Here is a 115,343-nt window from a genome sequence, read left to right on the forward strand (position 1 = left end):
TGCGTCGTCTGGCGACAATGGAAGCGGCCCTCAACGAGGGCACGTAACTTGATGCGCCTGGGGCTTAGCGAAGCTCGCGCCTGCAAATCAGCCTTCAATGGCCGAGGCCCATGGTGGAGCTCAGGCGCATCTCATATGAATCAGGCGCTGCCGAAGAAACTATGGGGTCAGCTTGGGTTAGTTTCGGTACTGGATACGATAAACCGGCTTAGCCGCATAGCTTGAACCGCCGTATACGGATCCGTACGTACGGTGGTGTGAGAGGACGGCGGCTGTAAAGCCGCCTCCTACTCGATCTCAAAATTGACGCTGAACCCAATGTGGGAGCGGGCTTGCTCGCGAAGGCGGTCTACCATTCAACACCTGTGCTGACTGACACGCCGCCTTCGCGAGCAAGCCCGCTCCCACATTGGATTTGTGGTAGTTATGAGGGATCGGTACCCAGCACCGCATTCAAGGCACTGCGCGCATCGTCAAGCTGTACGAGGGTGGCATGCCGCGCACCCAGCGCATCCCGGTTCTCGATCGCCGTCAGAATCGCCTTGTGCCGTGGCAACGCCAGCTCATGCAGATTCGGTCGCTGGTTGGAATGCTTCAAGGCTTCGGCAATCGCCACCGACAGCATGTTGCACAGGTTGGCCAGCAAGTCGTTATGGGTCGCATCGGCGATCCGGCTATGGAAATCCAGGTCCGGTTGCAAGAGCGCTTCGGGGGTCGGTGCGGCTTCCATACGTTGGTAGGCTTCACCGATGGAGGCGATGTCATCGTCCGTGGCGAACTGCGCAGCGAGGGCGGCCGCGGCGGGTTCGATGATGCTGCGCACGCTGGTCAGCAAATCGAAGAATTCATTTTGCGGGCTGCTTTGCATCAGCCAATGCAGCACATCGGGATCGAGCATGTGCCATTCCTTGCGCTGCTTGACCACGGTGCCCACTCGCGGACGGGAATACACCAGACCCTTGGCGACCAAAACCCGGGTGGCTTCGCGCAGGACTGGACGGCTGACCGCGTACTCCTCGCACAGCAAGGCTTCGGCGGGCAGTTTGTCACACGGTTTGAAGCGTCCGGAAACGATCTGCATGCCCAGTTCCTGGACGATGCGCGAATGCATGCTTTTGCGGTCGGAGGGTTTGCGGTAATCCATGGGGAACGGCGCGATCCTGGGCGATGGGGTGCTGCGCATGATAACAGGCGCGGCGCAATCTTGAGGCGGGCATAGATCAAATGTGGGAGCGGCGGTGCGGCGATCCGACTTGCTCGCGAAGAGGGCCGCACATTCAACATTAATGCTGGATGATCGACCGCCTTCGCGAGCAAGCCCGCTCCCACAGGGGACTGGTGGTGTTAGTGGGAGTGGCGGGGGACTTCGGAGCCGCGGCAACCGACCAGGAAGTCGAAATCGCAACCCTGATCCGCCTGCAACACATGGTCGATGTACAGCTGACGATAACCACCCACGATCAATTGCTGCGGTGGCTGCAAATCAGCCATGCGCGCCGCCAGTTCGGCGTCGGGAATGTCCAGATGCAGACGACCATTGGCGCAGTCAAGTTCGATCCAGTCACCTTCCTTTACCGTCGCCAAAGGTCCGCCAGCGGCCGCTTCCGGGGCCACGTGCAAAACGACAGTCCCGTACGCCGTGCCGCTCATGCGCGCATCGGAAATACGCACCATGTCGGTCACGCCCTGAGCCAGCAACTTGGCCGGCAAGCCCATGTTGCCGACTTCGGCCATACCCGGGTAACCCTTCGGACCGCAGTTTTTCATCACCAGAATCGAGTTGGCATCCACGTCCAGCTCCGGATCGTTGATCCGTGCCTTGTACATGTCGAAGTTCTCGAACACCACCGCACGCCCGCGGTGTTGCATCAGTTCGGCGCTGGCGGCGGAAGGCTTGAGCACTGCACCGAGTGGCGCCAGATTGCCGCGCAATACGCAAATGCCGCCGTCGGCGCGGATCGGGTTGTCGAGGGTGCGGATCACTTCGTCCTGGCCGTAGATCGGTGCGTCTTTGGTGTTCTCGCCGAGAGTCTTGCCGTTGACGGTCAGTGCATTCGGATGCGGAATCAGGTTGGCTTCACCCAGACGACGCAGCACCGCTGGCAGGCCACCGGCGTAGTAGAACTCTTCCATCAGGAAACGCCCGGACGGTTGCAGGTCGACGATGGTCGGCATGCCGCGACCGATGCGGGTCCAGTCATCCAGGTCCAGCTCGACACCGATGCGCCCGGCAATGGCTTTCAAGTGGATCACGGCGTTGGTCGAACCACCAATGGCGGCGTTCACCCGAATGGCATTTTCGAAGGCTTCTTTGGTGAGGATTTTCGACAGTTTCAAATCTTCGCGAACCATCTCCACCGCGCGCATGCCGGACATGTGCGCCAGCACATAACGACGTGCATCCACCGCCGGAATCGCCGCGTTGTGGGGCAGGGAGGTGCCAAGTGCTTCAGCCATGCAGGCCATGGTCGAAGCGGTGCCCATGGTGTTGCACGTGCCGGCCGAGCGGGACATGCCACCCTCGGCCGCGAGGAAATCGTCGATGGTGATCGTGCCGGCTTTCACCTGTTCACTGAGCTGCCAGACCACGGTGCCCGAGCCGATGTCCTGGCCCTTGTGCTTGCCATTGAGCATTGGCCCGCCGGTGACGACGATTGCCGGCACGTCGCAACTGGCCGCGCCCATCAACAACGCCGGGGTGGTTTTGTCGCAACCGGTCAGCAGCACAACACCGTCAATCGGGTTGCCGCGAATCGCTTCTTCGACGTCCATGCTCGCCAGGTTGCGAGTGAGCATGGCGGTCGGACGCAGGTTCGACTCGCCGTTGGAGAACACCGGGAATTCCACGGGAAAGCCCCCAGCCTCGATCACCCCACGTTTGACGTGTTCCGCAATCTGGCGGAAATGCGCGTTGCACGGGGTCAGTTCCGACCAGGTATTGCAGATGCCGATGATCGGCTTGCCGTGGAACTGGTGGTCGGCGATGCCCTGATTCTTCATCCAGCTGCGGTACATGAAGCCGTTCTTGTCGGCAGTGCCAAACCATTGGGCGGAGCGCAGGGTGGGTTTCTTATCAGACATGATCGGTTCTCTTATTGTATGACTATATTGTTCGAACTGAGACGTAAAATAGGCGCAAATTCGGATATTTGGAAGTGTTGTTGCGTAAATAGTATTACTATATAGTTCGTTTCAACGGAGGGATTGCCCTGACGGTTTTCCGCGAGAGGCGTCCCCCGAGGTTCTATAACAACAACAATCGGAGACCGATCTCTTGAGCCAGGAACTGCGGCTTATTCGTCGCATCACGCTGAAACTGATTCCCTTCCTGATCCTGCTGTACCTGATCGCCTATGTGGATCGCTCCGCCGTAGGCTTCGCCAAATTGCACATGGGCGCCGACCTCGGCATCGGTGACGCTGCTTACGGGCTGGGTGCCGGGCTGTTTTTCATTGGTTATTTCCTGCTGGAAATCCCCAGCAACCTGATGCTCGAACGCTTTGGCGCGCGGCGCTGGTTCGCGCGGATCATGGTCACCTGGGGCGCCATCACCATCGGCATGGCCTTCGTCCAGGGGCCGCACAGTTTCTATGTGATGCGCTTTCTGCTCGGCGCGGCGGAAGCCGGGTTCTTTCCAGGCGTTCTCTACTACATCACCCAGTGGTTCCCGGTGCGCCATCGCGGCAAGATCCTCGGGTTGTTCATCCTTTCCCAACCCATCGCCATGTTGATCACCGGCCCGGTGTCCGGTGGTCTGCTCGGCATGGACGGCGTTCTTGGCCTGCATGGCTGGCAGTGGCTGTTTATCGTCATCGGCACTCCGGCGATCCTGTTGACCTGGCCAGTGCTGCGTTGGCTGCCGGACGGTCCGAAACAGGTGAAATGGATGGACCAGGCCGAAAAAGACTGGCTGACCGGCGAACTGAAAAAGGATCTTGAGGAGTACGGCCAGACCCGCCACGGCAACCCGTTGCACGCCCTCAAGGACAAACGTGTCTTGCTGCTGGCGTTGTTCTATCTCCCGGTGACCCTGAGCATTTACGGCCTGGGTTTGTGGTTGCCGACCCTGATCAAACAGTTCGGTGGCACGGATCTGGTGACCGGTTTCGTGTCATCGGTGCCGTACATCTTCGGGATCATCGGTTTGCTGATCATCCCGCGCAGTTCCGACCGCTTGAATGATCGCTACGGCCACCTGGCAGTCCTTTACGTGTTGGGTGCCATCGGCCTGTTCCTCAGCGCCTGGCTGACAGTGCCGGTGCTGCAACTGGCGGCGTTGTGCCTGGTGGCCTTCGCGCTGTTTTCCTGCACCGCAGTGTTCTGGACCTTGCCGGGCCGCTTCTTTGCCGGGGCCAGTGCGGCGGCCGGAATCGCGTTGATCAACTCGGTGGGCAACCTTGGCGGCTACATCGGTCCGTTCGTGATCGGCGCGCTCAAGGAATACACCGGCAACCTGGCTTCGGGTCTGTACTTCTTGTCCGGCGTGATGGTGTTCGGGCTGATTTTGACCGGTGTGGTCTATCGCCTGCTGGAACGCAAGCACGTACTGCCGGCCGACCAGTTCGCTGCCAGCGCCCGTGGCGCTACCCGCGCATAAATCTGAAGGTTAACCCCAATCAAATGTGGGAGCGGCGGTGCGGCGATCCGACTTGCTCGCGAAGAGGTCGTTACATTCAACATCAATGGTGACTGACACACCGCCTTCGCGAGCAAGCTCGCTCCCACATTGGTTTTGCGGTGTTTTCGAATTTCGTTTACAGGAGAAAAAATCATGCGTTTAGTTCAGTTCGAATTGAGTAATGGCGAGCGTCGGGTGGGCGTGGTCGAGGACGATCTGGTGCGCGAGGTGCAGGACGCGCGCACGGTTCGCGACCTGGCGTTGGCGGCGATCGAGGCCGGCGTCAATCTTGAGCAGCAGGTGAAAACCCTGGGCCTGGGCATCAGCCATGACTATGCAGAACTGTTGGCCAAGCTGCGTATCCTGCCACCGCTGGATCACCCGGACCCGGCGCACATGCTGGTCAGCGGTACAGGCCTGACCCATTTGGGCAGCGCGTCGGCACGGGACAAGATGCATCAGCAAGTCGGCGACGAAGCGGCGATGACTGACACCATGCGCATCTTCAAATGGGGCGTGGAAGGCGGCAAGCCGGTAGCGGGGAAGGCCGGCGTACAACCGGAATGGTTCTACAAGGGCGACGGCAGCATCGTCGTGCGTCCGGGCCAACCGTTCCCGCTGCCACCGTTTGCCGAAGACGCGGGGGAGGAGCCGGAGCTCAGCGGCCTCTACGTCATCGGCCATGACAGCAAACCGTATCGACTCGGTTTTGCCGTGGGTAACGAGTTCTCCGATCACGTAATGGAACGCAAGAATTACCTCTACCTGGCCCATTCCAAACTGCGCAGTTGCAGTTATGGCCCGGAACTTCGGGTCGGTGAACTGCCGGAGCATCTGGCAGGCACCAGCCGCATCCTGCGTGACGGTGAAGTGCTGTGGCAGAACGAATTTCTCAGCGGCGAGGCCAACATGTGCCACAGCCTGGAAAACCTCGAGTACCACCATTTCAAATACAGCCAGTTCCTGCGTCCGGGCGATGTGCACATTCACTTCTTCGGCACCGCGACCCTGTCCTTTGCCGACGGCATTCGCACCCAGCCGGGTGACGTGTTCGAGATCAGTCAGGCCGAGTTCGGTGCACCGTTGATCAACGGGATTGCACCGGTTGAAGCGGCGTTCGAGCCCGGCACCGTTGGCACCCTTTAAGGAGACAGGCATGACCCAGATTCTTGGTCACAACTACATCGGCGGTCAGCGCAGCGCTGCCGGCGAAATCATCGTCAAAAGCGTTGATGCCTACACGGGCGAAAACCTGCCTTACAGTTTTCACCAGGCCACCCTTGAAGAAGTCGACGCCGCCGCCAAGGCTGCCGCCGCGGCTCACCCGACGTATCGCAGTTTGAGCGCCGAACGCCGAGCGCAATTTTTCGACGCGATTGCCGACGAACTGGACGCGCTGGGCGACGACTTTGTTGCGCTGGTCTGCCGCGAAACCGCGCTACCCGCCGCACGCATTCAAGGCGAGCGAGGTCGCACCAGCGGCCAGATGCGTCTGTTTGCCAAAGTGCTGCGTCGCGGTGATTTCTACGGTGCGCGGATCGATCGGGCGTTGCCTGAGCGCCAACCGTTGCGGCGTCCGGACTTGCGTCAGTACCGCATCGGCCTCGGGCCGGTCGCGGTGTTTGGCGCCAGTAACTTTCCGTTGGCGTTTTCCACGGCGGGAGGCGACACCGCGTCGGCGTTGGCCGCCGGTTGCCCGGTGGTGTTCAAGGCCCACAGCGGTCATATGGCCACCGCTGAACGGGTGGCCGACGCGATCATCCGCGCCGCAGAAAAAACCGGGATGCCGGCCGGCGTGTTCAACATGATCTACGGCGGTGGGGTCGGCGAAGCGCTGGTCAAGCATCCGGCGATTCAGGCGGTTGGCTTTACCGGTTCGCTCAAGGGCGGCCGTGCGTTGTGCGACATGGCTGCCGCGCGTGCGCAGCCCATTCCGGTGTTCGCCGAGATGTCGAGCATCAACCCGGTGATCGTATTGCCGCAGGCGCTGCAAGTTCGCGCCGAATCGGTCGCCCGTGACCTGACCGCTTCGGTGGTGCAGGGTTGCGGTCAGTTCTGCACCAATCCCGGTTTGGTGATCGGCATTCGTTCGTCGCAGTTCACCACCTTCATGCAACAGGTGGCGGGCCTGATCGGCGATCAACCGGCGCAAACGATGCTCAATGCCGGGACCTTGAGCAGCTATGGCAAAGGTGTGCAAAAACTCCTCGCTCATCCCGGTATCGAGCATCTGGCCGGCAGTCCGCAACAAGGCAATCAGGCGCAACCGCAACTGTTCAAGGCCGATGTCAGCCTGTTGATCAATGGCAATGAAGTGCTGCAGGAAGAAGTGTTCGGCCCGACCACGGTGTTTGTCGAAGTGGCCGATCAGACGCAGCTCAGCGCAGCCCTGAACGGTCTGCACGGACAGCTGACGGCGACGATCATTGGCGAACCGGCGGACTTCGAGCAGTTCGCTGAGCTGACGCCGTTGCTGGAACAGAAGGTCGGACGGATCCTGCTCAACGGCTATCCGACCGGGGTGGAAGTCTGCGATTCGATGGTCCATGGCGGGCCGTATCCGGCGACATCCGATGCGCGCGGCACGTCGGTGGACACCTTGGCCATCGACCGTTTCCTGCGCCCGGTGTGCTTCCAGAACTACCCTGACAGCTTGCTGCCGGATGCGTTGAAGAATGGCAATCCGCTGCGTATTCAGCGGTTGGTGGATGGCCAACCGTCCCGCGACGCGCTGTAACGACCGAGCACAATCCCTGTGGGAGCGGGCTTGCTCGCGAAAGCGGAGTGTCAGTCGACTGATCTTTGACTGTTACACCGCTTTCGCGAGCAAGCCCCACACACATTTGTTCGACGTCATCTTTGAGTTGAGTGACCGGCACTGGACTGCTCCCACATTGAGCTATCATTGCGTCTTTCCCATTCAAAGATTGACTGCCATGACCGCCCCAGCCGACACCTTGCTCGCCACCCTCGAACACTGCGATATGGTGGAAATCGACGGGCTGCACGCCTTCGAATTCTCCCTCGATGAAGACGATAACCTGCACATCGAATGCTTGGACGGTCGTGTGTCCAAGCATTGGGAGTTCACCCCGGCCGAGGTCGAGGCCGCGACCTTCGATCCAGACCTGCAAAGCTGGCTGATCACCGGCACTTCCGGTGAGCACCGGTTGGTGTGCATGACCGCGTTCCGCGGTGATGACGACGAGGAAGAAGCGAATGAGGATGCATAAGCTCTGGCCGCTGTTGATCGCCGGCAGCGTCGGTGCGATGGGCTTTCAGGCTGCGTCGGCCGAGGATTATCAGTTGCTGGTCGGTTCCTACACAGCGGGTCAGAGCCAGGGGATCTATCGCCTGAACTTCGACGCCGCCACCGGGCAGATCGACGCCAAACCACTGCAAGTGATCAAGAGCGAAAACCCATCCTGGCTGACCCTGTCCAAGGATCAGCGTCACCTGTTCGTGGTCAACGAAAACGGCCCGGGACAGACCGATCCGGTGGGGCGTGTCAGCAGTTATGCGATCGACCCCCAAACCCATGAGCTGAGCCTGATCAATCAGGTGCAAAGCCTGGGCAACGAGCCGACGCATTCGGGCCTCAGCGTTGAAGCCAGTCACCTGTTTGTCAGCAACTATTCAGTGGCTGAAGATCCGGGTGGCACCCTGGCGGTGTTGCCGGTAGGTGCCGACGGCAAGCTCAAGCCCGTGGTGCAGATGAGCAGCCATCCGTCGAGCCGGGTCAATCCCGAGCGGCAGATGTCGGCACACGTGCATTCCACGGTTTCGTCGCCGGACGGCCAATATGTGTTCTCCAATGACTTGGGCGCTGACAAGATCTTTGTCTACCGCTTCGACCCAAAGGCCAACCCGGAACTGCCCTTGACCGCCGCTACACCGGCGTCCGTCCAGTTGCCACCCGGTAGCGGGCCGCGTCATCTGCTGTTCAGCGCCGATGGCAAGCACGCGTGGCTGACCATGGAAATGAGCGCGCAGGTTGCGGTGTTCGATTACAAGGACGGCCAACTCAAGCAAACGCAAATGGTCGAGCTGGCGACGGGGCAACCCGTTTCGGACAAGGCAGCCGCTGCGCTTCACGCGTCGCGCGATGGCAAGTTCCTCTACGTCAGCAACCGTGGCACCGCCAATCAGCTGCTGGTGTTCGCCATCGATCCTGCGACCGGGCACCTCAAGGAACTGCAGCGCCGTTCAGTAGAAGGTGATCACCCGCGCGAGTTCAGCCTCGACCCGAGTGGCAAGTTCTTGTTGATCGCCAATCAGAAAAGCAACCAGATTGTCGTCGTCGAGCGCGATTCAAAGACAGGCCTGCTGGGTAAAACCGTGCAAAAACTGCCGATGGATGCCCCGAGCGACCTCAAGTTCATGGTGCGTCAATAGGCCGCAGGCCCCGGTTGATGGGGCCTGCATCCTTCTATTAATGACGCTGATATCTGCTAATGCTACAAAAGATTTCAAGGCGCCAACCTCGAAGGTTAAGTTTGCTTCACGGCCCCACCGGGCAAGCAAGCCAACTGAATCCGAGGAACATCGCCATGAACTTCAATCTCTTCTCCGTAATCGCCGCTTCCGCTATCTCAGCCACCGTTGCTTTGCCAGCCAGCGCCAACGTTGAAATCAGCGACAAAAAATCCCACGCCCAAAGCTACACCCAGAAATACCTGCAACAGAGCGCCAACTTTTACGCGGCTCTGGATCACAAGACCCAAGCCTGAAATTTGAACCCTGCACCTTTTATGCAGGAGCGAAGTCACTTGCGCCGATCGAGCTGAAAAGCTTTGAGAAACCTGAGTGATGTCGCTCCTGCATAACGCGTTTACGACAGCATCATATTGCTATCAATGTATTGCTTGATATCACATGGCCATAAGTTTAAATTTGACGCTGATTTTTTGACTCCTTCCCATGATAAGGATCGACAGCATGGCAATGCGTCTGGCCGTGGTTCTTCTGTTTCTCTATTCCACCCCCATTCTTTCGGCTGCCCAGCCCGTTCCAGACGAGCCGGATGCGGCCCGCGAGCGCTTGATGAGTTTTATTGAAGACTGAAATAGACTGGCTTAATGATCAACGAAGCTGATGGTCACTATGGATAACCCTGAGTGGTTATCACCGCTTTTTTGATCGATTCTGTGGGCATCGAAACACGCCTGCGGAGAACATCATGGCCAGCGCAATCATCACTTCTGCCAAACACGGCGCCTACCTGGCTATCGGTCTTTACGTAGTCCTGGTGCTGGTTGTCAGCCTCTCGCCTCAATCGCAACAGACCCTCGATGCGCCGATTCAAGTCGCTCATCCCGGCATCCAGTTTGAACACCGTTCGCAAACCGCGATGGTCGATCACGCTGAACTCGCAGGAGTCGCCGGGGAATGAAAGGGCACAGACTTTGGGTCATCGCCTTCCTGGCGTTCATGACCAATGGATCCTCCTTGTTGGGGATCGGACAGGGCTCGGCGGGGTCGGTGGCACGGACTATCGAAGCCAATCACAACCTTGCTCGTAACATTGAAACCGCGAAGGCCCTGGGGCTGCTGGCCGGCAATCCGCCGATCGAACGCCAAGGCAGTTTTTTCGGGCCGTTCCACGTGGATTGCTCGGCGTTAGAGATGTGTAAAGCGTTGGCCTGAGTCGTTGAGACGACTCACCTTGTAGCAGCTGGCGAAGCCTGCGTTCGGCTGCGCAGCAGTCGTAAATCCGTTATTTCAGATCTATTTGGAAGACCGCGTGCTCTGGTTTCACGTCTGCTGCGCAGCCGAACGCAGGCTTCGCCAGCTGCTACAGGGGGCGGTGCGGCTCCTTCTGCATTACGCCGACAAACAAATCCGACTCAAGGATTCGCTGCAACCAGCCCTGCAAGCGGTGATAGGGCGTCTGCCCGAACCACTCGCGATCCACATGGGCGAACTGCCGCACGAACGGCATCAGTGCCACATCCGCCAGACTCGGATGCTCGGCCAGCAAGTAGTCGCGTCCTTCCAGCAACTGATCAAGCCTGCACAAAAACACCTCGCCCTCGGCGCGATAAAACGCCATTGGCTGCTCGGGGTATCGCTCGGCGTACTTGTAGCGATTCAGATGCACCTTGAACATCTGATCGTTTTCTTCGATCAACCCGGCGATGAGTTGCTGCCCGACAGGGTCATCCTTGAGCAACCAATCCTGCGGATCGCTCTGCGCCAGGGCCCAGTGCATGATCGCCAGGCTTTCATCGATCACCTGACCGTCGACGCTCAGCACCGGCACCGTGCCTTTGCTCGACAGCGCGAGCATTTCGGCAGGTTTGGCCTTCAGGCTGACCTCGACAATGTTCACCGCAACGCCGGAGTAGCGCAGGGCCATGCGCGCCCGCATCGCGTAGGGGCAGCGGCGGAAGGAATACAGCGTATTCATTTCACCTCCAGCGTACTCAGGCCGTTGCCTTGACGGCGGACCTGAATCTGCACTGGAATCCGTTCATGCATTTCCTGTACGTGTGAAATCACCGCGACTTTACGTCCCTGCGCTTGCAAGCCGTCGAGAGCATCCATGGCCAGTTGCAGGGACTCCGGATCGAGGCTGCCGAAGCCTTCGTCGATGAACAGCGACTCGATTTTCAGCGTGCTCGATGCCATGGACGCCAAACCGAGCGCCAGAGCCAGCGACACCAGGAACGTCTCGCCGCCGGACAACGAATGCACCGAACGCAGTTCATCACCCATCTCGGTGTCCATCACCAACAGCCCGAGCATGCTGCCGCCACGTTTGAGGCGATAGCGCCGCACCAGTTGCCGCAACTGAACGTTGGCGTGGTGCACCAGCAGATCGAGGTTGTAGGCCTGGGCGATCTTGCGGAAGGTGTCGCCCGTGGCCGAACCGATCAGTGCATTCAAACGTGCCCAGCGCTGGTATTCGGTGTAAGCATCGGCAATCTGCTGCGCGAGGGCCTGATTAGCGTTTTGCCGGCGCTGATCCTCGGCCTGTTCGGCGCGCAGCTCGGCGCAACGGTGTTCGCTGGCGGTGAACAGGTTATGCAATTCGGCCAGCGCCGTCGCCAGTTGTTCGGCGTCGAGATTGCCGTTGTGCTGTGCTTGATGATTGAGCAGACGCTGATCGCGTTCCTGCAACAGAACCTTGGTCTGTTCGATGGCTTTTTCGCTTTGCTGCAATTGCTGACGCAGTTCGCTGACCTGCTGGTCGTCAACACTCAGCAGATCTTCCAGACCACCGTCATCCAGTTCCGGATGCAATGCGCGCCAGTCGGCAATCTTGCCGCTCAGCTCGCGATCTTCGGTTTCCAGTGCCTGCGAGCGTTCCTGCTGGGCCTTGAGTTCGGCGCCCAGTTGCACCAGCCGCGTACGCACGGTTTGCAGTTCCTGATTGGCGGTCGCCTCAGCATTGCGCGCCTGTTCGACGGCTTGATCCAGTTGCTGCTGCCACTGCTCGGCGCTGGTGTGTTCGCCGAGCAATTGCGTGAGTTTTTGCTGGCAGGCCTGTTGCTGGTCGGCGAGGGCGGTGAACTGCTGGCGGGTCGTTTCCAACTGCTGGAGGCGAGTGAGTTGGCGGTCCTGTTCTTTCTCCAGCGTCTGCTGCCGTTGTTGCTGTTCGCCGAGTTCATCGCGTTGCTGATCTAGTTGTTCCAGGCGCTGGCTGATCTGCCGGTCCAATTTCATGAAGGTCGCGGCCGGTTCGTTGCGCAGCGCTTGCAGCGTGTCGGCCGGGAGCAGGTTGCTGAACGCCGTCAACTCCTCGTCCAGACGCTGGCGATCACTGCTCAACTCACGTTGCTGGTTGGCCAGGTATTGGGCAGCTTGCTGGCTCGCCGCTTCAGCGCTACGCAGTTGCTGTTGAAGGCGCGCGGCGTCCTGTTGCAGGGTGAGCAGGGAGGTTTGCCGTTGTTCGTCCTGAGTGATGCTCTGGTTTAGCTGGCTGCTTTGCTGCGTCAGCCAGGCATCGCGTTTGAGCGCATCCTGCATGAGCAGCTGCGCAGACAGCGGATGTGCTTCAAGGCTCGGTGCCAGGCTCTGCTGCTGGGTCGCGAGGTGTTCTTGTTGTTGCAGCAACTCCTTTTGCTGCGCAATCACACCGCCCACTTCAGCACGCAGGTCAGTGAGCTTTTCTTTCAGCAGGTCGACGGCTTTTTGGGCGTTGGCCTGTTCGCTTTCATCATGCCGGCCAAGGCTCTGCAGCAGGGCTTCGGGCTGATGATAAGGATGGTCGGGGCTGCCACAGACCGGGCACGGCTGATCGTCCTGCAACTGCTCGCGCAGTTCTTCGACGCTGGCGCTGCGGGCCAGGCGCTGGCGTTCCAGCAGCTCGCGGGTGACGGTCAGGGTCTGTTCGGCAACGACCAATTCGTTCTTGGCTTTCACACCGTCCTGGGTCAGACGTTCTCGTTCTTGCTGAGCGGTGAGCTGGCGCTGCTGGAGTTCGGACGCGCGCTTGTCCAGTTCCTGCTGACTGGCCCACAGGCGCGTCAGCTCTTCAAAGGCCCGCTGTTGCTTGCGGTTATCCTGCAACAGACTCCCGAGAATCTGGATCTGTTCGGCCACCGCCTCCGGTTCGGCGCCGGCCTCCTTGTACAGCACTTCAAGGCTCTGGCGCTGAGTGGAAAGGTCCTCGGCAGCGCGAGCGGCGCTTTGTTCCAGAGCGGCCAGTTCGGCCTGGCCCTTGTTCAGGCGATTGCCGATCAGCATCAGCTGTTGGAGGCGATCACGGTAGGCGCTCCAGGCATCGCTCAAAGGCGCCAGAGGGGTGCTTTGCTCAAGCTCCCCGGCAATCCGCTGCAAACGTTCGGCCACCTGTTTCTGTTGGTTCAGCAAGCCTTGGATCGTGTTTTGGCCCTGAGTGCAGGCCAGTTCCGCCTGCTGCTTGAGGTCGGCACTGAGGCCGGCATCCTTGACCAGACGGGCGAGGGTGCTTTGCTCTTCGAAGGCCTGGCGCAGAAGTGGAGCGCTTGAGGTGTGTTGGCTTTGGGCCTCGACGAGTGCGGTCTGTGCGGCACTCAGGCTGTGTTCGAGTTGCGTCTGGCGCTCGTTCAGCTCGGTTTGCTGTTGGGTGTGTTGCTGAATCTGCGCGGCCAGCGGTGTGAGCTGGGCGGTGAGTTCGGTCTTGCGGGCGAACTGGTGCCGTTGCGGGGCCAGTTGCTCCAGGCGAGTCAGCTTCAAACGTTCGCCGGCCAGACTTTCCCAGTGTTGCTGGGCCGATTGCAGTTGCTCGGTGGCGCTCTGCTGCTCGTCCTGCAACTGGCGCAATTCCTTGAGCCAGGTATGTTGCAGTTCTAGTTGCTTGAGTTGCGCTTGCTGGCTCTTGAGTTGTTGCTGAGCCTCGTTGAAGCGTCCATCGAGTTCTGCCCGAGCTTCTGGCGACAACGGCGTCACGCCGGTGGCCTGGTCCTGCAGCAGCTTGTGGGTTTCGCGAGCCTCTTTGGTTTTGTCGAACGCCCGGCGACCCAGGCGCGTATAGAGCGCGGTGTCGGTGAGTTTTTCCAGCAGTTCGCTACGTTCGTTGTCGTTAGCCTTGAGGAACGCACTGAATTCACTCTGGGCCAACAGCACCGCGCGGGTGAATTGCTCAAAGTTCAGGCCCAGTACGGATTCGAGATGGATTTTGAATTCAACTTTCTGACTGGCCAGCAGTTGATCCAGATCGATGTCGCGCAAGCTCTGGCGGCTGGCTTGCAGCTTGCCGCCGGCCTTCTCGCGGGCGCGGTTAGCTTCCCAGCGAGCGCGGTAGCGACGGCCATCGATGCCAACGAAATCTACTTCGGCATAACCTTCACCCGTGCCGCGACGCAGCAGCGTGCGCGGGTCGCCAGTGCTGATCTCGCCGTCGGCGTCTGGCGCTTTGGCAGACACCTGAGCATTGCTAAGCCGAGGCACAGCACCGAACAGCGCCAGGCACAAGGCATCGAGCAAGGTGCTTTTACCGGCGCCCGTCGGCCCGGTGATCGCGAACAGACCGGCGCTGGCCAACGGCTCAGCGGTAAAGTCGATTTCAAAAGGCCCGGCCAGTGAGGCGAGGTTTTTCAGGCGGATCGCGAGGATCTTCATGGTTGTTCGCTCTCCATCTGCACGTCTTGCAACAGCTCGGCGAAGTCCTTGAGGGTTTGCTCGTCGACCTCGCTGCCGTAGTTGTCCTGCCAGGCGCGGCTGAACAGTTCCTGAGGTGAGAGCTGGTCGAGTTCGATCAAGGTCGTGCCGTCATCGACGCCATCGCGGCTGCCGTTGCCGGCGTATTCAGCGGCGATCCGCACCAGGCGCACGGCTTTGCCTTGCAGGGCGGTTTCCACTTGAAAACGCAAGTCGGGTTGCGGCTCATCGAGGCGCACCCGAACTTCCAGCCACGGCTGGCGCTGGATATCGGCCAGCAGGTCGATGTTCGGCAAGTCGGCCAGTTGCAGCAGGATTTCCGCCAATGGCGCGGGACCGATGCGTTGCAGATTCACCGCCCGAGGGATCAGTTTGGGTTCGACGCTGACCAGGGTTTCGCCCTCGAGTTTGATGTCGAGAATCTGGTGCTGATAGCTAATCTCGGAGAACGACAGCGGAATTGGCGAGCCGCTGTAGCGGATACGCTCTTCACCATTGACCTTCTGCGGCTTGTGCAAGTGACCGAGGGCGACGTAACTGATGCTCGGCCCGAACAGGTTGGCGGGCAGCGCTTCGGCATTGCCGATGATCAGGCTGCGCTCGGAGTCTTCCGACACCGAACCGCCAGCCATGTGCGCGTGGCTGATAGCGATCAGTGCCTGGCCCCGCTTGCGTTTGGCATTAGCCGCTTCGATCAGCCATTCGTGAACCTGACCGATGCCGCGCAGGTAGTTGTCGCCCAAGTGCGCGCCGGTCACTTCGGCGGGGCGCAGGAACGGCAGCGCCAGGCACCAGGCGACGGTTTTGCCCTTGGCATCCGGCAATGGCAGCAACAAGCGCTCGGCGTCGAGTTGACCGTCATCCAGCCACAGCACACGCCCCAGCGCATGCGTGCGCAAACGCCGCATCAATGGCGCGGGCAGTTCGATCCGCGAACCGGAGTCATGGTTGCCGGCGATCATCACGATGGTCAGCTTCGGCTGTTGTTCATGGGCGCTGACGATGAAATCGTAGAGACGTTCCTGGGCTTTGACCGGCGGGTTGACCGTGTCGAAGATATCGCCGGCGATCAGCAGCACATCAGGCTGGTCCAGCTTTAGCTGACGCAACAGCCAGTCAAGGAAACAGCCGTGCTCGAAATCGCGTTCCTGGCCATGTAGGTTTTGTCCAAGGTGCCAGTCGGAGGTGTGAAACAGACGCAAGGCAAACTCCGTAGGAAATAAGGTAATGGCCGCGTGGGAAATGATGGCGGCTAAAGGGGAGGGAGTTTACTGGCAAAAGACCGGGGATGCTGAATGCCTTGAAAGATTGCCTGTCGATTGGGTGGTGCAGCTTCAGTATGGTGGAGGGCAGTCGAACGCTGTTGCGCAGCATCAGGGAGTTTTAATGTTTAAGGAGGCGTCATGACTCAACGGTTACTTCAACTGGATCAAGTGTCGTTCAACCTGCCCGACGGGCGCGTTCTGTTTGATCACTTGAACCACACCTTCAGTACCAGGGCCACCGGCATCGTGGGCGCCAATGGCTGTGGCAAGTCCTTGCTTGGCCGGCTCCTGACGGGGGAGCAACGGCCCACCAGCGGCATCGTCCGTCGCGAAGGCCGGGTTTACGCCGTGGCGCAGTTACTGGAACCCGAGCGCTATCCCAGCGTTGCCGCGCTGGCCGGGGTCGACCCTATTCTGGCGGCGCTGGATCGCATTGCCCAAGGCAGCGTCGACGATGACGACCATTCGCTGGCGGTCGACCAATGGGATTGCGCCACACGCCTTGAGGCGGAACTGCAGCAGATCGGCCTGGGCCATTTGAATGCCGACGCGCGCACCGATGCACTCAGTGGTGGCGAACGGCAACGGGTGGCGTTGCTGGGGGCGTGGTTATCCAGAGCCGACTGGCTCATTCTGGATGAGCCCAGTAATCACCTGGATATTGATCAGCAATACAAGTTATCGCAGCAGATCGATCGCTGGCCCAACGGCCTGGTGTTGATCAGCCACGACCGGGGTCTTCTGGAGCACGTAAACGAAATTGTCGAGCTTTCACCTTTGGGGCTGGCGGTTTATGGCGGCAACTACAGTCAGTATGCGGCGGCACGCGAGCAAGAACAGCAGTCGTTCCAGTCGGCATTGCAAGGGGAGCGGGCGCAGGCCAAGCGCGAGCAACGTGAGATGGCCGTTCAGATGGAGCGTCAGCAACGGCGTAATACGCGCGGAGACCGTCAGGCCCGCGACGGCAATCAGACCAAGCTGATCACCAACGCCCAGAAAGAGCGCAGTGAAAACAGTCAGGGAAAATTGCGCCTCAATCAACAGGTGGCCCGGGAGCAGCAACAACAACGGATCGCCGAGGCCCGTGCGCGGTGTGCGCCGGACATACAACGCATGATGTTGTCTCCGGAAAGCGTAGTGCCCAATGGCAAGCTGATTGTGCAGCTCAACGACGTCATTCTCCCGTTCGGTTACGCAACGCCGGTCAATCTGACGCTGACGGGGCCTATGCGCATGGCTATCCTAGGCGCTAACGGTAGCGGCAAGTCGACCTTGTTGCAGGTGATTGCCGGCCAACTGCCGGTGCGCGAAGGCGAGGTCGTGCGCAGTTGTCATGTTGGCTGGCTGGATCAACACGCCGGATTGCAGCACCCCGAACGCACGGCGGTGCAATGGCTCTACGAGAGTAATCCGCAGTTGCCCGAAGCCGAGGCGCGAACCCGGTTGGCGCAGATGGGCATTGATGCGGATCGTGCGACGCTCAAGACCTGTCAGTTGAGTGGCGGTGAGCGTCTGAAAATCGCACTGGCTGCGCAGTTATATGCACAGCGGCCACCGCAATTGCTGTTGCTGGACGAACCGGACAACCATTTGGACTTGCCCAGTAAAATTGCGCTGGAGCAGATGCTCAATCAGAACCAAGGGGCATTGATCGTCGTCTCCCACGACAGCGCTTTTTTACAGGCCATTCATCTGGACGCCGAGTTCCATCTCAACAGCTAGGGGCCGTTACTTCGGATAAAGCGGTGGCAACCCACTGTCGCCCACCGGGTCCTGAACCCGCTCGGCAATCGGGATCGCCTTGATCGCCCGCCACAAGTCTTCACCTTGCCAATGCTGGCCGGTTTCGCTGTAGAGCGCGCCGTTCAAGCCATCGAGGGCGTCGGACAGCGGCACAAAACGCGCCGCCATATCGGCCAGGGTTTCCGGTTGTTGCCGGGCCCAGGCGTCGAGGGCCTGGCGGGTGGCGTGGGAGTCGTTGGCCTGACAGGCGCGCTTGAGATCGTCGAGCACGGTGCGCGGGCTCGGGCCGGTCTGCGCGGCGCGCAGGATTGCCGGTTGCCAGCGGGCGCGCCACCAGAGACCGAAGCCCAGCAGGGTAGTGCAGGCCAGGATCAGGGTGCTGAGTTTCCACCACCAGAGGGCTTCGTTGTCGGCCGCGGAAAAGACTTGAGGCGTGCCGGCCGGGGTGTCGACCATCAGGCTCGGATTGTTCGCCACCGGCAGGGTTCGGGCCGGCAGGCTGCTGTGATCCAGGTGGTCCTCGAAGGTGTTCCACCAGATCACTTCAACCGCTGGCAACTCGATTGCGCCACTACGTGTTGGCACCAGGGCCTCACGGTCCTCGCGACTGCCGATCAGCCCGCGCTCGCTGTTCTGGTTGCCCAGCACCGGTTGATCCGGGTAGCGCCGCAAGCCGTTGACGTCGGTGGCAGGCAGCGGCGGCAATTGCGAACTGTCCAGGCCTTCAGCCTTTACTGTCAGGCTGCGGGTCAAAGAGTCACCCACCTGCGCATGATCCGGCTCCGGGTTCCAGCTTTCGCTCAGGCTGAGGCTACGGGCCGGCAGCCATGGCATGTCGGCCGGGTAGGTGATGGGTTTGGCTTTGACCGTCAGCAGAATCTCGGCGGAGCTGACCCGCATCAATTTGCCGGATTTCGGTGCCTGCGCGGCGGAGTCCTTCGCGGGCTGTACGTCCACGAGTGCGGCATTGAATATCTGCGGCGGAATGACCAACTCACCGCTGTGTTGCGGGTAGATTGCGTAGCGCATCTCGATCACTCCGTGGCGCAGACCATTGATGTCTTTCTCGTAGGTGCGCGCCTCGCCCAGTTGCTCGATGCGCACATCGGGGATTTGCAAAGGGGGCAGGCTGCTGTCGTCGTATAGCGACACCGAATGGTAGATGCGCAAGGTCAGGATCGCCTGGGCTTGTACGTACACGCTGTTTTGATCGAGGCTGGCGTCGATGAACACCGGGGCCCGTTTGGTCGGGCTGTCCTGGGTTTCGGTTTCGACCACTTGCACGGTGATTGGCTGGCTCTGCACGTCACCCAATTGCAGTGACGGAACAACCACGCTGCCGTTCTGCCGAGGAAGCAGAGTGATGATCCAGCGGGTGGTCGCACGGTTGTCGCCGTTCAGGGTGGTCAGTTGGTTGACTTGACGGGTGCCGCGCACTTCGAACAGCGGCTCCAGCGGTGTCAGATCAGGCTTGCCGAACTGCGTCACGTCGTTGGATTCCAAGGTCAGTTCAATCGTTTCGCCGCTGTTCAGGCGACTGCGATCGACACTGGCGACCAGCCCCGCAGCCTGGGCTTGAACAGTCCAGAGAAGCAGTGCGAGCAAGAAAGCGGTGAAGCGGGTCATCGAGTTTTTCCCTGATCCTGATGTTGTTGCTGTTCGTACCAGAATTTGCGTCTGAGCAATTCACCCGGGTCATCCGGGATCTTGCGCAGCCATTGCTCCAGCGCCTGGCGCTGTTCACCATCGATGCTGTCGCTGGCCGGACGCATCGGTGGTCTGGTGCTGTCTTCATTCCCCAGCTCGCTGCCCGGGACTTCATTGGTGCCGGGTTTCGGCGGCGTTTTGCTCTGTTGCTCGGAGTCCGTCGTGGTTTGTTGGCCGTCGGTTTTCGGGTCGCCCTCATCCGACGGTTGCGTGGCCGCGCCCGGCGGCGGTTCTTGCGTGGGGGGCTCGGTCTCGTTACCAGCGTTTTTGTCCGGCGCAACGGGCGGTGGAGCGTTTTTCTGCTTAAGCAGACTTTCCACCAGCGCCTTGTTGGTCAGGGCCGGGCGCAAATCCGGTTGGCGTTCCAGCGCCTGTTCGTAGGCGTCCAGCGCCGCTTCCAATTCACCGCTTTTGGCCAGGGCGTTGCCACGATTGTAGTGGGCGTGGGCGTCGCTGCCTTCGGCGAACCGCTGGGCGGCGCCGCTGTAGTCGCCTGCCTCGTAGAGCGCCACGCCTTGCCATTGGCGATCTTCGAAATGCTGCGCAGCCTCGGCCGGGCGCTTCTGCTTCAGCAAGATCAGCCCCTGTTGGTCGGGTCGCAGCCACAAATCGTTGAAGTCGAAGGCGTAACTCGGCTGTGGTAGCAGCAAGAGCAGTGGCAGACAGAACAACCAGCCCCGACGGCCGGCGCACGCCGCCAGCAGCAACAACGGCAACAACAGCCAGTAACCCTGGTCGGCCCAAGTATCGAGGCGCAGAGTCTGGCCGTCGTTGCGCAACGCGCGTGGACCGTCGAGCAAGCCGAGGGCGCGCAGGTCGGCATCATCCAGGCGCGCGTGGCGATAGCTTCCGTTCAGGTCGTTGGCAAAGGCTTTCAGGCCTGGTTCGTCCAGATGTGGTACCAGAATTGCGCCCTGGTCGTCCTTCAGAAAACTGCCGTCCTCCTGGGTGATCGGCGCGCCTTCGGCAGTGCCGATACCGAGCATCAGAAATTGTGTCGACTTGCCGTCCAGCGCCTGCTCAATCCCATGGCGTTCCAGTTCGGTCAAGGTCGAACCGATCAGCAGGATACGTCCGTCACCGAGGGCGCCCTGTTCCAGCAGGGCAAGGGCCTTGGTCACCGCCAGATCGGCGCGATGTCCTGCTTGGGGCATCAGTGAAGGCTTGAGGGCATCCAATAGATTGCGGCTGGTCGACAGGTCATCCGAAAGGGGCACCAGCGTGTGAGCGCTGCCGGAGTAGACGACAATCGCGGTCTGGGCGTCGCTGCGGTTCTCCAGCAAGTCGAACAGCTTGCGCCGGGCCTGTTCCAGCCGGTTGGGTGGCACGTCGGTGGCGAGCATTTCCGGGGTCAGCTCAAGGACCACGACCAGCGGGTCGGCGGGTTTCTGGCTTGCTTGCTCGACACGTTCCCAGCTCGGCCCGAGCAGCGCCAGAACGGTCAGCACCCAGGCACATCCAAGGATGACCCACGGCAATTTGCTGTCGCGACCGTTGCCACCACTGAGCAACGCCGCGTGGAAGGCCGGTGGCAGAATCATCTGCCAGCGCCCGGCGCGTTTCTGCCGATGCCAGAGCTGCCAGAGCAACCAGCCAAGCAATGGCAACAACAGCAACCACCAGGGGCGGAACAAGTACGGCCAGAGTGCACTCATCGGCGCCTCCGCAGACGCAGGCGTTTAAGCCGCTGGCGCCAGTCGGGCAGTTGCGTTTGCAAAAACAGATCCTTGGTAAACAGTCGCTGCAACGGGTTGTCAGGCCAGCGCTCGCGAACCACCAACAGCATGCTCAACAGCAACGCTATTGCCAAAGGCCAGTGGTACAGCGCCTGAGCCGGGCGGGCCTGAGTCGGTTGCTGGGTCACCGGTTCCAGTTTGTCGAGGGTGTCCTTGATCGCTTGCAGTTCCTTGTCATCGTGGGCGCGAAAATACTGGCCGCCGGAGGCTTCGGCGATCGCCATCAAGGAGGGTTCATCGAGGTCGAGGCTCGGGTTGACCCCAAGGAAACCCAACGTGCCACTTTGCTCCGGATCGGCGCCGATACCGATCGGGTAGATTTTCACGCCTTCGCTGGCTGCCAGCCGCGCAGCCGTGAGCGGGTCGATTTGGCCACCGTTGTTGGCGCCGTCAGTGACCAGAATCAGCACGCGACTTTGTGCCGGGCGTTGGCGCAGGCGTTTGAGGGCCAGGCCAATGGCGTCGCCGATGGCGGTGTTCTTGCCGGCGATGCCGATCCGCGCTTCGTCGAGCCACACGCGCACCGTGTGCCGGTCGAACGTCAGCGGTGCTTGCAGATACGCCTGGCTGCCGAACAGGATCAGGCCGACGCGATCGCCATCGCGACTTTCAAGGAAGTCACCGAGCAAGTGCTGAACCAGCGTGAGTCGACTGACGTCTTCGTCCTGCCACTGCATGTCGGGGAAATCCATCGAGCCGGACACGTCGACCGCTACCAGCAGATCGCGACCGCTGGCGGCGATGGGCAGCGGTTCGCCAAGCCATTGCGGGCGCGCCGCCGCGATCAGTAGCAACAGCCACAGCAGCATGAACGGTGCCTGTTGGCGCCAGGCCGGCAGGTTGGCCCGGGCGCGGCGGCGGACCAGGCCTTCGAGGTCGCCGAGGAAGCTGACCTTGAGCGCCGGTTCGCCACTGTCGGCGACAGGCAGCACGATGCGCATCAGCCAGGGCAGCGGCAGCAGGGCAAAGATCCACGGCCAGGCGAACTCAAACATGTTTACGAATCCAGGTGTCGACCGCTTGAGTCAGGCCGGCGATGGCCTTGTCGTCGAGTTTGCATTCGGGTTTGTAGGCGCCTTCGACCAGCACCATCCAGCGGGTCAGGCCGGCGGCCGGGCAACGATTGTCGAGGAATGCCAGCCATTTGCGCCCATTGAGGGTATGGCTCTGGCTGTAGGGGTAGTGGTTGCGGCACAGGCGTTTGAGCAAACCGTTGAGTTGCTGCAACCAGGCACCGGCCGGAGCGCCGTCGTAGGGTTTTGGCATCCGCGCGAGTTCTGCCAGCGCGGCAAGGCGCACCGGGTCCAGCGGTTGTTCGGTGCGCACGATCGGGCGTTTGTTCGCAAAGAAGTGCCTTGCCTTCCACAGACCGAAACCGATGAGCGGCAGTAACAGCAGCAACAGCCACCAGCCCGGTGCCGGAGGCCAGATTTCGATCGGTGGCGGGGAGATCAGTGGTTGCAGTTGCTCGAGGCTGCTCATCGGCCTTTCCCCGGTTTCTGTGGGTTCAGGTACTCGCGCAATTGTTCAACCATCTCGCTCTGGGTGCTCAGGGGCATCAGCAATACCCGCAGTTTCTGCGCGAGTAATTCCCAGCGAGCGATGCGCGCTTCGGCCTGGGCGCGATAGGTCTGGCGCAGCTCGAAATTCAGGGTATCGAGTTCCAGTTGCGCACCGCGTTCCGCGAAGCGTAGAAGCCCCGCGGCGGGCAGGGCGTGATCCAGTGGATCGGACACCGGCAGCAGCAACAGATCGCAATGCCGCGACAACAGACTCAGCTGTTGCTCGGCGCCATCGGACAAGGTGCGTTCGTCGCAGATTATGATCACCAGGCTGCCGGGGCGCAGGACTTCCCGGGCACGGCGCAGGGCAATGTTGAAGGCGTCCCGGTCCGGCTCGTTTTCCGTGTGCAGCGACTGATTGACCCGCACCAGACGGTTGAGCAACTGCAGCAGGCTCTGTTTGCTTCGTCGTGGCTTGATTTCATAGTGTTCGTTGTTGCCGAACACCAGTCCGCCGACCCGATCGTTATGACCCAGTGCGGCCCAGCCGATCAGGCTCGCGGCCTGGGCGGCGAGCACTGATTTGAACATCAGCCCCGAGCCGAAAAACAGCCGGCGACTTTGCTCGACCATGATGAAAATCGGCCGCTCGCGCTCTTCATGAAACAGCTTGGTGTGGGGTTCCTGGGTGCGGGCGGTGACGCGCCAGTCGATGCTTCGCACATCATCGCCGGCCTGATAGACCCGCACCTGATCGAAGTCCACCCCGCGCCCGCGCAGTTTGGAGTGGTGCAAGCCGATCAGCGGGCTGCGCTGGCTCGGCGTGGAAAACAGTTGCACTTCACGCACGCGATGGCGCATCTCGATCAGCTCGGCGAGGCTGACACGGATGCCCGGCTCGGGCGGCAGGAGGGCGTTCATCGGGGTCAAGCGACGGCTACGACGTCGAGAATCCGCTGGACCACCCGGTCCTGGTCGATGCCCGCGGCTTCGGCTTCAAAGGAAAGAATGATGCGGTGGCGCAGCACATCGAACAGCACCGCTTGAATGTCTTCCGGGCTGACAAAGTCGCGACCGGCCAGCCAGGCGTGGGCCCGGGCGCAACGGTCGAGGGCAATCGAACCGCGCGGGCTGGCGCCATAGGCGATCCACTCGGCCATCTCCGGGTCGAACTTGGCCGGGGTGCGCGTGGCCATGACCAGCTGCACCAGGTATTCCTCCACGGCGTCGGCCATGTACAAACCGAGGATTTCCTTGCGCGCGGCAAAAATCGCCTGCTGGCTGACCCGGCGCTCGGGCTTGGTTTCGCCATTCAACGCTTCGCCACGGGCCTGTTGCAGGATCCGTCGTTCGACGGCAGCGTCCGGGAAGCCGATTTTCACGTGCATCAGGAAGCGGTCGAGCTGCGCTTCGGGCAGTGGATAGGTGCCTTCCTGCTCGATCGGGTTTTGCGTGGCCATCACCAGGAACAGCGGCGACAGCTCGTATGTGCTGCGCCCGACGCTGACCTGACGCTCGCCCATGGCTTCGAGCAAGGCCGACTGAACCTTGGCCGGGGCGCGGTTGATTTCGTCCGCCAGCACCAGGTTGTGGAAGATCGGGCCTTGCTGGAACACGAAGCTGCCGGTTTCCGGGCGATAGATTTCCGTACCGGTGATGTCGGCGGGCAACAGGTCGGGGGTGAACTGGATGCGATGGAACTGTGCTTCGATGCCTTCGGCGAGTTCTTTGATGGCCTTGGTCTTGGCCAGGCCCGGAGCGCCCTCGACCAGCATGTGGCCATCGGCAAGCAAGGCGATGAGCAAGCGCTCGATGAGTTTTTCCTGGCCGAGAATCTGCGTTGAAAGAAAGGTTCGCAGCGCTAGCAGCGCTTCACGATGTTCCATCGATGACTGTTCCTGGAAAGGGTGACCGAAGACGTTCGAATAACGCCAGGGCTGGGGGCGTTACTTTAATCTATCGCGGGGGGCGGCGACTAACGGCATTTTGTGCAAAGTGCGGGAAATGGTTGGAGTTTTGCAGGGTGGGTAGGGTGGTGGTGTTCTTTCGGGCCTCTTCGCGAGCAAGCCCGCTCCCACACTTAATCGCGTTCTGCCAGGAGAAATGCGATCGAATGTGGGAGCGGCGGTGCGGCGATCCGACTTGCTCGCGAAGGCGTCCGCTCAGGCGCTGAGATTCAAAGCTGGCTGATATAGGTGCCAGTACCCTTGAGAATGTTCTGCAACGTTTCTTCCACTTCCGCCAAATCCGCCGCATCAGTGCTGTGAATGATTTCCAGCGAATCATCACCATTCAGCGCATCAGCGTCCGCCGCCGCGATTTCGATCAGCAGGCGGGTAGGGCTGAGGGTGACTTTTACGCCGTCCAGCGTCGAAGGCTCGCCGTCGAGGGTGATGTCCAGCGCGTCCTCGTCCGGGTAGCGGGTCATCAGGAACATATCGCCCTGATCGCTGTGGCAGCAGAGCATGGCCATGTTGTCTTCTTCGTCGTCGCACGGGTTGACGATCAAGAGGGCGGTGGTCATTTGCATGGGGGATTCCTGGCTCGACGAGCGTTGTGAAGACGAACAAAGGGCGATTCTGCCAGCCCTCGGGAATTTCTGCTCGCCTGAGTGTCAGAGGATGTGTCGTGAACATTTGGGGTGTTGCTGGTCATTTCTGGTACGGATGTGCCGCAAAACCGGGCTTGAACCCCCCGTTTTGCCGTGCGGCTGCTAGTGTTGTTCGATGCACAAGGCGCAAGCTGCGTACCGATGACCGAATATGTCGCAGCGCTGCAAGCACGGGGCTTGCCGCACTGGTTAAGCTGCGCAACGGATGAGCACCTGTAAAGACATTGCGCGGGACGTTGCCCAGTCGTTTTTGCAGATGCCCATTCATGGAAGGTGAATGTGACCTGAGTGTCTCGTCCAGCTTCACCCACCTGTCATCCTGTTTCCTCTGCCCGAGAATCAGGAGCAGGGTGACGGATTACCCCGAAAGGGGTTTGCACGCGACGCTTCCATCAATAACAAGCCCAAGCGGAGTACCACAGATGGCGTTCTTCACCGCAGCCAGCAAAGCCGACTTCCAGCACCAACTGCAAGCGGCACTGGCCCAGCACATCAGTGAACAGGCACTGCCACAAGTGGCGCTGTTCGCTGAACAATTTTTCGGCATCATTTCCCTGGACGAGCTGACCCAGCGTCGGTTGTCCGACCTCGCCGGCTGCACCCTTTCTGCGTGGCGCCTGCTTGAGCGCTTCGATCACGCGCAACCGCAAGTGCGCGTCTACAACCCCGATTACGAACGCCACGGCTGGCAGTCGACCCACACCGCGGTCGAAGTGCTGCACCACGACCTGCCATTTCTGGTGGACTCGGTACGCACCGAGCTGAACCGTCGCGGCTACAGCATCCACACCCTGCAAACCACTGTGCTGAGCGTGCGTCGCGGCAGCAAGGGCGAGCTGCTGGAAATCCTGCCGAAAGGCACCCAGGGCGACGACGTACTGCAAGAGTCGTTGATGTACCTGGAAATCGACCGTTGCGCCAACTCGGCCGAACTGAATGTCCTGAGCAAGGAATTGGAACAGGTTCTCGGTGAAGTCCGCGTCGCGGTCGCCGATTTCGAGCCGATGAAAGCCAAGGTCCAGGAAATCCTCACCGGCCTGGACAACAGCCAGTTCGCTGTCGATTTTGAAGAAAAAGCCGAAATCAAAAGCTTCCTGGAATGGCTCGTGGGCAACCACTTCACCTTCCTCGGCTATGAAGAGTTCGTGGTTCGCGATGAAGCCGATGGCGGCCACATCGTTTACGACCAGGACTCCTTCCTCGGCCTGACAAAATTGCTGCGCACCGGCCTGACCTACGATGACCTGCGCATCGAAGACTACGCCGTGAACTACCTGCGCGAACCGACCCTGCTGTCGTTCGCCAAGGCTGCGCACCCGAGCCGTGTACACCGTCCGGCTTACCCGGATTACGTGTCGATCCGTGAAATCGACGCCGACGGCAACGTCATCAAGGAATGCCGTTTCATGGGCCTGTACACCTCCTCGGTGTATGGCGAGAGCGTGCGGGTCATCCCGTACATCCGTCGCAAGGTCGAAGAAATCGAACGCCGTTCCGGCTTCCAGGCCAAGGCTCACTTGGGCAAGGAACTGGCGCAGGTAGTTGAAGTGCTGCCCCGCGACGACCTGTTCCAGACCCCGGTCGACGAACTGTTTGCCACCGTGATGTCGATTGTGCAGATCCAGGAACGCAACAAGATTCGCGTGTTCCTGCGCAAAGACCCGTACGGCCGCTTCTGCTACTGCCTGGCCTACGTGCCGCGCGACATCTACTCCACCGAAGTGCGCCAGAAGATCCAGCAAGTGCTGATGGATCGCCTGAAAGCCTCGGACTGCGAGTTCTGGACCTTCTTCTCCGAGTCCGTGCTGGCCCGTGTGCAACTGATTCTGCGTGTCGATCCGAAAAACCGTCTGGACATCGACCCGCAGCAGCTGGAAAACGAAGTGATCCAGGCTTGCCGCAGCTGGCAGGACGACTACTCGGCCCTGACCGTCGAAACCTTCGGCGAAGCCCACGGCACCAACGTGTTGGCCGACTTCCCGAAAGGCTTCCCGGCCGGTTACCGCGAGCGTTTCGCCGCGCATTCGGCTGTGGTCGACATGCAGCACCTGCTGAGCCTGAAAGAATCCAATCCGCTGGTGATGAGCTTCTATCAGCCACTGGGCCAGGTGTCCGGTCAACGCGAGTTGCACTGCAAGCTGTATCACGCCGATACCCCGCTGGCACTGTCCGACGTGTTGCCGATCCTTGAAAACCTTGGCCTGCGCGTGTTGGGTGAATTCCCGTATCGCCTGCGTCACAACAATGGCCGCGAGTTCTGGATTCACGATTTCGCGTTCACCGCCGCTGAAGGCCTGGAACTCGACATCCAGCAACTCAACGACACCTTGCAGGACGCTTTCGTCCACATCGTGCGCGGCGATGCCGAGAACGATGCGTTCAACCGTCTGGTGCTGACCGCCGGCCTGCCATGGCGCGATGTCGCGCTGCTGCGTGCCTACGCCCGTTACATGAAGCAGATTCGCCTGGGCTTCGACCTGGGTTACATCGCCAGCACCCTGAACAACCACACCGACATCGCTCGCGAGTTGACCCGGTTGTTCAAAACCCGTTTCTACCTGGCCCGCAAGCTCGGTACTGACGATCTGGAAGACAAGCAGCAACGTCTGGAACACGCGATTCTGAGCGCACTGGACGACGTCCAGGTGTTGAACGAAGACCGTATCCTGCGTCGCTACCTGGACCTGATCAAGGCCACCCTGCGGACCAACTTCTACCAGACCGACGCGCACGGTCAGAACAAGTCCTACTTCAGCTTCAAGTTCAACCCGCACCAGATTCCAGAGCTGCCGAAGCCAGTACCGAAGTTCGAAATCTTCGTTTACTCGCCACGCGTCGAAGGCGTGCACCTGCGCTTCGGCAACGTTGCTCGCGGTGGTCTGCGCTGGTCCGACCGTGAAGAAGACTTCCGTACCGAAGTCCTGGGCCTGGTAAAAGCCCAGCAAGTGAAGAACTCGGTCATCGTGCCGGTGGGCGCCAAGGGCGGCTTCCTGCCGCGTCGCTTGCCACTGGGCGGCAGCCGTGACGAGATCGCGGCCGAGGGCATCGCCTGCTACCGCATCTTCATCTCGGGCCTGTTGGACATCACCGACAACCTGAAAGACGGCGCGCTGGTACCGCCGGCCAACGTCGTGCGTCATGACGATGATGACCCGTACCTGGTGGTGGCAGCGGACAAAGGCACTGCAACCTTCTCCGACATCGCCAACGGCATCGCCATCGACTACGGCTTCTGGCTCGGCGATGCATTCGCATCGGGCGGCTCGGCCGGTTACGACCACAAGAAAATGGGCATCACCGCCAAGGGCGCGTGGGTTGGCGTTCAACGTCACTTCCGTGAACGCGGCATCAATGTTCAGGAAGACAACATCACGGTGGTCGGCGTCGGCGACATGGCCGGTGACGTATTCGGTAACGGCTTGTTGATGTCCGACAAGCTGCAACTGGTCGCAGCGTTCAACCACCTGCACATCTTCATCGACCCGAACCCGGAGCCGGCCAACAGCTTCGCCGAGCGTCAGCGCCTGTTCGACCTGCCGCGTTCGGCCTGGTCGGATTACGACACCAGCATCATGTCCGAAGGCGGCGGGATCTTCTCCCGTAGCGCGAAAAGCATCGCGATTTCCCCGCAGATGAAAGAGCGCTTCGACATTCAGGCGGACAAGTTGACCCCGACCGAACTGCTCAACGCCTTGCTCAAGGCGCCGGTGGATCTGTTGTGGAACGGCGGTATCGGTACTTACGTCAAAGCCAGCAGCGAAAGCCACGCCGATGTCGGCGACAAGGCCAACGATGCACTGCGCGTGAACGGCAACGAACTGCGCTGCAAAGTCGTGGGCGAGGGCGGTAACCTCGGTATGACCCAGCTGGGTCGTGTCGAATTCGGCCTCAATGGCGGCGGTTCCAACACCGACTTCATCGACAACGCTGGTGGTGTGGACTGCTCCGACCACGAAGTAAACATCAAGATTCTGCTGAACGAAGTGGTTCATGCCGGTGACATGACCGACAAGCAACGTAACCAGTTGCTGGCGAGCATGACCGACGAAGTCGGAAACCTGGTTCTGGGCAACAACTACAAGCAGACTCAGGCACTGTCCCTGGCGGCACGCCGTGCCTTCGTGCGGATTGCCGAATACAAGCGTCTGATGAACGATCTGGAAGGCCGCGGCAAGCTGGATCGCGCCATCGAGTTCCTGCCGTCTGAAGAAGCGATCAACGAGCGCCTCGCGGAAGGCCACGGCCTGACCCGTGCCGAGCTGTCGGTGCTGATCTCCTACAGCAAGATCGACCTCAAGGAAGCGCTGCTCAACTCCCAGGTGCCGGATGACGCTTACCTGACGCGCGACATGGAAACTGCGTTCCCGCCGACCCTGGTGAGCAAGTTCGCCGACGCCATGCGCCGTCACCGCCTGAAGCGTGAGATCGTCAGCACCCAGATCGCCAACGATCTGGTCAACCACATGGGCATCACCTTCGTTCAACGACTGAAAGAGTCGACCGGCATGAGCCCGGCGAATGTTGCCGGTGCATATGTAATTGTTCGGGATATCTTCCACCTCCCGCACTGGTTCCGGCAGATAGAAGCCCTGGACTACCAGGTTTCCGCTGACGTGCAACTGGAACTGATGGATGAGCTGATGCGTCTGGGCCGTCGCGCTACGCGCTGGTTCCTGCGCAGCCGTCGCAACGAGCAGAATGCTGCCCGTGACGTCGCGCACTTCGGTCCACATCTGGCAGCGCTGGGCCTCAAGCTCGACGAACTGCTGGAAGGCCCGACCCGCGAAGGCTGGCAGACCCGTTATCAGGCGTACGTTGCGGCTGGCGTTCCTGAGTTGCTGGCGCGCATGGTTGCAGGCACCACTCACCTGTACACCTTGCTGCCGATCATCGAAGCGTCCGACGTGACCGGTCAGAACGCAGCTGACGTGGCGAAGGCTTACTTCGCTGTTGGTAGCGCGCTGGACATCACCTGGTACCTGCAACAGATCAGCGCTCTGCCGGTTGAAAACAACTGGCAGGCCCTGGCCCGTGAAGCGTTCCGAGATGACGTCGACTGGCAACAACGTGCAATCACCATCTCGGTCCTGCAACAGGGCGACGGCACCCAGGACGTGGAAACCCGTCTGGAGCTGTGGATGGAAGAGCACGAAGGCATGATCGAACGCTGGCGCGCCATGCTGGTAGAAATCCGTGCCGCCAGCGGCACTGATTACGCCATGTATGCGGTGGCCAACCGTGAGTTGCTGGATCTGGCGTTGAGCGGTCAAGCGGTAGTGCCTACCACTGCCGCTGTCACTGCCAGCGCTGAGTTGGAGCCGGCCGCCTGATCAGGCGCTGAATGAAGAAGCCCCGTCTCGAAAGAGGCGGGGCTTTTTTTTGGTCTGATGGATTTGTGTCGTTTGGTCGGACCCTTTCGCGAGCAAGCCCGCTCCCACATTAGTTTTGCGTCGTACACATAATCAATGTGGGAGCGGGCTTGCTCGCGAAGGGGGTATCACATTCAATACAAATTTATGCCTGTTGTGTTATCGATCATCGACACTTTATCTGTCGGTCTGGTCAATAAATTGCTGAGCGACTGGTCAAACTTCTGCAAGGCCCGAACTTGCACGTTTTGTTGTTCGTTAATGTCGGCAACTATCTCTTCGCTGCGTTTATAGTCCGCCCATACCGGACTCAGTTCTTTAGCGTCATGCCCTTTCGCAGTGCCGATGTAGTTGAAGTGGGTATCGTAGAATGCTGCGCTGACATTCGCGCTGATATCCGAACTGCGAGATGTCATCAATTGACTGCGGGTATCGACAATGGCGACCACGTCCGGCTTCGCCGCTCTCAGGCTTTGCATGTCGGGGTATACGGTCGCCGAGCCAAACTGACGTTGCAAGGATGCTTTGACCCAGTCCACCGCCAGGTCCGGTTTGGAGGTGGCGACGTAGGCGTCGTGAATCGACTGCACCAGCAGGCTCTGGCCGAAACCGGTGCCGGCGTTGGCCTGGTAATCCTGAAGGTAGGCGCGGTTAGTCTGAGTGTTGCGGCTGTAGACGATGCCCAGGGACACGTTGCTGCCATTGGTGACATGCGTGGCGCTGCTGCGGCCCACCGGCTCGGTGAAGACGCCGTCGAGCGAAGAAACAGCCTTCGGTGCAGTGGGTATTGAACAGCCCGTTAAAAGAATCGTCATCGTCAAGGTGCTGACAAGTGCAAGTTTCATGGTGTTTCTCCCGTGAAACAACTTGGGTCGGAAAGTTAATAGGCCGGACACAGACGGCGGAGATTCCAGACTAAACCTGTCGTCACTGAATGAAATGGCCAATCACCGCGGTTGTCAGGTGACTACTAGTTTTGTTTGGTTTAAAAGGCCCCGGTTAATTACGCCGGGAAATAAAAAGGCCCGAATGCTTAATTCGAGCCTGTTTATTTATGGCTGGCGCAACAGCTATCAGTTTTCCAAAGGGATCAATACTTTTTCGTCGGGCGCTAACACCATAAACACCAAGAGTTTGGCAGGTTTGGTTGCACTGGCATTTTTCGAGACCAAATGTTCCGATCCGGCCGGTTCATACCAATACTCGCCGGCCTTGTAGGTCTTCGGTTGCTCGCCTTTCACTTGAGAAACGATCGATCCAGAAATAACGTAAGCCATGGCCGTGCCCTCGTGCTTGTGGGCAATGGACGATTGGCCGGGTTTGTAATCGACTTCGATCATCAGCGCTTTTTTACCCGGCACGTTTTTCAGCATCTGGTCCTGCAACACCGTGACTTTTTCCGATGGGTCGTGGGCGAATGCCGCGACGGAAACGGTCAGGGCGAGAGCGGCGAGGGGGGCAGCGCAGTAGCGGAAGGCTTTCATGGGTATCACCTGCTTTGGTTAGTCGTCAGGGACCACAGTAAGTCTCGGCCAAGGCCAATCAAACAGCCAATTTTCGTGAAGGCGAGGGGACCAATCATGCGCGTTGAAAAAACAAGATCGCCGCCTCCAGCCACTCCTGCAGGGGTACCCATTGCCCTGTAGGAGTGGCCGAAGGCGGCGACCTAATTTTCTAAACGATAGGAAAGCTGTTGAAGTCGACGCTGTTGGCCAGACGGCTGTCGATCAGGCCGATAAAGCCTTGTACTTCAGGGCAGTTGAAATGCATTTGCATGGCCGCTTCCGATTGCCAGCGGGCGCTGACAGTCCAGCGGTTGTCGTCCTCGGGGCAGCGGTCAACCATATAGGAATCACAGCCCGGTAGTTCGCGCAGGGTGTCGACAATTTTTTGCAGTTGCTTGCCCAGTTCGTCCGAGCGGCCGGCGGCGGCCTGCACCTTAACGGTATTGATCACTTCGTTGGACATTGCTCACACTCCTGAATCAGGCCGGACGAATCCTGCTCATTGAGGGATAACACTTATGCAGGATAGGCCCGCATCCCCGGACCACCAATAGCCAATCGCGGGATAAAAACGCAGACCAATCCGTCAGGTAACCTGCTGCAAAATGTCCCGCAGGCGGTCCAGGGCGATGTCGATGTCCAGGGTTTCAATGGCGCCAAAACCGAGGAAAAGCCCGGACTGCGGCGCTTGCTGATAGAAAAAGCTGTCGATGGGATACACCCCGACTTCGACCTTTTTCGCAAGTGTAATCACCAATGGAATATCGATAGACACTTTGCACATAACCACCATGTGGAACCCGGCGGTGGTCGGGACAGCCTCGAGCCACGGTGACAGATCGCCGGCCATGCGCTCGAGGATCCGCTCACGACGCCCGGCATAAATCGTATGGCAGCGCCGAATGTGCTTGAGCAGACAGCCTTCGGCGATGAACTTGGCCAGCGCCCATTGGGGCAAGGTGGAGGTGTGCAGGTCGGTGAGCTGCTTGGCGCGAATGACCGCTTCGAGAATCGCTGGCGGCAGGATCGCATAACCCAGGCGCAGCTCCGGCAGCAGGGTTTTCGAAAAGGTTCCGACGTAGGCGACGATGCCGCGTTCGTCCATGCTTTGCAGCGAGTCGGTGGGCCGGCCTTCGTAGCGGAATTCGCTGTCGTAATCATCCTCGATGATGATCGCGCCCAACTCATGGGCCCGCTCCAGCAGCGCCACCCGGCGCGCCTGGCTCATCGGCATGCCGAGCGGGAACTGGTGGGACGGAGTGACATAGATCAGCCGGGTGCCAAGGGGAATCTTGTCCACCTGAATGCCTTCCGCATCCACCGGGACGCCGATCACCGTGGCGCCGTGGGTACCGAACAACAGGCGTGCAGGCGGATAGCCGGGGTCTTCCATGGCGACAATGCTGCCGGGACGGGTGAGCACCCGGGAGATCAGGTCCAGTGCCTGTTGCGCGCCGTTGCACACCACCACGTCTTCGTCCTGGCAATTGACCCCGCGGGAAAACGCGATGTGCCGGGCGATCGCATTGCGTAGCGCCGGCAGGCCTTCGGGCAGGCTGTAGAAACCCTTGGAAGCTGCGATCTGGCGCAAGGCGTGAGCGGTGCAGCGCCGCCAGTCATCCTGGGGAAACTGGCCCTTGCTGGTGGCGCCGCCGATGAAGTCGTAGCGCAACGAGCCTTCCAGTGTCGGATGGCGAAGGAACACCGGCAGGTTGCGCCAGGACTCGATGACCTCGGCACTGGCCAGCTCCGAATGGCTCTGTTTACGGGTGATTTTCGCCGGTCGGGCATTGACGTAGGTGCCTTTGCCGATGACCCCGGTGAGGAAGTTTTCGTAGGTCAGTTGCGTGTAGGTGTCGGAAATGGTCTTGCGCGAAATGCCCAATTGTTCAGCGAGTAAACGACTGGGCGGTAGTTGCGTCCCGGCTGCCAGACGGCCGGATTCGATGGCGCTGCGCAGTTGGTTGTACAACTGGCCTGCCAGGTCCTTGCGGCCGTTGATGACAACGTGAAGTTCCATACCGGCGAGGCTCCTGGGGCGATTGAGGCGCGTGTGCGTCGGGCCAGATTACCCGCATGAGCGCCAGCGCAAAAGTTGCGAGGGCGAAAAACCTCCGATTGGTCTGGTGCCTGAGTGGTCCACGGGTATTTCGCAGAATTGGATCTGTAACGCCTGCGTATCAACGCCTACCTTGAGGGGCACACATTCGATCCACGAGGTCACTCCATGAACCCCCGCCTGGATTACTACAGCGCATCGCCCAAAGCGATGAAAGCGATGATTGCCATGGAGGCCTTGACCAGCAACCTCAGCATCGAGCCGGCCTTGCTGCACTTGATCAAAATCCGAGCCTCGCAACTCAATGGCTGCGCCTTCTGCACCGACATGCACTCGGTGGATGCCCGGCGCCTGGGCGAGACTGACCGTCGGTTGTATTCGATCGTGGTCTGGCGCGACAGCGGTTTCTTCAATGCGCGAGAACGCGCGGCGCTGGCCTGGACCGAAGCCGTCACCTTGCTCTCTGAAAGCCATGTGCCGGACGAGGTCTACGCGCAGGCCCGGGAGCAGTTCAGCGAAGGCGAGATGGTCGACCTGACCATCGCCATCACCACCATCAACAGCTGGAATCGACTGGCGGTGAGTTTTCGGCAAACCCCTGGAGGCTGAATCGATTTTCCGCCCTGAGTGTCACGTCAGGTTCATAAACGCTGCGCAGGATGAGGCTTTCAAGGACAGATCGACAGGGAGTCAGCGATGCGATTCATGGAAACCACAGATCGTCAGCAAGTTGCGCAGTACCGCTCTCCCGTAGAAAAAACCTCATCCTGGCGCGCACTGGCGGCAGGGATCGATCCGGTGCTGGCGCAGTCTTTTCGGGTCAGTGCCCGTTGCGGCTGTTTCATGCAGGCAGCCCGCAGCCTCAACATCAAGGCCACCCAACTGCGCAAACAATTGGCGCAGCTTGAAACGCAACTGCAGTGCTCGCTGTTCAGCCACTCAGAGAATGGCGTTGCCCTCAGTCGTGACGGATTGCAGCTGCAATCGCAGTTGATTGCCCTGGCCCACGAGCGCGACTTGCAGGTGATCGAACAGCCGTTGATTCGCCTGGCCGTCGCCGAATCGATCCTGCATGACATTCTCGGTCGCGATCTGGTTGCCTTGTTGCGGCGCAACGCCAGCGTGCGCCTGGACATCATCACCCTCGACAGTGAACTGTCCCTGCAAGCGGTCAGTGCCGATGTGGTGCTGTGGCTGGCCGGCACCGATTCACCGCTGCCCGGCCCGAGTTTTGCTGTCAGCGAGCCTCGGCGTCTGGCGCGGCTCGACTATCTGCCCCACATCGCCAAACGTTATTCACGGGTCGCGTCGCGGCCAGACAGCCTCGATGACCTGGCGGATTTCCTGCTGGTGCAATGGCAGCATGACCGTCAGGTCGACTGTTTTCGGCCGTGGAATACCCTCGTGGACCAACGCCTGGCCGGAGTGGTGCAGTTGCATTCCTATGAACTGATGCTGGAGATGATCCGTTGCAGCGCCTGTATTGGCCTGCTGCCCGGATACATCAGCCGCTTCGACCGCGGCCTTATTGCATTGCCGGGGCTGTTCAGTCAACCGATGCAGCGGCAGGTGTGGGTGGCGGTCAATGCGCAGTCCGAGGGTTCAGCGCAGGTGCAGATGATCGTTGAGCTGATCCAGAACACCTTCGAAGAGCGGCGGGAGTGGTTCGAACAACCTTCGGCGGTATAGAGTGGGCGGCCATGTCTGTCTCAAGGATGAATCACCCATGCCCGCCACTGACGCTGTCATCTCCCTCGAACGTTTCAAAGAATCCCACATTGACGGTATTACCGCGCTCTACAACGACCCGGCCATTACCCGGCAGGTACTGCAAATGCCATTTCAGTCCCCCGAAGTCTGGCGCAAGCGCCTGGCGCCGGATAATGAGCGTGTGGTGCAGCTGGTGGCGCTGCATCAAGGGACGGTCATCGGCAATATCGGCCTGGAGCAGTTTTCGCGGATCCGTCGCAGCCATGCTGGCAATCTCGGCATGGGCGTCGCGGTGGGCTGGCAGGGCAAGGGCGTCGGCTCGAAGCTGTTGGCGGCGGCGCTGGACATCGCTGACAACTGGATGAACCTGCAACGGCTCGAGCTTTCGGTTTACGCCGACAACGAAGCTGCCATCGGGCTTTATCGCAAGTTCGGCTTCGAAACCGAAGGGCTGTTTCGCGACTACGCCGTGCGTGATGGCGGATGGGTCGATGCCTTGAGTATGGCGCGGCTGCGTCGCACGCCCAAGGCCGGTTGAGTCACTCACCCAACGCGAACGCCACCGCCGCCTGTGCATGCAGTTCGGTGGTGTCGAGCAAGGGTAGGGCGCTGTGCTCAGGTTTGATCAGCAGGCCGATTTCCGTGCAACCGAGGATGATGGCCTGGGCGCCACGTCGGCTCAGTGATTCGATGACCTGCTGATAGACCTTGCGTGACGCCTCGCTGGTCACCCCGACGCACAACTCGTCATAGATGATCCGGTGCACGGCTTGGCGTTCCTCGGCCTCCGGCACCAGTACGGTCAGCCCCATTGAAGTCAGGCGTTCCTTGAGGAAGTCCTGCTCCATGGTGAACGCTGTGCCGAGCAATCCGACCTCCAGCGCACCCGTATCGACGGCAGCCTGACCGGCCGAATCGGCGATGTGCAGGAAGGGAATGGCGATCGCTGCCTGAATCTGCCCGGCCACTTTGTGCATGGTGTTGGTACACAGCACCACGCAATCGGCACCACCGGCCTCTAGCCTACGCGCCGCATCCACCAGAATCGCCGCGGCATCGTCCCAGCGCCCGGCATGCTGGGCCTGTTCGACAGGGCCAAAGTCGACGCTGTACATTAGCAACTTCGCCGAACGCAACGGCCCGAGCCGGTCGCGTACCTGCTGATTGATGAGACGGTAATACTCGGCGCTGGACTCCCAGCTCATGCCGCCGATAAGGCCGATGGTGCGCATGTCGTGCTCCTGTTGATGGCAACCCTTGTTCGAGCATGCCCTTATTTGAGAGTACCCGTGGCTCTTCATCGCGATATATCAGGAAATTTCACATGCCAGCGGCGCTGAGCCAGGAGCTGCTGGGCGGCAGACTCTGCTTGCAGCTTTTGCCCCGTGCGGCTTACAGCGCGCGTGACCCTGTGCAGTGGCAAACCCTTGGGGTGACGCTGGAACGTCAACACGGCGTGCACGCCATCGATTCGGATCATCGGGTGGATTTCGACACCTTGCCTGGCGTACTGGCTTACACCCCGGTCGGCGTGGAGGTGTTTTCCGAATCGGCCAGCGGTGGCGAATACCTGCTGATGCGTCTGGACGAGCCGTTGGCTAATCAGTGTTTACCCTCGGTTGACCGCCGTGTGCAGTCTTCGGGCAATCGCCGCGCGCTGATGCTGGGCCGGGAACTGCGGCGTCTGTTGCTCGCTCCGCAACCGGACAGGCTGGCGCTTGAGCAAAGGGCGGTGGAATTCGTTGGTTTGATGAACCCGAAGACCAATACCGCGCAACGTGTCACGTCCAGGGTTTTCACCCAAGTGCTGGATCAGATCGCCGAGCAGTTCCACGAACCCCTGACCCTGGAACAATTGGCCGCCACCTACGGACAAAACGAGCTGCGCTTCCTGCGCGACTTTACCCGGGCCATCGGCCTGACACCCCACGCTTACCTCGTTGAAGTGCGGCTTCAGGCGGCACGCCGGATGATCGAACACACCGACCTGTCCCTGGCCGACATCGCCCTGAACGCGGGGTTCGCCCATCAGTCCCACATGGGCAGTGCCTTTCGCAAATACCTGGCCATGACCCCCAGCCAATACCGTTCACGCTTTTAGTCGTACGCCGGCAGCGCGCATCTGCCATGCTCAAAGTCCGCAGCACCGCTTCAACAAAGGAACACCGCAATGGACGACGTACAGCAACTGGGTGAGATGCTTCGCCATTACGCAGAAAGCGAAGCGCACAAGAAGCAACTATTCGAGTCGCAATCGGCCGTGTGGGCGACGCGCATTGGTGAACTGTTCGATCAGATCCAGCAATGGCTGGAACCGGTCCAGGCGCCGAATCTGCTGGAGGTGAGCCGCGAGGCCTATGTCGCCTCGGGGCCGAGCGTTCCGGTCGAGACGTCAGCCTTCAAGACCGAGAAGCTGTCCATTGTGATTGCCGGTAAACCGGTGGAGTTTGTGCCGGATGTGATGGGTGCCGGTGGTCAGATTTCACTGGCCGTAATGGGCCTGACGGCCGCGCGCTACGGCAGCATTTCGCTGGTGTGCCTGCCACCGTCCAGTAGCTGGCAATGGCGCAAGACCAATGGCTTGAAAGACCCGGATACATTTGCGTTCGATGCGAACTTTTTGGCGCAGCAGTTGCAGAGCCTGATCCCCCGCGAACGCAGCTGAACTCTCTGACCTGACACATACCCTGTGGGAGCGGGCTTGCTCGCGAAGAGGCCATAACATTCAACATCAATGTTGAATGACAGTCCGCCTTCGCGAGCAAGTCGGATCGCCGCATCGCCGCTCCCACATTGGATTTGCGTTGCGTCAAATTTCGAGGTTGCCCCAACCCGGTTTCGCTTCTTCCGGCGCCACCGTCTTCACACGCTTGCCCGTCGCCAATTCCACCCGCCGCGCCACCTCCGGGTCATCGGCAAACGCAATCAAACTGGCTTCATCCAGACTCTCTGCCGTCTGATGCTTCAGGCAGTATTCAACCGCCAGCCAAAGCCCCGCGACGCCCAACACATTCAGCACGACCTCAATCATCTCAAGCCCCTTGCCTCAGGCAATCTGCGCTTCGCGGTGGGCCATTTCAACGTCCGAAACCCGCACTGTGCGCCAGACGTTGTAAGCCATCAGCAACATGCCGCTGAGGAAGAATACACCGCCGGCGAAGCGCACCACGAACCCTGGATGGCTGGCCTGCAAGGCTTCGACGAAGGAGTAGGTCAGCGTGCCGTCGTCGTTGATCGCCCGCCACATCAGGCCCTGGGTGATGCCGTTGACCCACATCGAGGCGATGTACAGCACGGTGCCGATGGTCGCCAGCCAGAAGTGCAGGTTGATCAGCGGCGTGCTGTACATCTGCTCGCGGCCGAAGACTTTCGGGACCATGTGGTACAGCGAGCCGAAGGTGATCATTGCCACCCAACCCAGAGCGCCGGCGTGAACGTGGCCGATGGTCCAGTCGGTGTAGTGGGAGAGGGCGTTGACCGTTTTGATCGCCATCATCGGCCCTTCGAAAGTCGACATCCCGTAGAACGCCAGGGACAACACCAAAAAGCGCAGGATTGGGTCGGTGCGCAATTTATGCCAGGCGCCCGAGAGCGTCATCATGCCGTTGATCATCCCGCCCCAACTCGGTGCCAGCAGGATCAGCGACATGGCCATGCCGAGCGACTGCGCCCAGTCCGGCAGCGCGGTGTAATGCAAGTGGTGCGGGCCGGCCCAGATGTACAGGGTGATCAGCGCCCAGAAATGCACGATCGACAGCCGATAGGAATACACCGGTCGCCCGACCTGTTTTGGCACGAAGTAGTACATCATCCCCAGGAACCCGGTGGTCAGGAAGAAACCCACTGCGTTGTGCCCGTACCACCACTGCACCATGGCGTCGGTCGCCCCGGAATACACCGGATAAGACTTGAACCAGTCCACCGGAATCGCCAGGTGATTGACCACGTGCAACATGGCGATCACCACAATGAACGCGCCGAAGAACCAATTGCCGACGTAGATGTGTTTGGTCTTGCGTTGCACCACGGTGGTGAAGAACACAATGGCGTAAGCGACCCAGACCACCGTCATCCACACCGCGCCGGAAAATTCGATCTCGGCGTATTCCTTGGTGGTGGTGTAGCCCAGCGGCAGGGTGATCAGCATCACCACGATTACCGACTGCCAGCCCCAAAAGGTGAATGCCGCGAGCTTCTCCGAAAACAGCCGCACCTGGCAGGTGCGCTGCACCGCGTAGTAACTGGCGGCGAATTGCGCGCTGCCAGCAAAGCCGAAAATCACCAGGCTGGTGTGCAGCGGGCGCAAGCGGCCGAAGGTGGTCCACGGCAGGTCGAGGTTCATCTGTGGCCACACCAGTTGCGAGGCGATCCACACCCCCATCGCCATCCCCACGACACCCCAAACCACGGTTGCCACGACGAATTGGCGGACGACCTTGTAGTTATAGGCCAGTCCGATTGTTGCTGTGCTCGTGGTCAATGCTTCCACGGTTGCAAAGTCTTGCCAGGCCACCCGGACTGGCATGTCGTGCACTGTAGAAACCTTGTGAAAAACAAAACAGGCTCAGGAAAACATCATTTATGCGAATCAGATTTGAGGTAACCCTGCGGCCATCTGCCACAACCTGATACGGTTTTTTAGCGTTCAGCTGAATCTGTAACGCACTGCGTCGCAGGTCCATAGTCGACTCAAGAAAACGGGCCATAGAGCTTCAAGCTCACTGAAATTCCTGTGGGAGCGACCTGTGGTGGGGGGATTTATCCCCGTTCGGCTGCGAAGCAGTCGTCAATCCGGACAAACCGGTCTGTCTGAACGGACGCGGGGGCCGCTTCGCGACCCAACGGGGATAAATCCCCTCACCACAGTTCGCTCCCACAGGGGTTGTGCAGAGCCCGATCAATCCTGATGAGGTAGCCACATGTATCAGTACGATGACTATGACCGGGCCCTGGTCTTTGAGCGGGTCGCGCAGTTTCGCGATCAGATCGAACGCTTCATGGCGGATGAGTTGAGCGAAGAAGAATTCCTGCCGCTGCGTTTACAAAACGGCCTGTACATGCAAAAGCACGCCTACATGCTGCGGGTGGCGATTCCTTACGGCACGTTAAGCGCGCCGCAAATGCGTACGCTGGCGAGCATCGCCCGGGATTACGATCGTGGCTACGGCCACTTCACCACCCGGCAGAACATGCAGTTCAACTGGATCGAACTGGCCCAGGTGCCGGACATTCTCGAGCGCCTGGCGCAAGTGGAAATGCACGCGATCCAGACCTCCGGCAACTGTGTGCGCAACATCACCACCGAAGCCTTTGCCGGGGTGGCGGCGGACGAAATGATCGACCCACGACCGCTGGCGGAAATCCTGCGGCAATGGTCGACCATCAACCCGGAATTCCTGTTCCTGCCGCGCAAGTTCAAGATCGCCATCTGCTCGGCGGAACAGGACCGGGCGGCGATCATGATGCATGACATCGGCCTCTATCTTTACCCGGGCACTGACGGGCAAATGCTGCTGCGGGTCATCGTCGGCGGCGGGTTGGGGCGCACGCCGATCCTTGGTTTACAGATTCGCGAAGGGTTGCCGTGGCAGCATTTGCTGTCCTACGTAGAGGCGGTGCTGCGGGTCTACAACCGCCACGGTCGGCGCGACAACAAGTACAAGGCGCGGATCAAGATTCTGGTCAAGGCGCTGGGCATCGAAGCCTTTGCCCGGGAAGTGGCGGAGGAGTGGCAGTACCTCAAGGACGGTCCGGCGCAGTTGACTGAAGTCGAATATGAGCGCGTGGCCAGTGCCTTTGTGCCGCCGGATTACCGCGCTCTGGCGGACACCGACCTCGATTTCGGCACACGCCTTTCCGAAAACCCGGCCTTTGCCCGTTGGGTGTCGCGCAACGTTCAGCCACACAAAGTGCCGGGTTACGCCAGCGTGGTGCTGTCGACCAAACCGGGCATCGCCTCACCGCCGGGTGATGTCACGGCCGAGCAAATGGAGGCCGTGGCCGACTGGTCCGAGCAGTTCGGTTTTGGCGAAATTCGCATCGCCCATGAACAGAACATTGTGTTGCCCGACGTGCCCAAGGCTGATCTCTACACGCTTTGGTGCCGCGCCTGCGAACAGGGCCTGGGCTGCGCCAACATCGGCTTGCTGACCGACATCATCGCCTGCCCCGGCGGCGACTTCTGCGCGCTGGCCAATGCCAAGTCGATCCCTATCGCGCAAGCGATTCAGGCACGCTTCGAAGACCTCGACTATCTGCATGATCTGGGCGACATCAGCCTGAACATCTCCGGCTGCATAAACGCCTGCGGCCACCACCACATCGGCAACATCGGCATTCTGGGGGTCGATAAGAACGGCAGCGAGTGGTACCAGATCACCCTCGGCGGGGCTCAGGGCAAGAACAGCGCATTGGGCAAAGTCATCGGCCCGTCCTTCAGCGCCGCCGAAGTACCCGGGGTGATCGAGCGGATCATCGCCACGTTCGTCAATTACCGCGAGAGTGAGGAAGTGTTCGTCGACACCTTGCAGCGCATCGGTCTGGAACCGTTCAAAGAGCAGGTCTATCCGAAGCTGTTGGAGGTGTCGGCATGAACAATGTGCTACGGCTGGAGGAGGGTGTGGCGCGGATTGTCGCTGATGATCCATGGACCCTGGTCAGGGATGTCAACGATGAATGGCCGGCGGGTGCAGTGATTCTGCCGTTGGCCCGCTGGCTTGAAGGTCCACCGCAAAAGGGTGTGTGGTTGGGGCCGGACGATGAAGTGGACAGCCTCAAGCCGTGGTTTTCACACCTGCCGCTGATTGCCCTCGACTTTCCGAGTTTCCGTGATGGTCGCGGTTACAGCCAGGCGTACTTGCTGCGCACTCGATTGGGCTGGACGGGCGAGTTGCGCGCGGTCGGCGACGTACTGCGCGATCAACTTAGCCACATGCGTCAATGCGGGTTCGACAGCTTTGCGGTGCGTGAGGACAAGTCGGTTGAAGATGCGCTCAAGGGGCTGGCCGGGATGAGTGTGCTGTATGGGCGTTCGGTAATTGAGCCGCGGCCGTTGTTTCGACGGCGTCAGTAGAAACCCCGGTGAGGACGGCGCATCCTGTAGAGCTGGATGCGCCGAGCGCTGTCAGTTGATGCGGACCAGAGCAGCTCGATCGCTTGGAGAAAGCTGATCAATTTCGAGCAGCGTCAGGCTTTTTGGCGCTTCACCAGGCAGTGGGTTGCCAAGATTGCCCGCAGCGTCGGCGGGAAGTTTGTACATCGCGCCAGTGAGTGGATCGACAACGAGCATGCCAATCACCCCCCCCAATAACAGGTTGCCCCAGTACCAGCCACTCATGCTGGTTTCCAGCGTAGCGCTGGTATCGGCATAACCTTCTTTCTTAAACGTGATGGTGTAGGCCTCACCTTTGAAGTAGCCACGACCTGAAGGCAGGGTAACGGTATTGGGCGTGGAACCGTTATGAACGATGACTCCGTCCTTGTTCTTGATGGTGAAGTCGGCACCGCTTGGAGTGCTCGACACGTTCACTGGGTATTTGCTGTCGCCTACGATGCTTGCACAGCCCGAAGTCAGCAGTGTGGCGGTCAGGGCTGTAACGGTGAACAGCGTGCGGAGAGCTTTCATTGATGATCCTTGAGACCGGGATTGCCGTCATTGGCCGAGGTACGCTTCATGTCGCCTCGTTGTGAGTATTGGGGGCTGACTGCCCGGCGCGGACTCTAGCACTAATGGCAGTGAGCCATCATCCAGAATTTAAATTAATTCGGTGTAGTCGCACGCCTTGGGAGATGTTGTGTGGTGGCGCAAGGCATTTGTACTTGGGTCGATGATGGCACTTTGGTAGAGTCCGCACCTCATAAGGAAGTCGTACCGAAAGGAGTCTGGTTTGAGTGTGGGCAAGAAGATTTTAGGGTTAACCGCGTTTCTGCTGATGTTGACCCTGTGGGGCGGTTACTTTTATGTGTTCCAGGAAAACCGCGGCGGGCAGTTGGGTGGCGCGTTCGACAGTTACGCCTGGTGCGGCACGCCACCGGCCGCTGATGCGCTGTCGCTGGGCAAGGATCAGCTGACCCTACGCATCACCAACAACCTGCGTGGCGAGTTCATGCTCAGCGGCGCGGTGATTGTTTCCGAGCGCACTTTCAACCGCTACGACCTGGGCCGAAACGAGCTGCGCTTGCGCCTGGAACCGCTGCAATGGTCTTACGGCGCCACGCCGATTTTTCTCGAACAGGTCAGGATCAAACCCCTGAGCCGTAACCTCGCGTCAGACAACAAAAGCGCCTATGCGGAGCTGGAGCCGCGACCGATCGGCGTGCAGGGGCGCTTCACCGAGTTTCCCTTCGACACCTACCGCTACGGCTACAAACCGGTGCTGTATTACCTCAAGGGCAATGAGCGCATCGACTTGCGCTTTCGCCACATCACCACGGTGATGGAGATGTCGAACACCTTTACGCCCATTCAAAAGTACAACCGGGCCGAGTACATCAACGAGAAAAACGCGTTGGTGCGTGACGAGGATTACAAGCCTTACGCCGTCAACGAATGTGCGTTCAGCGTCGAGCGCAAAGGCTCGTTCAAAGTGATCGTCTTGCTGTTGCTGCTGGTGATTTGCCTGCCGCTGATGCATGTGTTTTATCGCGACGAGCCGGGCATCGATTTTCTCGCCACGCTGGTGAGTATCGGGGCGATCCGGGTGTTTCTGGTCGGGCCGTTGCAGGACTTTCAGCTGTACAACATCGACTTCCTGTTCGGCGCGGCGATTTTACTGGTGGGGACGGTGTCGTCGATCAAGGCGATGCGGGCGAATAGTCGGCGGGAGTTGGCGTTGAAGAGCGGGTCGTCCTGGTAATTCAGAGCCGAGATTGTTGTCGTCTGCGCCGGCCTCATCGCGAGCAAGCTCGCTCCCACAGTGGGTCTGTTGTGGCCACACAATCTGTGTACACCAGAGATCCATGTGGGAGCGAGCTTGCTCGCGAGGGGCCTTTGGATCAGCCCCCCATCACTTCAACGCCGGATCCCCCATGTTCATTTTCTTCCAGCCTTGCAGCAGCACCTGCGCCTTCGGTTCCTGCCCGTTATCCAGGTAGTACTGGATCAACGACAACCGGGCATTGCGATTGGCCGGTTGCACTTTCAGCAGCCGCTCCAGCTCTTGGCAGGCCTCATCGACCTTGCCGCTGTCGTGCAACGCCACCGCCAACACGTAACCGTACTGAGCGTTCTGAGGTTCCAGTTGCGCAGCCTTGCGCAGGGCCGGCATGGCCTGGGCGGATTTGCCAGCGCGCACCAGGGACAGGCCTTGAGTGTGTTGCAGCAGGGCGGCATCCGGATGTGCTTTCAGGCTCTGCTCCAGCAGCGTCTGAGCTTCCTGACTGCGTCCGTTCGCCTCCAGCCATTGCACCAGCGTCACCAGTGCCGGGTAGAAATCAGGATCTTGTTTGAGGGCGGTGCGAAGCAGCGCTGCGACTTCGCCGCTACGACCGCTGGCCTGATAGAGCATGGCGAGGTTGAGGTTGGCTTCAGCGCGTTCGGCCAGGCTCTTCTGGACCTCCTCGTACTCGGCGATGGCTGCATTCCAGTTGTCCTGGGCGTTGCCTAAACCATTACGGGCCACGCTCAGCAGGTCACGAGCCGCGACAATCCGCACAGCCTTCACCGGATCATGCAGCAACGGCGTCAGCAGCGACGCGCGCTCCGGTGGTGGCAGGAACGCGCTGATCGCCCGGACGGCGCTTTCACGCACTTGCGGTGCCGGGTGGCTCAAGTCCTTGGTAGCCAGTTTCAACGCCTGTTCGCTTGGGTACAGCGGCAACTCGGCGAGCAGGGTCGCGCGCTGAATCGCTGGCAAGTTGCTGCGTTGAAGCTGTTCGTACAAGGCTTGTGCCGCGCCGGGCTGACCGTTGCGAATCAGCCACAGGCTTTCGTCGTAACGCGGCGCCTGCGCGGTGGTGGTGTTCCAGAGCTTGAATTGCTCGGTGACCTTGTCGCCAGCCTTGCCCTGGTGACAGGTCAGGCAAGCATCCGGCGTGCCGAGTTTTTTCGCCCGCTCAGGGTTGGGGATGCTGAAACTGTGGTCATGCCTGAAGTCATTACCCATGTAGAACTTGCCGGGCATGTGGCAATCCATGCACTGCGAACCCGGCTGGCCCATGGTGTGGCGGGTGTGTTCGATGGAATCGTAGTTCTTCGCTTGCAGCCCTTTGCCGTCGACGCCGTTCACCGAAGTCTTGCCGGCGGTGTTGTGGCATTGCAGGCAGACACCGTTGCCCGGTGCCTTCAGCTCGGTGCTGTGCGGGTTGTGGCAGTTGCTGCAGCGCACGCCCTTGTCGAACATTTTGCTCTGGGCGAAGGAGCCGTGTTCGAACACTTCGTCCTTGATCTTGCCGTCCAGCGCATACAACTCGCGGGTCAGGGTACTCGGCAGGTAGTCATCCATCAGGCGCTTGCCAGTGGTGAAGCCGTCGCCCAAAGGCGCGCGGCGCGAGTGGCAGCGGGCACAGGTTTCGATTTCGACAGTGGCGTTCTTGTCCTTCAGGTCGAGGGCAAAACCGGCATGGACCAGGTCACCTTTTTTTGCCGTCCATTCCAGGTGATTGGAGGCCGGACCGTGGCAAGCCTGACAGCCGACACCGAGGCTGTTCCAGTGACTGTCGAAGGTGTTTTTTGCGGCATTGAAATTGCGTTTGTAACCGGTGGTGTGGCACTCGACGCACATGAAGTTGGCGTTCTGGCTCGGCTTGCTCCAGTGCAACGGGTCTTTGAAGTTCACACCCTGGCCCGGATAGAGGTGAAACCAGCGGTGCTTCTCGGTATCCCAGGCCACGCCGAGGGCCTGCAACCGACCTTCGCCGACCTCGATCAGGTATTGCTGCAACGGCGCGATGCCGAAGGTGTAGGCGACCTTGAAGTCGGCATTCTTGCCGTCAATGCCGGGGGTGTTGACCCAGAATTCGTCGCCCTTGCGCGAGAAACGGGTGGTTTCATTTTCCGCTTTGAAGGAGACGTTATTGAAGTCGCCCAGCATCGTCTCGGCATTGGCTTCCTGCATCGCCAATTGGTGATGGGAGCCTTGCCAGTCCTTGACCTGCTCGCTGTGGCAGCCCTGGCATTGTTGCTCATCGACCATCGTTGCCGGCGCCACGGCAACCGGTTGCGGTTTGACCGGCTGAGCGACCGGCGTACTGACAGGCGCATAAGTCACGGGGGCCGGTTTGCTGCTGAACAGAAACCAGCCGATGCCCGCGACGGCCAATAGCAAGACGCCGAGGGTGACGGGAAACAGGTAACGGTTAATCAAGGTCGGTGGCGAATCAGGGTTTGTCTGTACCGCTTTATTTTTATGTTTCGGCATTGCGACTTCCATAGTCCGGGTGCGTTTGCCGTCAGGCGCGCGTTCAAGCTCGACGCAACTTTGCCGGATGGCCGGCGTCTGTCAAATGACGGTTGTGATTTACTGTGTAGCGTTGCCACCCTCGGGTGCCACGGTCATGGTGATGCGCTGGGTGGACCCCAAACTCGACATCAACAAATTCACCAGTGTTTACATCGAACCGACCCAGCTCTATCCCAAACCTCAACCGACCGTGAAAATCCCTCAGGCGACCCTGAACGGAATCACCCGTTACTACGATCAGGCACTCAAGCGCGAAATCGGTAAATCCCTGCCGTTGGCCGTTGGCCGCAGGTCCTGATCCGGGTGTGATCGTGGTGCGCGCCGCCATCACCGCCGTGAGCAGCAAGACTGAAAGCCTGAAGCTCTATGAAGTGATCTCGATCGCCCTGGTGGCAGCGGCTGTGAACACGGCCAGTGGCATTCGCGCTCAGGAAACCGACCTAGCCACTGAGGCACTCGTGGGAATGATCGTGGAGGCGCTGCATCACTCACCGACAGGTCGCCGCCTGAACGCCGAGTTTGTCACGGAGTTCTTCCTGTCACAGCGCGTAGGAAACCAGCGGCAAGGCCCACAGATAACTTTGGGTCGCCTGTTGGAAATCCAGCTCGGCGTAAAGCCTGGCGATCGATTCTTGGGTCGGCGATTCGCCTGCCATCGCGATCTTGCCGATCCGCATATCGAGGTCCCGAGCACCGACGCCGCAACTGACGAACATCGTCATCAGGCTGAAACCGGCTGCGCGAATTGCAACGTGCATATCAAAGTCCTCATACCGAAGGTGACGTTGGTCCCGGCGAGCTGTGCGAATTGCAGTAGGCCATCGCCGTTGCTGTAGCCGCCGTTTGGGTGGGGGCGAGTGTTGATTGGCACGGTGGCGCGCAGCAACTGCGCCACACCAATAATATCGCCGGGAGCGAGGGTTAAGTGCCACGCATTAGAACGTCATTGGTGTGGATATTGGTGTCGTGAGGCGCGGGCGTGTAGTCATCCTGGAGGGTGGGTACCGGGCCTGTAGGACACTCTGTTGAAGCTAGCAGCTGACGCCGGGTTCGCCAGCCGAAGGGGGAATCCTTGGTTTTTTGTACACGTTTGCGTGAGTTCCGTGTACTAAAAAGTTGTTGGGAAACAGGGGGTAGAGATCCATGGACTGCCGATGTGGCGAGGGGGACAAGCCCCCTTGCCACATTGATTGGATTATTCAGCGTTTTTTCGCCTGCTCGCGAAGTCGCTCCTCCTGCTCTCGCAACTCCGGTGTGAACTCAGCCCCGAAATCTTCGGCCTCGAACACCTGGCGAATCTCGATCTCGGCGTCGGTGCCTGGCATCGGGTTGGGGCAGCGCTTGACCCACTCGATTGCCTCTTGTTTCGACTTCACCTGCCAAATCCAGTAGCCGGCGATCAGTTCCTTGGTTTCGGCGAACGGGCCGTCGATCACCGTGCGCTTTTCACCCGAGAATCGCACCCGGGCGCCCTTGCTGCTGGGTTGCAGGCCATCGCACTCGATGAGGATGCCGGCTTTGACCAGCTCCTCGTTGTAGTTGCCCATCGCGGTCAACAGTTCCTCGCTGGGCATCACACCGGCCTCGGAATCCTGGCTGGCTTTCACAATGATCATGAATCGCATGGTCTTATCTCCGCTGGATGTGAGTGATTCACAGGTTAGTCGAATGGCCGTCACTTGAATCGACAGCGCTGGCTGCCTTGCATGCATCCGATCCTGTGGGAGCGAGCTTGCTCGCGATAGCGGTGTACCAGTCGACACCCATTTTGAATGTTAGTCCGCTATCGCGAGCAAGCTCGCTCCCACAGGTTTTGTGTTGATTGTTAGAGTTGTATCCAATTTAGGGGGCGACACTTCACAATTTGTATCTGGGCATAGGTCGTCGGGCCATTTCGTGGTTAACTTCGGCCTCTTCAAAACTCTCTACAACAACGTTCAGAAGGACTCCGTTCATGGCTCAAGTCACTCTTAAAGGCTCCCCGGTTCAAGTCAACGGCCAACTGCCACAAGCCGGTTCCAAGGCGCCAGCCTTTTCCCTGGTTGCCGGCAATCTGTCCGACGTGACCCTGGCGAGCTTCGCCGGCAAGCGCAAAGTGCTGAACATCTTCCCAAGCGTCGATACCCCGACCTGCGCGACTTCGGTTCGCAAGTTCAACGCCCAGGCCAGTGATGTCGCCAACACTGTCGTGCTGTGCATTTCCGCTGACCTGCCGTTCGCTCAAGCGCGCTTCTGCGGCGCCGAAGGCCTGGAAAACGTACAAAACCTGTCGACCCTGCGCGGTGCCGAGTTCATCGAGAACTACGGCGTTGCCATCGCTGACGGCCCGCTCAAAGGCCTGACGGCCCGTGCCGTCGTGGTTTTGGACGAAAACGACAACGTTCTGCACAGCGAACTGGTCAAGGAAATCGCTGAAGAACCGAACTACGAAGCGGCACTTGCCGTTCTTAAATAAGTAAAGCATTACAATTGTTAACGGCCTGGCACTGTCCAGGCCGTTTTCATTTGTGATTCAGTGTCTTGGCAAAACATCCTGTTACGTAAGCCAAAGGTAAATTGCCGGTAAAGCCGCTTTGCTTAATGCCCGCCAGTGCTTATCGTTCAGCCTCCTGTAGAAGAAGCCCACGCGCCCAATGGTTGATCATTCCATGCAATCCTCCGTTTCCCGTAGTCCCCGTCGCTGGCTGTTCGGCCTGCTTGTCCTGTTGGTCATCGCTGGCCTGTGCTGGAAATTCTGGCCCGCCGGCACTGCCCAAAAAGAGGGCGCAGGGCAAAAAGCCGTTGCCGGCCATACCGGCAGGTCGGGGGGGATGCGTCCGGGTTTCGGCGGGGCGACGGGGCCTGTTCCAGTGCGTGTCGCGCCAGCAGTCAAGGGCGACTTCCCGCTGTACTACAAGGCGCTGGGCACCGTGACGGCGCTGAACACCATTAATGTGCGCAGCCGCGTCGGCGGTGAGCTGATGAAGATCTCCTTCGAGGAAGGGCAGATGGTCAAGGCTGGCGATCTGCTGGCTGAAATCGACCCGCGTCCTTACCAGAACGCCTTGCTTCAGGCTGAAGGCACGTTGCTGCAGAACCAGGCACAACTGAAAAACGCCCAGGTCGATGTGGAACGCTATCGCGGCCTGTATCGCGAAGACAGTATTGCCAAGCAGACCCTGGACACCGCCGAAGCGCTGGTGGGCCAGTATCAGGGCACGGTCAAAACCAATCAGGCGGCGGTCAACGACGCCAAGCTCAATCTGGAATTCACCAAGATCCGCGCCCCGATTGCCGGGCGTGTGGGCTTGCGTCAGCTGGATGTCGGCAACCTGGTGGCGGCCAACGACACCACCGCGCTGGTGATCATCACCCAGACCCAACCGATCAGCGTTGCGTTCACCTTGCCGGAAAACAGCCTGGAGACCGTGCTGGCCCGTTATCGCACCGGCGCCAAACTGCCCGCCGAAGCCTGGGACCGTGGCGACACCAAGTTGCAGGCCACCGGCGTCTTGCAGAGCCTGGACAACCAGATCGACGTCACCACCGGCACCCTGAAATTCAAGGCTCGTTATGAGAACCGCGATCAGGCGCTGTTCCCGAACCAGTTCGTCAACGTCCACCTGCTGGCCGACACCCTCAAAGACGTGGTGCTCGCACCTTCGGCAGCGATTCAGTTCGGCACCAACGGCACGTTTGTCTACGCCTTGGACGGCGACAAGAAAGTCGCGATTCGTCAGTTGAAAGTTGGCGCCAGTGACGGTGAAAACACCGTGATTACCGAAGGCCTGGCCCCCGGGGATCGCGTGGTCCTTGAAGGCACTGACCGCTTGAAGGAAGGCAGCGAAGTGGAAGTGGTCAACGACACCAAGGATGTACCGACCACCCCGACCGAGCACCTGCAAGGCAAATCGGCCGCCACGGTGCCTGACGCGACGACCACCGACAAGGCGAAAAAGGGCGGCGCATGAACATCTCGCGGCTGTTCATCCTTCGCCCGGTCGCCACGACCCTGAGCATGCTGGCCATTATCCTGGCCGGCGTGATCGCCTATCGGCTGTTGCCGGTGTCGGCATTGCCTCAGGTCGATTACCCGACCATCCGCGTCATGACGCTGTACCCCGGTGCCAGCCCGGATGTCATGACCAGCGCCGTGACTGCGCCGCTGGAGCGTCAATTCGGGCAGATGCCCGGCCTGACCCAGATGGCTTCGACCAGTTCCGGCGGTGCTTCAGTGCTGACCCTGCGTTTCAGCCTCGACATCAACATGGATGTCGCCGAGCAGCAGGTGCAGGCGGCGATCAACGCCGCGACCAATTTGCTGCCCAAGGACCTGCCGGCGCCGCCGGTGTACAACAAGGTCAACCCGGCGGACACCCCGGTGCTGACGCTGGCCATCACCTCCAAGACCATGCTGCTGCCCAAGCTCAATGATTTGGTCGACACGCGCATGGCGCAGAAAATTGCCCAGATCAGCGGCGTCGGCATGGTCAGCATTGCCGGCGGCCAGCGTCAGGCTGTGCGGATCAAGGTCAACCCCGAGGCGCTGGCGGCCAATGGCTTGAACCTGTCGGACGTACGCACCTTGATCGGCGCGTCCAACGTCAACCAGCCCAAGGGCAACTTCGACGGCCCGACCCGGGTGTCGATGCTCGATGCAAACGATCAACTGACCTCGCCCAAGGACTACGCCAACCTGATCCTCGCCTACGCCAACGGCGCGCCGTTGCGGCTCAAGGACGTGGCGGAGATCGTCGATGGTGCGGAAAACGAACGTCTGGCGGCGTGGGCCAATGAAAACCAGGCGGTGTTGTTGAACATCCAGCGTCAGCCTGGCGCCAACGTCATCGAAGTGGTTGACCGGATCAAAGCCCTGCTGCCGAGCATCACCGACAACCTGCCGGCCGGTCTCGAAGTCACCGTGCTGACCGACCGTACCCAGACCATCCGCGCCTCGGTCACCGACGTGCAGCACGAATTGTTGATCGCCATTGCGCTGGTCGTGATGGTGACCTTCCTGTTTCTGCGTCGGGCCAGCGCTACGATCATTCCGTCAGTGGCCGTGCCACTGTCGCTGATCGGCACCTTCGGCGTGATGTACCTCGCGGGTTTCTCGGTCAATAACCTGACCCTGATGGCACTGACCATCGCCACCGGTTTCGTGGTGGACGATGCGATTGTCATGCTGGAGAACATTTCCCGATTTATCGAAGAGGGCGACAGCCCCCTGAATGCGGCGCTCAAGGGCGCCAAACAGATCGGCTTCACCCTGATCTCCCTGACCCTGTCGCTGATTGCAGTACTGATTCCGTTACTGTTCATGGCCGACGTGGTAGGGCGGTTGTTCCGCGAATTTGCCATCACCCTGGCGGTGGCGATCCTGATCTCCCTGGTGGTGTCCCTGACCCTGACGCCAATGATGTGTGCGCGGCTGCTCAAGCGTGAACCGAAGGAAGAGGAACAGGGCCGTTTCTACCGGGCCAGTGGCGCCACAATTGATTGGATGATCGCGGCTTACGGGCGCAAGTTAAAGTGGGTTCTCAAGCATCAACCGCTGACCCTGATGGTGGCCATCGGCACACTGGCGTTGACTGTGTTTCTTTACATGGTGGTGCCCAAGGGCTTCTTCCCGGTGCAGGACACCGGGGTGATCCAGGGTATTTCCGAGGCGCCGCAGTCGATTTCCTTTGCGGCAATGAGCGAACGTCAGCAGGAACTGGCCAAAGTGATTCTGGCGGATCCGGCGGTGGAGAGCTTGTCGTCCTACATCGGCGTCGACGGTGACAACTCGACGCTCAATAGCGGTCGTCTACTGATCAACCTAAAATCCCACAGCAATCGCGACCTGAGCGCCACCGAGGTGATTGCACGTCTGCAACCGGAACTGGACAAACTCATCGGCATACGCCTGTTCATGCAGCCGGTGCAGGACCTGACCATCGAAGACCGCGTCAGCCGGACTCAATACCAGTTCAGCATGTCGTCGCCGGATTCCGAGCTGCTCAGTCTGTGGAGTGGTCGTCTGGTGGAAGCCCTGGCCCAACGGCCTGAGCTGACCGACGTCGCCAGCGATTTGCAGGACAAGGGCTTGCAGGCCTATCTGGTGATTGACCGCGATGCGGCGTCGCGGGTCGGTGTGTCGGTGTCGAACATCACCGATGCGCTGTACGACGCCTTTGGTCAGCGGCAGATTTCCACCATCTACACCCAGGCCAGCCAATACCGCGTGGTGCTGCAATCGCAGGCCGGCGAGAAGATCGGCCCGGATGCGCTGAATCAGATTCACGTGAAAACCACCGACGGCGGACAAGTACGCCTGTCCAGTCTGGCGCACATCGAGGAGCGTCAGGCGCAGCTGGCGATCACTCATATCGGTCAGTTCCCGGCAGTGATGATGTCCTTCAACCTCGCGCCCGGCGTGGCGCTGGGGCATGCGGTGGAGATCATCGACCAGGTGCAGAAAGACATCGGCATGCCGATTGGCGTGCAGACCCAGTTCCAGGGCGCGGCCGAGGCATTCCAGGCGTCGCTGTCGAGCACCTTGCTCCTGATTCTGGCGGCAGTGGTGACCATGTACATCGTGCTCGGCGTGCTCTACGAGAGCTACATCCACCCGATCACCATTCTCTCGACCTTGCCCTCGGCGGCGGTTGGAGCCCTGCTGGCGTTGCTGTTGAGCGGGAATGATCTGGGAATGATCGCGATCATCGGCATCATTTTGTTGATCGGTATCGTGAAAAAGAACGCGATCATGATGATCGACTTCGCCCTCGACGCTGAACGCAATCAGGGCATGGACCCGGAAACGGCGATCTATCAGGCGGCGCTGCTGCGTTTCCGGCCGATTCTGATGACCACACTGGCCGCGTTGTTCGGCGCGGTACCACTGATGCTGGCGACCGGCTCCGGCGCGGAACTGCGTCAACCGTTGGGTCTGGTAATGGTGGGCGGCTTGTTGGTGAGTCAGGTGCTGACGTTGTTTACCACTCCAGTCATCTATCTGTATTTCGACCGCCTCGGTCGGCGCTGGGGGCGCAAGCCTGAAGCCGTGGAAGCGGCAGAACAGCCATGAACCTGTCCGGACCTTTCATCAAGCGCCCGGTCGCGACGATGTTGCTGAGCCTGGCGATCCTGCTGCTGGGCGGCGTGAGCTTCGGCCTGTTGCCGGTGGCGCCGTTGCCGCAGATGGACTTCCCGGTGATCGTGGTTCAGGCGAGTCTGGCCGGTGCGAGCCCGGAGGTCATGGCCTCGACGGTGGCCACGCCGTTGGAACGCTCCTTCGGCGCCATCGCCGGGGTCAACACCATGAGCAGCCGCTCCAGCCAGGGCTCGACCCGGGTGATTTTGCAGTTCGACCTGGACCGCGACATCAACGGCGCGGCGCGGGAAGTGCAGGCGGCGATCAACGCTTCGCGCAACCTGCTGCCGAGCGGGATGCGCAGCATGCCGACCTACAAGAAGGTCAACCCGTCCCAGGCGCCGGTCATGGTGCTGTCGCTGACCTCCGACGTACTGGAAAAAGGCCAGCTCTACGATTTGGCCTCGACGATTCTGTCCCAGAGCGTGTCTCAGGTGCAGGGTGTCGGCGAAGTGCAGATCGGCGGCAGTTCCTTGCCGGCGGTGCGCATCGAACTCGAACCGCAGGCGCTCAACCAATACGGCGTGGCGCTGGACGATGTGCGCAACACAATCGCCAACGCCAACGTGCGCAGGCCAAAAGGCTCGGTCGAAGACGGCCAGCGGCTGTGGCAGGTTCAGGCCAACGATCAACTGGAAAAAGCCAAGGATTACGAGTCGCTGATCATTCACTACGCGGACGGCGCGGCCCTGCGCCTGAAGGACGTGGCCAAGGTCAGCGACGGCGTCGAAGACCGCTACAACAGCGGTTTCTTCAACAACGACGCGGCGGTACTGCTGGTGATCAACCGTCAGGCCGGCGCCAACATCATCGAGACGGTCAACGAAATCAAGGCTCAGCTGCCGGCGTTGCAGGCCGTGTTGCCGGCCAGCGTGAAGCTGAACGTGGCGATGGACCGGTCGCCGGTGATCAAGGCGACCTTGCACGAAGCGGAAATGACCCTGTTGATTGCCGTGGCGCTGGTGATTCTGGTGGTGTTCCTGTTCCTCGGTAACTTCCGCGCCTCGCTGATTCCGACCCTTGCGGTGCCTGTGTCCCTGGTCGGCACCTTTGCGGTCATGTACCTCTACGGATTCTCCCTGAACAACCTGTCGCTGATGGCGCTGATTCTGGCCACCGGGCTGGTGGTGGACGATGCCATTGTGGTGCTGGAGAACATTTCCCGGCACATCGACAAAGGCGTACCGCCGATGAAGGCCGCGTACCTCGGGGCGCAGGAAGTCGGCTTCACCTTGCTGTCGATGAACGTCTCGCTGGTGGCGGTGTTCCTGTCGATCCTGTTCATGGGCGGGATTGTCGAAAGCCTGTTTCGCGAGTTTTCCATCACGTTGGCGGCGTCCATCGTGGTGTCGCTGGTGGTCTCCTTGACGCTGACCCCGATGCTCTGCGCCCGGTGGCTCAAGCCGCATACACCCGGTGAGGAAAACCGTTTGCAGCGCTGGAGTCAGCGCGCCAACGAGTGGATGGTCGGCAAATACGCCACAAGCCTCGACTGGGTGCTGCGTCACCGCCGGTTGACCTTGCTTACCCTGATAGTGACAGTCGGCGTTAACATTGCGCTGTATATCGTTGTTCCTAAAACATTTTTACCTCAGCAGGACACCGGCCAGCTGATCGGTTTCGTGCGCGGCGACGACGGGCTGTCATTCAGTGTGATGCAGCCGAAAATGGAAACCTTCCGCCGTGCCGTGCTCAAGGATGACGCGGTGCAAAGTGTCGCCGGCTTCATCGGCGGCACCAACGGCACCAACAATGCCTTCATGCTGGTGCGGCTGAAACCGATCAAGGAGCGAAACATTTCTGCGCAAAAGGTCATCGAACGCCTGCGCAAGGAAATGCCCAAGGTCGCCGGTGCGCAGCTGATGCTGATGGCCGATCAAGACCTGCAGTTTGGTGGCGGTCGTGAACAGACCACGTCCCAGTATTCCTACATCCTGCAAAGCGCCGACCTTGGCGAGTTGCGCGAGTGGTATCCGAAAGTCGTGACTGCGCTCAAGGCCTTGCCGGAACTGACGGCGATTGATGCCCGTGAAGGGCGCGGCGCCCAACAGGTGACCCTGATCGTCGATCGTGATCAGGCCAAACGCCTGGGCGTCGACATGGACATGGTCACCGCAGTGCTGAACAACGCCTACAGCCAGCGGCAGATTTCGACGATTTACGACAGCCTTAACCAGTATCAGGTGGTCATGGAGGTCAATCCCAAATATGCCCAGGACCCGATCACCCTCAAACAGGTTCAGGTGATCACCGCTGACGGTGCGCGGATTCCGCTCTCGACCATCGCGCATTACGAAAACAGCCTGGAAGACGACCGCGTCAGCCACGAAGGCCAGTTCGCCTCCGAGAGCATTTCCTTCGACATGGCCGAAGGCGTGACGGTGGAGCAGGGCACTGCGGCCATCGAGCGGGCTATCGCCAAACTGGGTATGCCGGAAGACGTGATCGTGAAAATGGCCGGCACCGCCGACGCCTTCGCCGCGACCCAGAAGAGCCAGCCTTGGATGATTCTCGGCGCGCTGGTGGCGGTGTATCTGGTGCTCGGTGTGCTGTATGAAAGCTATATCCATCCGCTGACCATTCTCTCGACCTTGCCGTCGGCCGGGGTCGGTGCGTTGCTGTCGATTTACGCGCTGGGCGGTGAGTTCAGCCTGATCTCGTTGCTCGGGCTGTTCCTGCTGATCGGCGTGGTGAAGAAAAACGCCATTCTGATGATCGACCTGGCGTTACAGCTGGAACGGCATCAGGGCATGGCGCCGCTGGAATCGATTCGCAGCGCTTGCTTGCAACGTCTGCGGCCTATTCTGATGACCACCTTGGCGGCGATCCTCGGCGCGTTGCCGTTGCTGCTGAGCCGCGCCGAAGGTGCGGAAATGCGTCAGCCGCTGGGCCTGACCATCATCGGCGGGCTGATCTTCAGCCAGGTGCTGACCCTTTACACCACCCCGGTGGTTTACCTCTATCTCGACAAACTGCGCCATCGTTTCAACCACTGGCGTGGGGTGCGTACCGATGCTGCTCTGGAAACTCCGCTATGACTGACCGTTCGCTTATCACTCTGGCTGCACCGCTGGTAACGGCCCGAGGCTCGCGTTTGTTGAGCCTGGCGCTGTGCGTGGCGATGCTCAGCGCCTGCGCCATCGGCCCGGATTACCAGCGCCCGCAAGCGGCTGCGCCGGCGCAATACAAGGAAGCGGCAGGCTGGCGTCAGGCCAATCCCGGCGATTCTCTGGCCCGTGGCGCCTGGTGGGAGTTGTATGGCGATCAGAAGCTCAATGGCCTGATCGAAAAACTCAACAGTTCCAACCAGACCGTCGCGCAGTCCGAAGCCCAGTACCGTCAGGCCCAGGCCTTGGTGCGCAGTGCTCGTGGCGCGTTTTTTCCGACCGTGGACCTGACCGTCGGGAAAAACCGCTCCAGCCAGGGCACCGGCAGCAGCAGTTCGAGCCTGACCAGTTCTTCCAGCGGGATTCGCGACACTTACACCGCACAGGCCGGGGTCAGTTGGGAAGCGGATATCTGGGGCAAACTGCGCCGTGGACTTGAGGCCGACACCGCCAACGCCCAGGCCAGTTTTGCCGATCTGGCGGCGATGCGCTTGAGCCAGCAGTCGGAACTGGTGCAGAACTATCTGCAACTGCGCGTGATCGACGAGCAGAAACGCCTGCTGGAAGCGACGGTCGAGGCCTATCAGCGCTCGCTGACAATGACCGAAAACCAATACCGCGCCGGTGTCTCCGGCAAGGACGCGGTGGCTCAGGCTCAGACTCAGCTCAAAAGCACCGAGGCTGACATGGTTGATTTGATCTGGCAGCGCGCTCAATTCGAGAACGCCATTGCCGTACTGATCGGGCTACCGCCGGCCGAGTTCAGCCTGGCAGAAACCAAAGACATCCCTGCGTTGCCCGAGATACCGCTGAGCCTGCCTTCGCAATTGCTCGAGCGCCGCCCGGACATCGCCTCCGCTGAACGTTCGGTGATGGCTGCCAACGCCAACATCGGCGTGGCCAAGGCTGCGTATTACCCGGATTTGACCCTGAGCCTGAACGGCGGCTATAGCAGCAGCACCTATGCCAACTGGATCAGCGTGCCGAACCGCTTCTGGTCGGTCGGACCGCAATTGGCCATGACCGTGTTCGACGGCGGTCAGCGCTCCGCGGAAGTTGACCGCAGCGAAGCGGCCTACGACGAGACCGTGGCCAAGTACCGCCAGACCGTGCTCGATGGTTTCCGTGAGGTGGAAAACTATCTGGTGCAGCTCAAGGTCCTGGAAGACGAAGCGGGCGTGCGCCAGGAAGCACTGGACGCGGCGCGAGAGTCCTTGCGCCTGACCCAGAACCAGTACAAAGCCGGTGTGATCGCTTATCTGGGCGTGGTGGTCGTTCAGGCCACAGCGTTGAACAATGAACGCAGCGTGCTGAGCCTGTTGCAGAGCCGGTTGATTGCCAGTGTGCAGTTGATCGCGGCATTGGGTGGTGGCTGGGATGGTCAGCTACAGGTGAGCGACAAAGAATAGCGACACATTCTCTGACGGCAAGTCGAGACTCCGTAGCAGCTGTCGAGCCTGCGAGGCTGCGTTCGGCTGCGTAGCAGTCGTGAAATCAGACGACACGGTGTTTCAGGAAGACCGCGTGTGCCGGGTTTACGACTGCTTCGCAGCCGAACGCAGCCTCGCAGGCCCGGCAGCTGCAGGTGAACGCGGCCGCCGCGAGGTATCAAACGAGTGTTTCATCGGCTTGATGGCCATTTGCTTATTTTGTCAGTGCGTTCTTTTGCGTAATCAGTACAATCGCCCGATTTGCCCCCCGAGAACGGAGGGCTGTCGCGAGTAGTCTCATGCTTATCGGTAGCTATTCCCCCACGCTGGTTATCATCTCGCTTTTTGTGGCGATTCTCGCCTCCTATACCGCGCTCAACCTGACCGAACGCATCGCCACGGCCAAGGGCCGGGCTGTGCATCTATGGACGGCTGGCGGCGCCTTTGCCATGGGGGTTGGCGTGTGGTCGATGCATTTCATCGGCATGCTCGCGTTCAAATTGCCCATCGACCTCGGTTACGACGTCGGCATCACATTGCTGTCACTGTTGATTGGCATCCTGTCCTGCGGCTTTGCCCTGTGGCTGGTCAGCCAGCCACAATTGCCAGCGTGGCAATTGGCGTTCGGCGCACTGGTCATGGGTTCCGGGATCAGCGCCATGCACTACACCGGCATGGCCGCCATGCGCATGCAGCCGGGTATCGATTACGATCCGACGCTGTTCGGCGCCTCGCTGCTGATCGCCGTAGTCGCCTCGGGCGCCGCGTTGTGGATCGCTTTCCGCCTGCGCCAGCACACACCTTATGTCGGCCTGATCCGTGGCGGTGCGGCGGTGATCATGGGGTTCGCGATCGTCGGCATGCACTACACCGGCATGGCGGCAGCGCGTTTCCCGGATGGCAGCTTCTGTGGCGCGGCCGTCAGCGGCCTGAACGGCAAGGGCCTGGACAATCTGGTACTGATTACCACCCTGGCGGTGTTGAGCCTCGCGTTACTGACCTCGATCCTCGATGCGCGCCTTGAGGCCCGCACCGCAGGCCTTGCCCACTCATTGACCGAGGCCAACCGCGAGCTGACTCAATTGGCCCTGCATGACACCCTGACCGGCCTGCCGAATCGCGTGTTGCTGGCTGACCGCATCGATCAGGCGATGTCCATGGTGCGCGAGCAGGGCGGTTGTTTCGCGTTGATGTTCATCGATCTGGACGGTTTCAAACCGGTCAACGATGCCTTTGGGCACCATATGGGCGATCTGTTGTTGCGTGAGGTCGGCTTGCGCCTGCGTGAGGATTTACGCAGCCAGGACACCCTGGCGCGGATCGGCGGTGATGAATTTGTATTGCTGGTGCAACTCGGCGAGCAGAATGACGCATTGAGCCTGGCGGCCCGTCAGGTCGGGCTGATCGGGCGTTCGTTCCGGGTCGGCGAACATGACTTGCAGATTTCCGCCAGCGTCGGCATCGCGATTTATCCGGGCAACGGTGAAACCGCCGAGGAATTGCTGATGAACGCCGACGCGGCGATGTATCACGCCAAGGGTGCCGGGAAAAACGGCTATAGCTTCTTCGATGCCTCGATGAACAGCAACGCGCGCAAACAGCTGCAGTTATTGCAGGACTTGCGTATCGCCATTGATCAGCAGCAATTCAGTCTCTATTACCAACCCAAGTTCGATGCCAACAATGGCCGGCCGGTCGGTGCCGAGGCGCTGCTGCGCTGGGTGCATCCGACCCAGGGCATGTTGCTCCCGGACAAGTTCATCGAACTGGCGGAAAAGACCGGGCTGATCATTCCGATTGGCGAATGGGTGCTCAACGAAGCCTGCCGTCAGATGCGCGAGTGGTACGTGCTCGGGTACACCGACTGGCGCATCGCAGTGAACCTTTCAGCCTTGCAGTTCTGCCACGCGGGCCTGGTCCAGAGCGTCGCCAAAGCCTTGGCCACTCACCATTTGCCGGCCAACAGCCTGACCCTCGAGATCACGGAAACCACCGCCATGAGCGATGCCGATGCGAGCATGACGGTGCTTCAGGAGCTGTCGACAATGGGGGTCGACCTGTCGATCGATGACTTTGGCACCGGTTATTCGAGTTTGATGTACCTCAAACGCTTGCCGGCCAACGAACTGAAGATCGACCGGGGTTTTGTCCGCGATCTGGAGCGTGACAGCGATGACGCCGCCATCGTTTCCGCCATCGTCGCCCTAGGTCAGGCGCTAGGGTTGCGGATCGTCGCCGAAGGGGTGGAGACCGACTCGCAGCAAGACTTCCTGACGCAACTCGGCTGTGATTCGCTGCAGGGTTATCTGCTCGGGCACCCGCTGCCGGCCGAACGCTTCATGGTTGATATTCTGCGTGCAGAGCAATTGGCGGTGAGTTGATAACAATGTGATTGATGTGAGCCCATGCAAAAGCCAGCGATGACGGTTATTCTTGCCCTCGACCGCTAACGCTTGGAATGGGGGAAAATTCGCATGGACAAAGTCATCGTCATCACCGGCGGCAGCCGCGGTATCGGCGCTGCCACCGCCCTGTTGGCCGCCGAACAAGGTTATCGGATCTGCATCAACTACCTGGCCGACGAATCCGCTGCGCAAACTGTGCTGGAGCAAGTCCGCGCTCTCGGCGCCCAAGCCATCGCAGTGCGCGCTGACGTCAGCATTGAAGATGAAGTGATCGCGCTGTTCCACCGCGTGGACACTGAGTTGGGCCGGGTCACGGCACTGGTGAACAACGCCGGCACCGTCGGGCATAAGTCCCGAGTCGATGAAATGTCCGAATTCCGTATTCTCAAAATCCTCAGAACCAACGTCCTGGCGCCTATCCTCTGCGCCAAACACGCGATCCTGCGCATGTCGCCCAAGCATGGCGGGCAGGGTGGCAGCATCGTTAACGTGTCCTCGGTGGCCTCACGCTTGGGCGCTCCCGGTGAATACGTTGATTACGCAGCGTCGAAAGGTGCGCTGGATACGTTCACCATCGGCCTGTCCAAAGAAGTGGCTGGCGAAGGCATCCGCGTCAACGCGGTGCGTCCTGGTTACATCTACACCGATTTCCATGCGTTGAGCGGTGACCCGGATCGGGTCAGCAAGCTGGAGTCGGCGATTCCGATGGCTCGGGGCGGGCGTCCGGAGGAAGTGGCTGAAGCAATTGTGTGGTTGCTGTCGGACAAGGCTTCCTATGCGACCGGGACATTCGTTGACCTCGGTGGCGGGCGTTAACCTATAGATTCGTTGTTGTCTGATCTGGCCTCTTCGCGAGCAAGCCCGCTCCCACATTGGAATGTGTTCAATTGTGGGAGCGGCGGTGCGGCGATCCGACTTGCTCGCGAAGGCGCTAGTCGTGACGCTATCAAACCTTCAGAACGACCGCACAATCCGGCCCAACGTCTCCATCGCCTTCTCGGCTGTCTCATCCCAGGGGCTGCCGTAATTCAGCCGGATACAATTCCTGAAGCGCTGGGTCGGTGAAAAAATCGGCCCGGGCGCAATGCTGATCCCTTGCGCCAACGCCATCTGAAACAACTTCAGAGAATCCATCTGCGGTGGCAATTCCAGCCACAAGAAGTAACCGCCGGCCGGTTGGCTGACGCGAGTTTGCGCCGGGAAGTAGCGAGCGATGGCGGCGAGCATGGCGCTTTGCTGTTCTTCAAGGGCGTAGCGCAGTTTTCGCAGGTGCCGGTCGTAGCCGCCGTGTTGCAGGTAATCGGCGATGGCCGCCTGGGCCGGCATCGACGCGCACAGCGACGTCATGAGTTTCAGCCGTTCGATCTTCTGCGCATAGCGCCCGGCGGCGACCCAACCGATGCGGTAGCCGGGGGCCAGGCTTTTGGCGAACGAACCGCAGTGCATCACCAACCCTTCGGTATCAAACGCCTTCGCCGGTTTCGGCGCTTGTTGGCCGTAATAGAGTTCTGCGTAGACGTCGTCCTCGATCAACGGCACCTGATGGCTACGCAATAGCTCAACCAGTTCCTGTTTCTTCGCCTCGGGCATCGTCGCGCCCATCGGGTTCTGGAAACTGGTCATGCACCAGACCGCCTTGATCGGGTGCCGTGCCAGGGTTTGCGCGAGTACGCCAAGGTCGATGCCATCGCGCGGATGCACAGGGATTTCCACGGCTTTGAGCTTCAGCCGTTCCAGTATTTGCAGGCAGGCGTAGAACGCCGGGGCTTCGATGGCCACCAGATCGCCGGGCTCGGTGACCGCTTGCAGGCACAGGTTCAGCGCTTCCAGCGCGCCGTTGGTGATCAGCAGTTCTTCCATGGGCAGCATCAGCCCGCCGACCATGTAGCGCAGGGCGATTTGTCGACGCAGTTGCGGATTGCCCGGAGACATGTCGGTGACGACCATGCGCGGGTCCATCTCTCGGGCGGCGCTGGCCAGAGAGCGGGACAACCGTTGCAACGGGAACAGGGTCGGGCTGGGGAAGGCCGAGCCGAAGGGCACGGTGTTCGGGTCCTTGATCGAGTCAAGGACCGAAAACACCAGTTCGCTGACGTCGACTTCGGTGGACTCATTGACCTGGCTGCTGATCACCGGCTCCGAGAACGGGCTCGGCGCGTGCGCGTTGACGAAGTAGCCGGAACGCGGGCGAGCGCGGATCAGGCCGCGGCGTTCGAGCAGGTAGTAGGCCTGAAACACCGTGGACGGGCTGACCCCGTAAGTCTGGCTGGCGTAACGCACGGAAGGGGCGCGCTGGCCGGGACCAAGGACACCGGAGCGGATCAGTTCAGCGATGTCGTCGGCGAATTTTTCGTAGCGTTTCATCGAGTGCCTGGATGGGTGTCATTCATTGAAAAAATGGGTGGCAGTCAGGTCGCCAAGATCGCAGCCTTCGGCAGCTCCTACAATGGATCGGCGTACACCTGTAGGAGCTGCCGGAGGCTGCGATCTTTGGCTTTGCATCTTAAAGGCTCAACGATTCATCGGCGCAACAAACCGGCTTTTTGCCACGCTATAAATCTCTGGCTCATCACTGTCGACAATCTTGAAGCTGATCGTCTGCGAACTGCTGCTCGGCCGTTCCGTAGTCATTGCCACCGACACCGGCACATCCACAATCTCGCCCGGGGCCAGGCTCAGTTCGGTATTGCCTTGCAGCAGGAAGCCGTCGCCGTCGACCAGGGTCAGACGATAGTCCTGACGTTGCTGGGTCTTGTTGATGACTTTCAGGCTGTAGATGTTTTCGATCTGCCCCTGACTGTTCTCGCGAAACAGGCCACGGTCCTTGCTCACGTCCAGCGACACCATCGGCCGCTCCACCAGCGCCAGGGCAAGCGCACCGATCATCACCAGCAGGACCGCGGTGTAGCCGATCAAACGTGGCCGCAACAAATGTGTCTTGCCACCCTGCAATTGATGCTCCGAGGTGTAGCTGATCAGCCCGCGGGCGTAGCCCATTTTGTCCATGATCGAATCACAGGCGTCGATACACGCGGCGCAGCCGATGCATTCCATCTGCAAGCCGTCGCGGATGTCGATGCCGGTCGGGCAGACCTGCACGCACAACTGGCAGTCGATGCAATCACCGAGGCCTACTTCAGCCGGTGCCACGTCACGTCTGCGCGGGCCACGGTTTTCGCCACGGGCCACGTCGTAGGAGATGGTCAGGGTGTCTTTGTCGAACATCACGCTCTGGAACCGTGCATACGGGCACATGTGCATGCACACCGCTTCACGCAGCCAACCGGCGTTGATGTATGTCGCGCCGGTAAAGAACAGCACCCAGAACAGACTGACGCCGCCCATCTGCAAGGTCAGCAGTTCTTCGGCCAGCGGCCGGATCGGGGTGAAGTAACCGACAAAGGTCAGGCCGGTCAACAGGCTGATGGCCAGCCACAAGGTGTGCTTGGCCGAGCGGCGGATCAGTTTGTTCAGGCCCCAGGGTGCGGCTTGCAGCTTGATCCGCTGGTTGCGTTCGCCTTCGGTGAGCTTCTCGCACCACATGAAGATCCAGGTCCAGGAACTCTGTGGGCAGGTGTAACCGCACCAGACTCGCCCGGCGAACACGGTGATCGCAAACAGGCCGAACGCGGCAATGATCAGCAGCGCCGACAGCAGGATGAAATCCTGCGGCCAGAAGGTCGCGCCGAAGATGTGGAATTTGCTTTCGGAAAGGTCCCAGAGCACAGCCTGACGGCTGCCCCAGTTCAACCACACCGTGCCGAAGAACAGCAGAAACAGAAACCCCGCGCCGCTCATGCGCAGGGTGCGGAATAAACCGGTGAAGCTGCGGGTGTGGATCAGGTTGTCGCTGGACTTGGCCTTCATCTTTGGACGCGAAGGCTCATAGCTCTGCACTGAAGGGTTCTGTATTAAAGGGGCGGTTTCTACGGTTCGGACGGGGATTCTATCGCTCATGGTCTTTCGCTCATCAGCCTCCATCAGGCCTGAGCACTATGAGCGGCGATCTGTTTGCATAACAGACTCACCTATTGCAATAAAAAGCGGATCAGATGGGCGTTGATCCGCTGCCTGCGACAAGTTGATGCACCCGCTGCAGCGGGATGCAGGCGCCTATATCAAGCGTCCGCGGGGGTTGTTGATCCGGGTCAGTCAAATCACCGAATCACTGTCGGTTGCCTTCAAATGCTTACGCCCGTCGACTGCGCCTGCTACGGTCAATGCCTCGGCTTCTGCTTCGGTAATGTAGAAGCGCTGGCCATTGAGCTCCACCGCCGACATGGCTTTTTCCGAGTCGGTAATGATGGTGACGTCGGGACACAAACGAATTTCTTCGCCGTTCTCGGTAATGAAGAAGCTGGTCTGGTTTTCGATGCGCACAGTCATGGAGGCGTCCTTTTTTCTGCGGGTTATAAGGTGTTAGGGCACAGCCGAGGATCATCGTTCTGTGCAACCGATTAATGGTCGACGCGGTCCATCCTGAAACGACCTTTAACAGGGACAACGCCATGAACGCATGGTGGCATGAGGTTTGGGTGACCCTGCAAGCGGAGTTCGCCGACATTGGCGACGCTTCACAACTGACGCGCATTACCGTGCGCTTGCTGATGGCGGCGGTGTTGGGCGGGATTCTCGGCTTCGAACGCGAGCACAAGGGCAAGGCCGCCGGGGTCCGCACCCACATGCTGGTTGCCCTCGGCGCCGCGCTGTTCGTGCTGGTGCCGCAAATGTCCGGCTCGCAGGCCGATGCCATGAGCCGGGTGGTGCAGGGTGTGATCGCGGGGATCGGCTTTCTTGGCGCAGGGACTATTCTGAAAAACAACGAGGGCGACGAGGGGCACGTCAAAGGCCTGACCACCGCCGCCGGATTGTGGATGACCGCGGCCATCGGCGTCTCGGCCGGGTTGGGGCGAGAGGCGACGGCGGTGTTCAGTACGTTGCTGGCGCTGGCGATATTCAGTGTGATGCCGAGGATCGTGCGATTACTGGAGAGGGATCACACCCCGTAGGAGCTGCCGAAGGCTGCGATCTTTTGATCTTGAAAAGCAAATCAAGAGATCGCAGCCTTCGGCAGCTCCTACGGTGTAACGATCACCGGCGGCATCGTCTCTGGCGGTTCTTCCCGAGGTGGCGGGGTGGTGCCGGGCGGATCTTGCTCAGGCACAGGCGTAGGTTCGGTCGGCGGAATGGTCGGGCTGTCGATGTTTGGATCAGGCGTTTCGGCAGGGATCGGAATGCTCATAAATTCAGTCTCCAGTGGCACATGGCGTAAGTCGTGCTTAAGTGTGTTGACCACCATGCAAAGGAATTGATTCCCCCGAAGACCCAGGCAAATCCTCGTGAACTTTACCGGTGCCTGTCGCTCGGAACCTAAGTGAGTTCATTCCGGGGCGGACGATTCTGCGGGATGGCTATCCAGTTACAAGCCACAGACACAAGAGCGTCCATGGGGCGTAAAGGAGAGATGCTCGATGACTGCTGAAAAACCGACAGAGCTGAACTACAACCCTCATATGCCGCTGTCGCAGGCTTTACTACTACCGCGCATCGCAATCGAAAACACCATGCCGACCCTCGATGGCGGGCAGTTCGCCGTCAAAGCCGTGGTGGGTCAGGACGTGGTGGTGACCAGCAAAGTGTTCGCCGACGGTCACGACAAGTTGGCCGTGCGAGTGCGCTGGCACGCCGAGGGCGAGGAAACCTGGCAAAGCGAAGTCATGGCCGACCTGGGCAATAACGGTTGGCAGGGCCAGTTCCGGGTCGCGCGCCAGGGCCGTTATGTGTTTTGCATCGAAGCCTGGATCGATCAGTTCGCCAGCTTCTGTTATGAGCTGGAGAAAAAACACGCAGCCAGGGTGCCGATCAGCCTGGAGTTGCAGGAGGGGCGAACGCTGGTCCAGCAAGCCGCCGAACGCACCGAAGGGCAGCTGAGTGAACAGCTGGCGGCGCTGCACCATGAATTGTCGGGTCTGCTCGAAATCGAGCAGGTCGAGTTGTTTTTGCACCAGCGTAGCGCCGAGCTGATGACGCAGGCCGATCATCGTACCTATTTGAGCATCAGCCCCGAGTACCCGCTCGACGTCGAACGGGACCTGGCGCAGTTCGCCAGTTGGTATGAATTGTTTCCGCGTTCGATCACTGACGATCCGGCCCGGCATGGCACCTTCAACGATGTGCATGCGCGGCTGCCGATGATCCAGGACATGGGCTTCGATGTGCTGTACTTCCCGCCGATCCACCCGATCGGCCGCAGTTACCGCAAAGGTCCGAACAATTCCCTGACCGCCGGGCCGGACGATCCGGGCAGTCCGTATGCCATTGGCAGCGAAGAGGGCGGGCATGAAGCCATTCATTCAGAGCTGGGCAGCCGCGAAGACTTCCGGCGTCTTGTCGCGGCAGCCGCTGACCATGGGCTGGAAATCGCCCTCGACTTCGCGATTCAGTGTTCCCAGGATCACCCATGGCTGCAGCAGCATCCGGGCTGGTTCAACTGGCGGCCGGACGGCACGATCAAATACGCCGAAAACCCGCCGAAAAAATACCAGGACATCGTCAACGTCGATTTCTATGCCAGCGATGCGATACCGAGTCTGTGGGTCGAGTTGCGCGACATCGTGGTGGGTTGGGTCGAGGAGGGCGTGAAACTGTTTCGAGTCGACAACCCTCACACCAAACCGCTGCCGTTCTGGCAATGGCTGATCGCTGATGTGCGGGCGCTGTACCCCGAGGTGATCTTCCTGGCCGAAGCCTTCACCACCCCGGCGATGATGGCGCGGTTGGGCAAGGTCGGTTACTCCCAGAGCTACACCTATTTCACCTGGCGCAACAACAAGTCTGAGCTGGCCACCTATTTCACCGAACTCAATGAGTCACCGTGGCGCGAATGCTTCCGGCCGAATTTCTTCGTCAACACACCGGACATCAACCCGGCGTTTTTGCATGAGTCAGGACGCGCCGGTTTTCTGATCCGAGCCGCGCTGGCCACCATGGGCTCCGGTCTGTGGGGCATGTATTCAGGCTTTGAACTGTGCGAAGCGGCACCGGTGCCGGGCAAGGAGGAATACCTCAATTCCGAGAAGTACGAAATCCGCCCACGGGACTTCAACGCGCCGGGCAACATCATTGCCGAGATCGCCCAGCTCAACCGCATCCGCCGGCAGAACCCGGCGCTGCAGACGCATCTGGGCCTGAAGGTCTACAACGCCTGGAACGACAACATTCTGTATTTCGGCAAACGCAGCGCGGATGGCAGCAATTTCATTCTGGTGGCTGTCAGCCTTGATCCGCTTAACGTCCAGGAAGCGAATTTCGAATTACCGCTGTGGGAAATGGGCTTGCCCGACGACGCCAGCACCCAGGGCGAAGACTTGATGAGCGGTCATCGCTGGACCTGGCACGGCAAGTACCAATTCATGCGGATCGACCCGGCGAATCAACCGTTCGGGATTTGGCGAATTACCAATTCCTGAGCCTGACAAAGATCAAATGTGGGAGCTGGCTTGCCTGCGATAGCGGCGGGTCAGCGCCGAACATACTCGCTGACACATCGCTATCGCAGGCAAGCCAGCTCCCACACTGATCGCATTTCTTCAGGCAGTTGATGTTTTTCCAGAGTTTTTCAGGAGTTTCAAATGGCGAAGAAACCCAAGGCAGCCACCTTTATCAAGGACCCGCTCTGGTACAAGGATGCGGTGATCTATCAGGTTCACGTTAAGTCTTTTTTCGACTCCAACAATGACGGGATCGGCGACTTTCCCGGTCTTATCGCCAAACTCGATTACATTGCCGATCTGGGCGTCAACACCATTTGGTTGTTGCCGTTCTATCCCTCGCCACGGCGCGATGACGGCTACGACATTGCCGAATACCGTGGCGTGCATTCCGACTACGGCACCATGGCCGACGCCAAGCGTTTCATCTCGGAAGCCCACAAACGTGGCCTGCGGGTCATTACCGAACTGGTCATCAACCACACCTCGGACCAGCACGCCTGGTTTCAGCGAGCGCGCAAAGCCAAGAAAGGTTCGGCGGCGCGGGACTTCTACGTCTGGTCTGATGACGATCAAAAGTACGACGGCACTCGTATCATCTTTCTCGACACCGAAAAATCCAACTGGACCTGGGACCCGGTGGCCGGTCAGTACTTCTGGCACCGGTTCTATTCCCACCAGCCAGACCTGAATTTCGATAACCCGCAAGTCATGAAAGCCGTGCTGTCGGTGATGCGCTACTGGCTGGACATGGGCATCGACGGTCTGCGTCTGGACGCGATTCCGTACCTGATAGAACGCGACGGCACCAACAACGAAAACCTGCCCGAGACCCACGACGTCCTCAAGCAGATCCGCGCCGAAATCGACGCCAATTACCCGGACCGCATGCTGCTGGCCGAGGCCAACCAATGGCCGGAAGACACGCAGCTGTACTTCGGCGACACCGACGCCAAAGGCCTGAACGGCGACGAATGCCACATGGCGTTCCACTTCCCGCTGATGCCGCGCATGTACATGGCGCTGGCCCAGGAGGATCGCTTCCCGATCACCGACATTCTGCGTCAGACCCCGGAAATTCCCGCCAATTGTCAGTGGGCGATTTTCCTGCGCAACCACGATGAGCTGACCCTGGAAATGGTCACCGACAAGGAACGCGATTACCTGTGGAATTACTATGCGGCCGACCGTCGGGCGCGGATCAACCTGGGCATTCGGCGTCGCTTGGCGCCGTTGATGGAGCGTGATCGTCGTCGCGTGGAACTGCTCAACAGTTTGCTGCTGTCGATGCCCGGTACGCCGACCCTGTATTACGGCGATGAAATAGGCATGGGTGACAACATCTACCTCGGAGACCGTGACGGCGTGCGCACTCCGATGCAGTGGTCGATTGACCGTAATGGCGGTTTCTCCCGCGCCGACCCGGCCAGCCTGGTGCTGCCGCCGATCATGGACCCGCAATACGGTTACCTGTCGGTCAACGTTGAAACCCAGGCCGGCGACCCGCATTCGCTGTTGAACTGGACCCGGCGCATGCTCGCCGTGCGCAAGCAGTCCAAGGCCTTCGGTCGCGGCACACTGAAAATGCTCTCGCCGAGCAACCGGCGGATCCTGGCCTACACCCGGGAATTCACCGGACCGGATGGCAAGTACGAAATCATTCTGTGCGTGGCCAACGTATCGCGCAGTGCGCAAGCGGCGGAGCTGGATTTATCCGCTTATGCCGGCATGGTGCCGGTGGAAATGCTTGGCGGTAACGCCTTCCCGCCGATCGGCCAGTTGAATTTCCTTCTGACCCTGGCGCCTTACGGCTTTTACTGGTTCGGCCTGGCAGCAGAAAACCAGATGCCAAGCTGGCACGTGGAACCGGCGCAAAGCCTGCCGGACTTCACCACGCTGGTGCTGAAGAAACGCATGGAAGAACTGCTCGAAGCGCCGTCCCGCGGCACTCTGGAGCAGGGCATCTTGCCGAGCTGGCTACAGAATCGCCGCTGGTTTGCCGGCAAGGACGCGGCCATCGAACAGGTCAACATCGCTTACGGCGTACGCTTCGGCGATCCGCTGCACCCAGTGTTGTTGAGTGAAATCGACGTCACCAGTGGCGGCCAGACCAGCCGCTATCAGTTGCCGTTCGGTTTTATCTCCGAAGATCAGGTGGGTGCCGCGTTGCCTCAGCAACTGGCCTTGTCTCGAGTCCGGCGCGTGCGTCAGGTCGGTTTGATCACCGACGCCTTCAGCCTCGAAACCTTTGTTCATGCAGTTTTGCATGGCATACAAAGCAATATCGTATTGCCATCCAGCGCGGGCGAGATCCATTTCGAGCCGACGGCGGAACTGGCGAATCTCGGCTTGAGCGGGGAATCGGAAGTGCGTTACCTGTCCGCCGAACAGTCCAACAGTTCGGTGGTGATCGGCAACAGCCTGGTGTTGAAACTGATCCGCAAGATCGCGTCTGGTGTGCACCCGGAACTGGAAATGAGCGCGTTCCTGACTCACGCCGGTTTCCGCAATATTTCGCCGCTGCTGGGTTCAGTGGTTCGCCGTGATCCGGCGGGCGAGGACAACCTGCTGATGATTGCCCAAGGCTATTTGAGCAATCAGGGCGACGCCTGGGAATGGACCCAGAACAACCTCGAACGGGCGCTGCGCGACGAGCTGGCCGACGCCATGTCCGAGCAGGAGCAACACTACAACGCCTTGGGCGAACTGAGAGACTTCGCCGGCATGCTCGGTCAGCGTCTCGGAGAAATGCATCAGCTGCTGGCGGCGCCCAGCGTCAACCCTGACTTCGCTCCGCAGGTCACCACTCAGAAAGATGCCCTGGCCTCGGCCAAGGACGTGGCGGCGCAACTGGAGTACGCGCTGAAGTTGCTCAAGCAGCATCAAGGCGAATTGAACCCGGCAGACAAAGCCTTGGTCAGTCGTTTACTGGACAACAAAAAAGCCATCCTCAGCCATGTTCAGGAGCTGGGCAAACAAGCCGCCGGTGGTCTGCGCATTCGTGTCCACGGCGACTTGCACCTGGGCCAGGTGCTGGTGATCAAGGGCGACGCCTACTTGATCGACTTCGAAGGCGAGCCGGCGCGGCCGCTGCATGAGCGACGGGGCAAACACAGCCCGTACAAAGATGTCAGTGGCGTATTGCGTTCCTTTGACTACGCTGCGGCGATGGCGATCAATGTGCACAACGTCGATAACACGGCCGATGCCCAAGCCGCTCGTCAACGTGTCGCCGATCGCTATTTAAATGAAGCAAGACAAGCATTTGTTGACGCTTATCGGCTGGCGGCAGCTAGTCTTGCTCATGCGTGGCAAGATCCGGAAGGCGAAGACGCCGCTCTGGCGTTGTTCAGTCTGGAGAAGGCGGCTTATGAGGTGGCGTATGAGGCTGAAAATCGCCCCACATGGTTGCCCGTGCCGTTGCACGGTTTATATGGACTATTGAGTGGGCTTAAACCCTTTTCCGATCTTGGTGGAGAGTAGTTATGAGTTTCTCGAACAAGGAACAGGGTCACGCTAAAGAAGCGCTGCTGCCCAGAGCACGGGATATCGATGCGCTGGTACGTGCCGAGCATCATGACCCCTTTGCAATTCTCGGCCCCCACGGTGATGGTGCCGGCGGGCAATTCATTCGGGCCTATTTGCCGGACGCCTTGAGCGTGCAGTTACTGGCCAAGGACTCCGGGGAGGAACTCGGCAACCTTGAGGCCACCCAGACGCCGGGCCTGTTCGTCGGGCACTTCGATCGGGCGCAGCCGTATCTGCTGCGAACCCGGTGGGCCGGCGGCGAACAGGTTTCAGAGGACCCTTACAGCTTTGGCCCGTTGCTCGGCGAGATGGACTTGTACCTGTTCGCCGAAGGCAATCACCGCGATCTCAGCGCTTGCCTGGGCGCGCAGCTGCAAACGGTCGACGGTGTCGATGGCGTGCGGTTCGCCGTGTGGGCACCGAACGCCAAAAGGGTGTCGGTGGTGGGTGACTTCAACAACTGGGACGGTCGTCGGCACCCGATGCGCCTGCGTCATCCTACCGGCGTATGGGAAATTTTCGTCCCGCGCATGCAAGCGGGGGAAACGTACAAATACGAAATCCTCGGTACCCACGGCATTCTGCCGCTCAAGGCCGACCCGATGGCGCTGGCCACCTCGCTGCCGCCGGACACCGCGTCAAAAGTCGCTTCGCCGCTGAACATCGAGTGGCAGGATCAGGAGTGGATGCAATCCCGGGGCGACCGTCATCGGGTGAGTGCGCCGCTGTCGATCTACGAATTGCACGCTGGCTCGTGGCAATGTGAGCTGGATGATCTGGGCGAGGTCGCCCGCCAGTACACCTGGCATGAGTTGGCCGAGCGGCTGATTCCTTACGTGAAGGATCTGGGTTTTACCCACATCGAGCTGATGCCGATCATGGAACATCCGTTCGGCGGGTCCTGGGGCTATCAGTTGCTGTCGCAATTCGCCCCGAGCGCCCGCTACGGTACGCCGGATGACTTCGCCGCGTTCGTCAATGCCTGCCACCAGGCCGACATTGGCGTGATCCTCGACTGGGTGCCGGCACATTTTCCGACCGATACCCACGGCCTGGCGCAATTCGACGGCACCGCGCTGTACGAATACGGCAACCCGCAAGAAGGCTTCCATCAGGACTGGGACACGCTGATCTACAACCTGGGTCGCACCGAAGTGCACGGCTACATGCTGGCCTCGGCGCTGCACTGGCTCAAACATTTCCACGTCGACGGTCTGCGGGTCGATGCCGTGGCTTCGATGCTGTATCGCGATTACTCGCGCAAGGCCGGCGAATGGGTGCCAAACCGTCACGGCGGTCGGGAAAACCTCGAAGCCATCGACTTCCTGCGCCATCTCAATGACGTGGTAGACCTCGAAGCCCCTGGCACGCTGGTGATTGCCGAAGAATCCACCGCATGGCCGGGTGTCAGCCAGGGCACGCAACAGGGCGGACTGGGCTTCGACTACAAGTGGAACATGGGCTGGATGCACGATTCGCTGCACTACATCCAGCAGGACCCGGTGTACCGCGCCCATCACCACAACGAACTGAGTTTCGGCCTGGTATATGCCTGGTCCGAGCGTTTTATCCTGCCGATCTCCCACGACGAAGTGGTACACGGCAAGCACTCGCTGATCGACAAGATGCCCGGCGACCGCTGGCAGAAATTCGCCAACCTGCGCGCCTACCTCAGTTTCATGTGGGCGCATCCGGGCAAGAAGCTGTTGTTCATGGGCTGCGAGTTTGGTCAGTGGCGTGAGTGGAACCACGATCAGCAACTGGACTGGTACTTGCTGCAGTACTCGGAACACAAAGGTGTGCAGAAACTCGTCGGCGATCTTAATCGGCTGTATCGCGAAGAGCCGGCGCTGCATGACCAGGACGACGCGCCGCAAGGCTTCCAGTGGCTGATCGGTGATGATGCAATCAACAGCGTTTACGCCTTCATGCGCTGGAGCAGGGATGGGCGGCCGGTGTTGGTGGTGGCTAACTTCACGCCGGTGCCGCGTGAGGGTTATCGTGTCGGCGTACCGTTTTCCGGGCGTTGGACCGAGGTGATCAACAGCGATGCTGACACTTACGCCGGTTCGAACTATGGCAACAGCGGCGGGGCGTTCACCGAGGAGGAGCCGAGCCATGGCCAGGCCCTCTCGTTGGTATTGAACCTGCCGCCGCTGGCGGTGTTGATGCTGCGTCCGGAGGGTTGATCCGAAAAGATCGCAGCCTGCGGCAGCTCCTACATTGGGTCGGTGTACCTCCTGTAGGAGCTGGCGGAGCCTGCGATCTTTTGATCTTTCTACCACCGCATCCGCACACCCAGACTTCCAATCAACCCGTTCAAATCATTCTCATCCACACTACTGCTGTAGTCGGCGCTGACGTAGAGACTCACGGCAGGTGTCACTCTGGCCACCAAGCCCAAACCCACTTCGACGGTCGATGAATAGCGGCTGCTGCTGATCTTCTCGACCTGATCGAGGTTCACGGTATCGCTGGTGTAGACCGTGTGCCACACGTTGGTTCGCACATAGGGTTCAACCCCCAGGCCGTTGATGTCGTAATTACCTTTCAACCGTGCACCGACCCGGCCGCTCCAGGACGTCAGATCGCTGGACGAGGCATTACCTGACCCGGCATACGGGGTGTCCAGGGTAATGCGTTGATTGATTAATTGCGCCTGGGGTTCGACTACCCAGTGATCGCTAAGGCCAATGGGGAAACCACCTTCTACCGACAGCGTCACCGCGCTGCCCTCGGTTGCTTGTCGGGCGCCCTGGTCATTGCGGCTATAGCCGTTGACCCGGCCACCGCTGGCCGTCAAGTCCACATGCCAGCCTTGTGGCCCGGTCAGACTCCAGTAAGCGCCGAGGCTTTGGCCTTCGAGGTTAAGGGTGTCGTTGCCGGGGTCAGCAAGGGCGCGACCGGTCAGCAGTCCGTCGCTGTTGCCTTGTAACTGTGTCATGCCGCCGACCAGTCCGACCCGCTGGGTATGACCGCTACCGCTTTGCAGAGTCAGGATCGCCGGACCTTTGGATTCGCTACTGCCAGGGATAGCAAATCCCTGAGCCAGAACATCGGTTTGCGCCTGCCGCGAGGCCTGTCCATACACCTGATCCCAGGCCGAAGGCGCAGTGTCCTCGATGGTCAGGCGTGAACTTCTTGTATCGGAGGCGGCGCTGACGCGGCCGGGGTAGGGGGTGGTGAAAGTGACGGCTGGCAAGGTCATGACCGGAACATCCTGACGGTACCAGGGCGTGGTTTCATCTTCTGCCGGCCCTGCCTGTACTTCCATGGACGAGCACAGGAGTAGTGAACTCGAGACAGTGCAAAAAGTAACTTTGATCTCATGTTGGGTGAAAGAAGTTTTCATGGAGGTCTACCTTGCAATCGCGTGCGGTATCTCGCTCTGGCGTCTCTCCTACCCCGAATGAGGGGCGACCGAATATAGTGGGGCAAGCCTCTGGCCGCCCGATTTTGCGGGTGTCTCGGGGTTTGCCCCATGGTGTATTTCCGGGGGTAGTAACGTGTAGCTAAGAAGACCCTTGACATCGCGTCAAGAAAATGGCCGATAAATGGTATGTGTATTTTAGGACTTGCAAGTGACTGATTTACGCCGCACATCTAAGGTCTTGTTTGTTCGAAAAATCGTCAAAAAATCCGCGTTCCAGAGCGGTTTTGATAGTTGGCTACCGGTCTACCAACTCACCCTGACACCGACATTTGCGGCCGTTGCGCGCAGCTGATTGCTGTCGATATTGCTGGTGTAGTCGACTCCGCCATACACGCTCACGGTTTTCGCGAGGCTAAGCACAAAGCCGACACCGAGGTCGGCCGATGACGATTTTTGCTCGGTATCGATCCGGTCCGCGCCGTCGAAGGTTACCGAGTCGGTACCGGAAAGGGTGTGCCACAGATTGGCTCGTATATAAGGTTCCAGTGGTCGTCCACTGACTTGGTAGCGGCCTTTGAGTCGAGCGCCGAGGCGACCGGTCCAGGCACCGTCGGAGTCGAATGAGACCTTTGAATGCTGCTAAACAGCGAGGACGCAGGCGCCCTCGCTTCCCGCCTGGCGACTACCCAGGCTTGTGGTTATCCAGTACTCGATTGACCGCTAACTCACCCAACATGATCATCCTTTGCAGCACCAGCATCGTTTGGCGTCGTGGGCCATCCGTCAAGGCGGTGAGATCGTTGACCATGGCGCTGGCTGATGCCAACGATTCGCAGGCCTCGACGAGCAACGTTTCGTCATCCACCGCTGCGTCGATGGTGAAAATGGTGCTGGGCTTGTAGGGCGGTATCTGCGTTTTCGACGCCCCGGGGTTGAGGTAGAAGCTGAGTGCGCGGTCGGCCGCCTCTTTCATTTTCTTGGGGTCAAAGATCAATAAAGGCGTCGTAGGGTACCGGACCGGTATTAGGGGGGTTGGGCGTTACCTTGAACATAGTTAGAACTCCTTATGCCGTGAATAAGAGCCAACCAACCTCGCTACCAAACGAAGGGTGGTGGCCATACGCAGGTTGGTAGACCGGGACATAAGGAAACCGGCGCACCCGAAGGTGCCCTGCGCATGACCACCATAGTGCCGAGACGAAAAAAACGCCGCGAATGGTGATGCTGTGCATTCCTTATATCCGGGCTACCAAACCCGATCACTGTTTTGCAGTGACCAGCAAACGATATAGCCCGGCATCAAGCCGCACAAGCCGGCGGATTCTGGCGCACGTGTAGGTAACGACGCAAGGCGTTGTAGCCGTTAGGACGTAACACCGAGTGTCTTTAAACGCGTCCGCTAAACGCATGAAAGCGTCTAAAAATTCGAGGAAGCGTCCGACATTAAGTGCGATGCCGGTTGATTCGTCGACGACGTGTTTGGTGCGGCGCACGTTTCCGAATTTGCGCATGTGGATGACGCTGGGTCAGGCGCGCGGTGCGGTTGCCCCATAGGCGCAGGCCGGCACAGCAGTCTACGAAGCTAATGGTGTTTCAAAGATGCACTTCCACCGCCAACGGCAAGTGATCCGACAAATGCGTCCAGGGCTTGTGCCCCAGTATTCGCGGCTCATGACTGCTGGCATTGCGCAGATAGATCCGATCCAGGCGCAGCAGCGGAAAACGCGCAGGATAGGTTTTTGCCGGGCGACCGTGGTGGCGCTCGAAGGCTTCATGCAGATAGTCGCGTCGGGCGAGGGCAGTGTTGCCTTGCAGCTGCCAGTCATTGAAGTCACCGGCGATAATCACCGGCGCATCGTCGGGTAACGATTCGAGCAGTTGGCAGAGTAGCTGGAGCTGTAGTTGGCGATGGCTTTCCAGCAGACTCAAGTGAACGCAGATCGCATGGACTTCAGTGTGCCCCGGTACATCCAGAACGCAATGCAGCAGGCCGCGGCGTTCGGGGCCGGTGATCGAGACGTCGAGGTTGCGGTGTTCGCGGATCGGGTATTTCGATAACAGGGCATTGCCGTGGTGACCGTTGGGGTAGACCGCGTTGCGACCGTAGGCGAAGTCGCTCCACATGCTGTCGGCCAGGAACTCGTATTGTGAGGTCTGCGGCCAATCGTTGTAGCGAGTGGAATGGCGGTCGTGTTCACCGACGACTTCCTGCAGGAACACCAGGTCCGCCGACGTACTGCGTACCGCTTCACGGAGTTCCGGGAGAATGAAACGTCGGTTGAGTGCGGTAAAACCCTTGTGGGTGTTGACCGTCAGCACTCTCAGTCGATGAATCGCCGGGGGCGTGTTCAATGGAGATGATTCGACGGCCTGCCACTTGGAATCACTGGTCACGTTCACTCCTCTGAATCAGGACTGCTTATGTATGCGACTGATACAGCGGCGGGCAGTTCAGAGTGATTCGTCGCAAGAAGCCTTCACGCCAGAATGTAGCAGCTGTCGAGCCTGCGAGGCTGCGTTCGACTGCGTAGCAGTCGTAAGACCGGCAACGCGGTGTGTCAGGCAAACTCCATGTTCTGGATGGCGACTGCTGCGCAGTCGAACGCAGCCTCGCAGGCTCGACAGCTGCTACAGGCTGCTACCAGCGCTACGTCAGACGAAGACAATTTCATAAGGCAACCGTATCCGCTCCAGAAGCACCGGGGGCAGCAGCGGGGCGAGGCCGATGGCCGGCTCGCCGTCGAGCTGGCTGGCATAGGCGTGGGTAGCGTGGCTTTTGCGCGCGACGGTCCAGGTGTCCAGGCGAACCTTGCGCGCGCGATGCCACGGGATGAGCCCTCGATCACGCGTTGGCCGGTGCCAGGCCCAGACCGGTACTTCGTTGAGCGCCGCCCCGACCATGGCCGCGGCCTTGACGCTAGCCCGGCCGACGGCGTCATGGTCGACAATGCCATCCTCGCGCCAGGTGCTGAACACCACATCCCCGGGGCGTAAATAACGGGCAATGAATTGAGTCATCTGAAATTCGCGTTCGGCCAGGGCGTTGTCGGTGAAGCCGCCACGAATCCATTTGAGGCTGTGCATCGGCAGCCCGAGCCGGCGCAAGGCTTCGAGGCTTTCCTGGGGGCGGAACACGCTCAAGCGTTTCTCCGACCACTGTTGCGAGCCCGGATGGCTGGCGCTGCCGTCGGTAATCGAGATTAACTGGAGCGGATGTCCCAGGGCGCTGAGCAACTGCAGCAGGCCGCCGCAGGTCACGACTTCATCGCCAGGGTGTGGGGCAATCACTACAGCGCGTGCGCCGGCGGGGACCAAGGTCTGAGTGCTGATGACAGGAATGTTGTCCAGTTGCGGGGCGCTGTTCCAGATTTGTACTGGCGGGATGCTTTCACTGATGGTGACCGTTTTCATGGCTACGTCCTTGTTCTCGTTGATAGCAATGTGCAGCGCTCCAAACCCTGGATTGCCGCGAGCAGAGTATTGCTCATGACACGCTATTCGTCGCCTCGATGTTCCGTCCGGTACGTTTTTTTACCCGACCTGCGCCATGTCCCGCAAAAAATCACCAAAACGCGAAACCAACTCATGTTGCGCCGGGGTCTAGGCGGCTTGCAGGCACTCTGCAAGCAGTCGCTGGAATCGCTCCAGCGACTGGCCGCTACCCGGCAGCGGAAGCTGATCAAGTTCAGCCTCCACCAGCGCCCGCAGGGCACCGGCCTAGCGCCTGAGTGTCGGCGTAATCCCCTGGCTGACGCTGGAGAAACCCCTGAAGGTCCATTTCACTCTTCTTCCTCATGCTGCAATTCGAACAGCAGCAGAGAACGACCGGTGACGGAATATTCGTGTCCGAACTCGAAGCGTTCCTGCCCGCGAATCGACGGTTGATTGGTGTCGATCATGCACGTCCAGTGATAGCCGTCAGGCACTTCCGGCAAGGTGAAGTTGACGATGTCGTGGTGCGCGTTGACCACCAGCAACAGGGTCGCGTCACCGCCCTTGCGGCGGATACCGGTTTCCTGGGCGCGGCCATCCATCAGCATGCCGAGGCAGCGGCCATGGCCTTCCTCCCATTGTTCGATGGACATTTCGCTGCCATCCGGCGCGAGCCAGGTGACGTCCTTGACGCCGATGTCCTCGTTGTAATTGCCCACCAGGAACCGGCCGCGACGCAGGATCGGGTAGGTCAGGCGCAACTTGATCAGGCGTTTGACGAACTTGAGCAGGGCCTTGCCGTCTTCGCTCAGGTCCCAATTGACCCAACCGATGTCGCTGTCCTGGCAATAGGCGTTGTTGTTGCCTTCCTGGGTTCGGGCGAATTCGTCGCCGGCCACCAGCATCGGCGTGCCTTGGGACAGCAGCAGCGTGGCAAAGAAATTGCGCATTTGGCGCTGACGCAGCTCATTGATCTCGGGATCGTCGGTCGGGCCTTCGACGCCATGGTTCCAGGACAGGTTGTTGTTGCTGCCGTCCTGATTGTTCTCGTCGTTGGCTTCGTTGTGTTTGTCGTTGTACGACACCAGGTCGTTGAGGGTGAAACCGTCGTGGGCGGTGACGAAGTTAACCGAGGCGTACGGCCGCCGGCCACGCTGATTGAACATCTCGCCGGAGGCGGTCATGCGACTGGCGAAGTCCGCAAGTTGGCCGTCGTCGCCTTTCCAGAACGCACGCACGGTGTCGCGGAATTTGTCATTCCACTCGACCCAGCCGGGCGGAAAGTTACCAACCTGATAGCCGCCGGGGCCGCAATCCCAGGCTTCTGCAATCATCTTCACTTGGCGCAGCACCGGGTCCTGACGGCAGGCCACAAGAAAGCTGTGACGTTCGTCGAAGCCGTCGTGGTAGCGCCCGAGAATGGTTGCCAGGTCGAAGCGGAAACCGTCGACGTGCATTTCTGAAGCCCAGTAGCGCAGGGAGTCGGTGACCATTTGCAGCACGCACGGGTGACTCAGGTCCAGGGTGTTGCCGGTGCCGGAATCGTTGATGTAGAAGCGCTTGTCGTCGGGCATCAAGCGGTAGTAGGAGGCGTTGTCGATGCCGCGCATGGACAGGGTCGGGCCTTGCTCATTGCCCTCGGCGGTGTGGTTGTAGACCACGTCGAGGATCACTTCAAGATTGGCTTCGTGCAGGTGCGCAACCATCTCCTTGAACTCGGCGATTTTGCCGCTGGCCAGGTAACGCGGGTCGGGGGCGAAGAACGCGATGCTGTTGTAACCCCAATAATTGGTCATGCCTTTGTGCAACAGATGCTGGTCGTTGACGAAGGCATGAATCGGCAGCAATTCCACCGTCGACACGCCGAGCTTGCGGATGTGTTCCAGCACATCATCGACCATCAACCCGGCGAAGGTGCCGCGCACATTCTCGGGGACGGAGGGGTGACGCATGCTGATACCGCGCACGTGAGTCTCATAAATGATGGTCTTGTCCCACGGCACGCTGACCCGATGGTCGTGACCCCAGGTGTGGGCGGGGTCGATCACCTTGCACTTGGGCACGAAGGGCGCGCTGTCCCGTTCATCGAAACTGAGGTCGGCGTCGGGGTGGCCGATGGTGTAGCCGAACAGCGCTTCGGACCATTTCAACTGGCCGACCAGTTGTTTGGCGTAGGGGTCGATCAGCAGTTTGTTGTGGTTGAAGCGATGACCGTTCGCCGGGTCGTACGGGCCGTAGACACGGTAGCCGTAGATCATCCCCGGATGCGCGTCGGGCAGGTAGCCGTGGTAGATCTCGTCGGTGTATTCCGGCAGTTCGATGCGTTCCAGTTCGACCTCGCCGGCATCATCGAAGATGCACAGCTCGACCTTGGTGGCATTGGCGGAAAACAAGGCAAAGTTGACCCCCAGGCCATCCCAGGTCGCGCCCAGCGGGAAGGGCAAGCCTTCACGGATTCGCGAGGCCTCGACCTGAGGTTCTGGCGCGGCTTTCTTCGGACTGGTCATAGGTACTCCTGCAAAGGGGGTTCAGTTCTTGGCTCTGGTTTTTTTTGAGGGCGAGCGAGCCCTCGGTGGCGAGAAGGCTCGCCACGAGGTCAATCAGGACAAAGGTGAGAGGCGTCAGACCGCGGGCGGTTTACGCGCTGCTCGAGGTTTTTTCTCGTTGGCTTTTTCGCCCGGAGGGATCACCTTCGATGCCGCGGCGGGCTTGGCTTTGGCTTTTGGCTCGGCAGCCTTGCCATTGGCTTTGCTGGCAGGGGCCTTGGTGCCGGCGGTTTTGCTGCCAGCGGCTTTTGGCGATTTGCTCGGTGCCAGGGCTTCGGCTTCAGCCAGTTTGCGAGCCATCTCCCAGTGGCGGGCTTCCTGACCCTCGGGTTTTCCTTCCGATTCCCAGATCTGATAGGCGAATTCGCGGATGCGTTTATCGTTAGTGCTCATCGCAATGCTCCTGAACTGAACTCAAGTGTGGGTAGTTTGGATAAAAAGATTGATCGGGAAATCCCCCAGCGCGGTGCTGATGTTCAGTTCCCTTTGGGGTGTGACTGGTGTGCTTGAAAAAAGTCCCTCTAAATTTTCATCAGGGGCGGTGAACGGTAATTTGACCCGTGTATCGCCCCACAGCGGCGCGCCAATCCGGGGTTCGGCACTGTTTTTCAGCAGTTCGGCGCAGCGTATCGGCACGATGACGATGGCGCGTTTTCCTTCCAGCGAGCGAGCAAATGCGAGCACCCGGTGAGCCTGGCTGCCGACGACTTCAAGGGCTTGATACGTCCCTCGCCGAAACAGTTCGGTGTGCTCCAGCCGCAGGTTCAACACATGAGCGATCAGCGCTTGTTTAATGCGCCCGTCACGCCAGTTAGCCAACAATTCTGGCAGTTCCAATGGCGTCTGCATCGACTGCTGACGGCTGGCGTAATCCACCGGCCGGCGGTTGTCAGGATCGACCAGCGAGAAGTCCCAGTACTCGTTGCCCTGATAAAGGTCCGGTACCCCCGGCACGGTCATGCGCAGCAAGGTTTGCGCCAATCCATTGAGTGCGCCGGGGACGGCGATGCTCTTGGCCGCTTTGCCGAGGGCAGCGCGTAGCAGCTCACCTTCAGGGCTCAGAAGCAGACGTTGCAGGAATTGGTGAACCGCTTGTTCGTAAGCCTCGTTTGGCGCGCTCCAGCTGCTTTGCAACTTGGCTTCGCGCAAGGCTTTCTGTTGCCACTGCCACACTCGTTGAGTGTAGTTCTCCAAGGCTGCTTGATCGTCACTGCGCAAATCGAGCGGCCAGCTGCCGAGGATCGCTTGATAGAGGATCAACTCATCGCCCGCAGTCGGCATCTGGTCGTCGTCGCGCAGGGGGCGGGCGAGGGCCTGCCAGAGCGGGACTTGCTCGGCGTACCAGGCACTGCGCTCGCTCAGCACCGCCAGGCGCGCGCGGGTGTCTTCGCCGCGTTTGTGGTCGTGGGTCGCAGTGGCCAGCAAATTATCGGGGAACGCTTCGAGACGGTTGATGCAAGTCGCATGGAAATCAGCCGCCGGCGCGCTGAACTGCTCGGTGCTGAAGCCCACGTCATTGCGCGACAACAATGTCGCCGAGCGATAGAACGCGGTGTCCTCCACAGCCTTCGCTGCCGCCGGCGACGTCAGTTGCTGAAAACGCACACAGGCATGCTTGAGCATCTTGCGCGGCCGGCCCAACGGGTGTTTGCGCCAGGGTTCACCGCCCAGCCAGTTGGCCAGGCAATCGAGCACCGGCCAGTCGGCCTCGCCGAGGGTAAGCCTCGCACCGTCCATGGCTTGCTGGAAAAACACATCGTCTTCAGCCGAACGCCCACGGGGGCTGATGTAGGTGCGGTACACCGGGAAATGCACGATCAGTTCCTGCAACGCCCGACGGATCGCACCGAGGGTCAGATCGCGGGTCATCAGGTCATCCCGGGCCACTTGCAACAGGGCCTGGGCGACGCTTTCAAAGTCTCCGGCGAGGGAACCGTTGAGGATCTGCTGGCGGGCCAGTTGCGCTTCCTGACGGAAATCGGCGGGCCGTTCGCTGTAACGATTCCACAGTTCGCCCAAGGTGTCGGCGCCTTCGGGCGCGTGTTGCAGCAGCGACAGCTGATTCATGAACTCGTAACCCGTGGTGCCATCCACCGACCAGTCGCGGTGCAGGGTTTCACCTTCGCCGAGGATCTTCTCGACGTAGATCGGCAGGTGCCGATCCGGCGACAGGCTGTCGACCCGCCGCCGCAATTTTCGGCAGTAACCCCGAGGGTCGGCGAGACCGTCGATGTGGTCGATGCGCAAACCGTCAACCAGGCCTTCGGCTACCAGCTCGAAGATTTTCGCGTGGGTGGCTTCGAACACGGCGGGGCGTTCAACCCGCAAGCCACCCAGTTCGTTGATATCGAAAAAACGCCGCCAGTTGATGTCATCGGCCGCCGTGCGCCAACTGGCCAGGCGATAGCTTTGGTGTTCAAGCAACTGGTGCAGGCGCTGGAAACCTTCGGCGGTGAGCGAGTCGTAAGCGCTGAGGTTTTGCTGGATGGCCTGGAGAATCGCCGGATCGCTAGCCAGTTCACGCAACTCTGTTTTCAGCGGCATCGCCAGACTGTGGGCGTCGGTCTGGTAGCTCAAGGTGCTGAAACGGTCTGCCAGCGACTTGAGCGATTCGGCGGTCAGCGGGTCATCGGTTCTGAGCAGTTCGCCGTAATGGGTCGGGCAGATCGGGAAGTGATGCTCATAGTGCTCAACATAAAACGCGCCCTTTTGCGCATCGAAGCGCAGGGGCAGGGTGCCGTCCTGCAAGGCTATGCCGTAGTCGCTGCCGAGGAAGGGCAGCAGCAACTGGCCTTCCATCAACGGGTCGGGTGAATGCCACTGGATATCGAAGAACTCGCCGTAAGGACTCAGGCGTCCCCATTCCAGCAAATCCTGCCACCAGGGATTATCTCCACCGCCAACGGCCATGTGGTTGGAGACGATGTCGAGGATCAGCCCCATGTTCAGCTCGCGCAATGCGCTGACCAAACGCCGCAGCGCCGCTTCGCCGCCCAGCTCCGGATTGACCGTGGTCGGGTCCACGACGTCGTAGCCATGCATGGAACCGGCACGAGCACTCAGTAGCGGTGACGCATAGACATGGCTGATACCGAGGCTGGCGAAGTACGGCACCAGCGGCACCGCATCGTCCAGCGTGAAGTCTTTATGGAACTGCAGCCGCAAGGTTGCCCGCAGCGGTTGGATAAGCGTTTGCTTCATTGGTCACGCTCGGCCGCCTGAAGCCGCGCGCAGGCGAGCAGTTCCAGGCGCCGGGCGGCGTCCGGGTCATCGAGCAAGGCTTCACTGACGCCGGGCAAGCGTCGGGACCAGTTGGGGTGCGTGTCGGTGGTGCCGGGCAAGTTGGCCTGCTGCTCGATGCCCAAGGCATCTTCCAGCGGCAGCAACACCAGCGGCGCACGGGTATGACCGAGGAAACGTATTGCGGCGTCGAGCACCTGATCGGTTTCATGGGACTCTTCGCGAAAGTTCTGCGGGTCCTCGCTCAACACCCGACGCAGGCCTTCACGCTCGCGTTCACGGTGGTGACGCCATTCGATTTCACCCGGGGCGTCGACCAGGCCGAGTCGGGCGTTCCAGTCGATATCGCGGCCATGCCACCAGCCATTGAGCGTCGGCAGGTCATGGGTGCTGGTGGTCGCGAGGGCGTTGTCCGGCCAGTCGAGAATTGGTTTGAAGCGCGCGTTGTCCTGTTCGAACAACAGCACGCGCATGCCGAGGATCGAACGGGCGACGAGCTTTTCTCGCAGACCATCCGCTACGGTGCCGAGGTCTTCACCGAGGACGATGGCCTGATGGCGATGGGACTCGAGGGTCAGCAAACGCAGCAGGTCGTCCACCGGGTAATAGAGGTAGGCGCCGTCGGCGGGTGACGCGCCATTGGGGATCACCCACAGTCGTTGCAGGCCCATGACGTGATCGATGCGCAGGCCACCGGCGTGGGCAAAATTGGCGCGGAGCATTTCGATGAAGGCCCGAAAGCCATTGCGCACCAGACCTTCGGGCGAGAACGCGGAAATCCCCCAGCCCTGACCGGTGCGGTTAAGGATGTCGGGCGGTGCGCCCACGGTCAGCGAGGCGAGCAATTCGTCCTGACGACTCCAGGCCTGACTGCCACCGCCATCGGCACCCACCGCCAGATCGGCGATCAGGCCAATGCTCATGCCGGCGCTGCGGGCGGCGGTTTGTGCGCGCTCCAGGCAGCGGGTGATCAGCCATTGGCAGAAGGCAAAGAAGCCGATGTGCCCGGCGTTCTCTTCGGCGAATTCGGCCAGGGCCGCGCTACGCGGGTTTTGCCATTGCTCGGGCCAATGCCGCCAGTCGAGGCTTTCACCCTTGGCGGCGCGGGCTTCTTGAATGGCTTCGAAGCGGCAGTGGTTTTCCAGGGCCTCGCCAGCGGCGTGGCGGAAACTGCTGAAGTCGGCATGCAACGGGTGTTCACCCTGGACAAAGCCTTCGTACAACGCCTGCAACAGACGGTGTTTGGCTTCGGCCGCTACCGGCCAATCAACCAAGGGCAAGGCTTCAAGGTGCTTGAGTTCTGCCGCCAGGCCTGTGGAATCAATCGCGGTCCGCAACGCTCGGTCACCCAGGATCGCGCCCGGTGCGGCGTACAGACTGTTGAGAAACAAACGGCTGGACGGCGAATACGGGCTGTAGCGCTGGGTATCGCTGCCGAACATGGCATGCAGCGGACTGATCGCCAACGCTTCGGCACCGCGTTCACCGGCTACACGGGCCAGGTCTTCCAGCGCCTGGGTATCGCCGAAACCGCCATCGCCCGGACGACGCAGCGAGTACAGCTGCACGCTCAGGCCCCAGGCGCGCGGGATCGGACTGTCGACGGCATCGCCGACGCTGTAGCAGCGCGTCGGTGCAACGGCCAAGGTAAATTCCTGCCCGTCGATGCTGACGTGTTGATAACCGACCGGGACCAGGCCGGGCAGCATCGCCTCGGCATCCAGTTTCAGGTTGAGTCGCGAGCCATCTTCAAGGTGGATCTCGCACGGTGTTTCAGGCTCAAAGTAATGCGCCAGGCTGAGGCCAACACCGAAGTCGGCGGTCAGCAGCGGCGGCAGGTGTCGGGTCTGTTGCACCTGCTGCAGTTCAAGCAGGCTGGCGTCGATTTCCTGAGCGCTGCCGGCCGGGTGACCGAGTCCGATGAGGACGTTGCGTAACACTGATGGAGCGACTTTCTGTGGGCGGCCGTTGGCGTCGATCCAGTCGACAGCCAGGCCAGCTCGGCTGGCCAGTATTTCCAGTTGCGCATCGCTCATTGGCGCTCTCCATCCGGGGTTAGCAAAGGGGCTGCGGCCGTGAGGCTGACTAGCGCGCAATACGGGGCAAGCGTGCCCTGATCCAACAGGCCGGCTGACTGTGGCGGGTATTCGAACAACAACGAAGCGTCGGCCTGTGGGGAGTGGACCACAGGTGTGTCGCTGAGGTTCAGGTCAATGCACAGCAGGCTGCCATCGCCCAGTCGCCAGCGCGCCGTTACTGCGCCTGCGCCCAGCACGTCCGCGCCCAATGCTTGAGCACCGGGGAGGCGGGGAATGATCTGCTGATGGCGGACCTGCAACAGTTGGCGATACAGGTCGTGCATGGCGGATTGTCGGGTTGATGTCAGCTCGGGGCGTGAAGCCTCAAAGGTCTGGCGCGCGTTGGGGTCGGGAATCTGCTCGCGTTTGTGCGGATCAGCAAACGCGCTGAAGGCGGCAAACTCGTTACGTCGTCCCTCGCGGACCAGCTCCGCGAGTTCACCGTGATGGCTGGTGAAGAACAGGAACGGTTGCTTGGCGGCGAACTCGTCACCCATGAACATCAGCGGGATCATCGGTGACAACAGCAGTAATGCCGTGGCTGCCTTCAGCGCGTCGGGGTTGGCCAGTTGATGCAATCGTTCGCCCAAGGCGCGGTTACCGATCTGGTCGTGGTTTTGCAGAAACAGCACGAAAGCACAGGGCGGCAAATGACCGCTGGGCTCGCCACGGGTTGTACCGTGACGGGTCACGTGGCCCTGAAACACAAAGCCCTGGCTCAGGCAGCGAGCCAGTTGCTCGGTGGGGTTTTGCGCATAGTCGGCGTAATAGGCGTCGGTTTCGCCGGTCAGCAGCACGTGCAAGGCATTGTGGCCGTCGTCGTTCCACTGCGCGTCGAAGCCTTCTTCGAGCAGGCTGGCCTGGTTGTGTTCGTTTTCAACGGTCAGCCACACATGCCTGGCCGGATCGGTTTGCTGGCGAACCTTTTGCGCCAGTTCCTGAAGAAAGTCTGGATCTTCGATGGCATGCACCGCGTCCAGGCGCAAGCCATCGAAGCGGTACTCCAGCAACCACATCAACGCATTATCGATGAAGAAGTCCCGCACCTCGCGCCGCCGGAAGTCGATGGCCGCACCCCAAGGCGTGTGCTTGTCTTCGCGGAAGAAGCCCTTGGCGTAGCGATGCAGGTAATTGCCGTCCGGGCCGAAATGGTTGTAGACCACGTCGAGAATCACCGCCAGGCCATGGCCGTGGGCGGTGTCGATCAGGTGTTTGAGTTGTTCGGGAGTGCCATAGGAGGCTTGGGGCGCGTAGGTCAGAACCCCGTCGTAACCCCAATTGCGATCACCGGGGAACTGCGCCAGCGGCATCAATTCGATCGCGCTGATGCCCAGCTCCACGAGGCGCGCCAGGTGCTGCTCGACTTCGCTGAAGCCGCCGAGCGCACCGACGTGTAATTCGTAGATCACCGCCTCATTCCACGGCCGCCCGAGCCAGGCGCTGTGTTGCCATTGATACGCAAGTGGATCGACCACCACGCTGTGGCGGTCGATATCACCGGCCTGCGCGCGGGAGGCCGGGTCGGGCACCTCCAGCTCGCCGTCGATGTTGTAGCGGTAACGCGTGCCGGCGGGGCAGCGGGTGTTGATCACGAACCAGCCATCCGCCTGAGGCAGGAGTGGCAAGGATTGTCCATCTTCCAGTTCGACACTGACGTAAAACGCATCTGGCGCCCACAAGGCAAAACGCGTGTGCTCTGCGTCCAGCATGATTGCGCCGTGGGGCCAGGTCTCAAGGGTCCGTAACGGCATCTTTGAAAACCTCTTAATGTTTGCCCGATTTACCCAGCGCCTTGGTCACCAGTTTTTCGTAGAGTTCGGCGTACGGTTCGACCGCCTTGCACCAGTTGAAAGGCGCCGCCATGGCCCGGCAGCGCATGGCATTGAGCAGGTCGGGGAAGGCAAAAACCTTGAAGGCCCGGCTCAGGGCTTCCTGATAACTCTCGGCCGTGGATTCGTCGAACAGGAAACCGGTCACGCCGTTTTCAATGGTGTCGGCCAAACCCCCGGTGTTGCGTGCCACCGGCAACGAACCGAAGCGCTGGGCGTACATCTGGCTCAGCCCGCAAGGCTCGTAACGCGAAGGCATCAGCAGGAAATCACTGCCGGCGAACATGCGACGGGCGTCGGTTTCGTTGAAACCGATGCGCACGCCGATCTGGCCTGGAAAGCGCAGGGCCAGTTCACGCATGGCTTGTTCTTCTTCCGGCTCGCCACGACCGATGATCGCGATCTGCCCGCCGGATTTGACGATGTACTCGGAGACAGCTTCGGTCAGGTCCAGGCCTTTCTGATAGACCAGTCGCGAAACCACAGCGAACAGTGGACCTTCGGACTCTTCCAGGCCGAACAGCTTACGCACGTGGGCGGCGTTGACCGCTTTGCCTTCCCAGTCGCCGATGCTGAAGGGGCAGAACAGGTGCGGGTCGGTGGCGGCGTCCCAGCTTTCATCGATGCCATTGGGAATACCACTGAGCAGACCTTGCTGGGTCTTGGCGGCGAGAAAACCGTCGAGACCACAGCCGAAGGCCGGGGTGGTGATTTCCTGGGCATAGGTGGCGCTGACGGTGGTGATGTGGCTCGAATAAGCCATGCCAGCCTTGAGGAACGACATCTTGCCGTAGAACTCCATGCCTTCCTGTTGCAAGGCATGCATGGGAATACCCAGTTCCGGGCACGAGCCAAGACTGGTCACGCCCTGGTAGGCGAGGTTATGAATGGTGAACAGCGTCGGGGTGCGCTGTCCACGCCAGTGCATGTAAGCGGGTGCCAGACCGGCAGGCCAGTCATGGGCGTGCACCAGGTCCGGGCACCAGTGAATTTGTGCAAGGTTGGCGGCGATATCGGCGGCCGCCAGACCCAGGCGGGCGAAACGAATGTGGTTGTCCGGCCAGTCGCGGCCGTTGTTGGCACCGTAAGGCGAACCTTCGCGCTCGTAGAGTTCGGGGCAGATCAACACGTAAATAACCAGACCGTCGGGCATGTCCATGCGCCCGATCTTGCAGGGGGGCAATGCGGCGTGACCACCGAGCTCACCAATGATATGAATCGGGTTTTCGCTGTTCAGCACTTGCGGGTAACCGGGGATCAACACGCGCACATCGTGCAAGTGAGCCATGGCTCGCGGCAGTGCTGCGGAAACGTCGCCCAGACCACCGGTTTTCACCAGATCGGCGATCTCCGAGGTGACGAACAGCACTTTCTTCTTGTTGGGGTTCTGACTGGCCACCGGTGTCAGCGTCTTGGTGCCTGGGACGCTGACCGATTGGTGACTTGGCGCGCTCACAGTGCTCGTTTCGCCGACCTGCTGATGAGCACGTTCTCCCTGAATATCTAAAGCCGCACTGATCATATGAATCTCCCGTGTTGTTGATCTAATTCTTAGGTCTGGCACAAACGGTGTTTCGTGGCCAATTCCTGTGGCCGGGCGCAAACGCGCTACGCATCGGTGAGCAAGCGCTGCCAATACGATGAAGCAGAATGGCTATAGAGATCGTTGCAAGGATTGCACCAGTCGCACCGCACCTCCCTTTAACCTGACACGTCACGACCGGCAAAAGTTTCGACTTTCTTTCCGCTTTGTGACCGGGCGGTTTCGCCCCGCGGAACTGAGTCTAGGCCAGAACTTAGAGCGGGGGAGACCAGATGGCAAAATTGTTCGACAATCGGTTTAAGAGGTACGGACGTACCGCTTCGAGGGAGCAACGCACCGACGAAGGGCATGTTTTTTTACCGTTTTGCCTCAAAAAAAAGTCGAGATGTCACATGAATGTGCGAAGCGCGGCAAGGCTCGCGCACCGTTGTGGTGCGCAGCGGCCAGTCCCGTCTTTGGCCGAACCGCTGCCTTACGGTGCGCCTTGATGCCTTGTTATAGTCCGGGCCTCATTTTCTGCCCGGTAAAAGGATCACTGCCATGTCTCAGTACACTGCGTTCACCGTCGAACTGGCCGATAAAATCGCCCATGTGCAGATCAACCGGCCGGAAAAGATCAATTCGATGAATGCCGCGTTCTGGAGCGAGATCATCGAGATTTTCCAGTGGGTCGACGACACCGACGAAGTCCGGGTGGTGGTGCTCAGTGGTGCGGGCAAGCATTTTTCTTCTGGCATCGACCTGATGATGCTGGCCGGCGTGGCCAATGAACTGGGCAAGGACGTGGGGCGCAACGCGCGCCTGCTGCGCCGCAAGATCCTCGCCCTGCAAGCGTCTTTCAATGCCGTCGACAATTGCCGCAAGCCGGTACTGGCGGCGGTTCAGGGTTATTGCCTGGGCGGCGCCATTGATTTGATTTCGGCCTGCGACATGCGTTACGCCGCCGAAGACGCGCAATTCTCGATCAAGGAAATCGACATAGGCATGGCCGCCGACGTTGGCACTTTGCAACGCTTGCCGCGGATCATCGGTGACGGCATGCTGCGTGAACTGGCTTACACTGGTCGCACGTTCGGTGCCGAAGAAGCGCGTGGCATGGGCCTGGTCAATCGCGTTTACAGCGACACCGCCAGCCTGCTCGACGGTGTCATGGGTATTGCTCGCGAGATCGCCAGCAAGTCGCCGATTGCGATCGCCGGCACCAAAGAGATGATCAGCTACATGCGCGACCATCGCATCGACGACGGCCTCGAATACGTCGCCACCTGGAACGCTGCCATGCTGCAATCCACCGATCTGCGCGTGGCCATGGCCGCCCATATGAGCAAACAGAAACCCGAATTTCTGGATTGATTAAAAATGACTTCACGCTGGACCACCGCAGTACTGGACACCGATCAAGCCGGCGGCTGGGCCGTGGCGCGCAGCCCCGAAGGCTTTCTGTTCGATGACAATGGCGCGCTGTTTTCGCGCGAATGGCTCAAGCGCCAGGACCTGTCGATCCTCGCTGAACATGGCATCGGTCACCTGGACGGCGAACCGGTCTATTTGCTGGAGCTGCGCAGTCACAGCGACGTGCCGGGCTGCAACTGGAAAGGCCTGCGGGCGTTCATGCTCGAAGGCGACCATACGGTCTACAAGGTGCTCGGTTATGCCGCGCAGATTGGCACTTGGTACCGCGAACATCGCTTTTGTGGCAACTGTGGTCAGGCGGCGACGCAAGTCCCGCGTGAGCGGGCGATGTACTGCGAGCCGTGTGATTTGCGCTATTACCCACGAATTTCGCCGAGCATGATCGTGCTGGTGACCCGTGGCGATGAAGTCCTGCTGGCCCGTTCGCCACGTTTTGTCACCGGGGTTTACAGCACGTTGGCGGGGTTTGCCGAACCGGGCGAATCGGCCGAAGACTGTCTGATTCGCGAAGTCCGCGAAGAAGTGCAGATCGAGGTCAAGAACATCCAGTACATGGGCAGCCAGTGCTGGCCGTTCCCGCATTCGATGATGCTGGGTTTCCATGCCGAATACGCCGGCGGCGAAATCGTGTGTCAGGAAGACGAGATCGAAGACGCCCAGTGGTTCAACGTCCACGAGCTGCCGCCGTTGCCGGCGTCACGCTCGATTGCCCGTTACCTGATCGACGTCTATGTGGCGCGGCGCTTAGGCCACGCTGAACCAGTGTTGCCAGGCTAACCGCACGGTCAAGCCCAGCACCACGGTGATGAACACCGGGCGAATGAACTTCGCACCGCCGCTGATGGCGGTGCGAGCTCCGAAGAACGCCCCGACCATCACCGACAGGCCCATGCTCAGGCCGATGATCCAGTCCACCTGCCCGGAAAATACGAACACCGACAGTGCGGCAATGTTGCTGACGAAGTTCATGCTGCGCGCCACGCCGCTGGCCTTCACCAGATCGATGGGGTACATCAGCATCGTGCTGACGGTCCAGAACGCACCCGTGCCGGGACCGGCCACGCCGTCGTAGAACCCGAGGCCGAAGCCTTGGGTCGATTGCCACTTTTTCTTGATCGGTGCGTCGCTGTCCAGCGGCGCTTTCGGCGTGCCGCCAAACAACAGATAGACGCCGCAGCCAAAAACGATCACCGGGAGCATCTTGTTCAGCCATTCCGCGGGCAGGTAGTGAGCGACCACAGCACCGGTCAGCGCGCCCACCAACGTGCCGACAATCGCGTGCATCCACTGCCTGGGATGGAACAGCTTGCGTCGGTAGAAGGTGAAACTGGCGGTGGCCGAGCCAAACGTCGAACTGAGTTTGTTGGTGCCCAGCACCAGGTGTGGCGGTAGGCCTGCGGTCAGCAGCGCCGGGGTGGTCAACAGACCGCCGCCGCCGGCAATGGCGTCGATGAAACCGGCAATGAAAGCGACGAGGGCCAGAATGGCCAGGGTGGTGAGGTCAACACTGAGTTCGAAAGGCATGGAATCGGCTTATTCGGCGGGGTGCAGGACAGGGCTGCGGGGAAGGGCCGATATCTTACCTATATCCAACTTCTGCGGCGACCGTTCCGGCCCTATCGCGAGCAAGCTCGCTCCCACAGGAGATCTACGGTGTGGCATAGATCAAATGTGGGAGCGAGCTTGCTCGCGATGGCGTCATCCCTGACGACACATCACTTGTGCTGTGGCCCATTCCCGATCTGCCACACAAACGGCGGCTCGGTCCCGTTGATCGCCCAATCCCCGACAATCCGCGCCTTGTAGATCACCGGATTGTGCGACGACACCGTCCGCGCATTGCGCCAGTGCCGGTCCAGCGATTTACCCACCCGAGTATCCGATGCCCCCAGTGCATTGAACAGCTCTGTGGTCGCTCGCTGGATCAGCTCCGACACCACCACCTGCGCCTTGGCCGATTCGATTTCCGCCGCGACATTCGCTGCCTGTTCCAAGGCTTCATCACCCGAGAAACGCGCCACATAAGCCCGCTGCGCTGGTTGCGCGGCCCTCAGAGCACTGGCCTCGGCCGCATACACCAGTGCCGCAATCTCACCGACCACCTGCTGCACCTGCGAATCCTGACTGACGTGCTGCGCATTGCCATGACTGTAGATGCGTTTGCGTCCGCGTACTTGGTGAGCCACATCGCGCAACGCCGCACGACCGATCCCGGCCAGTGTCGCCAGCAGCACCAACTGATAAAACGCAGTCTGGTATTTGAAGCGGGTGGCGAAGTCGATGATGTTCTCGGCCTCCACGTCGGCATCGATAAACCGTGAAGTACCACTGCCGGTAGTGCGTTGGCCGAAACCGTCCCAGTCGTCGCTCTGCACGATGCCCGGCTGACGGGTCCGGACCGCGGCAATCACGTCGCCGCCGGTGTCGCTGCGTTGCGCGTACACGTCGATCCAGTCGGAAAACAGGCTACCGGTGCTGTAGAACTTCTCGCCGTTGAGCCGCCACTGATCGCCGTGCGGTGAGACTTTGGTGATGACATCGCCAATGGCGACGCTGCCGATTTCGGTCCAGGCATTGCCGGCGATGTCACCGTCGACGAAGCGCTTGAACCACAGATCCCGGCCCGGCCCAGGTGGCGAGTTCAAGCGATCCTCGGCAAAGGCGAAGTGCCCGCGCAAGGCCTGAGGCACGTTGGAATCGGCTTCGGCCAATTCGATCAGCAGCTCAAACAGTTGTGGCAGGGAGGCGCCGCCGCCGCCGTATTCAACCGGCACCCGTACGGCGCCGAAACCGGCGTCCTTGAGCCACTGAATCGGCTCGTAAGGAAGGGTGCGGGACTGTTCGCGCTCAACGGCACCGGCGGCGATGCGTTGGAAGATCGGCCGGAACCTTGCGGCCAGCGCCTCGTAGTCGGTGCCAATGGACAGCGGATTGATTACCTGGTGTTCGGTCATGGGACGGCTCCTTGATTCGGCAGTGAGTGCCAAGGGGGATTGCACGGTCCATGCCGAATTCAAAGGCCTGTCATTACGGGCTTGCACGGGTTTGCCCCGACTGCAACTGTTGCAGCGCCAACAGTGCATCAGCAAATTGCCCCAGACACACCCGGATCCTTGTGGGAGCGGGCTTGCTCCCACAGGGATCTCGCTCGGCTCAAGGCCGTCGTGTCACACGTCGCGATTCTGCGCTGGCACGGTTGCTGCTCTCACCCCAGGACATCCCTAAAGTCCCGAGGACATGCCAATGAGTCAGCAAGCCGTCAAATTTGCCTACTGGGTGCCGAACGTCAGCGGCGGGCTGGTGGTCAGCAAGATCGAGCAACGCACCCACTGGGGCATCGACTACAACCGCAAACTGGCGCAACTGGCCGAAGAGGCGGGGTTTGAATACGCCTTGACGCAGATCCGCTTCACCGCCGGTTACGGCGCCGAGTACCAGCACGAATCCGTCGCCTTCAGCCATGCGCTGCTGGCCGCCACCACCAAACTGAAAGTGATCGCCGCCATCCTGCCCGGCCCTTGGCAACCGGCGCTGGCGGCCAAGCAATTGGCAACCATCGACCAGCTGACTAACGGCCGGGTGGCGGTGAACATCGTCAGCGGCTGGTTCAAGGGTGAGTTCCAGGCGATTGGCGAACACTGGCTGGAACACGACGAGCGTTATCGCCGCTCCGAGGAATTCATCCGCTCGCTGAAGGGCATCTGGAGCCAGGACAACTTTACTTTTCGCGGTGACTTCTACCGCTTCGACAACTACAGCCTCAAACCCAAACCGCTGGGTCAGCCGGAAATCTTCCAGGGTGGCAGTTCCCGCGCAGCTCGGGACATGGCGGCACGGGTTTCGGACTGGTACTTCACCAACGGCAACACCCCGGAAGGCATCAAGGCCCAGGTCGATGACATCCGCGCCAAGGCTGCGGTGAACAACCATTCGGTGAAAGTCGGCGTGAACGCGTTTGTCATTGCCCGCGACACCGAAGAAGAAGCGCGAGCCGTGCTGGCGCAAATCATCGATCAGGCAGACCCCGAGGCGGTGAATGCGTTTGGCGATGCGGCGAAGCAGGCAGGCAGGGCTTCACCTGAGGGCGAGGGCAACTGGGCCAAGTCGACGTTCGAGGATCTGGTGCAGTACAACGACGGTTTCAAGACCAACCTGATCGGTACGCCGCAGCAGATTGCCGAGCGGATCGTTGCGCTGAAAGCGGTGGGCGTGGACCTGGTGTTGGCGGGGTTTCTGCACTTTCAGGAAGAGGTGGAGTATTTCGGTCAGCGGGTGTTGCCGTTGGTACGTGAGCTGGAAGCAAAAGCAGCGGCCAAGCAGCAGGCCGCGGTAGCCTGAACACCACAAAACCCTGTGNGAGCTCACAGGCCGAGGTCGGACAGACCTGGATGGTCGTCAGGGCGACGACCCAGCGGCCAGTGGAACTTGCGGTCACTTTCCTTGATCGGCATGTCGTTGATGCAGGCAAACCGATTGGCCATCAAACCGTTCTCGTCGAACTCCCAGTTTTCGTTGCCGTACGAGCGGAACCAGTTGCCCGAGTCGTCGTGCCATTCGTAGGCATAACGCACGGCGATGCGGTTGCCGGTAAAGGCCCAAAGTTCTTTGATCAGGCGGTAATCCAGTTCCTTGGCCCATTTGCGCGTCAGGAAACCTTTGGCTTCTTCGCGGTTGTAGGCGAACTCGGCGCGGTTACGCCATTTGGTGTCCAGGTTGTAGGCCAGCGACACCCGTTCCGGGTCACGGGAGTTCCAGCCGTCTTCGGCCAGGCGTACTTTCTCGATGGCCGATTCACGGGTGAATGGCGGCAATGGCGGACGAACTTCGGCATTAGACATTAATAGTCTCCCTATCAAAGTAAAGTTCTAGCAAATTGTCGGGCTTGGTTTAAGTGTTACAGGTCCAATAACTTTCGCGCCATGCATTGCGCATTATCGGCGGCACTGTGATCACCCATGACAAGCGCCACGGTAATGGCACCGTCGATCAGGATCAGCAGCTGTTTGGCCAGCGTCTCCGGGTCTGTGGCGCCATGTTCGGTGCAGAGCTCGCGCACGTAGTCGAGCAGCTTCTGTTTATGGTCTTTGGCAACCAGGCGAACCGGGTCTTGCGGGTCGCCGGTTTCGCCGCTGGTATTGATGAATGCACAGCCACGGAAGCCTTCGGAGGCAAACCAGGCCTTGAGTACGGTAAACAGGTTGAGCAGCCGGTCGGCCGGTGTTTCGGCCTGGTCGACTTCGCTTTTGTACCAGTGCATCCAGCGCACATCACGGCGTTGCAGGGCCGCGACGGTGAGCTCCTCCTTGTTGGCGAAGTAGCGGTAAATACTCTTTCTGGAGACGCCGGCGGTTTTCACCAGAAGATCCATCCCGGTGGCAGCGATGCCACTTTTGTAGATCAACTTTTCGGTGACATCCAGAATGATGTCGCGTGTGTCGTTGCTGGTGATTTCGTTCATGCGGCGAACAGTAGAACGATCGTTCTCCTTGGTCAAGCAGATATTTTTGTCGCCTGAAAAACCGCTTTCGCGAGCAAGCCCGCTCCCACATTTGAAATGCGTTCCCTTGTGGGAGCCGGCTTGCTCGCGAAGGGGCCTTTACAGACACTAACAAGACCCAAGGCAATCCATGGTGTAAGCTCTCGGGTTCTTCGGATTCGACCTTTTTGCGAGCCCTATGCCGTCGCTTTTCAAACGCTCTCTGCTGCCCAAACTGCGCAGTTTTCCGCTGACCGCCGATGCCGTCACCATCCTTTCTGGCGCTGCCGAGTTTCGTCGTTGCCTGCTGGAAAAGATCGCCAGCGCCACCCAGCGCATTTATATCGTCGCGCTCTATTTGCAACAGGATGAAGCCGGCCAGGAAATTCTCGATGCCTTGCACGCGGCCAAACTGGCGCGTCCGGAACTGGACGTGGTGGTGGTCGTTGACTGGCTGCGCGCCCAGCGCGGTTTGATCGGCGCCGGCAAGCAGCCAGGCAACTCGGCCTGGTATCAGGAAACCACCCGTACTCATGCCAGTGAAGTGCCGGTGTATGGCGTCCCCGTGCAGACCCGAGAGCTGTTCGGCGTGCTGCATTTGAAAGGCTTCGTGATCGATGATTGTGTGATCTACAGCGGCGCAAGTCTGAACAACGTCTATCTGCACAAGTTCGACAAATACCGCTACGACCGTTATCACCTGCTACAGAACAGCGCCCTGGCCGATTCGATGCAGCACCTGGTCCAGCACGGTCTGATCGCCTCCAAAGCGGTGCATCGTCTCGATTTACCGAACCTGCCGACCACCCGCAGCCTGCGCAACGACATCGGCGATCTGCGCAGCCGCCTCAAGCACGCGGCGTACGACACCACGACAGGCACCACGGAAAAGGGCGGTTTGTCGGTCAGCCCATTGCTCGGTGTCGGCAAGAACAACCCGTTGAGCCGAGTGATTTGCGAGTTGATCGCCAGTGCTCATCATCAACTGACCATCTGCACGCCGTACTTCAACCTGCCGCTGCCCGTGACCCGGGAAATCAACCGGGCACTGGCGCGGGGCGTGAAGATCGACATCATCGTCGGCGACAAGACGGCCAACGACTTCTACATCCCGCCGAACGAACCGTTCAAGGTGATTTCGGCGCTGCCGTACCTTTACGAAATCAGCCTGCGGCGTTTCGCCAAGCGTCATCATCGCAGTGTCGACAGCGGCCAGCTGAACCTGCATCTGTGGCATGACGGCGACAACACCTACCACCTCAAGGGCATGTGGATCGATCAGCGCTACACCTTGCTGACCGGCAACAACCTCAACCCGCGCGCGTTCCGACTCGACCTGGAAAACGCCTTGCTGATCGATGATCCGAAAGGCGAGTTGTTGGAGCCGCGTCGCAAAGAGCTGGCGGAGATTTTCGAGAACACCCGCCGGATCGAGCGTTATCAGGAACTGGAAACGCTGCTGGAATACCCGGCGGCGGTGGCCAAGTTTCTCAAACGCGTGAGTCGGGTGCGGATCGAGCGGTTGCTCTATCGCATTCTGTAAGGCTTAAAGCAAAAGATCGCAGCCTCCGGCAGCTCCTACAGGACGTACCTCATTCCAATGTAGGAGCTGCCGGAGGCTGCGATCTTTTTGCAGACAACGCCGACGTTTAGTTCAACCCCAACTTCCCACGCAACGTCGACAAGTCCTCAGCCAGTGTATTCACCGGCCCGACCAGCGCCTTGCGGTCGTTTTCTTTCACCTTGTCATACGCCTCGAAACCACCGTCTTTGGTTTTGTACTTGGCCAGCGTCTTGTTCACCGTCGCGAAGTTCTTGTCGATTTTGGCAATGAAGACCGCGTCCTGCTTTTCGATCTGCGGACGGAACAAATCGACGATTTTCTTCGCACCGTCGATGTTGCCCTGGAAGTCATAAAGATCGGTGTGGCTGTAGCGATCTTCTTCACCGGAGATCTTGGTCGCAGCGACTTCTTCAAGCAGGGCGGCGGCGCCGCCAACCACTTTTTCCGGGGCGTCGAGCTTGGTCAACTTGCCTTCAGGGTCCTTGGCATAGTCCGGGACCTGGGTTTCATGCTCGCCGCCCATCGCCGCCCATCGCCGCACCGGTGCTCTTGACCCGGCCGAGAATGCTTTGCTGTTCCTGCAGCGGCGTGCGGTCCCAGCGCTCGACGAAGTTGCGGATGATCCGCACGGCCTGTTAGCTGCCATTGGCCGCCCAGGTTGGTTCGTCGCTGCCGGGCTGAAACCAGACGATGCTGTCCATTGACTTGGCATTGTTGGAATCGGGGTTGGCCGAGCCGTCGCGAAAACCGAGAAAGTTGCGCGCACTTTGCGCAGGCATTCCGGGTTTTGCCGGGGCCTGGGGCGGCACGCAGCCTTCCTGTTTCCAACGCACCAGCAGTAAGTCCGGTAGGTTTTTCACGATGTCGCGCAGGGCGTGGATGTTGGTGTCGGTGGTGTTGGAGCAGAACTGCACACTGAGGTCGCCGTGGCGGCAATCGGTTTGGAACCGGTCGGCGCGTGATCGAGAGAAACGTGCAGCGACTGTTTGATCGAACGCGCGACTTTGCGCATCCAGAACACCATGGAGCCGAGAATGCCCACGGCGACCAGGCCGACCACGCCTTCAAACAGTTCCTGTTGCTTCTGCGGGAACTCGGCACTGACCAGTTCCAGGCCCCCGCCCACTAGCAGCGCGAGGGCCGCGGCAAGAAATACGCCGATCCACACCGCCGGCATCCACTGACCTCGACCGGTCTGCTTGAGGTAGCTGGCGATGATGCCAACGATCAGCGCGGCTTCAATGCCTTCGCGCAGCATGATCAGAAAAGGAACAAGCATTCAGCACCGCGGCGTCATTAGATGGGTTGCTAATTTGCAACATAATGACACTCATTCCCAAATGGCATTTATTGGCATTTACCTGAGCCTAACCTGAACGCATTGTTCAATGCGTCGTCAAAACAGCGGATTCACCCGATCGTTGTACACCTCGATCAACTGATCATAGCGGCGGCCGATCCGCTCGAAGTCATCACTCAGCTGTTGTGGCGAGGCGTTGGCCGCCCAGTCGTCGCGCAGCCTGTTAACGGCATCCAGATAGTTCTTGCCGGGTGAACGCACATAGTTCCAGATGTTTTCCGGGTAATCGGCGTTGCTGGTTGCCGGGTTGGCTTGCAAGTAACGGGTGCCGTCGTCCCAGGCCTGTTGAAGCTTGAGTGTCGCGTCGCTCAGGTCACTGGAGGTAAAGGTCTGTTCGCGAACACGGCTGTCGAGCTTGAGCATGAGGGTTCGCGCTTCGAGCATGTAGGTGAGGATGTGCGCGTACTTGAGTTGATCCCGAGTCTTTAGTTGTTCGAGCTGGACCTGTCGCAAACCTTGATCCTGGGTATCAAGCGCACGGCGCAGGTGGTCAGAGGCGTTGAGGTAGTCGTTGACTAGCGGGATAAACAGGTTGTCGCGCTCGGCCTTATCTGCAGGGCTGACCGAATAGAGCGGCGTGGGGCTGAAAAAATCGAATTTCTCGGCCGCTTGGTTGGCCGCCGTCAGCGACGCTTCAAAGCGATTTTGCAACGGTATCAACTCAGGTGCCGACCTCTGAAGATTCTCTTTTCGCACTGGGTCCAACCGGCAAATGTAAACATCGTTGGCTCTCCGGTAGTTGAGCCGCTCGCGGAGGCTGACCATCGGGTCGAAGTCTTCGGGAAAACGCGCTTTCAAGGTTGGATCGGCTTTGCGGTCCCGGTTCAGGTAGGTGGTGTAGGCGTGACGCCAGCGGCTGTCGACTGAGTTCAGGCAGGCAATCAACGGACGCAGGGCGCTAGCCTTTTCCCGTTCGGCGAGGTCGGGTTCATGGATCCAGCGCTGAATTGGGGTCAGGAGGGTGCTTTGATGCTCTCTCAACATACCGAGAAAGGTGACTGTCAGCACGGCGGTAATTGCGATTGCCTTAACGCGTTTGTTCATCGATGACCCTCCTGCGCGCGTGATTGCCCATACCATTGCTCCTGCGTGGGGGCGATCCGGCATTCCTGACGGCTGTCGAGGGGCCCACTGCAACTGCGTTTGGAAAAAGGTTGTAATCCTTGATCCGGGCCCATCAACTGACTGCTGGCAATGGTGTAAAACAGGAGCGTCAGACCAATGACCCCAATCATCAGAGCAATCGACGGTGCGCGTCCCAAAGCGGGCAGCCGAACCTTGGGAGGCTTGATGTGCAGCGTTTCCGGCCAGGCGATACGACTCAATCCTCCTAGCGCTAGCACCACCACCGTGTAGCTGGCAAATGCCGCCGCGCCACAACAGGCCCATGTCAGCGCCCCCATCAACCAGCAGGGCAGCAACTCGCGCAGCACTAGCGGCGCAGGGCGTCTGAGGCTGAGTCGAGGCGAAACAGCGCGACTCAAACGCACGTCCAATGACCAGAACCGGTCCGCCGTCGGGCACCAGACCCACAACAATGCCGCGCTCGGCGTAGCCAACACGCACAGCCAGAACAGAATCGCGGCAAAGCTTGCGCCGATACCCGATTTATCACTGAGGTATTCACCGGCTGCCCAGGTAAGTGATGCCCCCAGCAACCCGGCAAACATGGGCCAGGTCTGGCGGGGCTGCACAAGGGGCTTCCAGAAAAATGGATCGCCGTTTGGCATTTGGCGGCATCGGGCCGGGCCCAGGCGCTGGAGCTTCTCGCTGAGGGTGCGACAGGCATTCCAGTCCGCTTCAAAAAACCTCCGGGCGAAGGCGCTTCGCTCGGTGTCGGTCATTGGCGTCAGTAACAAGCGTGCTGCGCGGCTCTGGGGCTCACGATCATTCAGGTCGGCCAGACGTTCCAGGGTTTCAACAAAAACCTGGTCATCTCGGCGCTGCAACAGTGCCGTCCAATAAGGTGGCGGGCAACGCCCTTCGATTTCGGCTTCGTTCGCGGCGACGTACCAGTGCTGATGTGAACACAGCGTTTCGAACACGTGGACCGACCAGAAGCTCGAATCCACCAGTAAACGGGCCAGGGTTTCATTAAACCAGTCGTGGCGTTCGAACGGCTGCAACCAGTCGGCCTGTTTGAGCGCCACAAAGCGCTCGATGAACGCGTCGACCTGGCCCGCGTCAAGCAACTCGCGCAAGTCCTTTTCCACATGCTTACAGTAAGCGCGAAGCAGCAACTCCAGCGCTTGCGAGGATAAATCCAGGCGTTGCCAGGCACTGAGCCAGTTGAACTGCACCAGCCCCCAGGCGGCCAGCAACATCCCGTCGTCGCGCGGTGACAGGCACATCATCAACAACTGATCTTCGAACTCTCGGGCGCAGTGAGACACCCGTGCCTGCGCCAGACGTTCATCGAGCCGCTCTACCGTAACGTCTGCCAGTAACTGCTCGGCCTGTTGCGCTCCGGTGCGCTGTTCAAACCGTACATGTTCCAGCTCGAAACTGAGCTCCGCTTCAAGTGACGGAGCAAGAGCCTGTCGTACAACCGTGGGTTCGCGGCGGCTCCACTCCATCGCCTGCTCGTAGGCTTCGCGCAGACGCTGAAAACCGGTCGGGTCTTCATCCGGGCGGTGTACCTTGAGAAGCGTTGCGTATTGGCGTTTGATGCTGCGTGAGTCAGCATCGGCTTCCAGCCCCAGAATGGCCCAGCAATTCACCGCCACAGCCCCTGTTCCAGTTCATCGAGCTGTTGCGTCAGTTGCAAGCGCAGTTCGCGTATCGCTCGTTCGTCCTGGGTGTTGAGCATCTGCTGGAAACGGTTGGCCATGTGATCGAGCCGTTGGCGCAAATCGCCGAGGCTTTCCTGATAGAGGCGCTCGAGACGGGCATTTAGCAGGCTGTTGACCTGTTGCTCGCGCGGGTGAACCTTGAGGTTGGCCAGCGCAGTCAGGCGTTGCTGAATCTCTTTAGGGGCGAGTACACCGGGATTGTTTTCGATCACCAGGGTCCGACGCTCACCGGTACGATTTATCAGCGCCTCGGCTTCGAGCAGGCCGTTGTTATCGTAAGTGAAGCGTACATCGATGCTGATCTCGCCAGCCGGCGCCACGGGCACCTCGATGTCCATTTCCCCCAGATAAATGTTTTCTTTTACCCAACGACTTTCGCCCTGGTAAATCTTCAACTGCACAACGCGCTGATGGTGGCGCAGGGTCGAGACGGTTTTGACCCGGCTCACCGGGACCACGCAGTTACGCTCGATAATTGGCAGGTAATGACCCGCTTGCGTACTTTCGCCGACGCTGACCGCGACTTCGATGCCCAAGGTGTAGGGGCAAACATCGGTCAACACCACCTCTTCGAGTGCGGCATCCCGTGCCTTCAGGGCTGCCTGCACCGCTGCGCCCAGTGCAATCGATTCGTCCGGGTTAAGCGCAATCGAAGGGAACCGACCGAACAACCCGGCCACCATCCGCCGGATCATTGGCATGCGGGTCGTGCCGCCCACCAGCAGGACTTCATCCAGCTCCGATGGCCGAATACGCGCGTCGCGCAGCGCGGTTTCGATCGGTGTGCGCAGACGCACGAGCAGCGGCGCGCAGAGTTCGGCCAACTGTGTCTGGGTGAACGTCTGCTCCCATTGACCGGAGCCATGGCGCAGGACGAAGGTCGCGCTGTCGGCCTGGCCAAGGGCATGGCGCACGCGCTCGGCTTCGCGGCGCAGGCGATGGGCGATAGTCGGTTCCGTCGGTGAGGGCATGTCGCTACAGTTGGCGTGTGCGGCGACAAAGGCCTGAACCAGCACGGTGTCGAAGTCTTCGCCGCCGAGAAAGTTGTCGCCAGCGCTGGCGCGCACTTCCATGACGCCGTCGAACAGTTCGAGGATCGACACATCGAAGGTGCCGCCACCGAGGTCGAACACCAGAAACGAACTGGCGCTGTCGCGTTGATGCAGTCCATAAGCGAGGGCCGCGGCAGTCGGTTCGTTGATCAGTCGTTCGACCTTGAGGCCGGCCAATTCGCCAGCGATTTTCGTGGCTTTGCGTTGAGCGTCGTTGAAATAGGCGGGTACGCTGATCACTGCTTCAGTGACAGTTTCTCCGTAGAGGCGTTCGACGTCTTCCTTCAGGCTGCGCAACACCAGTGCCGACAGCTCTTCCGGGCGGAACGATCGGGTGCCGAGACGAAGTTCATGAGCGCTGCCCATGTGTCGTTTGAACAATGCCGCCGTCAACTGTGGATGAGTCTGCAAACGTTCCTTTGCAGCCTGACCGACCAGCACTCGACCTTCGTCGTCAAGGCCCACCACGCTTGGGGTCAGTAGACTTTCCAGAGCGTTGGGAACCAGTTCGGGCGCGCCGTTGCGCCAAACGGCAACCAGGCTATTGGTGGTGCCCAAATCAATGCCGACGATCATTACGTTTACAGCTCCATGTCAATTCGGGAATTCCCGGCAACAGCCTATCGGCCACAGGGCCAGGTAGTTGAGCCGCCTTTTGCGCAGGACTGGCTTTTTACTCCGTGCTGCCTAAGATGGCCAACAGAATAATTCAGTGCACCCGAGTGACGTATATGTCGGAAAAAGACACCATCTCCATTCAACTGGTGCGTGAAGCGCTGTTGCAGAGTTGCGCCCCCGGAGCGACCACCGATGAGGTGTTGAACAAGGTCGGCATCGATCCGGCGCTGCTGGAAACCACCACTGCCCGCGTGCCGGCTACCGCTTACGCAAGACTGTGGCGCTTGTTGGCCCGGCGCCGGGACGATGAGTTTTTTGGCATGGACCCGCGCAAACTCAAATCCGGCAGCCTGGAGTTTCTCTGTCGCTGCTCCATGGTCCAGCCGAGCCTGGCCGCCGGCCTGACTTCGGGTTTGAGCTTTCTATCGTTGATGCTCGAACACCTGCCCGCGCAGTTGGTTCGTCAGCAAAGCCTGGCGGAAATCGTCTTGCTCGAAGACGACCAGGACCCGCGCCGCGCCTTCACTTATTTCACGTATTGGATGATCGTTCACGGTGTCGCCTGCTGGCTGGCGGGGCGACGGATTCCGATCCTGGCCATCGAGTTGCGCTGCCCGGCACCGGACTTCTGCGATGACTATCAGGTGATGTTCTCCGAGAACCTGCGTTTCGACCGGCCGCGCACGCGGATGATTTTTTCGGCCGAGTGCCTGGACTTGCCGATCAAGCGCAGCCCGGAAGAACTCAAGCGTTTCCTGGCCCATGCGCCGGCCAATATTCTGGTCAAGTACCGTGACCCGCAGAGCCTGGCCAGCCGGATCAAGCACGATTTGCGGCAACTGCCCGCCGAACACTGGCCGGAAACCGAGGCCCTGGCGCAACAGCTGTGCATGTCGGCGTCGACCCTGCGTCGGCGCCTGGCCGAAGAGGGCCAGACTTATCAAGGGCTCAAGGACAGCGTGCGCAAGGAACTGGCGATTGTCTGGCTGGCAGAACCTACCATCAGCTTTGCCGAGATCGCCACGCGTTTAGGGTTTGCCGACGCCAGCTCGTTCTACAAAGCGTTTCGCAAGTGGTCGGGGTCAAATCCGGGGCACTACCGGAGTTTGATCCTCAACGAAGCGAGCTGATTCGGATTTTGTGTTGATTGGTCGGGCGCCTTCGCGAGCAAGCCCGCTCCCACAGGGGAACGCATTCCAAATGTGGGAGCGGGCTTGCTCGCGAAGGCGTCCGCCCAGGCGACGCACCTCTTGAATCTTGGCCAAACCAGTCACGCAACTTGATAGCTTTGACCATTGTCCCGCGCCCCGCGCAGAGCGAGTATTTCCCTGTTAATTACGGTTCCCCCGACCTAATAAAAATACAAAGGGATTCTGGCAATGCGCGATTATTTGTCTGCTACCTCACAGTTCAATTATCAGCACACCGTCGACGCCGCGCTCGACGGCGATTTGACTGCCCTCAACGCCTGTGTCGAGTGTTGCGACCGGCATGCCTTGCCGGGGCGCATCGCGCTGTTCTGGGAAGGTCGCGATGGCGCCAGCGCGACCTACACCTTCAGCGACTTGCAGGACAAAGCCGCGCGTTTCGCCAATTTCCTGCTGGCCCAAGGCGTGAAAAAAGGCGACAAGGTTGCCGGTCTCCTGCCACGTAACATCGAATTGCTCATCACCGTCTTCGCCACCTGGCGCATCGGCGCGGTCTACCAGCCGCTGTTCACGGCATTCGGCCCGAAAGCCATCGAACACCGCCTCAGCTCCTCTGGCGCCAAAGTGGTCGTCACCGATGCGGGCAATCGCTCCAAACTCACTGAAGTCGCCGACTGCCCGACCATCGTCACCGTCGCCGGCCCCAAAGGCCAAGGCATCGTCCGCGGCGATTACAGCTTCTGGGCCGAACTGGCCAATTATTCTCCTGAGTGCGAACCGGTCCTGCTGACCGGCGAAGACCCGTTCCTGCTGATGTTCACCTCGGGCACCACCGGTCCGTCGAAAGCGCTGTCCGTTCCGCTCAAGGCCATCGTCGCCTTCCAGAGCTACACCCGTGACGCCGTGGACTTGCGCCCTGAAGACGCCTTCTGGAACGTCGCCGATCCGGGCTGGGCCTATGGCATCTATTTCGGTGTTACAGGTCCCATGGCCATGGGGCATCCGATCACCTTTTACGATGGCCCGTTCACCCTCGAAAGCACCTGCCGGGTGATCAACAAATACGGGATCACCAACCTCACCGGCTCGCCGACGGCCTATCGCCTGTTGATCGCGGGTGGCGACGAGTTCGCCCGCTCGATCAAGGGCAAGCTGCGCATCGTCAGCAGCGCCGGCGAGCCGCTGAACCCGGAAGTGATTCGCTGGTTCGCCGACAACCTCGGCGTGGTCATTCACGATCATTACGGCCAGACCGAACTGGGCATGGTGCTGTGCAATCACCATGGCCTGGAGCATCCGATCCACATGGGGGCCGCCGGTTTCGCTTCGCCGGGCCACCGCATCGTGGTGCTGGATGACGAGTACAAAGAACTCGGCGTCGGTCAGCCGGGCATTCTGGCCATCGATCGCACCCAATCGCCGATGTGCTGGTTCGCCGGTTACGAAGGCGCACCGACCAAGGCCTTCGTCGGCAACTATTACCTGAGCGGCGACACCGTCGAGTGGAACCCGGACGGCAGCATCAGCTTCGTCGGTCGCAGCGACGACGTGATCACCACCTCCGGTTATCGCGTCGGTCCGTTCGACGTGGAAAGCGCGTTGATCGAACACCCGGCCGTGGTCGAAGCGGCCGTGGTCGGCAAACCCGATCCGGAGCGCACCGAACTGGTCAAAGCCTTTGTCGTGCTCAGCCCGCAATACCGTGCTGCGCCGGAGCTGGCCGAAGAGCTGCGCCAACACGTGCGCAAACGACTGGCCGCGCACTCGTACCCCCGTGAAATTGAATTTGTCAGCGAATTGCCGAAAACCCCTAGCGGCAAATTGCAGCGCTTTATCTTGCGCAACCAGGAAATCGCCAAGGCTCAAGAGGCCGCCGCGAAGAACGTTTCAGCTTGAATCCAAGGAAACAATGATGCAGATCGAAAACAAGGTTTTTCTCGTCACCGGCGGTGCGTCCGGCCTCGGTGCAGCCACGGCTGAAATGCTGGTCGCAGCCGGCGCCAAAGTGATGCTGGTGGACATGAACGCCGAGGCCGTTGCGGCCCAGGCTGAACGCCTCGGCGCGCAAAGCGTGGTGGCGGACATCAGCAACGAAGCCGCGGCGCAAGCCGCTGTGCAGGCGACGGTCAAAGCCTTCGGTGGCCTGAATGGTCTGGTCAACTGCGCCGGCATCGTGCGCGGTGAGAAGATCCTCGGCAAGAACGGCCCCCACGTGTTGGCCAATTTCAGCCAGGTGATCAACGTCAACCTGATCGGCAGTTTCAACATGCTGCGCCTGGCCGCTGCGGCGATCGCCGAAAGCGAAGCAGATGCTGACGGCGAGCGCGGCGTGATCATCAACACCGCCTCGGCGGCCGCGTACGACGGCCAGATCGGTCAAGCCGCTTATGCCGCCTCCAAAGGCGCGATCGTCAGCCTGACCTTGCCCGCCGCCCGTGAACTGGCGCGCTTCGGCATCCGCGTGATGACCATCGCCCCGGGCATTTTCGAAACCCCGATGATGGCCGGCATGACCCCGGAAGTCCGCGCGTCCCTGGCGGCTGGCGTGCCGTTTCCGCCGCGCTTGGGAAAACCGAGCGAGTATGCCGAGCTGGTCAGGCATATCATTGAAAACAGCATGCTCAATGGCGAGGTGATCCGTCTCGACGGCGCCTTGCGCATGGCCGCCAAATAAGGAGGATTTGTCATGACTATTTCCAACGATCCCATTGTTATCGTCAGCGCCGTCCGCACCCCGATGGGCGGTTTCCAGGGCGAACTGAAAAGCCTGACCGCACCGCAACTCGGTGCTGCCGCAATTCGCGCCGCCGTCGAGCGCGCCGGTGTGGCGCCAGACTCGGTTGAAGAAGTGCTGTTCGGTTGCGTCCTGTCCGCCGGCCTCGGCCAGGCCCCGGCGCGTCAAGCCGCACTGGGCGCCGGGTTGGATAAATCGACTCGCTGCACCACCCTGAACAAGATGTGCGGTTCGGGCATGGAAGCGGCCATTCTGGCCCACGACATGCTGGTGGCCGGCAGCGCCGACGTGGTTGTCGCTGGCGGTATGGAAAGCATGTCCAACGCGCCGTATCTGCTGGACCGCGCCCGCAGCGGTTACCGCATGGGCCACGGTCGTGTGCTTGATCACATGTTCCTCGACGGGCTGGAAGACGCTTACGACAAAGGTCGCCTGATGGGCACCTACGCCGAAGATTGCGCGGAAACCAACGGTTTCACCCGTGAAGCCCAGGACGCGTTTGCCATTGCCTCGACCACCCGCGCGCAGCAGGCGATCAAGGACGGCAGCTTCAAAGACGAGATCGTGCCGGTCACCGTGACTGTCGGTAAAGAGCAGGTGCTGATCAGCAACGACGAACAACCACCGAAAGCCAAACTGGACAAGATCGCTTCCTTGAAACCGGCGTTCCGCGAAGGCGGCACGGTGACGGCGGCGAACTCCAGCTCGATCTCCGATGGCGCTGCGGCACTGGTGATGATGCGCCGTTCCGAAGCTGAAAAGCGCGGCCTGAAACCGCTGGCAGTGATTCACGGCCACGCCGCGTTTGCCGACACCCCGGGCCTGTTCCCGGTGGCACCGGTGGGCGCGATCGAGAAGCTGATGAAAAAAACCGGCTGGTCGCTGGACGAAGTCGATCTGGTCGAAGTCAACGAAGCCTTCGCCGTGGTCAGTCTGGTCACCATGACCAAACTGGAAATCCCTCACGAGAAGGTCAACGTTCACGGCGGCGCTTGCGCCCTCGGCCACCCGATCGGTGCGTCTGGCGCGCGGATCCTCGTGACCTTGCTCTCGGCCCTGCGCCAGAAAGGCCTGAAACGCGGCGTTGCAGCGATCTGCATCGGCGGCGGTGAAGCCACGGCCATGGCCGTTGAATGCCTGTATTGAAACTGACGCTATCCCCATGTGGGAGCGGGCTTGCTCGCGAAGAGGCCGTGTCAGTCGACATCAATGTTGAATGACACACCGCTTTCGCGAGCAAGCCCGCTCCCACAGGTCCAGCGTTTCAACCAGGTATTTTGTGCGATAGGCTCAATTTTTAAGGATTTGGCATGATTCCCAATGACGAACAACTTCAGATCAGCGACGCGGCCCGGCAGTTTGCCCAGGAACGGCTGAAACCGTTCGCCGCCGAGTGGGACCGCGAGCATCGCTTCCCCAAGGAAGCCATCGGCGAGATGGCGGAACTGGGCTTCTTCGGCATGTTGGTGCCGGAAGAGTGGGGCGGTTGCGACACCGGTTACCTGGCCTACGCCATGGCCCTGGAAGAAATTGCTGCCGGCGATGGCGCCTGCTCGACCATCATGAGCGTGCACAACTCGGTGGGTTGCGTGCCGATTCTCAAGTACGGCAACGACGACCAGAAAGAACGCTTCCTCAAACCGTTGGCCAGCGGCTCGATGCTCGGGGCTTTTGCCCTCACCGAACCGCAGGCCGGTTCCGACGCCAGCGGCCTGAAAACCCGTGCCCGTCTGGAAGGCGATCACTACGTGTTGAACGGCTGCAAACAGTTCATTACCTCCGGGCAGAACGCCGGGGTGGTGATCGTGTTCGCCGTGACTGATCCGAGTGCCGGCAAACGTGGCATCACGGCGCTGATCGTGCCGACCGATTCGCCGGGTTACAAAGTTGCACGGGTCGAAGACAAGCTCGGCCAGCACGCGTCCGACACCTGCCAGATTCTGTTTGAGGACGTGAAAGTGCCGGTGGCTAACCGCTTGGGCGAGGAGGGCGAAGGTTATCGAATCGCCCTGGCCAACCTCGAAGGCGGCCGTGTCGGCATCGCTTCGCAATCGGTGGGCATGGCCCGCGCTGCGTTCGAAGCAGCCCGCGACTACGCCCGCGAGCGTGAAAGCTTCGGCAAACCGATCATCGAGCATCAAGCGGTCGCGTTCCGCCTGGCGGACATGGCAACCCAAATCGCCGTCGCCCGGCAAATGGTGCATTACGCGGCGGCGTTAAGAGACAGCGGCAAACCGGCCTTGGTCGAAGCGTCCATGGCCAAGCTGTTCGCCTCGGAAATGGCTGAGAAGGTGTGCTCCGCAGCCTTGCAAACCCTCGGCGGTTACGGTTACTTGAACGATTTCCCGCTGGAGCGGATCTACCGCGACGTGCGGGTCTGCCAGATCTACGAAGGCACCAGCGATATTCAGCGCATGGTTATTTCACGAAGTCTCTAAGAATGAACCCCCGGTAGGAGCTGCCGCAGGCTGCGATCTTCAGCGATCTTGAAATCACCGAAGATCGAGATCAAAAGATCGCAGCCTGCGGCAGCTCCTACGGGGGATCGAGTGTTTATCAGGAGTCATATATGAGCTACGAAACAATTTTGTTGGAAACTCACGGTCGCGTCGGCCTGATCACCCTGAACCGTCCACAAGCGCTGAATGCGTTGAACGCACAGATCGTCAGCGAGCTGAACCACGCCCTCGATGGCCTGGAAGCCGATTCGAACATCGGCTGCATCGTGCTGACCGGCTCGAAAAAAGCCTTCGCGGCCGGTGCCGACATCAAGGAAATGGCCGAGCTGACCTACCCGCAGATCTACCTCGACGACCTGTTCAGCGACAGCGATCGCGTGGCTAACCGCCGCAAGCCGATCATTGCCGCCGTCAACGGTTTCGCCTTGGGCGGTGGTTGTGAACTGGCGCTGATGTGCGACTTCATCCTGGCCGGCGACAACGCCAAGTTCGGTCAGCCGGAAATCAACCTCGGCGTACTGCCGGGCATGGGCGGCACCCAGCGCCTGACCCGCGCAGTGGGCAAGGCCAAGGCCATGGAAATGTGCCTCAGCGGGCGCTTGATCGATGCGGTGGAAGCGGAGCGTTGCGGGATTGTGGCGCGGATTGTTCCGGCCGATGAGTTGCTGGAAGAAGCGTTGAAAGTCGCGGCGCTGATTGCCAAGAAGTCGTTGCCGATTGCAATGATGATCAAGGAAAGCGTCAACCGCGCGTTTGAAGTGAGCCTGTCGGAAGGTGTGCGCTTTGAGCGCCGGGTGTTCCATGCGGCGTTTGCGACGCAGGATCAGAAGGAAGGGATGGCGGCGTTTATTGCCAAGCGTGAGGCTGAGTTCCAAGGTAAGTAATGCGGCGTTTTCGCTGACGCTATCGCGAGCAAGCTCGCTCCCACAGTGGATCTCCAGTGTTCACAGATCTTGTGTATACCAGAGAACCCTGTGGGAGCGAGCTTGTCTCCGGGCGGCGATCCGACGATGCTTTTGGGGCATCACACCAGGTAGTGCTTCAGCTCCCGAGCAATCACCATCCGCTGTATCTCGCTCGACCCTTCATAAATCTGCGTAATCCGCGCATCCCGGTAATAACGCTCCACCGGATAATCCTCCAGATACCCATACCCGCCATGAATCTGCATCGCCGACGAACACACTTTCTCGGCCATCTCCGAAGCAAACAATTTGGCCTGTGAAGCCTCCGACAGACACGGCTTGCCGGCACTGCGCAACCGCGCAGCATGCAAGATCAGCAGTCGTGCCGCGTTCAACCGGGTGTGCATATCGGCCAGCATGTTGGCGATACTCTGGTGCTCGATGATCGGCTTGTTGAACTGAACCCGATCCCGCGAGTAGGCCAGCGCCGCTTCAAACGCCGCGCGGGCAATGCCCAACGCCTGCGCCGCGATGCCGATGCGGCCGCCTTCGAGGTTCGACAGGGCAATCGCCAGTCCTTTGCCGCGCTCACCCAACAGGTTGGCTTCCGGAATCGTGCAGTTGCTCAGGGTCACCGCGCAGGTATCGGACGCGCGAATACCCATCTTGTGCTCGGTGCGATCAACGATGAAACCCGCTGTATCGGTCGGCACCAGAAACGCCGAGATGCCGCGCTTGCCCAGATCCGGATCGGTCACCGCAAACACGATGGCCAGTTTCGCCCGTTTGCCATTGCTGACGAATTGCTTGGCGCCGTTGATCACCCACTGGCCGTCGCGCAGTTCGGCGCGGGTGCGCAGGTTGTGGGCTTCGGAGCCGGCCTGGGGTTCGGTCAGGCAGAAGCAGCCGATCGCCTGACCGCTGGCCAGATCCGGCAGCCAGGTCTGTTTCTGTTCTTCAGTGCCGTAGTTGAGGACCGGACCGCAGCCCACGGAGTTGTGAATGCTCATGAGTGCGCCAGTGGCGCCGTCGCCGGCCGAAATCTCTTCCACGGCCAAGGCGTAAGCGACGTAATCGACATAGGTGCCGCCCCATTCCTCGGGCACCACCATGCCCAGCAGACCCAGCTCACCCATCTTCGCCACCAGACCGTCATCGATCCAGCCGGCCTTTTCCCAGGCCTGGGCGTGGGGGGCGATTTCGCCGCGGGCGAAGTCCCGGGCCATGTCGCGGATCATGACTTGCTCTTCGCTCAATTCGATATCGTGCATGGCTCAGCTCCCGCTTTGGTCAAAACCCGTGAAGAAACTCGCGACGTGCTCGGCGTCCAGCGCCTGCAAGGTTGGCGGGTTCCAGCGCGGTTTCTTGTCTTTGTCGATCAGCAAGGCGCGCACGCCTTCGATCAGGTCGCCGCGCTCGAACCACTGACGGTCCAGGTGCAGCTCAAGGGCGAAGCAGTCTTCCAGACTCAGGTGCCGGCCGCGACGGAGCATTTCCAGGGTCACGCCCATGGCCAGCGGTGAACGGCTTTCCAGCAGGTCGGCGGTGGTCGTGGCCCACTCGTGGCTGTCGGCGACCGTTACTTCACGCAGTTGCTCAACAATACTCGGCACATCGGGCAGGGCGAAGAAGTGATCGATGGCCGGGCGCAACGCCGCCAAAGGTGGTGCCGGCAGTTGTTGCACGGCGAGTTTCGCCAGCAGACCTTGAAGGTCCTTCAACGGTGTTTCGGGCCATTCGAGCTGATCGAGTTGCTCGTCCAGAGTGCTCAACTTGTCGCTTTCCAGGTACCAGTCGGCCAGGCCGCAATAGAGCGCATCGGCCGCACGGATCTGCACGCCGCTGACGCCGAGGTAAATACCCAGTTCACCGGGAACGCGCGGCAGGAAATGGCTGCCACCGACATCCGGGAAATAACCGATCGCCACTTCCGGCATCGCCAGGCGGCTTTTCTCGGTGACCACTCGCAAGTCGGCGCCTTGCACCAGGCCCATGCCGCCGCCCAGGACAAAACCGTCCATCAAGGCGAGCACAGGTTTGCGGTAATGGTGAATCGCGAGGTCGAGGGCGTATTCCTCGACGAAGAAATCTTCGTGCAGCGTGTCGCCGTTTTTGAAGCTGTCGTACAGCGAGCGAATATCGCCGCCGGCACAGAAAGCCTTCTCGCCAGCACCGCGCAAGACCACCGCGTGTACGTGCGGATCGAGCGCCCAGGCGTCGAGCTGACGCTGCAGGTTGCGCACCATGTCCAGGGTAATGGCGTTGAGGCCGCCGGGGCGATTGAGGGTCAGGTGACCGATGTGGTTGCGAACCTCGGCCAGCACTTCGTTTTGCATGGCATCCATGGACGAAGTCCCCTTCGATGAAACCTGAGCAGTCATCACTAACTCCCTGCTTTTATTGTTCTTTATAGAGAAGCTCGCGCGCGAGCGATGCTGGATCGTAACAGTGCAAATTTGTGATGTACAACCGGAATATGTGCAGGAGTCGTGTGCATTTTTACCTTAAGGCTGCGATCTCTAGATCTTGGGAGATCAACGACAGAATCGGCTGTGAGAGCCACCCGTTCAGCGCAGTTGGGCTGTCAGAACAGGGGCTTACGACACCTGCACCGGCCTGGCAATTGGCATTCTGACGGTCCATTTCAAGCGCTTGTGACGATGCGCATGGAACGGACTGCACTCCGACGACGGGCTCGGGCCGGTCGAAAACAACAACAAATACGGCTGCGGTGAATACCGCATCGACTCTCTGCCCCTGTCAAAAAGTGTGGTTAGGCGCAGGCGAGGTTTCCAGCCCGGTGTTGTTCTTGCATCAGGGGAAGGTCGAGGAGCAGGGTGACGCAACGATCCTCGACCAGCCAAAAAGTGAACGTTTGCAGCAATTCCTATCGGGTCGTTTGAAGTGAGGCAAGACGTATATGGCGGATATCCGCGATCTGTCGATCGTGCTTGATCGTATCGATCAGGCAATCATCGAAGTGCTGCGCCACGAAGGGCGCATCACTTATCAAAAGCTTTCCGAGCGCGTGCACCTGACGCCCAGGCCGTACCTGGAACGGGTGCGCAAGCTCGAACAGCTCGGGGTCATTCGTGGGTATGGCGCGATTCTCGATGAAAAGAAGCTGACACCAGGCTTGTCGTTGCTGGTGCTGGTGCTGGTTGCGTTGTCGAACCAGAGTGGGCGGGCGGCGCAAAAGGCTTTCGAAGCCAAGGTCCGCGCCTGCTCGCAGGTGCTGGAATGTCGGTTGATCAGCGGCGCGTTCGACTACAGCTTGCGCATGCGTTGCCGGGACATGGAGCATTACCGGGTGCTGACAGAGGTCTGGTTCGATGACCCGGATTTGCACATCGACAAGTTGGTCAGCCATCCGGAATTGGCGATGGTCAAGACC

At 60.1% G+C, this 115,343-nt stretch carries 86 protein-coding genes and 11 pseudogenes (1 of these 97 only partly in view); 45 read left to right on the forward strand and 52 right to left on the reverse strand.

Annotated elements, in window-relative coordinates; all coding sequences use genetic code 11:
• Nucleotides 1-225 (forward strand): annotated as a pseudogene (locus tag CUN63_RS32425) (group II intron reverse transcriptase/maturase); the annotation flags it as partial.
• A gap of 199 nt (nucleotides 226-424) precedes the next feature.
• Here the strand turns inward: CUN63_RS32425 and CUN63_RS26635 are convergent.
• A complete protein-coding gene (locus CUN63_RS26635) occupies nucleotides 425-1,144 on the reverse strand; it encodes a FadR/GntR family transcriptional regulator (RefSeq protein WP_046053637.1) in 720 nt (239 codons plus the stop codon).
• Nucleotides 1,145-1,344: 200 nt separating this feature from the next.
• Nucleotides 1,345-3,081, reverse strand: coding sequence for an IlvD/Edd family dehydratase (locus tag CUN63_RS26640; RefSeq protein WP_046053636.1), 1,737 nt, complete (start codon nucleotides 3,079-3,081; stop codon nucleotides 1,345-1,347).
• A gap of 193 nt (nucleotides 3,082-3,274) precedes the next feature.
• Between CUN63_RS26640 and CUN63_RS26645 the strand changes: the two genes are divergently transcribed.
• From CUN63_RS26645 to CUN63_RS26685, 9 genes are all read left to right on the forward strand, one after another.
• A complete protein-coding gene (locus CUN63_RS26645; RefSeq protein ID WP_129443806.1) occupies nucleotides 3,275-4,597 on the forward strand; it encodes an MFS transporter in 1,323 nt (440 codons plus the stop codon).
• A gap of 174 nt (nucleotides 4,598-4,771) precedes the next feature.
• Nucleotides 4,772-5,764 carry an AraD1 family protein gene (gene araD1 / locus CUN63_RS26655; protein ID WP_129443810.1) on the forward strand — a complete coding sequence of 331 codons (993 nt, stop codon included), beginning with the start codon at nucleotides 4,772-4,774 and terminating at the stop codon, nucleotides 5,762-5,764.
• A 10-nt stretch (nucleotides 5,765-5,774) separates the two neighbouring features.
• Nucleotides 5,775-7,355 (forward strand): aldehyde dehydrogenase (NADP(+)), encoded by a 1,581-nt coding sequence (locus tag CUN63_RS26660; RefSeq protein ID WP_129443812.1) that lies wholly within the window; start codon nucleotides 5,775-5,777, stop codon nucleotides 7,353-7,355.
• Between the two features lie 199 nt (nucleotides 7,356-7,554).
• Nucleotides 7,555-7,851, forward strand: a complete 297-nt coding sequence (locus CUN63_RS26665) for a DUF5629 family protein (RefSeq protein ID WP_129443814.1) — start codon at nucleotides 7,555-7,557, stop codon at nucleotides 7,849-7,851.
• Nucleotides 7,844-9,013 (forward strand): lactonase family protein, encoded by a 1,170-nt coding sequence (locus CUN63_RS26670; RefSeq protein ID WP_129445170.1) that lies wholly within the window; start codon nucleotides 7,844-7,846, stop codon nucleotides 9,011-9,013. The genes CUN63_RS26665 and CUN63_RS26670 overlap by 8 nt, the downstream gene beginning before the upstream one ends.
• Nucleotides 9,014-9,168: 155 nt before the next feature.
• The gene (locus tag CUN63_RS26675) at nucleotides 9,169-9,348 is read left to right on the forward strand and encodes a hypothetical protein (protein ID WP_008030101.1); all 180 of its coding nucleotides are present in this window, start codon (nucleotides 9,169-9,171) and stop codon (nucleotides 9,346-9,348) included.
• Nucleotides 9,349-9,556: 208 nt separating this feature from the next.
• The gene (locus CUN63_RS32430) at nucleotides 9,557-9,682 is read left to right on the forward strand and encodes a hypothetical protein (protein WP_255141673.1); all 126 of its coding nucleotides are present in this window, start codon (nucleotides 9,557-9,559) and stop codon (nucleotides 9,680-9,682) included.
• A gap of 115 nt (nucleotides 9,683-9,797) precedes the next feature.
• The gene (locus CUN63_RS26680) at nucleotides 9,798-10,010 is read left to right on the forward strand and encodes a hypothetical protein (protein WP_129443816.1); all 213 of its coding nucleotides are present in this window, start codon (nucleotides 9,798-9,800) and stop codon (nucleotides 10,008-10,010) included.
• Nucleotides 10,007-10,264, forward strand: a complete 258-nt coding sequence (locus CUN63_RS26685) for a hypothetical protein (RefSeq protein WP_129443818.1) — start codon at nucleotides 10,007-10,009, stop codon at nucleotides 10,262-10,264. Before CUN63_RS26680 ends, CUN63_RS26685 begins: the two co-directional genes overlap by 4 nt.
• Nucleotides 10,265-10,412: 148 nt before the next feature.
• On the opposite strand, the gene CUN63_RS26690 is transcribed toward CUN63_RS26685, so the two are convergent.
• From CUN63_RS26690 to CUN63_RS26700, 3 genes are read right to left on the reverse strand one after another with little or no spacing between them, the layout of a single operon-like run.
• Nucleotides 10,413-11,027 carry a glutathione S-transferase gene (locus tag CUN63_RS26690; protein ID WP_129443820.1) on the reverse strand — a complete coding sequence of 205 codons (615 nt, stop codon included), beginning with the start codon at nucleotides 11,025-11,027 and terminating at the stop codon, nucleotides 10,413-10,415.
• Entirely contained in the window at nucleotides 11,024-14,665 is a 3,642-nt protein-coding gene (locus CUN63_RS26695) for an SbcC/MukB-like Walker B domain-containing protein (protein ID WP_129443822.1), read from the reverse strand. The genes CUN63_RS26690 and CUN63_RS26695 overlap by 4 nt, the downstream gene beginning before the upstream one ends.
• A complete protein-coding gene (locus tag CUN63_RS26700; RefSeq protein WP_129443824.1) occupies nucleotides 14,662-15,906 on the reverse strand; it encodes an exonuclease SbcCD subunit D C-terminal domain-containing protein in 1,245 nt (414 codons plus the stop codon). The genes CUN63_RS26695 and CUN63_RS26700 overlap by 4 nt, the downstream gene beginning before the upstream one ends.
• A 25-nt stretch (nucleotides 15,907-15,931) precedes the next feature.
• Between CUN63_RS26700 and CUN63_RS26705 the strand changes: the two genes are divergently transcribed.
• Together CUN63_RS26705 and CUN63_RS26710 are read left to right on the forward strand one after the other, a co-directional pair.
• Nucleotides 15,932-16,111 carry a hypothetical protein gene (locus tag CUN63_RS26705; RefSeq protein WP_129443826.1) on the forward strand — a complete coding sequence of 60 codons (180 nt, stop codon included), beginning with the start codon at nucleotides 15,932-15,934 and terminating at the stop codon, nucleotides 16,109-16,111.
• Nucleotides 16,108-17,691 carry an ATP-binding cassette domain-containing protein gene (locus CUN63_RS26710; protein ID WP_129443828.1) on the forward strand — a complete coding sequence of 528 codons (1,584 nt, stop codon included), beginning with the start codon at nucleotides 16,108-16,110 and terminating at the stop codon, nucleotides 17,689-17,691. Before CUN63_RS26705 ends, CUN63_RS26710 begins: the two co-directional genes overlap by 4 nt.
• 6 nt (nucleotides 17,692-17,697) lie before the next feature.
• On the opposite strand, the gene CUN63_RS26715 is transcribed toward CUN63_RS26710, so the two are convergent.
• The 7 genes from CUN63_RS26715 to CUN63_RS26745 all read right to left on the reverse strand — a co-directional run bounded on the left by CUN63_RS26715 (nucleotide 17,698) and on the right by CUN63_RS26745 (nucleotide 25,187).
• Nucleotides 17,698-19,338: a BatD family protein gene (locus CUN63_RS26715; protein WP_129443830.1), complete on the reverse strand. Its 1,641-nt coding sequence runs from the start codon at nucleotides 19,336-19,338 to the stop codon at nucleotides 17,698-17,700.
• Nucleotides 19,335-21,074 (reverse strand): tetratricopeptide repeat protein, encoded by a 1,740-nt coding sequence (locus CUN63_RS26720; protein ID WP_129443832.1) that lies wholly within the window; start codon nucleotides 21,072-21,074, stop codon nucleotides 19,335-19,337. Before CUN63_RS26720 ends, CUN63_RS26715 begins: the two co-directional genes overlap by 4 nt.
• Complete coding sequence (locus CUN63_RS26725; RefSeq protein ID WP_129443834.1) at nucleotides 21,071-22,150, reverse strand: VWA domain-containing protein; 1,080 nt, start codon at nucleotides 22,148-22,150, stop codon at nucleotides 21,071-21,073. Before CUN63_RS26725 ends, CUN63_RS26720 begins: the two co-directional genes overlap by 4 nt.
• Nucleotides 22,143-22,637, reverse strand: coding sequence for a DUF4381 domain-containing protein (locus CUN63_RS26730; protein WP_129443836.1), 495 nt, complete (start codon nucleotides 22,635-22,637; stop codon nucleotides 22,143-22,145). Before CUN63_RS26730 ends, CUN63_RS26725 begins: the two co-directional genes overlap by 8 nt.
• Entirely contained in the window at nucleotides 22,634-23,578 is a 945-nt protein-coding gene (locus CUN63_RS26735; RefSeq protein ID WP_033054674.1) for a DUF58 domain-containing protein, read from the reverse strand. Before CUN63_RS26735 ends, CUN63_RS26730 begins: the two co-directional genes overlap by 4 nt.
• A 5-nt stretch (nucleotides 23,579-23,583) precedes the next feature.
• Entirely contained in the window at nucleotides 23,584-24,543 is a 960-nt protein-coding gene (locus CUN63_RS26740; RefSeq protein ID WP_008150800.1) for a MoxR family ATPase, read from the reverse strand.
• A 290-nt stretch (nucleotides 24,544-24,833) separates the two neighbouring features.
• Nucleotides 24,834-25,187 (reverse strand): hypothetical protein, encoded by a 354-nt coding sequence (locus tag CUN63_RS26745; RefSeq protein ID WP_129443838.1) that lies wholly within the window; start codon nucleotides 25,185-25,187, stop codon nucleotides 24,834-24,836.
• Between the two features lie 503 nt (nucleotides 25,188-25,690).
• Between CUN63_RS26745 and CUN63_RS26750 the strand changes: the two genes are divergently transcribed.
• Nucleotides 25,691-30,598 carry an NAD-glutamate dehydrogenase gene (locus tag CUN63_RS26750; protein ID WP_129443840.1) on the forward strand — a complete coding sequence of 1,636 codons (4,908 nt, stop codon included), beginning with the start codon at nucleotides 25,691-25,693 and terminating at the stop codon, nucleotides 30,596-30,598.
• Nucleotides 30,599-30,771: 173 nt separating this feature from the next.
• On the opposite strand, the gene CUN63_RS26755 is transcribed toward CUN63_RS26750, so the two are convergent.
• The 4 genes from CUN63_RS26755 to CUN63_RS26770 all read right to left on the reverse strand — a co-directional run bounded on the left by CUN63_RS26755 (nucleotide 30,772) and on the right by CUN63_RS26770 (nucleotide 34,162).
• Nucleotides 30,772-31,482, reverse strand: coding sequence for an ATPase (locus tag CUN63_RS26755; RefSeq protein ID WP_129443842.1), 711 nt, complete (start codon nucleotides 31,480-31,482; stop codon nucleotides 30,772-30,774).
• Between the two features lie 228 nt (nucleotides 31,483-31,710).
• Entirely contained in the window at nucleotides 31,711-32,121 is a 411-nt protein-coding gene (locus CUN63_RS26760) for a cupin domain-containing protein (protein WP_129443844.1), read from the reverse strand.
• 190 nt (nucleotides 32,122-32,311) lie between these two features.
• A complete protein-coding gene (locus CUN63_RS26765) occupies nucleotides 32,312-32,605 on the reverse strand; it encodes a putative quinol monooxygenase (protein WP_008150809.1) in 294 nt (97 codons plus the stop codon).
• Between the two features lie 123 nt (nucleotides 32,606-32,728).
• Complete coding sequence (locus tag CUN63_RS26770) at nucleotides 32,729-34,162, reverse strand: PLP-dependent aminotransferase family protein (RefSeq protein ID WP_129443846.1); 1,434 nt, start codon at nucleotides 34,160-34,162, stop codon at nucleotides 32,729-32,731.
• A 207-nt stretch (nucleotides 34,163-34,369) separates the two neighbouring features.
• On the opposite strand from CUN63_RS26770, the gene CUN63_RS26775 reads away from it, so the two are divergent.
• The 3 genes from CUN63_RS26775 to CUN63_RS26785 all read left to right on the forward strand — a co-directional run bounded on the left by CUN63_RS26775 (nucleotide 34,370) and on the right by CUN63_RS26785 (nucleotide 36,449).
• Nucleotides 34,370-34,810 (forward strand): carboxymuconolactone decarboxylase family protein, encoded by a 441-nt coding sequence (locus CUN63_RS26775; protein ID WP_129443848.1) that lies wholly within the window; start codon nucleotides 34,370-34,372, stop codon nucleotides 34,808-34,810.
• An 87-nt stretch (nucleotides 34,811-34,897) separates the two neighbouring features.
• Entirely contained in the window at nucleotides 34,898-35,890 is a 993-nt protein-coding gene (locus tag CUN63_RS26780) for a LysR family transcriptional regulator (protein WP_129443850.1), read from the forward strand.
• 37 nt (nucleotides 35,891-35,927) lie between these two features.
• On the forward strand, nucleotides 35,928-36,449 hold the full coding sequence (locus tag CUN63_RS26785; RefSeq protein ID WP_129443853.1) for a GNAT family N-acetyltransferase: 522 nt from the start codon (nucleotides 35,928-35,930) through the stop codon (nucleotides 36,447-36,449).
• A 1-nt stretch (nucleotide 36,450) separates the two neighbouring features.
• On the opposite strand, the gene CUN63_RS26790 is transcribed toward CUN63_RS26785, so the two are convergent.
• Nucleotides 36,451-37,143, reverse strand: coding sequence for an aspartate/glutamate racemase family protein (locus CUN63_RS26790; RefSeq protein ID WP_129443855.1), 693 nt, complete (start codon nucleotides 37,141-37,143; stop codon nucleotides 36,451-36,453).
• Nucleotides 37,144-37,235: 92 nt separating this feature from the next.
• On the opposite strand from CUN63_RS26790, the gene CUN63_RS26795 reads away from it, so the two are divergent.
• Both CUN63_RS26795 and CUN63_RS26800 read left to right on the forward strand, forming a co-directional pair.
• Nucleotides 37,236-38,012 (forward strand): AraC family transcriptional regulator, encoded by a 777-nt coding sequence (locus CUN63_RS26795; RefSeq protein ID WP_129443858.1) that lies wholly within the window; start codon nucleotides 37,236-37,238, stop codon nucleotides 38,010-38,012.
• Nucleotides 38,013-38,081: 69 nt separating this feature from the next.
• A complete protein-coding gene (locus CUN63_RS26800) occupies nucleotides 38,082-38,576 on the forward strand; it encodes a hypothetical protein (protein WP_129443860.1) in 495 nt (164 codons plus the stop codon).
• 144 nt (nucleotides 38,577-38,720) lie between these two features.
• Here the strand turns inward: CUN63_RS26800 and CUN63_RS26810 are convergent, their stop codons facing one another.
• Together CUN63_RS26810 and ccoN are read right to left on the reverse strand one after the other, a co-directional pair.
• Nucleotides 38,721-38,942, reverse strand: coding sequence for a cbb3-type cytochrome c oxidase subunit 3 (locus tag CUN63_RS26810; RefSeq protein WP_129443862.1), 222 nt, complete (start codon nucleotides 38,940-38,942; stop codon nucleotides 38,721-38,723).
• A gap of 15 nt (nucleotides 38,943-38,957) precedes the next feature.
• Entirely contained in the window at nucleotides 38,958-40,436 is a 1,479-nt protein-coding gene (gene ccoN / locus CUN63_RS26815; RefSeq protein WP_129443863.1) for a cytochrome-c oxidase, cbb3-type subunit I, read from the reverse strand.
• A 394-nt stretch (nucleotides 40,437-40,830) separates the two neighbouring features.
• On the opposite strand from ccoN, the gene CUN63_RS26825 reads away from it, so the two are divergent.
• On the forward strand, nucleotides 40,831-42,504 hold the full coding sequence (locus CUN63_RS26825) for a nitrite/sulfite reductase (RefSeq protein WP_129443864.1): 1,674 nt from the start codon (nucleotides 40,831-40,833) through the stop codon (nucleotides 42,502-42,504).
• The gene (locus CUN63_RS26830) at nucleotides 42,501-42,983 is read left to right on the forward strand and encodes a DUF934 domain-containing protein (protein WP_129443865.1); all 483 of its coding nucleotides are present in this window, start codon (nucleotides 42,501-42,503) and stop codon (nucleotides 42,981-42,983) included. The genes CUN63_RS26825 and CUN63_RS26830 overlap by 4 nt, the downstream gene beginning before the upstream one ends.
• Nucleotides 42,984-43,034: 51 nt before the next feature.
• On the opposite strand, the gene CUN63_RS26835 is transcribed toward CUN63_RS26830, so the two are convergent.
• On the reverse strand, nucleotides 43,035-43,535 hold the full coding sequence (locus tag CUN63_RS26835; protein WP_129443867.1) for a hypothetical protein: 501 nt from the start codon (nucleotides 43,533-43,535) through the stop codon (nucleotides 43,035-43,037).
• Nucleotides 43,536-43,797: 262 nt separating this feature from the next.
• On the opposite strand from CUN63_RS26835, the gene CUN63_RS26840 reads away from it, so the two are divergent.
• The gene (locus CUN63_RS26840) at nucleotides 43,798-44,766 is read left to right on the forward strand and encodes a hypothetical protein (protein WP_129443869.1); all 969 of its coding nucleotides are present in this window, start codon (nucleotides 43,798-43,800) and stop codon (nucleotides 44,764-44,766) included.
• A gap of 150 nt (nucleotides 44,767-44,916) precedes the next feature.
• Here the strand turns inward: CUN63_RS26840 and CUN63_RS26845 are convergent, their stop codons facing one another.
• Nucleotides 44,917-47,268 (reverse strand): tetratricopeptide repeat protein, encoded by a 2,352-nt coding sequence (locus CUN63_RS26845; RefSeq protein WP_129443871.1) that lies wholly within the window; start codon nucleotides 47,266-47,268, stop codon nucleotides 44,917-44,919.
• 109 nt (nucleotides 47,269-47,377) lie between these two features.
• Between CUN63_RS26845 and CUN63_RS26850 the strand changes: the two are divergent.
• A pseudogene (locus tag CUN63_RS26850) lies at nucleotides 47,378-47,828 on the forward strand (DUF3313 domain-containing protein); the annotation flags it as partial.
• A gap of 24 nt (nucleotides 47,829-47,852) precedes the next feature.
• Here the strand turns inward: CUN63_RS26850 and CUN63_RS26855 are convergent.
• The 3 genes and pseudogenes from CUN63_RS26855 to CUN63_RS26860 all read right to left on the reverse strand — a co-directional run.
• Nucleotides 47,853-48,068: pseudogene (locus tag CUN63_RS26855) on the reverse strand (DUF1254 domain-containing protein); the annotation flags it as partial.
• Nucleotides 48,069-48,127: 59 nt separating this feature from the next.
• Nucleotides 48,128-48,318, reverse strand: a pseudogene (locus tag CUN63_RS32815) (hypothetical protein); the annotation flags it as partial.
• A gap of 191 nt (nucleotides 48,319-48,509) precedes the next feature.
• Nucleotides 48,510-48,935 (reverse strand): YciI family protein, encoded by a 426-nt coding sequence (locus tag CUN63_RS26860; RefSeq protein ID WP_129443873.1) that lies wholly within the window; start codon nucleotides 48,933-48,935, stop codon nucleotides 48,510-48,512.
• 329 nt (nucleotides 48,936-49,264) lie between these two features.
• Between CUN63_RS26860 and tpx the strand changes: the two genes are divergently transcribed.
• From tpx to CUN63_RS26895, 7 genes are all read left to right on the forward strand, one after another.
• Nucleotides 49,265-49,765 carry a thiol peroxidase gene (tpx, locus tag CUN63_RS26865; protein ID WP_008150862.1) on the forward strand — a complete coding sequence of 167 codons (501 nt, stop codon included), beginning with the start codon at nucleotides 49,265-49,267 and terminating at the stop codon, nucleotides 49,763-49,765.
• Between the two features lie 178 nt (nucleotides 49,766-49,943).
• On the forward strand, nucleotides 49,944-51,260 hold the full coding sequence (locus CUN63_RS26870; protein WP_129443875.1) for an MdtA/MuxA family multidrug efflux RND transporter periplasmic adaptor subunit: 1,317 nt from the start codon (nucleotides 49,944-49,946) through the stop codon (nucleotides 51,258-51,260).
• Nucleotides 51,257-54,361 (forward strand): MdtB/MuxB family multidrug efflux RND transporter permease subunit, encoded by a 3,105-nt coding sequence (locus tag CUN63_RS26875; RefSeq protein WP_129443877.1) that lies wholly within the window; start codon nucleotides 51,257-51,259, stop codon nucleotides 54,359-54,361. The genes CUN63_RS26870 and CUN63_RS26875 overlap by 4 nt, the downstream gene beginning before the upstream one ends.
• The gene (locus CUN63_RS26880) at nucleotides 54,358-57,465 is read left to right on the forward strand and encodes an efflux RND transporter permease subunit (RefSeq protein ID WP_129443879.1); all 3,108 of its coding nucleotides are present in this window, start codon (nucleotides 54,358-54,360) and stop codon (nucleotides 57,463-57,465) included. Before CUN63_RS26875 ends, CUN63_RS26880 begins: the two co-directional genes overlap by 4 nt.
• Nucleotides 57,462-58,943: an efflux transporter outer membrane subunit gene (locus CUN63_RS26885; RefSeq protein ID WP_129443881.1), complete on the forward strand. Its 1,482-nt coding sequence runs from the start codon at nucleotides 57,462-57,464 to the stop codon at nucleotides 58,941-58,943. Before CUN63_RS26880 ends, CUN63_RS26885 begins: the two co-directional genes overlap by 4 nt.
• A gap of 320 nt (nucleotides 58,944-59,263) precedes the next feature.
• Nucleotides 59,264-61,345, forward strand: a complete 2,082-nt coding sequence (locus CUN63_RS26890; protein WP_129443882.1) for a bifunctional diguanylate cyclase/phosphodiesterase — start codon at nucleotides 59,264-59,266, stop codon at nucleotides 61,343-61,345.
• A gap of 93 nt (nucleotides 61,346-61,438) precedes the next feature.
• Complete coding sequence (locus CUN63_RS26895; RefSeq protein WP_129443884.1) at nucleotides 61,439-62,185, forward strand: SDR family oxidoreductase; 747 nt, start codon at nucleotides 61,439-61,441, stop codon at nucleotides 62,183-62,185.
• Nucleotides 62,186-62,323: 138 nt separating this feature from the next.
• Here the strand turns inward: CUN63_RS26895 and mapR are convergent, their stop codons facing one another.
• The 3 genes from mapR to CUN63_RS26910 form a co-directional block, all read right to left on the reverse strand.
• On the reverse strand, nucleotides 62,324-63,733 hold the full coding sequence (mapR, locus tag CUN63_RS26900) for a GntR family transcriptional regulator MpaR (RefSeq protein ID WP_129443886.1): 1,410 nt from the start codon (nucleotides 63,731-63,733) through the stop codon (nucleotides 62,324-62,326).
• A gap of 147 nt (nucleotides 63,734-63,880) precedes the next feature.
• The gene (gene ccoG, locus CUN63_RS26905; RefSeq protein ID WP_129443888.1) at nucleotides 63,881-65,326 is read right to left on the reverse strand and encodes a cytochrome c oxidase accessory protein CcoG; all 1,446 of its coding nucleotides are present in this window, start codon (nucleotides 65,324-65,326) and stop codon (nucleotides 63,881-63,883) included.
• Between the two features lie 195 nt (nucleotides 65,327-65,521).
• A complete protein-coding gene (locus tag CUN63_RS26910; protein ID WP_129443890.1) occupies nucleotides 65,522-65,755 on the reverse strand; it encodes a DUF3203 family protein in 234 nt (77 codons plus the stop codon).
• Between the two features lie 122 nt (nucleotides 65,756-65,877).
• On the opposite strand from CUN63_RS26910, the gene CUN63_RS26915 reads away from it, so the two are divergent.
• Nucleotides 65,878-66,378: an MgtC/SapB family protein gene (locus tag CUN63_RS26915; protein WP_129443892.1), complete on the forward strand. Its 501-nt coding sequence runs from the start codon at nucleotides 65,878-65,880 to the stop codon at nucleotides 66,376-66,378.
• A gap of 68 nt (nucleotides 66,379-66,446) precedes the next feature.
• Here CUN63_RS26915 and CUN63_RS31770 read toward each other — a convergent pair whose 3' ends face one another.
• The gene (locus tag CUN63_RS31770) at nucleotides 66,447-66,611 is read right to left on the reverse strand and encodes a hypothetical protein (RefSeq protein ID WP_165353285.1); all 165 of its coding nucleotides are present in this window, start codon (nucleotides 66,609-66,611) and stop codon (nucleotides 66,447-66,449) included.
• A 229-nt stretch (nucleotides 66,612-66,840) separates the two neighbouring features.
• Here CUN63_RS31770 and CUN63_RS26920 point away from each other — a divergent pair, with 229 nt between their 5' ends.
• The 3 genes from CUN63_RS26920 (at nucleotide 66,841) to glgB (ending at nucleotide 74,576) form a co-directional block, all read left to right on the forward strand.
• Complete coding sequence (locus tag CUN63_RS26920; RefSeq protein WP_129443894.1) at nucleotides 66,841-68,838, forward strand: alpha-1,4-glucan--maltose-1-phosphate maltosyltransferase; 1,998 nt, start codon at nucleotides 66,841-66,843, stop codon at nucleotides 68,836-68,838.
• 162 nt (nucleotides 68,839-69,000) lie between these two features.
• A complete protein-coding gene (treS, locus tag CUN63_RS26925) occupies nucleotides 69,001-72,342 on the forward strand; it encodes a maltose alpha-D-glucosyltransferase (RefSeq protein ID WP_129443896.1) in 3,342 nt (1,113 codons plus the stop codon).
• Nucleotides 72,343-72,344: 2 nt separating this feature from the next.
• On the forward strand, nucleotides 72,345-74,576 hold the full coding sequence (gene glgB, locus CUN63_RS26930) for a 1,4-alpha-glucan branching protein GlgB (protein ID WP_129443898.1): 2,232 nt from the start codon (nucleotides 72,345-72,347) through the stop codon (nucleotides 74,574-74,576).
• A gap of 89 nt (nucleotides 74,577-74,665) precedes the next feature.
• Here glgB and CUN63_RS26935 read toward each other — a convergent pair whose 3' ends face one another.
• The 12 genes and pseudogenes from CUN63_RS26935 to glgA form a co-directional block, all read right to left on the reverse strand.
• On the reverse strand, nucleotides 74,666-75,739 hold the full coding sequence (locus CUN63_RS26935; RefSeq protein ID WP_129443900.1) for an autotransporter outer membrane beta-barrel domain-containing protein: 1,074 nt from the start codon (nucleotides 75,737-75,739) through the stop codon (nucleotides 74,666-74,668).
• A 324-nt stretch (nucleotides 75,740-76,063) separates the two neighbouring features.
• Nucleotides 76,064-76,393 (reverse strand): annotated as a pseudogene (locus CUN63_RS26940) (autotransporter outer membrane beta-barrel domain-containing protein); the annotation flags it as partial.
• Nucleotides 76,394-76,442: 49 nt separating this feature from the next.
• Nucleotides 76,443-76,812 (reverse strand): annotated as a pseudogene (locus tag CUN63_RS26945) (DUF6124 family protein).
• Between the two features lie 541 nt (nucleotides 76,813-77,353).
• The gene (locus CUN63_RS26950; protein ID WP_046053575.1) at nucleotides 77,354-78,154 is read right to left on the reverse strand and encodes an endonuclease/exonuclease/phosphatase family protein; all 801 of its coding nucleotides are present in this window, start codon (nucleotides 78,152-78,154) and stop codon (nucleotides 77,354-77,356) included.
• A 258-nt stretch (nucleotides 78,155-78,412) separates the two neighbouring features.
• Nucleotides 78,413-79,171: a PIG-L deacetylase family protein gene (locus CUN63_RS26955; RefSeq protein ID WP_129443902.1), complete on the reverse strand. Its 759-nt coding sequence runs from the start codon at nucleotides 79,169-79,171 to the stop codon at nucleotides 78,413-78,415.
• Between the two features lie 216 nt (nucleotides 79,172-79,387).
• Nucleotides 79,388-79,538: pseudogene (locus CUN63_RS32435) on the reverse strand (acyl-CoA dehydrogenase); the annotation flags it as partial.
• Nucleotide 79,539: 1 nt separating this feature from the next.
• On the reverse strand, nucleotides 79,540-81,699 hold the full coding sequence (gene glgX / locus CUN63_RS26965; RefSeq protein WP_129443904.1) for a glycogen debranching protein GlgX: 2,160 nt from the start codon (nucleotides 81,697-81,699) through the stop codon (nucleotides 79,540-79,542).
• Between the two features lie 114 nt (nucleotides 81,700-81,813).
• On the reverse strand, nucleotides 81,814-82,131 hold the full coding sequence (locus CUN63_RS26970; RefSeq protein ID WP_129443906.1) for a DUF2934 domain-containing protein: 318 nt from the start codon (nucleotides 82,129-82,131) through the stop codon (nucleotides 81,814-81,816).
• Nucleotides 82,132-82,152: 21 nt separating this feature from the next.
• Nucleotides 82,153-84,939, reverse strand: a complete 2,787-nt coding sequence (locus CUN63_RS26975) for a malto-oligosyltrehalose synthase (RefSeq protein ID WP_129443908.1) — start codon at nucleotides 84,937-84,939, stop codon at nucleotides 82,153-82,155.
• On the reverse strand, nucleotides 84,936-87,014 hold the full coding sequence (gene malQ / locus CUN63_RS26980; protein WP_129443910.1) for a 4-alpha-glucanotransferase: 2,079 nt from the start codon (nucleotides 87,012-87,014) through the stop codon (nucleotides 84,936-84,938). Before malQ ends, CUN63_RS26975 begins: the two co-directional genes overlap by 4 nt.
• A complete protein-coding gene (treZ, locus tag CUN63_RS26985; RefSeq protein ID WP_129443912.1) occupies nucleotides 87,011-88,807 on the reverse strand; it encodes a malto-oligosyltrehalose trehalohydrolase in 1,797 nt (598 codons plus the stop codon). Before treZ ends, malQ begins: the two co-directional genes overlap by 4 nt.
• 13 nt (nucleotides 88,808-88,820) lie before the next feature.
• Nucleotides 88,821-90,407: a glycogen synthase GlgA gene (gene glgA, locus CUN63_RS26990; RefSeq protein ID WP_129443914.1), complete on the reverse strand. Its 1,587-nt coding sequence runs from the start codon at nucleotides 90,405-90,407 to the stop codon at nucleotides 88,821-88,823.
• A gap of 561 nt (nucleotides 90,408-90,968) precedes the next feature.
• On the opposite strand from glgA, the gene CUN63_RS26995 reads away from it, so the two are divergent.
• On the forward strand, nucleotides 90,969-91,781 hold the full coding sequence (locus CUN63_RS26995; protein WP_129443916.1) for a crotonase/enoyl-CoA hydratase family protein: 813 nt from the start codon (nucleotides 90,969-90,971) through the stop codon (nucleotides 91,779-91,781).
• Between the two features lie 6 nt (nucleotides 91,782-91,787).
• On the forward strand, nucleotides 91,788-92,618 hold the full coding sequence (gene nudC, locus CUN63_RS27000; RefSeq protein ID WP_129443917.1) for an NAD(+) diphosphatase: 831 nt from the start codon (nucleotides 91,788-91,790) through the stop codon (nucleotides 92,616-92,618).
• On the opposite strand, the gene CUN63_RS27005 is transcribed toward nudC, so the two are convergent.
• Both CUN63_RS27005 and CUN63_RS27010 read right to left on the reverse strand, forming a co-directional pair.
• Nucleotides 92,586-93,365: a TSUP family transporter gene (locus tag CUN63_RS27005; RefSeq protein ID WP_046046975.1), complete on the reverse strand. Its 780-nt coding sequence runs from the start codon at nucleotides 93,363-93,365 to the stop codon at nucleotides 92,586-92,588. The two genes, nudC and CUN63_RS27005, sit on opposite strands and share 33 nt — an antisense overlap.
• A gap of 191 nt (nucleotides 93,366-93,556) precedes the next feature.
• Complete coding sequence (locus tag CUN63_RS27010) at nucleotides 93,557-94,795, reverse strand: acyl-CoA dehydrogenase family protein (protein ID WP_129443919.1); 1,239 nt, start codon at nucleotides 94,793-94,795, stop codon at nucleotides 93,557-93,559.
• A 289-nt stretch (nucleotides 94,796-95,084) separates the two neighbouring features.
• Between CUN63_RS27010 and sfnG the strand changes: the two genes are divergently transcribed.
• Entirely contained in the window at nucleotides 95,085-96,179 is a 1,095-nt protein-coding gene (gene sfnG / locus CUN63_RS27015; protein WP_129443921.1) for a dimethylsulfone monooxygenase SfnG, read from the forward strand.
• Between the two features lie 23 nt (nucleotides 96,180-96,202).
• Here sfnG and CUN63_RS27020 read toward each other — a convergent pair whose 3' ends face one another.
• Both CUN63_RS27020 and CUN63_RS27025 read right to left on the reverse strand, forming a co-directional pair.
• The gene (locus CUN63_RS27020; RefSeq protein WP_129443923.1) at nucleotides 96,203-96,679 is read right to left on the reverse strand and encodes a nuclear transport factor 2 family protein; all 477 of its coding nucleotides are present in this window, start codon (nucleotides 96,677-96,679) and stop codon (nucleotides 96,203-96,205) included.
• 56 nt (nucleotides 96,680-96,735) lie between these two features.
• A complete protein-coding gene (locus tag CUN63_RS27025; protein WP_129443925.1) occupies nucleotides 96,736-97,299 on the reverse strand; it encodes a TetR/AcrR family transcriptional regulator in 564 nt (187 codons plus the stop codon).
• 217 nt (nucleotides 97,300-97,516) lie between these two features.
• On the opposite strand from CUN63_RS27025, the gene pssA reads away from it, so the two are divergent.
• The gene (gene pssA / locus CUN63_RS27030) at nucleotides 97,517-98,860 is read left to right on the forward strand and encodes a CDP-diacylglycerol--serine O-phosphatidyltransferase (protein WP_129443927.1); all 1,344 of its coding nucleotides are present in this window, start codon (nucleotides 97,517-97,519) and stop codon (nucleotides 98,858-98,860) included.
• 106 nt (nucleotides 98,861-98,966) lie between these two features.
• Here the strand turns inward: pssA and CUN63_RS27035 are convergent.
• From CUN63_RS27035 to CUN63_RS27055, 6 genes and pseudogenes are all read right to left on the reverse strand, one after another.
• A pseudogene (locus CUN63_RS27035) lies at nucleotides 98,967-99,332 on the reverse strand (imelysin family protein); the annotation flags it as partial.
• Nucleotides 99,330-99,816: pseudogene (locus tag CUN63_RS31855) on the reverse strand (Dyp-type peroxidase); the annotation flags it as partial. The pseudogenes CUN63_RS31855 and CUN63_RS27035, both read right to left, overlap by 3 nt.
• A 5-nt stretch (nucleotides 99,817-99,821) precedes the next feature.
• Nucleotides 99,822-100,160 (reverse strand): annotated as a pseudogene (locus tag CUN63_RS27045) (FTR1 family protein); the annotation flags it as partial.
• A 117-nt stretch (nucleotides 100,161-100,277) separates the two neighbouring features.
• Nucleotides 100,278-101,285, reverse strand: coding sequence for a DUF3829 domain-containing protein (locus tag CUN63_RS27050; RefSeq protein ID WP_165353287.1), 1,008 nt, complete (start codon nucleotides 101,283-101,285; stop codon nucleotides 100,278-100,280).
• Nucleotides 101,282-102,961 carry a J domain-containing protein gene (locus tag CUN63_RS31775; protein ID WP_165353288.1) on the reverse strand — a complete coding sequence of 560 codons (1,680 nt, stop codon included), beginning with the start codon at nucleotides 102,959-102,961 and terminating at the stop codon, nucleotides 101,282-101,284. Before CUN63_RS31775 ends, CUN63_RS27050 begins: the two co-directional genes overlap by 4 nt.
• A complete protein-coding gene (locus tag CUN63_RS27055; RefSeq protein WP_129443933.1) occupies nucleotides 102,958-104,661 on the reverse strand; it encodes a molecular chaperone HscC in 1,704 nt (567 codons plus the stop codon). Before CUN63_RS27055 ends, CUN63_RS31775 begins: the two co-directional genes overlap by 4 nt.
• 155 nt (nucleotides 104,662-104,816) lie before the next feature.
• Here CUN63_RS27055 and CUN63_RS27060 point away from each other — a divergent pair, with 155 nt between their 5' ends.
• The 6 genes from CUN63_RS27060 (at nucleotide 104,817) to CUN63_RS27085 (ending at nucleotide 111,928) form a co-directional block, all read left to right on the forward strand.
• Nucleotides 104,817-105,833: an AraC family transcriptional regulator gene (locus CUN63_RS27060; RefSeq protein WP_129443935.1), complete on the forward strand. Its 1,017-nt coding sequence runs from the start codon at nucleotides 104,817-104,819 to the stop codon at nucleotides 105,831-105,833.
• Nucleotides 105,834-106,082: 249 nt separating this feature from the next.
• Nucleotides 106,083-107,747, forward strand: a complete 1,665-nt coding sequence (locus tag CUN63_RS27065; protein ID WP_129443937.1) for an AMP-binding protein — start codon at nucleotides 106,083-106,085, stop codon at nucleotides 107,745-107,747.
• 16 nt (nucleotides 107,748-107,763) lie between these two features.
• Nucleotides 107,764-108,525 (forward strand): SDR family NAD(P)-dependent oxidoreductase, encoded by a 762-nt coding sequence (locus tag CUN63_RS27070; protein ID WP_129443939.1) that lies wholly within the window; start codon nucleotides 107,764-107,766, stop codon nucleotides 108,523-108,525.
• Nucleotides 108,526-108,537: 12 nt separating this feature from the next.
• Nucleotides 108,538-109,731, forward strand: coding sequence for an acetyl-CoA C-acyltransferase (locus CUN63_RS27075; protein ID WP_129443941.1), 1,194 nt, complete (start codon nucleotides 108,538-108,540; stop codon nucleotides 109,729-109,731).
• Nucleotides 109,732-109,895: 164 nt separating this feature from the next.
• Nucleotides 109,896-111,023 (forward strand): acyl-CoA dehydrogenase, encoded by a 1,128-nt coding sequence (locus tag CUN63_RS27080; protein ID WP_129443943.1) that lies wholly within the window; start codon nucleotides 109,896-109,898, stop codon nucleotides 111,021-111,023.
• A gap of 131 nt (nucleotides 111,024-111,154) precedes the next feature.
• Entirely contained in the window at nucleotides 111,155-111,928 is a 774-nt protein-coding gene (locus CUN63_RS27085) for an enoyl-CoA hydratase (protein WP_123361197.1), read from the forward strand.
• 140 nt (nucleotides 111,929-112,068) lie between these two features.
• Here CUN63_RS27085 and CUN63_RS27090 read toward each other — a convergent pair whose 3' ends face one another.
• Both CUN63_RS27090 and CUN63_RS27095 read right to left on the reverse strand, forming a co-directional pair.
• Nucleotides 112,069-113,220: an acyl-CoA dehydrogenase family protein gene (locus tag CUN63_RS27090; RefSeq protein WP_129443945.1), complete on the reverse strand. Its 1,152-nt coding sequence runs from the start codon at nucleotides 113,218-113,220 to the stop codon at nucleotides 112,069-112,071.
• 3 nt (nucleotides 113,221-113,223) lie between these two features.
• Complete coding sequence (locus CUN63_RS27095) at nucleotides 113,224-114,330, reverse strand: enoyl-CoA hydratase/isomerase family protein (protein WP_129443947.1); 1,107 nt, start codon at nucleotides 114,328-114,330, stop codon at nucleotides 113,224-113,226.
• 398 nt (nucleotides 114,331-114,728) lie between these two features.
• Between CUN63_RS27095 and CUN63_RS32440 the strand changes: the two are divergent.
• Together CUN63_RS32440 and CUN63_RS27110 are read left to right on the forward strand one after the other, a co-directional pair.
• Nucleotides 114,729-114,857 (forward strand): annotated as a pseudogene (locus CUN63_RS32440) (histidine/lysine/arginine/ornithine ABC transporter ATP-binding protein); the annotation flags it as partial.
• A 12-nt stretch (nucleotides 114,858-114,869) separates the two neighbouring features.
• Nucleotides 114,870-115,343: the 5' portion of an Lrp/AsnC family transcriptional regulator gene (locus CUN63_RS27110; protein ID WP_129443949.1), read on the forward strand. The gene runs 12 nt beyond the window's last position; the window shows 474 of its 486 coding nt (coding positions 1-474); it begins with the start codon at nucleotides 114,870-114,872; its stop codon lies off the right edge, out of view.

This window comes from Pseudomonas sp. ACM7 (assembly GCF_004136015.1).
GTDB classification, from domain to species: domain Bacteria; phylum Pseudomonadota; class Gammaproteobacteria; order Pseudomonadales; family Pseudomonadaceae; genus Aquipseudomonas; species Aquipseudomonas frigoris.

Bases quoted from the DNA above. Each gene is read 5' to 3' on its own strand.
- CUN63_RS26635 (WP_046053637.1), bottom strand. From the start codon at position 1,144: ATGGATTACCGCAAACCCTCCGACCGCAAAAGCATGCATTCGCGCATC.
- CUN63_RS26640 (WP_046053636.1), bottom strand. From the start codon at position 3,081: ATGTCTGATAAGAAACCCACCCTGCGCTCCGCCCAATGGTTTGGCACT.
- araD1 (WP_129443810.1), top strand. From the start codon at position 4,772: ATGCGTTTAGTTCAGTTCGAATTGAGTAATGGCGAGCGTCGGGTGGGC.
- CUN63_RS26660 (WP_129443812.1), top strand. From the start codon at position 5,775: ATGACCCAGATTCTTGGTCACAACTACATCGGCGGTCAGCGCAGCGCT.
- CUN63_RS26665 (WP_129443814.1), top strand. From the start codon at position 7,555: ATGACCGCCCCAGCCGACACCTTGCTCGCCACCCTCGAACACTGCGAT.
- CUN63_RS26670 (WP_129445170.1), top strand. From the start codon at position 7,844: ATGCATAAGCTCTGGCCGCTGTTGATCGCCGGCAGCGTCGGTGCGATG.
- CUN63_RS26675 (WP_008030101.1), top strand. From the start codon at position 9,169: ATGAACTTCAATCTCTTCTCCGTAATCGCCGCTTCCGCTATCTCAGCC.
- CUN63_RS32430 (WP_255141673.1), top strand. From the start codon at position 9,557: ATGGCAATGCGTCTGGCCGTGGTTCTTCTGTTTCTCTATTCCACCCCC.
- CUN63_RS26680 (WP_129443816.1), top strand. From the start codon at position 9,798: ATGGCCAGCGCAATCATCACTTCTGCCAAACACGGCGCCTACCTGGCT.
- CUN63_RS26685 (WP_129443818.1), top strand. From the start codon at position 10,007: ATGAAAGGGCACAGACTTTGGGTCATCGCCTTCCTGGCGTTCATGACC.
- CUN63_RS26690 (WP_129443820.1), bottom strand. From the start codon at position 11,027: ATGAATACGCTGTATTCCTTCCGCCGCTGCCCCTACGCGATGCGGGCG.
- CUN63_RS26695 (WP_129443822.1), bottom strand. From the start codon at position 14,665: ATGAAGATCCTCGCGATCCGCCTGAAAAACCTCGCCTCACTGGCCGGG.
- CUN63_RS26705 (WP_129443826.1), top strand. From the start codon at position 15,932: ATGGCCGCGTGGGAAATGATGGCGGCTAAAGGGGAGGGAGTTTACTGG.
- CUN63_RS26710 (WP_129443828.1), top strand. From the start codon at position 16,108: ATGACTCAACGGTTACTTCAACTGGATCAAGTGTCGTTCAACCTGCCC.
- CUN63_RS26715 (WP_129443830.1), bottom strand. From the start codon at position 19,338: ATGACCCGCTTCACCGCTTTCTTGCTCGCACTGCTTCTCTGGACTGTT.
- CUN63_RS26720 (WP_129443832.1), bottom strand. From the start codon at position 21,074: ATGAGTGCACTCTGGCCGTACTTGTTCCGCCCCTGGTGGTTGCTGTTG.
- CUN63_RS26725 (WP_129443834.1), bottom strand. From the start codon at position 22,150: ATGTTTGAGTTCGCCTGGCCGTGGATCTTTGCCCTGCTGCCGCTGCCC.
- CUN63_RS26730 (WP_129443836.1), bottom strand. From the start codon at position 22,637: ATGAGCAGCCTCGAGCAACTGCAACCACTGATCTCCCCGCCACCGATC.
- CUN63_RS26735 (WP_033054674.1), bottom strand. From the start codon at position 23,578: ATGAACGCCCTCCTGCCGCCCGAGCCGGGCATCCGTGTCAGCCTCGCC.
- CUN63_RS26740 (WP_008150800.1), bottom strand. From the start codon at position 24,543: ATGGAACATCGTGAAGCGCTGCTAGCGCTGCGAACCTTTCTTTCAACG.
- CUN63_RS26745 (WP_129443838.1), bottom strand. From the start codon at position 25,187: ATGCAAATGACCACCGCCCTCTTGATCGTCAACCCGTGCGACGACGAA.
- CUN63_RS26750 (WP_129443840.1), top strand. From the start codon at position 25,691: ATGGCGTTCTTCACCGCAGCCAGCAAAGCCGACTTCCAGCACCAACTG.
- CUN63_RS26755 (WP_129443842.1), bottom strand. From the start codon at position 31,482: ATGAAACTTGCACTTGTCAGCACCTTGACGATGACGATTCTTTTAACG.
- CUN63_RS26760 (WP_129443844.1), bottom strand. From the start codon at position 32,121: ATGAAAGCCTTCCGCTACTGCGCTGCCCCCCTCGCCGCTCTCGCCCTG.
- CUN63_RS26765 (WP_008150809.1), bottom strand. From the start codon at position 32,605: ATGTCCAACGAAGTGATCAATACCGTTAAGGTGCAGGCCGCCGCCGGC.
- CUN63_RS26770 (WP_129443846.1), bottom strand. From the start codon at position 34,162: ATGGAACTTCACGTTGTCATCAACGGCCGCAAGGACCTGGCAGGCCAG.
- CUN63_RS26775 (WP_129443848.1), top strand. From the start codon at position 34,370: ATGAACCCCCGCCTGGATTACTACAGCGCATCGCCCAAAGCGATGAAA.
- CUN63_RS26780 (WP_129443850.1), top strand. From the start codon at position 34,898: ATGCGATTCATGGAAACCACAGATCGTCAGCAAGTTGCGCAGTACCGC.
- CUN63_RS26785 (WP_129443853.1), top strand. From the start codon at position 35,928: ATGCCCGCCACTGACGCTGTCATCTCCCTCGAACGTTTCAAAGAATCC.
- CUN63_RS26790 (WP_129443855.1), bottom strand. From the start codon at position 37,143: ATGCGCACCATCGGCCTTATCGGCGGCATGAGCTGGGAGTCCAGCGCC.
- CUN63_RS26795 (WP_129443858.1), top strand. From the start codon at position 37,236: ATGCCAGCGGCGCTGAGCCAGGAGCTGCTGGGCGGCAGACTCTGCTTG.
- CUN63_RS26800 (WP_129443860.1), top strand. From the start codon at position 38,082: ATGGACGACGTACAGCAACTGGGTGAGATGCTTCGCCATTACGCAGAA.
- CUN63_RS26810 (WP_129443862.1), bottom strand. From the start codon at position 38,942: ATGATTGAGGTCGTGCTGAATGTGTTGGGCGTCGCGGGGCTTTGGCTG.
- ccoN (WP_129443863.1), bottom strand. From the start codon at position 40,436: ATGCCAGTCCGGGTGGCCTGGCAAGACTTTGCAACCGTGGAAGCATTG.
- CUN63_RS26825 (WP_129443864.1), top strand. From the start codon at position 40,831: ATGTATCAGTACGATGACTATGACCGGGCCCTGGTCTTTGAGCGGGTC.
- CUN63_RS26830 (WP_129443865.1), top strand. From the start codon at position 42,501: ATGAACAATGTGCTACGGCTGGAGGAGGGTGTGGCGCGGATTGTCGCT.
- CUN63_RS26835 (WP_129443867.1), bottom strand. From the start codon at position 43,535: ATGAAAGCTCTCCGCACGCTGTTCACCGTTACAGCCCTGACCGCCACA.
- CUN63_RS26845 (WP_129443871.1), bottom strand. From the start codon at position 47,268: ATGCCGAAACATAAAAATAAAGCGGTACAGACAAACCCTGATTCGCCA.
- CUN63_RS26860 (WP_129443873.1), bottom strand. From the start codon at position 48,935: ATGCGATTCATGATCATTGTGAAAGCCAGCCAGGATTCCGAGGCCGGT.
- tpx (WP_008150862.1), top strand. From the start codon at position 49,265: ATGGCTCAAGTCACTCTTAAAGGCTCCCCGGTTCAAGTCAACGGCCAA.
- CUN63_RS26870 (WP_129443875.1), top strand. From the start codon at position 49,944: ATGGTTGATCATTCCATGCAATCCTCCGTTTCCCGTAGTCCCCGTCGC.
- CUN63_RS26875 (WP_129443877.1), top strand. From the start codon at position 51,257: ATGAACATCTCGCGGCTGTTCATCCTTCGCCCGGTCGCCACGACCCTG.
- CUN63_RS26880 (WP_129443879.1), top strand. From the start codon at position 54,358: ATGAACCTGTCCGGACCTTTCATCAAGCGCCCGGTCGCGACGATGTTG.
- CUN63_RS26885 (WP_129443881.1), top strand. From the start codon at position 57,462: ATGACTGACCGTTCGCTTATCACTCTGGCTGCACCGCTGGTAACGGCC.
- CUN63_RS26890 (WP_129443882.1), top strand. From the start codon at position 59,264: ATGCTTATCGGTAGCTATTCCCCCACGCTGGTTATCATCTCGCTTTTT.
- CUN63_RS26895 (WP_129443884.1), top strand. From the start codon at position 61,439: ATGGACAAAGTCATCGTCATCACCGGCGGCAGCCGCGGTATCGGCGCT.
- mapR (WP_129443886.1), bottom strand. From the start codon at position 63,733: ATGAAACGCTACGAAAAATTCGCCGACGACATCGCTGAACTGATCCGC.
- ccoG (WP_129443888.1), bottom strand. From the start codon at position 65,326: ATGAGCGATAGAATCCCCGTCCGAACCGTAGAAACCGCCCCTTTAATA.
- CUN63_RS26910 (WP_129443890.1), bottom strand. From the start codon at position 65,755: ATGACTGTGCGCATCGAAAACCAGACCAGCTTCTTCATTACCGAGAAC.
- CUN63_RS26915 (WP_129443892.1), top strand. From the start codon at position 65,878: ATGAACGCATGGTGGCATGAGGTTTGGGTGACCCTGCAAGCGGAGTTC.
- CUN63_RS31770 (WP_165353285.1), bottom strand. From the start codon at position 66,611: ATGAGCATTCCGATCCCTGCCGAAACGCCTGATCCAAACATCGACAGC.
- CUN63_RS26920 (WP_129443894.1), top strand. From the start codon at position 66,841: ATGACTGCTGAAAAACCGACAGAGCTGAACTACAACCCTCATATGCCG.
- treS (WP_129443896.1), top strand. From the start codon at position 69,001: ATGGCGAAGAAACCCAAGGCAGCCACCTTTATCAAGGACCCGCTCTGG.
- glgB (WP_129443898.1), top strand. From the start codon at position 72,345: ATGAGTTTCTCGAACAAGGAACAGGGTCACGCTAAAGAAGCGCTGCTG.
- CUN63_RS26935 (WP_129443900.1), bottom strand. From the start codon at position 75,739: ATGAAAACTTCTTTCACCCAACATGAGATCAAAGTTACTTTTTGCACT.
- CUN63_RS26955 (WP_129443902.1), bottom strand. From the start codon at position 79,171: ATGAAAACGGTCACCATCAGTGAAAGCATCCCGCCAGTACAAATCTGG.
- glgX (WP_129443904.1), bottom strand. From the start codon at position 81,699: ATGACCAGTCCGAAGAAAGCCGCGCCAGAACCTCAGGTCGAGGCCTCG.
- CUN63_RS26970 (WP_129443906.1), bottom strand. From the start codon at position 82,131: ATGAGCACTAACGATAAACGCATCCGCGAATTCGCCTATCAGATCTGG.
- CUN63_RS26975 (WP_129443908.1), bottom strand. From the start codon at position 84,939: ATGAAGCAAACGCTTATCCAACCGCTGCGGGCAACCTTGCGGCTGCAG.
- malQ (WP_129443910.1), bottom strand. From the start codon at position 87,014: ATGAGCGATGCGCAACTGGAAATACTGGCCAGCCGAGCTGGCCTGGCT.
- treZ (WP_129443912.1), bottom strand. From the start codon at position 88,807: ATGCCGTTACGGACCCTTGAGACCTGGCCCCACGGCGCAATCATGCTG.
- glgA (WP_129443914.1), bottom strand. From the start codon at position 90,407: ATGATCAGTGCGGCTTTAGATATTCAGGGAGAACGTGCTCATCAGCAG.
- CUN63_RS26995 (WP_129443916.1), top strand. From the start codon at position 90,969: ATGTCTCAGTACACTGCGTTCACCGTCGAACTGGCCGATAAAATCGCC.
- nudC (WP_129443917.1), top strand. From the start codon at position 91,788: ATGACTTCACGCTGGACCACCGCAGTACTGGACACCGATCAAGCCGGC.
- CUN63_RS27005 (WP_046046975.1), bottom strand. From the start codon at position 93,365: ATGCCTTTCGAACTCAGTGTTGACCTCACCACCCTGGCCATTCTGGCC.
- CUN63_RS27010 (WP_129443919.1), bottom strand. From the start codon at position 94,795: ATGACCGAACACCAGGTAATCAATCCGCTGTCCATTGGCACCGACTAC.
- sfnG (WP_129443921.1), top strand. From the start codon at position 95,085: ATGAGTCAGCAAGCCGTCAAATTTGCCTACTGGGTGCCGAACGTCAGC.
- CUN63_RS27020 (WP_129443923.1), bottom strand. From the start codon at position 96,679: ATGTCTAATGCCGAAGTTCGTCCGCCATTGCCGCCATTCACCCGTGAA.
- CUN63_RS27025 (WP_129443925.1), bottom strand. From the start codon at position 97,299: ATGAACGAAATCACCAGCAACGACACACGCGACATCATTCTGGATGTC.
- pssA (WP_129443927.1), top strand. From the start codon at position 97,517: ATGCCGTCGCTTTTCAAACGCTCTCTGCTGCCCAAACTGCGCAGTTTT.
- CUN63_RS27050 (WP_165353287.1), bottom strand. From the start codon at position 101,285: ATGAACAAACGCGTTAAGGCAATCGCAATTACCGCCGTGCTGACAGTC.
- CUN63_RS27055 (WP_129443933.1), bottom strand. From the start codon at position 104,661: ATGATCGTCGGCATTGATTTGGGCACCACCAATAGCCTGGTTGCCGTT.
- CUN63_RS27060 (WP_129443935.1), top strand. From the start codon at position 104,817: ATGTCGGAAAAAGACACCATCTCCATTCAACTGGTGCGTGAAGCGCTG.
- CUN63_RS27065 (WP_129443937.1), top strand. From the start codon at position 106,083: ATGCGCGATTATTTGTCTGCTACCTCACAGTTCAATTATCAGCACACC.
- CUN63_RS27070 (WP_129443939.1), top strand. From the start codon at position 107,764: ATGCAGATCGAAAACAAGGTTTTTCTCGTCACCGGCGGTGCGTCCGGC.
- CUN63_RS27075 (WP_129443941.1), top strand. From the start codon at position 108,538: ATGACTATTTCCAACGATCCCATTGTTATCGTCAGCGCCGTCCGCACC.
- CUN63_RS27080 (WP_129443943.1), top strand. From the start codon at position 109,896: ATGATTCCCAATGACGAACAACTTCAGATCAGCGACGCGGCCCGGCAG.
- CUN63_RS27085 (WP_123361197.1), top strand. From the start codon at position 111,155: ATGAGCTACGAAACAATTTTGTTGGAAACTCACGGTCGCGTCGGCCTG.
- CUN63_RS27090 (WP_129443945.1), bottom strand. From the start codon at position 113,220: ATGCACGATATCGAATTGAGCGAAGAGCAAGTCATGATCCGCGACATG.
- CUN63_RS27095 (WP_129443947.1), bottom strand. From the start codon at position 114,330: ATGACTGCTCAGGTTTCATCGAAGGGGACTTCGTCCATGGATGCCATG.